Origin of the sequence: Streptomyces sp. Root1310, from assembly GCF_001426425.1 — a bacterium.
Classification (GTDB): Bacteria; Actinomycetota; Actinomycetes; order Streptomycetales; family Streptomycetaceae; genus Streptomyces.
In genome coordinates this window covers 57,359-172,451 of sequence record NZ_LMEQ01000004.1, presented here as the reverse complement: position 1 = coordinate 172,451, position 115,093 = coordinate 57,359, and the positions used below count along the sequence as shown (strand labels likewise).

The window sequence follows — 115,093 nt, the reverse complement described above, 5'->3', positions numbered from 1 at the left end:
CCACCCGAAGCAGCCGCCGGTCGCCATCGACGTCAGCAAGGACCCCGAACTGGTGGAGCTGGCCTCCCCCGCCTTCGGCGAACGGGACATCACCGAGATCGACAACGACCTCACCCGGCAGCACCACGGTGAGCCGATCGGTGAACGGATCACGGTTTCCGGCCGGTTGCTGGACCGCGACGGGCGTCCGGTCCGCGGTCAGCTGGTCGAGATCTGGCAGGCCAACTCGGCGGGCCGCTACGCCCACCAGCGCGAGCAGCACGACGCCCCGCTGGACCCGAACTTCACGGGTGTCGGCCGCACGCTGACGGACGACAGCGGTTTCTACCGCTTCACCACCGTGCAGCCGGGCCCCTATCCGTGGCGTCAGCACGTCAACGCCTGGCGGCCGGCGCACATCCACTTCTCGCTCTTCGGCTCGGCGTTCACCCAGCGGCTGGTGACGCAGATGTACTTCCCGAGCGACCCGCTGTTCCCCTACGACCCGATCATCCAGTCGGTGACGGACGACGCGGCCCGGCAGCGGCTGGTCGCCACGTACGACCACAGCCTGTCGGTGCCGGAGTTCTCGATGGGCTACCACTGGGACATCGTGCTCGACGGGCCGCACGCCACCTGGATCGAAGAAGGACGCTGAGCTGTCATGACGAAGATCGACACGAGCCGTCCGGAGACCGTGCTCCCCACTCCGTCGCACACGGTCGGCCCTTTCTACGGCCATGCCCTGCCGTTTCCCGGCGGCGGTGACATCGCCCCGCTCGGCCACCCGGACACGATCGCGCTCCAGGGCTATGTGTACGACGGGGAGGGAAACCCGTTGCCTGACGCGTTCCTGGAACTGTGGGGCGCGGACCCCGAGGGCAATCTGCCGCAGGTGGACGGCTCGATGCGGCGGGATGCGTCCAGCGGCGGTTTCCTCGGCCGCAACGGCGTGGAGTTCACCGGCTGGGGCCGCATCCAGACGGATGCCAACGGCCACTGGTCGGCGCGCACGCTGCGACCGGGCGCGCGCGGTCAAAGCGCCCCGTATCTGAGTGTCTGTGTGTTCGCCCGCGGGCTGCTGGTGCACCTGTTCACCCGGATCTACCTGCCGGACGACGCGGCCGCGCTGACCGCCGACCCGCTGCTGACGCGGGTGGACCCGGCGCGGCGCGACACGCTCATCGCCACCCGGGGCGAGCTGGGGACCTACCGTTTCGACATCCGCCTTCAGGGCGAAGGCGAGACGGTCTTCCTGGAGTTCCAGTGACAACTGCGCACCACGACGCCGGTCTGCTCGCCCCCGGGTGGGTCGGCTCCCCCGCCGCGGCCGCGACCGACGACGACGCCTTTCTGCGGGCGCTGCTCGACGCGGAGGCCGCGCTGACCCGCGCCCAGGAGGCGCTGGGGCTGACCCCGCGGGGCGCCGGAGCGGCGGTCACCTCGGCGGCCGACGACGGCGGCTTCGACGTCCGCTCGCTCGCGGAGCGGGCGCGCGGCGGCGGGAACCCGGTGATCCCGCTGGTCGCCGATCTGACGAAGGCGGTCGGCGAGGAGTACGGCCCGTACGTCCACCGGGGCGCGACCAGCCAGGACATCATGGACACGGCGACGATGCTGGTCGCGGTGCGCACCCTCGCCCTGCTGCTGGCCGACCTCGACCGGGTCGAGCGGGCGCTGGCCCGGCTGGCGGCCGAGCACCGTGACACGCCGATGCCGGGCCGGACGCTCACCCAGCACGCCGTGCCGACGACCTTCGGACTGAAGGCGGCCGGCTGGCGGTCGCTGGTGCTGGACGCGCGGGACCGGATGACGGCGGTACGGGACTCGCTGCCCGCCCAACTCGGCGGCGCGGCCGGGACACTGGCGGCCTTCACGGCGTACGGCGCCACCGACGCGACGGCGCTGCCCGCCGCTTTCGCTCGTGAACTCGGGCTGCGGGAACCCCTGTTGCCGTGGCACACCCTGCGCACGCCGATCGCCGACCTGGCCGGCTGTCTGGCCCTCGCGGCGGGTGCGCTGGGGAAGGTCGCGACGGACGTCCTGACCCTCGCCCGCACCGAGATCGCCGAGGTGGCGGAGGGCAGCGGAGGCGGTTCCTCGGCCATGCCGCACAAGGCCAACCCGGTGCGGTCCACGCTGATCGCGGCCGCCGCCCGGCGCGCCCCGCAGCTCGCGGCCACCCTGTACGGGTCGCTGGCGGCGGAGGACGAGCGGCCGGCCGGGGCGTGGCACGCCGAGTGGGAGCCGCTCAGGGAGCTGCTCCGGCTGACCGGCGGGGCGGCCCGGGACGCGGCCGAGCTGACCGAGGGGCTCCGGGTGGACGCGGACGCGATGCGGGCGCACCTCGACCTCACCCACGGGCTGATCGTCTCCGAGCGGCTGTCCGCGGCGCTGGCGGCCGTGCTCGGCCGTGCCCGCGCCAAGGAGCTGCTCACCGAGCTCGCCCGGCGCACCTACGCCGAGGACCGTCCGCTGGCCGAACTGCTCGCGGCGGAGCCCGACCTGAAGGACGCCGACCTCGGCGACCTCACCGATCCCGCCCGCTACACCGGCTCCGCCGGAAGCCTCACCGACCGTGCGCTGGAGCGACGTTGACCGAGAAGCTGCTCAACCACCTTGCCGAGGGCCCGACTTCCGCTCCGGCGCTGCTGCTCGGCCCCTCGCTGGGTACCTCGTACGCCCTGTGGGACAAGCTCGCGCCGGAGCTGTCCGCCACGCACCGGGTGGTCCGCTGGGACCTGCCGGGGCACGGGGGTTCGGCGGCCGGACTGATCGGCCCCGGGGCCACCGTGGGCGACCTCGCCGACCTGGTGCTGGCGCTGGCCGACTCGCTCGGCCTGGAGCGGTTCGCGTACGCGGGCGTGTCCCTGGGCGGCGCGGTGGGTCTGCATCTGGCGCTGCACCACCCGGAGCGGGTGACGGCCCTGGCGGTCATCTGTTCGTCGGCCCACTTCAACGGGTCCACGCCGTGGGAGGAGCGGGCCGCGCTGGTGCGCCGCGAGGGACTGGCGGGACTCGCCGAGGGTGCGAACGCCCGTTGGTTCACACCCGGGTTCACCGTGCCGGAGCTGGTCGCCGACCACCGCGAGGCCGACCCGGAGGCCTACGCGGCGTGCTGTGACGCGCTGGCCGCGTTCGATCTGCGCGAGCGGCTGCCGGAGATCGCGGTGCGGACCCTGCTGATCGCGGGGCGTCAGGATCCGGCGACGCCGCCGGCGCATCTGCGGGAGATCGCGGACGCGGTGCCGGGCGCCACGCTGGTCGAGCTGCCGGGCGCCTCGCACCTCGCGCCCGCCGAGTGCCCCGAGGCCGTGCTGACCGTGCTGCGTACCCATCTCGACGGTGGGGCCAGGCGAGGCATGGAGGTGCGCCGGGAGGTGCTCGGGGACGCGCACGTGGACCGGGCGCAGGCCCGGCAGAACGCGTTCACCGCGCGCTACCAGGACTTCATCTCCCGCTATGCCTGGGGCGAGATCTGGACCGACCCGACGCTGAGCCGCCGCGAGCGCAGCATGATCACACTGACCGCGCTGGTGGCGCACGGCCACTACGACGAGCTGGCCATGCATGTGCGGGCGGCCCGGCGCAACGGGCTCACGCCCGAGGAGATCGGCGCCGTGCTGCTCCAGACGGCCGTCTACTGCGGGGTTCCGGCGGCGAACTCGGCGTTCGCGACGGCCCAGCGCGTGCTGGCCGAGGAGGACGGGACCGGCTGAGCCGCGTACGGCCGAGGCGTGTACGGCCGGAGCGTGTACGGCCGGGGGTGATCCCGCCGGTGGTGGCATCGGCGGCAGCGCCCGGAAACCGGCTGCCGGGCGCTGCCGGGCACCTGACGGCGACTGCCCCGCGCGCCCTGCGAACCGCGCCCCAGCAGCGCCGCCGCGGCAGGCCGCCGGTGTCACCTCCACCGGCGGCCTGGCGCGGCTACCTCCGGGTCTGTCCGGGTACCAGGCCGACCTGCGGCGCGCCCATGCCCCGCAGTGCCTGCTGGGCCTTGTCCACCAGGCCGTCCGCTCCGCAGGAACGCGCCAGTGACAGGCCCCGGCCGAGTTCGGACACCGAGCGGGAGAGGATGCCGTACTCGACGCGGGCGGCCGCGTGTTCGTACTGGCAGGGCGAGGACTCCAGGAAGGTGACCGCCTGCTGGGCCAGCCGGACCGCGCGCTGGCCGGTCTCCAGGGCGGCGGCGCAGCGCAGGGCCTCCCCGATCGCGGTGTCGGTGCCGAAGCGCTCCGCCTGACGACGGGCCTCGGAGACGAGCCGGTTCGCCCGGTCCGGATCCTCGGTGGCCAGCGCCCGGGCGAGTTCGACGGCCCAGGGGACCATCACGGGGTTGAGGTGGCCGCGTGCGGCGGCCGCCTTCTCGGCCGCCTCCAGTTCGTTGATGCCGTCCTTGACCCGGCCTACGGCCAGCAGCAGCCGGCCACGCACCGAGCGCGGGTCGGGCAGCACGATCGTCGACGGGTACGGCGGGGCGAAACCGTACTGTTCGGCGGTCTCCCAGGCCTCGGCGACATGGCCGCGGGCCAGCAGGGTGTCGACGAGGTTGCAGGTGGCCGACCAGTACAGGGGCAGGCCGCGGCCGACGCGTTCGGCGACCCGCAGGGACTCCCTGAGGGACTCCTCCGCCTCCTTCAGACGGCCCCGGCGGCGCAGGCCCAGTCCGAGGTAGGCGTGGGCCAGCGCGAGGTGGCCGCCGCTCCATCCGGCGGACGTGTAGGCGCGCAACGCCTCGTTGAAGAGGGCGTCGGCGCGGTCGAGCCGGTCGGTGTAGGCGTAGGAGCTGGCCAGCATCATCAGCAGTTCGATGCCCCACTCCTGGTCGGTCCAGCCGAGCCCGGGGGCGAGACCGCCGTTGACGAGGGCGCGGTCGCAGAACTCGGCGACCTCCTCGGCGTTCTCGCCGTGGGTCATGGCGTCGAAGCCGCGCAGGATGAGCAGGGCGCGCTCGGCGTTGTCCCGGCCGGTACAGGTCGCGGCCAGCTCGGCGAGCCGCTCGGAGCGGCGCGGTGTGGTCGCCTCGCCGGCGTGCACGCCCTCCCACATGAACTGCACCGCCTGGAGTCGCAGCCGCGCGGGGCCGGGGGCGTGCCGGGCGGCCTCCGCCTCGACCGTGCGGACGGCTTCCTCCAGCTGGTCGTTGTGCAGAAGGGCCTGGGAGAGGCGGTAGACGGCGTCGACGCGCTCGGTGCCGTCGAGGCCCGGCATGGCGAGGGCGGTGCGCAGGTGGTCGATGGTCCTGGCGGGGGCGGTGAGGAGGGTGGCGCAGCCCAGTTCGTAGAGCACGTGCGCGTGCACCTCGGCGGCGGGCGGTTCGCTCAGGGCCCGTTCCAGACAGCGGCGGGCCGCGTCGGGGGCGCCGACGGCGAGGTGTTCGCGAGCGGCCTCGCGCAGCTGCTCGACGAGCTCCTCGTCGCCCTCCGCGTGCACCTGGAGCAGGTGCCGGGAGGCGGCCGCGAGGCCCTTGCCGGCGTCGGTGACGACCTGTGCGGCGATGCCGTGCATCGCGGTGCGCAGGCCTCCGGGGATGGAGTCGTAGACGGCGGAGGCGATCAGCGGGTGGACGAACTCCAGATCGCCGTCGCCCGCCGGGACGGCCCCCGGGACGGGCTCGGTGAGGATGCGGGCGTTGCGCAGCAGCTCGGCGCAGCGCGCGGCGTCGTCGCGGCCGAGTCCGGCGAGCAGGGCGGCCTGGTCGACGGAGATGTCGGCGCCGAGGATCGCGGCTGCCATGGCGAACTTGGTGGCGTCGACGCCGAGTTTCTCCAGGCGGTCGACGAGGCCGCCGCCGCGGGCCGCGCGGTTGAGGGCGCGCAGTTCGCCCGCCGAGGACTCGCTCGCCTCGAGTTCGCTGTCGCGGACCTTGGCGAGGAGTTCGACGGTCTCGTAGGGGTTGCCGTCGGTGACGGCCCACACCTCGCGGCAGAACGCGGCGTCGGCGTGCGGGCCGAGGGTGGCCCGGGTGAGGCCGGCGACCGCGGGCGGGGTCAGGGCGCTGAGGCTGGTGACGGCGCGGCCGGCGGCCGCACCGATGGCGTCGAGGTGGCGGGCGGCGTCGCCCTTGACCTCGCCGGGCCTGCGGGCCACCACGACCAGGACGGAGAGTTCGTCGAGGCGCTCGACGAACGCGACGAGCCAGCGCAGGGTCTCCTGGTCGGCCCAGTGCGCGTCGTCGATCAGCAGGACGAGCGGGTAGTCGCGCCTGGCCAGCCGGGTCACGGCGGCGACGAGGCCGTCGCAGACGCCCTGCGGGTCGGCGTGGCCCTCGCCGGGTTCCAATATGCCGAGGGCGGGGCCGGCGATGTCGTACCAGTCGCCGAGGTACTCGCGGGCCTCCTCCGGGTGCAGGGACAGCAGGGTGGGCTGCAGCAACTGCCGTACCACGTTGAAGGGGACGGACCGCAGTGTCTCGCCGCCGCGGGCCGACCAGACCGCGCAGCCGCGGCTCTCGGCGATACGGCGTGTCTCGGCCAACAACGCGGTCTTGCCGAATCCCGCCTCGCCCCGGAGCACCAGCAGGTGACCCGACGAGGACCGGTCGGCGCAGAGTGTCTCCACCGCCTCCGCGATGGCGGCGACTTCCCGCTCGCGCTCCCACAGGGAAGCCGAGGCGGCCGTCGTCGGCCCGACCTCCGTCATCCCGCTACCTCCCCAAGTCGCCCGAACGACGTACCGACGTCGAGCGTAGCCTTCCGGGGGCTCGCGCGGAGGGCGGTCCGGGCAGGTCCCGCCTCCAGGGTGACACGCGACGGTCCGGGACGCCCCGGCGGGCCTGCGGAAGTGGACCCCCGGCGTCAACGGCGGGTGATGGGCACCTAATTGACGTCCTATTCACGCCAGCCGGGCGGCGCGGCGCCCGGAACGGATTTCACGACAGTGCCCTCCCTCTCATCCGGCTTTCACCGACGCCTCATACGGTGGGGTCATGACGCAGGTGACTCCTCCCGGGTGGTATCCCGATCCGGGGCAGACAAGTGACGGTCCCGCCACCGAACGCTGGTGGGACGGCAAGGCATGGACGGACCAGACCCGCGCCGCGGGCTCGGCCGCCGTATGGGGTCCGCCGGCGCAGACCCCGGCGGACGGCGCGTACCCGGCGTATCCCGGTTATCCGGGGTATCCCGCGGCGCCGGCGGGCCCGCCCCCGCGGCGCGGACTGCGGACGGGCATAGCCGTCGCCGCGGCCGTGGCGGTCCTCGCCAGCATCGGGGTCGGCGTGTACGCGCTGGCCAAGGACGACGGCTCGGGCGGCGGCGGTGGCACGGCCCAGGGACCGGGCGGGCAGGGCGGGCCCGGCGGCGCGGGCGGCCAGGACGGCGGCGGTCAGGGCGGGCCCTTCGGCGACTCCGGTGGCTCGGGCGGCTCCGGCGGTTCGGGGGGCTCAGGGGGTTCCGGGGGCTCGGGCGGGGCCTCTCCCTCGCCCGGGGAGTCCGAGCCGCCGAAGATCAAGAGCGGTTCGGTGACCGACGCGCTCAACGGGATCAGCATCGCCATCCCGGACGGCTGGACCGGCCAGGAGCTGAGCGTGGGCGCCCAGATCACCTCCGACTCCTCCTACAAGTGCCCCGGCGACACCTCGAAGACCTGCACCAAGGGCGGCGTCTACTCGGCGCCCGTCGAGGTGCTGGAGACCAAGGGCGAGACCGCCGAGGCGGTCGCGAAGGCGGACATCTCGGCCAACGCCGAGGAGTCCTACGGCGGCACGACGTACGGCGCGATCACCTCGCACCAGGTGCTCGCCTCCAAGGCGGTGACGGTGGCCGGGCAGAAGGGCTACCTGGTGCGCTGGAAGGCGGTCACGAGCAAGGGTGCGGACGGCTATGTCGAGTCGCTGGCGTTCCCCGCGCCCGCGGACACCAAGCGGCTGGTCGTGCTCCGCTTCGGGCTCGACGCCGATCAGAGCGTGTCCGTCATCGACACCATCACCAAGGGCATCAAGGTGTCGACGGGCGGCGGCAGCGGCCAGGACGTCTGACACGGTCGGCCGGGTGGGGCACCCCTCCGCTCAAGGGGGCCCCACCCGGCCGGGTGGTGCGCGCCGCCCCCGTCCCCACGGTGCGGCGCGAGACAGGTCACCGTCCAGTCATCCCGTGGACGGCGGCCTGAGCCAGTGTCGATCTCTGTGCTGATCTCTGTTTCGGTCTGTGTTCCGGTCCGTGTTTCCGTCCCGGTGCCGGTCTGTGTTTCCGTCCCGGTGCCGGTCTGTGTTTCCGTCCCGGTGCCGGTCTGTGTTTCCGTCCCGGTGCCGGTCTGTGTTTCCGTCTCGGTGCCGGTCCGTGTTTCCGTCTGCGTTGCGGTCGGTGGCGGTCTCTAGGTGAGACCGAGCGCCGGCAGTACGGCGGCCTCCACGAAGCGGACCAGGTACTCCTCGTCCGCGTACTCCCCGTCGACGACGGGACGGGCGCGGATCACGCCGAACATCTGCGCCGGGATGTACTCCAGCGCCGGGTGGTCGCGGGCGACCTCGCCGCGCTCGACCCCGCGCCGCAGGATGTCGCGCAGGGCCTCGATCTCGGGGTCGACGATCGCCTCCCGCAGCGCCAGCGCGAGATCCTGGTCACCGGTGACGGCGTGGCCGAGCGCCTGCAGCAGCTTCGTGTCGTTCGTCGACCAGCGGCCGGTGGCCCGCGCGGCCTCGCGCAGGTCCTCGGCGAGCGAGCCCGTGTCGATACCGGTGAGCCGGGCCTCGCGACGCGAGCGCAGGGCGGCCACGACGAACTGGGGCTTGGTCTTCCACTGCCGGTAGAGCGTGGACTTGCTGCACCGGGTGCTGGCGGCGATGCCCTCCATGGTGACGGCCTCGTAACCGCATTCACGGACCTGGTTCAGCACGGCGTCGAAGAACTCCTGCTCACGCTCCGGCGTGAGCTTGGAGCGGCTCGTGGCGGCGACCGACTCGGGTCCGTCCGCTGCCTGCGACGTCATCTGCCTTCCCTCGCTTCTCGAGCGTCTCTGTGGTGTGCCTCGAGGCTCCCGCGAGAGCCTCTGACCAGTGTGGCGCACATCAATCGATACGTCAGTGTACCGGTACGCGCGCGTATCGGTACACTGACGTATCGGTACGACATCGTATCGATGGTGTATGCACGAGTAACGAGCGCGGCAGCACCACCCACACGCACCACCGTCAGTGAAGGGGCCGGGGGATGAATGCCCGCACCGAGCCTGGGAAAGCGGAGCCGGTCACACCGGCGCGGCCGCCCATAGTCCGAGAGTTCCTGCTGGTCGCAGGGCTCTTCCTCGTCTACAAGCTCGGCCGGCAGCTGGCCGCGGGCCACACCGGCGAGGCCTTCCGCAACGCACACGACGTGTGGCACGTCGAACGTCTGCTCCGACTGCCCGGGGAAGACTCCGTCCAGGCCCTGCTGCTGCACGGCGCCACCCTGGTCAAGGTCGCGAACACCTACTACGCGACCGTGCACTTCCCCGCCACCCTGGCCTTCCTGGTCTGGCTCTACCTGCGGCGCCCGGCCCACTACGTGTGGGCCCGCCGGGTGCTGGCCGCGGTCACCGCCGCCGCCCTGGTGCTGCACCTCGCCCTTCCGCTCGCCCCGCCGCGGATGCTGACGGCGACGGGACTGATCGACACCGCGCGCGTGTACGGGCCGTCGGTGTACGGCCCGCCGCGGACGGACCATCTGTCGAACCAGTTCGCGGCGATGCCCTCGCTGCACTTCGGCTGGGCGCTGATGGTCGCGATCGGCCTCGTCGTCGCCACCCGGTCACGGTGGCGGTGGCTGTGGCTGCTGCATCCGCTGCTGACCCTGCTGGTGATCGTGGGCACGGCGAACCACTACTGGCTCGACGCGATCGTGGCGGGCGCCCTGCTCGGCCTCGCGCTCGCGCTGATCCACGCCCCCCGGCGCACGGCCCCGACGCCGCGGCGCGACACCCGCGCCGCCGCCCCGGCCGAGAAGCCGGTCCTCGTGGGAGCGGGCCGATGAACGCCACCGTGGTCGCGGTCGTCCTGTCCCTCTTCTCGGCCGTCGCCTACGCGGCCGCCGCCGTCGCACAGGAACGGCTGGCCTCCCGGCACCCCGGCACCGGCCTGTTGCGTCTGCTCGGCAACGGCGCCTGGTGGTCGTCGGTGGGGCTGAACGCCGCCGCCGCGCTGCTGCACGTGGTCGCCCTCAAGTACGGACCGCTCACCGTGGTGCAGCCGCTCGGCGCGCTCACCCTGGTCGCGGCGGTGCCGATGGGCGCGCGGGTCGCCGGGCGCAGGGTCAGCGCCGCCGAGTGGCGGGGCACCGCCTTCACCCTGGCCGGGCTGGCGGCGATCCTGGTCACCGCGTCGGGCCCGGCTCCCGAGGACGTCCTGAGCGTGCCGGAGGCGGTGGCGGTGGCGGGCGCGACGGCGGCGCTCATCGGACTGCTGGCCCGGCGCGGCGCCAAGCCGGGGCTGCGGCACGCGACCGCGTCCGGCTTCGCCTCGGGCGTCGCCTCGGCGCTCACCCAGACCGTGACCGTGGCCGTGACGGACCGGTCGGGCCCGCTGCTCAGCGTGCAGGTGATCGGTGTGGCGCTGCTGGTCGCGGCCTTCGCGGCGGCCGGCCTGCTGCTGTCGCAGACCGCCTACCGGGGTGGCCTCGGCGCACCGCTGGCGATGGTGACCCTGGCGAACCCGGTGGCCGCCGCGGCGATCGGCCTCGCGCTCCTGGGCGAACGCCTCCAGGGCGGGGCGGCGGGTGTGCTCCTGGCGCTGGCCGGAGCGGGCGTCGCGGGCTGGGGTGTGGTGCTGCTGTCCCGGGCCGCGCCGGAGCCCGGTGCCGTCCAGGACGAGGATCACCCCGTGGCGGCGGTGCTGGCCCTGAGGCCGGAGACGGCGTCGGCGGAACCGGCCCTGCTGCCCCGGCCGACGACCGGTCCGGAGCACCTCACCCCGCTGTAGCCCCGAAGCGGGGCGGTGACACCCGACGGGGGTGTCACCGCCCCGCGACGGGCGTCAGCCGAGGCCGCGCGCGTCCTGCTTGAGCGCGGTGTCCACGGTCAGGGCCGTGGCGACGACCAGGCTCAGCAGCGGCTCGGGCAGCTGGTAGTGGATCTGGAGGACGTAGTTGTCCGCCGTGGTGAACATCGTCTTGGCGAGGCCTTCCCAGGTCTTGGTGATCCGGGCGACCTCGTTGTCGGCGTGGTCGACGATCGCGAAGTTCCACGCCCGCCAGTTCTCCGCCTTGATCGCGCCGATCTGACGGCCGTCCGCGTTGATGGCGAAGTTGATCTTTCCGAAGACGTTCTGCTGGACGATCTCGCCGACCGGCTGCCCGTCGGGGCGCGTCACGACCACCCGCGACTTGAGGAACTTCGCCGGACGCGTCAGCAGCAGCACCGGCTGCCCGTGGACGTCGCGGATCTCCAGCTTGTGCGTCAGGTACTGGTCGATGCTGACGACGAAGCGCAGGATCTTGCGCAGCGCGCTCTGGCCGACCTGGACGACCGAACCGAGCTGACCGCCCTGCTGGTCCATGACCTTGTACTCGTTGGTCAGCTCGATCAGCTTGGCCTTCTGGTTCACCACCAGCACCGGCTCGCTGAAGAGGGTGCCGCCACCGGGGCCGCCCGCGGCGACCCCGGCCTGCTGCTGCACCTGGCGCTGGACGCGCCCGTCCGGCCCCGCCTGGTGGGGCACCTGCGGCGCGGCCTGGCCCTTGCCGTCCTCGTGCGTGTGCTCGGTCCACTGGGCGCCGTCCCAGTAGCGCAGGATCCGGTCCGCCCCGTGCGGGTCCGGATACCAGCCTGAAGGTGTGTTCGAATGCGTGGTCACCGGGGCACATTACCCCGAGCCCACCGCGACCTGACCAGCCCCCACGATGCGGTGTTCACCGCGCATTTACCGTGGCAGCGGCCCAAGCGGTCACTCCGTGACGATCGCCGGGTCGCTCACGCCGGGGCGGCCGTTCTCGACGTGTCCGGCGAACCGCCGCAGGAACGCCGGGTCGGCGCCGGAGGTGACGGTGAGGTCGTACCACCGGCGGCTCGCCCGCAGGTCCAGGGTGCGCCGGAGCGAGCCGCCGGGCCTCAGCCTGACGGTCGTGGGCCGCCCGCCGTAGCCGTCGGCCACCTTCAGCTCCACCGTGCCGTAGCCCCGGTGGGTGAAGGTGAGTTCCAGACCGCCGTCGACGTGCCGGGCGGTCACCTCGGCCCCGGCCGCCTTGCCCGACCCCTTGAAGACGCGCAGGAATCCGTTCGGGCCGTGCACGGTCAGGTCGTGCGAGCCGCCCGAGTACGCCGAGTTCCAGGTGTCCGCGACCGTCGCGCCCGCCCCCGTGGTGTAGCTCCACGGTCCGTCGGCGCGGTTGCCGGAGGTGACCAGGAAGGCGGCGCCGGCCTCGGCCCCGGAGGCGAAGGTGAGGGTGAGGGTCCCCGCGGTCGGGTCCACCGAACCGTGCACGGCGGGCGCGTACGCGAGCGGGCGGGTGGGCCGCGTGCCCCGCTCCTGCTTCGGCAGGGCGGGGACGGCCGGCGGGGTGGGCACGTAGTCGGGGTGGCGGCCGCGGTCCGGGGGCTCGTAGCCGTCGGTGTCCGGGAGGGCGACCGGCCGGGTGTCCGGGCGGGTGAAGTCGAACGCGGAGGTCAGATCGCCGCACACCGCGCGCCGCCACGGCGAGATGTTCGGCTCGTGGACGCCGAAGCGGCGCTCCATGAACCGGATGACCGAGGTGTGGTCGAGCGTCTCGGAGCAGACGTAACCGCCCCTGCTCCAGGGGGATATGACGAGCATGGGCACCCGCTGGCCGAGTCCGTAGGGGCCGGCGGTGTGGCCGCTGTCGCCCGGGAAGACGTCGAGGCCCACGTCGACCGTCGAGCGGCCCTGCGCGGCCGAGGCCGGCGGGAACGGCGGGATCAGGTGGTCGAAGAAGCCGTCGTTCTCGTCGTAGGTGACGAACAGGGCCGTCTTCGCCCACACCTTCGGGTCGGAGGTGAGCGCGTCGAGGACCTGGGCGATGTACCAGGCGCCGTAGTTCGCGGGCCAGTTGGGGTGTTCGGAGAAGGCCTCGGGGGCGGCGATCCAGGAGATCTGCGGCAGCCGGCCGCCCTTGACGTCCGCCTTCAGCTGCTCGAAGTACCCCTCGCCCGTGCGGGCGTCGGTACCGGTGCGGGCCTTGTCGTACAGCGGGTCGCCGGGGCGGGCGTTCTGGTACTGCGTGAAGTAGAGCAGCGAGTTGTCGCCGTAGTTGCCGCGGTAGGCGTCCTGGATCCAGCCCCAGCTGCCGTTCGCGTCGAGACCGTCGCCGACGTCCTGGTAGATCTTCCAGGAGACCCCGGCCCGCTCCAGGCGTTCGGGGTACGTCGTCCAGCTGTAGCCGGCCTCGTCGTTGCCGAGGACCGGCCCGCCGCCCTTGCCGTCGTTGCCCGTGTGTCCGGTCCACAGGTAGTAGCGGTTGGGGTCCGTGGAGCCGATGAACGAGCAGTGGTAGGCGTCGCAGACGGTGAAGGTGTCGGCCAGCGCGTAGTGGAAGGGGATGTCCTCGCGGGTCAGGTACGCCATCGTCGTGGCGCTCTTCGCGGGCACCCACTTGTCGTACCTGCCGCCGGCGAAGGCGACATGGCCGTCGTTCCAGCCGTGCGGGAGGTCCTGGAGGAAGGCGAGACCCAGGTCGTCGGCGTCGGGGTGGAACGGAAGGACGTCCTTGCCCGCGCCGTCCGCCTGGTGCCAGACCGGCTTGCCGTTCGGCAGGGTGACCGGGCGCGGGTCGCCGAAGCCTCTGACACCCCGCAGCTTGCCGAAGTAGTGGTCGAAGGAGCGGTTCTCCTGCATCAGGACGACGATGTGCTCGACGTCCTCGATCGATCCCGTGCGGTGGTTCGCGGGCAGCGCGGCGGCACGTTCGATGCTGCCGGAGAGTGCGGTGAACGCCGTCGTGGCGCCCGCGAGTTGGAGGAATCGGCGCCGGTTGACTTCGGGCATGGGTGAGGCACCTCTCGTACGGAAGGGCTGCGCCTGCCGGTTCGTGACGCAATGCGCGCGCAAGGAGTGTTCCAAGGGCACCGAACGTCAGGGAAGGCCCGGATGACGCCGGTGTGAAAGTCGACGGTACGAGGGATGTGCGGCGGACCAAGAGATTCCCAAGCCGCTCCGGCCCGCCGACTCCGACCGGCGACTCCGGGACCGGGATCGATGGCCGGTGGTCAGTGGCCGGATCGGTGGTCGGTGGCCGGCGGTCGGCCGGTAGCCCGCACTCCGTGCGTCCGCCGGGCAGCACCTACGGCTGACCGGTGGCACCGGTAGGCACCGAACCGGCCCCAACCCCGCTGCCGGGGTATCGGTCGTTCCCTTTCATCTCAGGCGACGAAAGGGACAAAATCTGTTCATTCATGACTGAATGTGATGAGCCTATCTCTATAGGTACTTAATCCTTTAAACTCTCCTGCATCACGCCAGGAAGCGCGCTGGGGGCGCGCGCCGGGGGGAGCTGGTCGTCGTGCGCCGTAGAGCCTTCTTCGCCACCCTGCCGGGCTGGGCCGCGCTCCTGTTTCCACCGGGACTCGGCGCGGCGCCGGCCCAGGCCGCCGACCCGGTCGCACCGTATGTCGAACTGACGCCGAACACAGGGCAGTTGGCGTCCGGCGGTGCTCCCCTGACGGTCGACGGCTTGTTCCACAACACGCTGAACACGGCCATCACCAACAGCTTCATCGTCTCCGTGGGCATCCGACTCGCCCCGCCCGCAACACCGCTGACACCCCAGCAGGTTCGCGTGGAGTGGTTCGACGCGGCCGCGTCCGTGTGGCGCGCGGTGGAGCTGACGCCGGGAGACACCGCCCTCTCCGGTTTCCTGAGCACGGACGCCGGTCTGCCGTCCGTGGGCACCCTCCCGGCGGGCGGCACCGCTCGGATCGGTCTGCGCATCGCGCTCACCGCCCGGGTTGCGACCCCGAACACCGTCCAGTTCGTCGCGCAGGGCCTCATCCAGCCGAGCCCGTTGATCGACCCGGTGGCGCTGATGGACGGCAAGGCGTCCTATGCCGTCGTCGCGCAATCGACGGCCACGGGATCGGCGTCGGCCTCGGCGTCGGCGTCGGCGTCCGTCAGCGCCACTGCCGACGTGAGCGCCTCGGCTTCACCTTCTGCTTCTGTTTCCGCTTCTGTTTCTGCTTCTTCTGCTGTTTCCCCTTCCGTTTCCACAGTGCCGTCCTCGGCCGTGGCGTCCGGCGACCCGTCGCTGTCGGCCGTACCGGCGCCGGCGGCTCCACAGGCGCTGTCCGGCGGTACGGACGGGGAGCAGCTCGCGAACAGCGGAAGCCCCGCCCTGGCCGCCGCCGGCGTCGCCGCACTCGTGGTCGCCGCTGGTGCCGCCCTCGCCGCGACCCGGCGCCGCCGCCACGGGCGGGGCTGACCCGGCGGCGGACGACACGCCGCCACGGGACGCGTATGTGCACCGCCGGTCCGTCCCCACGGGAGGAATTCATGCACCAGTACACGGGGCAGGACGTCCTGCGTGAAGTGGTCCGCGGCATCGCGCCGGCCGAACTGGAGAAGGTCGACGAGACCTGCCGGGCCTACACCGCCCGGCCGTACCCCCCACAGCCCTTGCACCGCCCGGCCGGGGACCCGCTGGGTGACGGGATCCAGACGGCCGTCCTGTTGCCGGTCCTGGTGGCGGTGGTCGCGCAGATCCTCGCCGACCTCGCCTCCGGACGCATCCGGGCCGGCGGCAGCAGACTGGGACGGTGGTGGCGGCGACGGCGGCTGCGCGGTGCCGCGGCCGACGAGCGGCGTGCGGCACTGACCGCCGTCGTCCCGGAGCTCTCCGGGGTGACGCGGCAGGAACTCACCGACTGGGCCCTGGCCCAGAGCCGGACCGCCCGGCTGTCCCCCGCGCAGGCCGAGGCGTGCGCCCACATCGTCGTCGTGGCCGTGGTGCGGCCACCGGCGGAGCCCGCGAACGGCCCGGCACCGGACGCCCAGGAGGAACCGGAACCCCCCGACTCCGACGAGGGACATGACTCCCGCCGGGAACCGGGCGAGGTGCGGGCGCCCGCGAACACACCGCCGTCGTGAGCGGCGCGCCGGACACCGCCGCGCACGCCGCCGAACGGCGCGAGAGGGCCCGCGCGCTCGTGTCCAGCCCGTTGCCCATGCCGACCACCACCCGGCTGGTGCTGCTGGTCCTCGTCGCGGGCGCGGGTGCCTCGTTCGCCGCCTGGTGGTGGCTGGTCCTGGGGCAGGGCAACTGGCCGGGCGCCCAACTCGCCTGTCTGCCGGCCGCCGAGGGCCCGCCCGACGCGGTGCTCGCCCGGTTCACCGGTTGCGTCGACGACGTCCGGCTGACCCAGTCGGCAGTGGTGCTGTGCGGGCCGCTCGGGCTGCTGGTCCTCGCCCTGCTCGGCCGGGCCGCCGGACGCCGGCTGAGCCTGTGGCGGTGGGCGGCTCGGCCCGACCGCTCGTCGCTCTCCGCCCGGCTGACCGCCGTACTGCCCGACGGGGACGGCGACCGGGAGGGGCCCCGGCCGACGCTGTGGGTGCGCGGGGGGCGGCGCATCGGGGTCGGGGCCCGTGCATCGGGGACCGCCCGAAAGCCGTGGATCGTGGCCGACTCGAACACCTTCAACCTGCCCGACCGGCAGGTGGAGGCGGTGTTCCGGCACGAACTGGCCCATCTGCGCCTGCGGGACGTGGGCCGGGTACAGCTCGCCGTCGCGGCCTGGTGGGTCCTGCTCGCGGGGGTCACCCTGCCGGTGGGCGCCGCACTGCTGCTGGACCCCGGCCTGCTCAGCGTCGGCCTGCTGGCGCGGATGCCGGTCGTCCTGGTCGTCCTGCTGCTCACGCTGTGCGCGGTGCTGCGCGTGCGGGAGCACGACGCCGATCTCGCGGCGGAGGCGGATCCGCGCGCACCGCTGGGCGCCACCTCCGAACACGTCGCCTCCGACGTGCCGCCGAACCTTCGCCGGCGGCTTCTGCGCGCCGCGGGCCTCGCCAGCCATCCCACCTCCGGGACGCGCCTCGCCGTGCTCGCGGACCCGGCGCGAGCGTGGGGGGTTTCGGCCGCCGAGTGTCTGGCCACGGGGGTGGCCGCGGGACTGCTCTTCACCGAACTGGCCCTGCTGGCCGCCTCCTTGCTGCCCGGCCGAGCCCAACTCGCCTACGACCTCGCGGGGTTGTTGACCGGCTGGATGGTGGCCGGGGTGGTGGTCGTGGCCTGGTGGCGGGCCGTCGCGGTGGGGCACGGGGACGCGTCCGGCGGGCGTCCGGCACGGGCCGGGGCGGCGCTCGGTCTCGGTGTGCTCGTCGGCAGCCAACTGTCCGGGCGGGCCGCCGGTGACTGGGTACGGGACACCGGAACCGCGGACGGACTGGCCACGGCACTCTCCCTCACCCACGCTCCCCGGGCCCAGGTGCTCGCCCTGGCGGTGGCCCTGATGATCGGCGGGGCGTTGTTCGCCACCTGGACCACCTCTCTCGCCCGGGCCGCACGGGCGGAAGTGACCGGGCCCCGCTCGGCACCCGCGTGCGCGGCGGCCGTCGTCGTGTCCGGGCTGCTGATGGCCGTACCGCTGGGCAGCTGGTTCCTGTTCGCCCGCCTGGTGGCGGCCAGCGCCGCCCCGGACATCCGGTGGAGCGTGATCGCCACGCCCTGGTGGGTGACGGGCGTCCTGGTGAGCGTCGGCGGGGCACTGGTTCCGCTCGCCCGGGCGGCGCGGCGCGCCGGGGAAGGGATCACCGCTCGCCGCTTCGGGCCCGTGGCGGTACTCGCTTGCGCCGGGGTCGTCGTCACGGCGGGGGCCGGATGGGCCACGGTCGGCGGCGGCTTCGCCGGGACGTCGGCGACATCGGTCACCCGGTCCTCCGGCCCCCCGGCCACGGTCACCGCCCGACCCGGCTCACCGACCACCGCCGACGACAGGAGCGTGCCCATCGAGGACCTCCCCGTTCTCCCGCCCGAGGAGGAGCGCACGGCCCAACTGCGCGCGGACACAGCCCTCGTGTGCCGTGCGCTGACCCTCGGCGGAACCGTCATCTGGACCGACCCGCAGCGCCGGCGCGACACGGCCGATCTGCTGGGCGGCCTCGACGACACCGTCCTGCGCGCCGCCTCCGCGGTACTGCTGCGCGACCCGGCCGGTCCGGTGGACCGAGAGGCGCTGGTCGCCTCACTCCTGCGCTGCGACCTGTACTTCCGCTACCACCGCTGAGCCTGCGCGCTCCCGGACCCGATGACCCGCCCACCCTTCCAGGAGGCATGCGTGAGCCGGACGACCACCGCGACGAGCACCGCCCGCCGACGCCGGTTCGCCGCCGCGCCGGTCGTGGCGGCACTCCTGGCCACGGCTCTCACCGCGTGCGGCGACGCCACCGACCAGGCGGACACCGTCGTACCGGTCGAGCCGTCCCTGTCCTCGCCCCCGGCCCCGACCGCGCGCCCGAACCCCTCCGGTTCCGTCTCCGCTTCCGTTTCCCCATCGGTTTCCCCGTCCGCTTCCGTTTCCGCGAAGGCCTCGCCGGGCTCACGCTCGGGAAACGGAAACGGAAAGGATCGGCATACGACGGGCGTTACGGGTGGCTCCGGCACGTCAGGGAGCGGGGCGGGCGCCGGATCCGGCAGGAACGGCGGGAGCGGCGGATCCGGCGGCAACGGGAGCGGCGGTGGCTCGGGCCCGGGATCCGGTGGCGGCTCGACGTCCGGAGCCGGCACCCCGGCCGCCCCCGAACTCCCCACCTCGGCCCAGCTGTCCGCCGCACTGCTGACGACGGGCCAGCTGCCCGCCGGCTATGTGCGGACCGGCTTGCGCAACGATCCCCCCACCCGCTCGAACCGCCCCGAGTGCGTCGGCACGCTCAACGCGCTGGAGTCCTACCGCAGTACCCGTGCCGGCGCGGTCGAGGCCCGGGCCACCTTCGCCCAGAGTCAGAGCGGACCGTTCCTCCAGGAGGTCATGCGCGGGCTGCCGGGCTCCGGCGCGCGACAGGACCTCCGGCAGGCGGCGGCCGTGCTGTCCGGCTGCGCCGAGTTCGCCATCGGCTGGAGCGACGGCATGACCGGCACGGAGCGTGTGGTGAAGCACGGTTCGGCAGGCATCGGAGACGCCTCCTGGCACGCCACGGTCACCGTGACCAGCGAGACCTTCACCGTCCAGGAGACCCTGGTCCTGGTGGTCGTGGGGCAGACGCTGGTCGTGATCAGCGAGGCGGGCAGCCCCACGGCACCCGCCCGCTCCCGAACCCTGTCCTTGGCCCGCACGGCAGCGACCCGCGTCCCCTGACCCCCACGTCCCCTGACCCGCGCGTTCCCGGACGGGACTGCCGCCCGGGCGTTCCACTGAGGGGGGAGGAGCCGGTTTCTGCGCGTTTCATTGATTGTACCGACCGTTAGGTCTATCTTTCCGGCAGTCGCACCGCCTCTTCATGCACCGCGCGCTCGTCCCCCACCTCCCGGCCCGCAGCCGCTCGGGCCGTTCCCTGGTTCTCCGCTCACCCATGGAAGGCCCCGATGTCGCAGACACCCACCGTCGCTCCGCCGGCCCCGGAGAGATCCGCCACCACCTCGCGCAACGTCCTCATGGTCGTCGCGCTCGTGTGGACCGTCCAACTGGTTGCGCTCATGGCCGCGTTGTCCGGCATCGCGCAGGCAGAGGTCGCGATCCACTTCCGGACCACCGAGATCGCCTGGTTCACCCTGATGACCCTGCTGACCGGGACCTTCTTCCTGCCGTTCGCGGTCAAGGCCGCAGCCCTCTTCGGCAAGAAGCGCGTCCTGCTCGTCGCCACCGGACTCGGCTTCGTGGGCGACCTGATCGCCGCCGTCGCGACCGACTACCGCACGCTGCTGATCGGGCGCGGCATCGCTGGCGTCTACGCGGCCACCGCCCCGCTCGCCTACGCCATCACCCGCGACGTGTTCCCCCGCCGCTGGGTCGGACTCGCCAGCGGGATACTCGCGGGCGGTGTCGGCCTCGTCGCCTTCGGAGGGCCGTTCCTGTCCGGCTGGCTCCTGGACGACTACGGCTTCCGCGGCGTGTTGTGGTTCATGGCCGTCAGCACCGCGGTGAGTTTCGTCCTGGTGGCCGCCTTCGTGCCCGAGAGCCCGATCCGGGTGGCGGGCGGCCGGATGGACTGGATCGGTGGAATCCTGCTCGGCGGCGGCATCACCGCGATCGTCTATGCCGTCGGTCAGGGATCGCACTGGGGCTGGGACAGCGGCAGGTTCGCCGCGTACATCGGCGGGGCACTGATCGCGCTGGTCGCCTTCGTAGGCGTGGAACGCCGGGTCGCCGAACCGCTCTTCCCGCCGGCCATGACACGGCGCCGTCCGGTGTGGACCGTCCTGCTGGCCACATCCATCGCGGCCGGCTCGCTCAGCGCCGTCGGCGTGGTGATCCAGATGCTGATCCTGATGCCGAGCATCCCCACGATCTCCGAGGGCCTGGGCTGGTCCGGCACCCACAACGCCATCGTCACCAGCCCGATCAGCGCGATGATCATCGTGGCGGCCGTCGGCACCGGGTGGCTCGCCCGCCGGGTGGACGCGCGCATCCTGCTGGGTGCCGGTTCCGCGCTCACGGTCCTCGGCTACGGCATCGGCACCCAACTGCACCACAACGCCGCCCAGATCGTGGAGATGGGCCTGATCGCCGGGTTCGGCACGGGCATGGTCATGGCCATCGTGCCCATCATGATCATCGAGGTGGTCACCCCCGAGGAGCAGGCGCTGGCCAACGGCGCCCAGACCCTCGGCCAGGGCGTCGCTCAGATCATCGTCTCGCAGCTGGCCTTCGTCGTTATGGCCCAGCACGGAGCGATCCTCAAGGGCACCCAGTTCTACCTGGACGCCGGCTTCACGAACGGCCTCTGGCTGGTGGTCGGTTGCTGCGCACTGGGCGCGCTGCTCGTCCTCCTCGTCCCGCGGAGCAAGCGCCTCGACGAGGTCGAGGTCGGCCAGGCGGCCTGACCGCGCCGCCGCGCCGCCTCGGCGCCCCCCACGTGGGACCGGCTCCGCTCGCCTCCCTCCCCCGGCCGTTCGGCCGGGCAGGACGGCGCGGCGGAGCCGGTCCCACCCGCCTTGCGTGCGCCACCGCCCCGGCCCTCACCGGCACGGCCCTCACCGCCCCGGCCTTCACCGGCACGGCCTTCACCGGCACGGGCCGTCCGCGCCCGTCCGTCCCGCGCCCCTTCCGCTCGGCACGTCCCCCCGCGGCAGCCGCCCCAGGGCGGGCCATCACGCGTGAGGCCACCGGCCTTCACAGTCGTATGCGATCGCCCGCATACCGCAGACCGCAGACCTCGGGGCGGCCTACCGCACACCGCAGACCCCGGGCGGTCAACCGCATACCCGAGACCTCATATCGCATACGCCATACCGCAGACCGCAGACCGCAGACCGCAGACCGCAGACCGCAGACCGCAGACGATCCCTCGGCCACTGCCGACGCGCACGGCGAAACGCCGCGAGGGCCGGGCATTCCGCCCGGCCCTCGGCCACACCGTCCGCGCGCGTTCGATCACACCGTCCGGCCCACTGCTGTCGCGGCGTCACGCCGTAGCGGCGCAGCCGTGCGTGCATCCCTGCAGCCGTGCGGTGTGTGCGCCGCCGTACGCCTACACCTGGGCGTTCGCGTTCGCGGAATCGGCGATCGGCGTGAACTGGTGCTTCAGGAACGCGCCCGACCAGGCCATCAGATCCGACGGCACGTAGTAGCCCTTCTCGTCATTGATGGCGTCCCAGTTCCCCGCCACGTCCTCGACGGTGACGGAACCGCCCTCGTGGACATAGCCCTCGGTCGAGGCGATGAACAGGCGCGCGAAACGGCCGGCGCCGGCGGTGTAGATCTCCCCGTTGACCGGGCAGCTCTCGTGCGCGAGATACGCCACCATCGGCGCCACCGCGTCGGACGGCATGTACGGCAGGCCGGGAGCCGCCGGGGCGGGAGCGGTCCGGCCCGGAGCAGCCGGAGCGGGCTCCTCCTCGGGGCCGCCGCCCATCCGGGTCATGGCCGCGGGGGCGATCAGGTTGACCTTGATCCCGTGGGGCTCGCCCGACAGTTTCGCGCTGCGGGCCAGCCCGACCGTGCCCGCCTTCGCCGCCGCGTACGACAGGTTGTTGTCGAGCCCGAACAGGCCGCTGGAGGTGGTCAGTACGACGCGGCCGTACCGCTGCTCGACGAAGTGCGGCCAGGCGGCGCGCAGCGTGTTGAACGAGCCGACGAGGTGGACGGCGAGGTGTCGCTCCAGGTTGTCCGCGTCGACCTCCGGCAGACCGGCCCACCGGATGATGCCCGCGTTGTTGACGAGGACGTCGATGCGGCCGAAGTGCTCGATCACGGAGTCGACGACGGCCCGGCCACCCGCCGGTGTCGAGATGTCGTTGGTGTCGGCGACGGCCTCGCCACCGGCCGCGACGATCTCCTCGACGACCCGCTGCGCCGGTCCGGCGTCCGAGCCGTCGCCCTCCATGGATCCGCCCAGGTCGTTGACGACGACCTTCGCCCCGCGCTCCGCCAGCAGGCGGGCGTGGGCCCGGCCGATCCCCCGGCCGGCGCCGGTGACGACCGCGACGCGTCCTTCGAAGCTGAACTCGCTCATGCTGACTCCTGTTGTACTGCGGGTGCGGATGTGAATGCGGATGCGAATGCGGACGCGGTGGCGAATGCGGACGCGGTGGCGACTGCGGTGGCGGTGGCGGACGCGGTGGCCGGTCCCGCCCGGAGGGGTGGGACCGGCCGGTCGGCGCCGAGGCGCCCGGGGTGGTGCGGTGACGCGGGGCTACCAGGTCACCGGCAGCTCGCTGATGCCGAAGGCGAGCGCGTCGGCCGGACGGAAGCGGAGTTCGTCGCGGTCGACCGCGAGGCGCAGGGTCGGGACGCGCCGGTAGAGCGTGCCGTAGACGACCTGGAGTTCGATCCGCGCGAGCTGCTGGCCCAGGCACTGGTGGATGCCCCAGCCGAAGGCGTGGTGGTGGTTCGCCTTACGGGTGAGGTCGAGCTTCTCGGGCTCGGGGAACGCCTCCGGATCCCAGTTGCCGGCCGGCAGCGGGACGACGATGCCGTCCCCGGCCTTGATCTGCGCGCCCTCGAACTCGAAGTCCTCGGCGGCGATGCGCCGCTGTCCGAACATCGCGACGGTCAGGTAGCGCAGGATCTCCTCGACCGCGCCCGCGGCGTCCCGGGTGTCCTCGACCTCGCGCAGCCGCGCGATCTGTTCGGGGTTCTCCAGCAGCAGGGCGGTGCCCAGCGTGATCATGGTCGCGCTGGTCTCGTGGCCTGCGATGAGCAGGATCATGGAGAGCAGGGTGGCCTCGGGAAGGGTGAGGTCGCCCTCCTTGATGCGCGCGGCGAAGTCGGAGAGCACGTCGTCCGCGGGCTCCTCCATCTTCTTCCGCAGCAGCCCGGCGAGGTAGCCGCCCAGCGCCTCGCTCGCCCGGCGGTCGTCGTCGGCCGTCTTGTCGCTCCTGGTGGCGAAGGAGGCGTGCTCCTGGAAGAAGTCGTGGTCCTCGTACGGCACCCCGAGCAGTGCGCAGATCATCAGCGAGGGCAGCGGCAGCGACAGCGCCGTCACCAGGTTCACCGGCTTCGGGCCCGCCAGCATCTTGTCGACGAGCTCGTCCGTGAACCTCTGGATGTCCGGCCGCAGCGCCTCCATCCGGGGGCGGGTGAACGGGCGGGTCATCATGCGGCGGATCCGCGTGTGGTCGGCGCCGTCGGCGTTGAAGATCGTGAGCGGGTGGTGCGGGGCGGTCTCCGCCATGGCCCGGTTGGGATAGGGGAATCCCGGCCGCTTGTCGTCCGAGCTGACCCGCGGGTCGGACAGGATGGCGCGCTGGGCGGCGTGGCCCGTGACGAGCCAGGGGGTGCTGCCGTCCCAGATCCGGCCGCGGGTCACGGGACCCTTGTCGTTCAGGGCGCGCAGCCCGGGCGGCGGGGCGAAGGGGCACTTGGCGTCCCGCTCGTCCTGGTAGAAGTAGAGGGACTCGTCGGAATCATCGGGCGCGTCCCGGGTGTCTGCCTCGGCCATGGGTGGTCCTCCGGTGGGGGTTGGGGGGAACGGGCGAACTCGGGGTCTACTCCTCGAGGCGGATCGCGAGCGCCGGGCACACCGTGGCGGCGGTGCGGACGTCCTCGGCCAGCTCGGCGGGCGGGTTCTCGTCCAGCAGGACGACGATGCCGTCGTCCTCGCGCTGGTCGAACACGTCCATGGCGGCGGCCACGCACTGTCCGGCGGCGACGCACTTCTCCTCGTCGACGACAACCTTCATGGGAATCTCTCCTGATCGTTCAGTGGGTCGGGGCGGGAGCGTGGAGACCGTCGACGATCTCCTGACGGCGCATGCGGGCCTGCTTGGGCATGTTCCAGCCGAGCACCCCGGTGACCCGGCCCTCGCTGCGGTACCGGACGACGAAGCGACGGGCCGTCAGATCCCCCTCGACGACGTCGGCTTCGGCGTCGGGGGTCAGGAAGCCGTGCACCTGGAGCTTGGCGTCGTACTGGTCGGTCCAGAAGTACGGCACGGGGGCGTAGGGCCGGTTGGCGCCGAGGATCTCCCCGGCGACCGCCATGGCCGATTCCGTGGCGTTGGTCCGGTTCTCCAGGCGGACGAGCCGGCCGAGTCCCTCGTGGTGCCAGCGGGCCACGTCACCGACGGCGTAGATCCCCTCCTCCGCGCGGCAACGGGAGTCGCACACCACCCCGTTGTCGAGCTCCAGCCCGCTGCCGGCGAGCCACTCGGTCGCCGGGGTCGCGCCGATCGCCATGACCACCGCGTCGGCGGGGAGCACCTCGCCGGTGGCGAGCCGGACGCCGGTGACCCGGCCGTCCCCGGCCGTGAGTCCGACGACGCCGTTGCCGAGCCGGAGCCCGACGCCCCGCTCGGTGTGCAGGTCGGCCAGCAGGCCCGACACCAGCGGGCCCACCTGGAGGGCCATCGGCGCCGCCGGCGGGCCGGTGAGGGCGACGTCCAGGCCCAGGGTCCGTGCGGTGGCCGCTGTCTCGCAGCCGAGCACGCCCTCGCCGACGACCACCAGCCGGGTGCCGGCCGGCAGCCCTGCGCGCAGGGCCAGCGCGTCGTCGAGGGTGCGCAGTACGTGGACGCCGGCGAGGTCCTCCGAGCCGGGCAGGCGCCGGGCCCGGACCCCCGTGGCGATGACGATCGCGTCGGCCCGCAGCTCCCGTCCGGACGCCGTACGGACACCGCGCGAGGCCCGGTCCAGTGCGACCGCCGGGTCGCCCAGGACGAACTCGGCGTCGAGCGCCGACAGCACGTCCCGGGTGCGCAGTGCGGCCCGCTCCGGCTCCCACGCGCCGGAGAGCACCTGCTTGGACAACGGCGGCCGGTCGTACGGGGCGTGCGGCTCGTCGCCCAGCACCGTGATCCGGCCCTCGTAGCCCTTGCGGCGCAGGGTCTCCACGGTGGTCAGTCCGGACGCGGAGGCGCCCACTACCAGGACGCGGGCGGGGGCCCTGACGTCGTCGATGCTCATGCTCGGCTCCAGTACGGCGTGGGTGCGGTGTTCCGGGTGCGGTGTTCCGGGTGCGGTGTTCCGGGTGCGGACGGACGGCTCGCTCAGGTGAGGTAGCGCCCGCCGTTGACGCTGAAGGTCTGGCCGGTCACGTAGCCCGCCTCCGGCGAGGCCAGGTAGGCCACCGCGTGTGCGACGTCCTCGGGCGTACCGGCCCGCTTCATCGGCATGGTGGCCGCGACCGCGTCCACGTCGACGGGGCCCTGGCGCACCAGCGGGGTGTCGATGAACCCCGGCGGGACGTGGTTGACGGTGATCCCCTTGTCGATGTACTCGACCGCCAGCGCCCTGGTGAGGCCGATGACGCCACCCTTGGAGGCCGCGTAGTGCGCCATGGCGGGCGCGCCGGTCTGGGCGGAGGACGAGGAGATGTTGACGATCCGGCCCCAGCCGGCCCCGAGCATGTCGGGCACCAGCTCCTGGGTGACCAGGAACGGTCCTTTGAGGTTGATCCCGATCATGCGGTCCCAGGACGCCTCGCTGATCCGGGTGAAGGGCTCGTAGGCGGTCGTCCCCGCGTTGTTGACGAGGATCGTGACCGGCCCGAGTTCGTCGCGGGTGCGTGCCGCGGAGCGGGCCACGGCCGCGGCGTCGGCGGCGTCGCCGCCCACCGCGAGGGCCGTGCCACCGGCCGCCCGGATCTCCGCGGCGGTCTTCTCGGCGCCCTCGGTGTTCAGGTCCCAGACCGCCACGGCGGCACCCTCGGCCGCGAGCACGGTCGCGATACCGCGTCCGATTCCCCGCGCGCCGCCGGTGACGACCGCGACCTTTCCCTGAAGTGACATGTGTGCTCCTCGTGTGCTCGGTGTGGCCCCCGCTCGCCGGCTCCCGGGCGCGGGGTGCGCCCGGGCGGGGCCGTCAGCCCTCCAGCGCCTCGCGGGCGGCGGTGCGGGCGGCGACCGCCCGCGGGAACCCGGCGTAGCCGCTGGAGTGGTAGACGACCTCGGCGATCTCGTCCCGGGTCAGGCCGTTCGTCAGCGCGATCCGGACGTGGGTCTTCAGCTCGGTCTCGGCGCCGAGGGCGATGAGGATGCCGAGCGTGACCAGGCTGCGGTCGCGCGGGGCGAGCCCCTCGCGCCCCCACAGCGCTCCCCAGACACCGGTGAGACCGAGGTCGACGAGTTCCTCCCCGAAGCGGCCGTCCCGCAGATCGACGTCACCCTCGGGGAAGACGCCCGGCAGGGCGGCCCGCATGGCCTTCCAGCCCGCGGCCCGCAGATCGGTGCTTTCCTCGACGCTGTTGTCCCTCATGACTGCTCCCGTCGCGCGGCTTCGCGTCCCTGTAGCGAAAGTTAGACCAGACGGTCGGTACAATCAATGTCCCGGCCGAGATTCGCATCCATTGAACGAATCCGACACCTCCTCTACTCTCACCTCAATATTCGATCGACCGGTCGACATAACAATCAAGGCTCACGCGGGAGAGCACATGAGCGACACCACGCAGACGGGCCCGGCGGACCAGGGCCTCGTGGACGTACTGGTCATCGGCGCCGGCGTCACCGGCATCGGCCAGCTGTACCGGGCCCGGGAGTCCGGGTTCTCGACCAGGCTGCTCGAGGCGGGCAGCGGCGTGGGCGGCACCTGGTACTGGAACCGCTACCCCGAGGCGCGCTTCGACTCCGAGAGCTACACCTACGGCTACCTGTTCTCCAAGGAGCTGTGGGAGGAGTGGGAGTGGTCGGAGCACTTCGCCGGACAGCCGGAGATCGAGCGCTACTTCAACCACGTGGTCGACCGGTTCGACCTGCGGCGCCACATGGTGTTCGGCGCGAAGGTGACCGAGGCGGTCTGGGACGAGGCGACCGGCACGTGGGCCGTGCGCACCGAGGACGGCACCGCGTACCGGGCGCGTCACGTCGTGGCCGCGACCGGCATCCTCTCCGTGCCCTTCGTCCCCGGCATCCCGGGCCGTGAGGACTTCCGCGGCGAGCAGCACCACACCGGGCGCTGGCCCGCGACCCCGGTGGACTTCGCCGGAAAGCGGGTGGCGCAGATCGGCACCGGATCCAGCGGCGTCCAGATCGTGCCCGCGATCGCCGACGAGGTCGCGCGGCTGACGGTGTACCAGAAGGTGGCCGACTGGCTGACCCCGCTCAACAACCGGCCGATCACGCCCGAGGAGCAGGCCGAGCTCAAGGGCGGCTACGAGTCCGTCCGGGACACCCTCGACGCCTCGCCGAGCGGCTTCCTGCACCGGATCACCATGCGGTCGGGCCTGGAGGACTCCCCCGAGCAGCGCCAGGAGTTCTACGAGACGCGGTGGAACGGCCCCGGCTTCACCAAGCTCTCCGAGCACTACTACGACATGACCACCAACGCCACGGTCAACGAGGAGTGGTGCGAGTTCATCGCCGCCAAGATCCGCTCCATCGTCAAGGATCCGGCGACGGCCGAGAAGCTGATCCCCAAGGGGCACGGCTACGGCGGCCGCCGGCCCCCGTTCGGCACCGGCTACTACGAGGCGTACAACAAGCCGGCCGTCCAGCTCGTCGACATCAACGAGACGCCGATCGTCCGCGTCACCGAGACCGGGATCGAGACCTCCGAGGGCCACCAGGAGTTCGACATCATCATCTGGGCGACCGGCTACGACTTCGGCACCGGCGCCCTCAACCGCCTCGGCGTGCGCGGCCGCGGCGGTCTCCCGCTGGAGGAGCACTGGGCGGACGGGCCGTCGACCTACCTCGGGGTGACGACCGCCGGCTTCCCCAACTTCTGGTTCCCCGGCGGCCCGCACGGCGCGCTCGGCAACAATCCTCGCTACTCCGGCGACCAGGTGGACTACGTCATGGAGCTGCTCGTCCACGCGCGCGAGCACGGCCATGACGTCGTGGAGGTCACGACCGCCGCCGAACAGGAGTGGACGGACCTCGTCAACGACAGCGCGGGGCAGTCGTCCTTCCTCAAGAGCAGCTACTTCTACGGTGCCAACATCCCCGGCAAGCCGGTCAAGCAGCTGCTGAATCCGACCGGGCGCTGGAAGCTCCAGGAGCTGATCCGCGAGTCGGTGGCGAACGACTTCCCGGCCTTCACCTTCGCCAAGGCCCAGGACCAGGCCCAGGCCCAGGCCCAGGACCCGGATCCGCAGGTCTGAGCAGGCGGAACGCCCGTGCCGCCCGTGCCGCCTGCTCCACGGGCGGCACGGGCGGCACGGGTGGCCCGGGCGGCACGGGCGACAAGGGCGGCACGGGCGTCCGGGGCCGGGCGGCCCGCTAGGACCGGAAGGTCGTGACCCGCCGGCGGAACTTCCACCCGCCGTCGTGCCTGAGCAGGGTGTCGTCGTAGCGGCCGACCAGCTGGACCGTCCAGCCGGACGCGCCGCGCTGGAAGAACGCCAGGTCGCTGACGGCCGTGGCCTCCTCCTCGGTGTACGAGGTGAGCACCGTGTTGGCCACCAGGTGCAGTTGCGGCCCGGTCGGCGCGAAGCCGGCGAAGCCCTCCCTGATCGCGTCCCGGCCCTCGAAGGTGGCCAGGCCGGCTATCTCGGCGACGCCGTCCGGCACGAAGAGGCCGGCGAGGTCGTCGGTGCGGCCGGCGTCCAGCGCCTGCGCGTAGGCGGCGATGGCGCAGTGCACACCGGCGGCGACCGAGGCCTCGGTGTCGGCTGAAGTCGTACTCATCTCTCTCCAGGGTCGAAGGGGTGGGACAGGGGGCGGGACGAAAGGCGGGACGGGAGGCCGGCGGTCAGACCTGGTACGTCGTCCTCCTGCGCCGCAGCAGCCAGGTGCCGCCGACGCGGCGCAGCGTGTCGTCGTAGTGCCCGACGACCTGCACCGCCCAGCCCGACTCACCACGCTGGAGGAAGGCGACATCACTGGCCGCCGTCGCCTCGTCGGGCCCCAGGGCGGTGACGACCGTGTTGGTCACCAGGTGCAGTTGCGGCCGGGTGGGCGCCCACCCCTTGAAGGCCGCACGCAGCGCGTCGTGCCCCTGGAGGGGATCGGTCCCCGGCAGCTCCAGGACCGCGTCGGGTGTGTACAGCGCGACGACGTCGTCGGTGCGGCCGGCGTCCTGGGCCTGTGTGTGCGCCCCGAGCACGGCACGCACGCCCGCCGCGACCCACGCCTGGGTGGATTCGCTCATTGCCCCTCCAAGGAATAGACGTTTCGACCAGTCAGTCTATTACTGAAGCGCGGATATTCTGAAGCCGTGATTTCAAGTAATCAGACTTGTTGACCGAACGGTACAATCTTCATAGCATGCGGATGGCAGTCAACGGGGACCTGTCGCCTGAGGAGGCGTTTATCGTGACGAAGCGTTGGAAGCAGCGGCCGCCCGGTTCGACATGGGGCGAGTTCGGTGAGGACGACGAACTGGGGCGCATCAACCTGATGACGCCGGAAAAGGTCCTCCAGGGCGTCCGCGAGGTCGAGCACGGGATCACCTTCAGCCTGAGCCTGCCGCTCGACTATCCGGGCGGCACCTCCCTGAACCAGCGCCGTTACCCGCCGATCCTGCGGCCCACCGAGGACCTCCGGCACCAGCAGGACGTCTTCTACAACATCAGGGCGAGCGAGCACTTCTCGCCGGACCTGGTCGACGTGTGGTCCGACGACGTGGTGACCCTGTGGCTCCAGTACTCGACCCAGTGGGACTCCCTCGCCCACCAGGGCGCCGAGTTCGACGCCGACGGCGACGGCGTCGCCGAGCCGGTCTACTACAACGGCTACCGGCCCGGCACCGACCTCGTCGGACCGCGGGAGGACGCCAAGGGGGACGGCAGCGGGAGCCTCAGCTTCGCCCGCCACCTCGGTCTGGAGCACATGGCCGAGCACGGGGTGCAGGGCCGGGGCGTCCTGATCGACCTCGCGCACCACCTGGGCACCGGCTACCAGCCGGTCGGCCTGGCGAAACTCCAGGAGATCATGGCGGCGGACGACGTCGTGGTGGAGCCCGGGGACATCCTCCTGCTGCACACCGGTTTCGCCACCCAGCTGCTGGCCTGGGAGAAGAACCCCGACCCGGTGGCCATCCACTCGACCGCCGCCTATCTCGACGCGGACGACCCGGCGCTGCTCGACTGGATCGCCGAGTCGCGGATCGCGGGCCTGGTGGCCGACAACTACGCGGTCGAGGGAGTGGGCGTCACCCAGGCCCAGGGCCCGCACACGCTGCTGCCCATCCACCATCTGTGCCTGTTCAAGCTCGGCGTCCCGCTGGGTGAACTGTGGTACCTGCACGACCTCGCGGCCTGGCTGCGCGAGCACGGCCGCAGCCGCTTCCTGCTCACCGCTCCCCCGCTCAACCTGCCCGGCACCCAGGGCAGTCCGCTCACCCCGGTCGCGACCGTCTGACACACGGGCGGGACCGGATCCGCCGTCGGCCCACGCCCTGGCCCTGCCGGCACAGCCGGGCCGGCGGCGGTCCGCACAAGGGGGGAGGCCCCGGGACGTCGGTCCCGGGGCCTCCCCCCTTGTCGTCGCGTCCTTCTCACACCGCCGCGATCCGCCGCAGCGTGCCGGCGATGGTGTCGGACGAGGGCAGCCACAGCCGTTCCAGCGAGGGCGCGTAGGGGGCGGGCATCGGGGGCGGCGCCACCCGGGTGACGGGCGCGTCCAGGTGCCAGAACCCCTCGTCGACGGCGAGCGCCGCGAGTTCGGCGCCGACGCCGAAGTCCCGTACCGCCTCGTGCGCGATGACCAGCCGGTTGGTCTTGGCGAGGGAGGTGAGCACCGTCTCCCGGTCCAGCGGGGCGATCGTGCGCAGGTCGATCACCTCCACGCTCACGCCCTCCGCGGCCAGCGACTTCGCGGCGGCCAGGGCGTCCTGGACCATCCGCGACCAGGAGACGAGCGTGATGTCGGTGCCTTCGCGGACCACCTTCGCCCGGCCCAGCGGGACCAGGTGGTCGGCCGGTGGCTGCGGGCCCTTGAAGCCGTACTGCAGCCGGTTCTCGACGAAGACGACCGGGTTGGGGTCCTGGATGGCGGCGCGCAGCAGGCCGTAGGTGTCGGCCGGGTTGGACGGCATGACCACCGTCAGCCCCGGGATGTGGGCCAGCAGCGCTTCCAGGCTCTGCGAGTGCTGGCTGCCGGAGGAGCGCCCGGCGCCGAACTGGGTACGCACCACCAGGGGCATGGCGGCCCGGCCGCCCGTCATGAAGCGCAGCTTGGCGGCCTGGTTGAGCAGCATGTCGAGGCAGACGCCGATGAAGTCCATGTACATGATCTCGACGACCGGTTTCATTCCGGCCATGGCCGCCCCCACCGCCGTGCCGAGGACGGCGCTCTCGCTGATCGGCGTGTCGCGGACCCGGCCCGGGAACGCCTCGGCCAGGCCCCGGGTCAGCCCGAACACGTTCCCGCCCGCGCCCACGTCGATACCGGCGACGAACACGGCGGGATCGGCCGCGAGTTCGTGCTCCAGGGCGAGGCGTACGGCGTCCATCGAGCGGAAGACCTCACCGGTGGCCGGGGCGGGCTCGGGCCGGGCGGGACGCGGGGCCGAGACGAAGTCGTACAGGGTCTCGGGGGCCGGCTCGGGCAGGCCCCTGGCCCGTGCGACCGCCGCCTCGATCTCCTCGTCGATCTCCTCGTCGACCGCGTCGGCGGCCGCGGCCGGCACGCCCGCCGCCGCCAGGTGGCGCCGGGCCACCAGCAGCGGGTCGCGTTCCTTGGCCGCGGTGACCTCCCGCGCGCTGCGGTAGCGCTCGGGGTCGCCCTCGTAGTGGCCGTGCCAGCGGTAGGTCTCGGCCTCCACCAGGACCGGGCCGCCGCCCCCCCGCAGCCGCTCCACCACGTCGGTCATCGTCGCGGCCACCGCCAGGACGTCGTTGCCGTCGACGTGCGCGTACCCGATCCCGTAGCCCGCGGCCCGGGCGGAGAGCGGGGCCCGGTGCTGTTCGGCGGCGGGCGAGAACTCGGAGTAGTGGTTGTTCTCGCAGAGGAAGACGACCGGCAGGTCCCACACGGCGGCCAGGTTCACCGCCTCGTGGAACATGCCCTGCGCGACCGCGCCGTCCCCGAAGAACGCCACCACCACGTCACCCGCGGCGCGCAGTTTGGCCGCGGTCGCCACACCCGTGGCGATCGGGAGTCCGGCGCCGACGATCCCGTTGGCGCCGTAGATGCCGAGTCCGGGGTCCGCGATGTGCATCGAGCCGCCGCGGCCGTGACAGGCACCCGCCTCCCTGCCCATCAGCTCGGCCATCATGGACGCCGAGTCCAGCCCCTTGGCCAGGACATGGCCGTGACCGCGGTGGGTGGAGGTGATCCCGTCGCGCGGGCCGAGCGGCCAGCAGGCGCCCACGGCACTGGCCTCCTGACCGATCGACAGATGCAGGAAGCCGGGGATCTCGGTCGCCTTGTACAGCTCGGACGCACGTTCCTCGAAACGCCTTATACGGCGCATCCGGCGATACATCTCCAGGAGCTGATCCGCGTGTACGGATCCCGCTCCGGTCTGCTGGGGTGCCTTGGGTGCCTCGGTCGTCGTCATGCGCGTCCTCGCAATGCTCGCCGGGGCGGCGCGAAGCCGCACCCGTCTGAGTCCTACTTTTAATGTACCGCCTGGTCTAGCAAACTTCTTCGAGCACGACAGAAACCTTCGAGCACGAGCAGAAACGATGTCCCCGGCCCCGTTTCCCCCCGGACGTGCCCACGGCGGTCCGGACGCGGGCCCGGGGCAGGTCGTACCGACACGTCGGCACATCAGGCGGGGAGTGGAGCCATGCCCAGACCACCGGGCCACGGGCCGGGTTTCGAGGTCAGACGCCAGAAGCCGGACGGCCGCTGGGACGCCGCGTATCTGTCCCGCGCGTACTGCGACACCCTGCTGCGCGGGTTCGGCGCGCCCGCCGCCGCCCTGCCGGACGTGGAGGAGGCCGCGGCGGCGTTCAAGCGCGAGCGCCCCGATCTGCCCCTCGACCCGGAAGCCGAGTGGCGGCCTTCCGCGGTGGCGAGCTGATCACGGGCCCGCGGCACCCGCCGCGGGCCCCTTCACCGCTCACACCTGCCTCATCGCTCACACCTGCTTCACCAGCGCCCTGGCGATGACATCGCGCTGGATCTCGTTCGTGCCCTCGCCGATCTCGAGGATCTTGGCGTCGGCGTAGAACCGCGAGATCTCCGACTCCCGCACGTAGCCGTACCCGCCGTGGATCTGGACGGCCTGGGAGGCGGCCCGGTTGGCGACCTCGGAGGCGTACAGCTTCGCCATGGCGGCCTCCGTGCCGTACGGGCGCCCCCGGTCGGCGAGCCAGGCGGCCCGGTAGACCATCCACCGGGCGGCCTCGAACTCCGTGCCGATGTCGGCGATCTTGTGGGCGACGGCCTGGAACGCCGACAGCGGACGGCCGAACTGGTGCCGTTCCGTGGCGTGTTTGACGGCGAGCGCGAGGGCCGCCTTGGCCAGCGACAGCCCCAGGGCGGCGACGCTGATACGGCCCTTGTCCAGCACGGAGAGGAACTGGCGCAGCCCGCCCCCCTCCTCGCCGACGAGATGGCCGTCGGGGACGAAGCAGTCGGCGAAGACCAGTTCGCGGGTGTCCATGGCGTGCCAGCCGAGCTTCCTCAGCCTGGCCCCGCAGGTGTAACCGGGCGTGCCGGTCGGCACGTAGAAGGTGGCGAAGCGTTTCCGTCCGTCCTCGTCACGGCCGGTGGTGGCCAGCAGGGTGACGCCCTGGCTGATGTCGGTGCCGGCGTTGGTGATGAACATCTTGGTGCCGTTGATCACCCAACCGCCGTCCGTCCGGCGGGCGGTGGTGGTGATGCCGGCCGCGTCGGACCCTGCGCCGGGCTCGGTCAGACCGAACGCGCCGAGGGCCTCGCCCCGGGCCAGCGGGGCCAGCCAGCGCCGCTTCTGCTCCTCGGTGCCGTAGGCCAGCAGCGGGAGGGTGGCGATGGTGGAGTGCGCGTTCCAGGAGGAGGCCACCGACTGGTCGGCGGCGCCGAGTTCCTCCATGACGGCGACGTAGGAGACCATGTCGGAACCCGCGCCCCCGTACTCCTCGGGGACGAGCATGCCCATCAGCCCGAGTTCGCCGAGCTTGGTGAAGACAGGGGTGGGGAACTCCTCGTTCTCCGACCACCGGGCCGCGTTCGGGGAGATCTCCTTGGCCGCGAACTCGCGGACCATGTCCTGCAGGTCCCGGGTCTCCTCCGGCAGGTCGAAATCCATGTCACAGTCCCTTCGGGGTCAGCAGAACCTTGAGGTGGCGGGCCCGGTCAGCGGCCAGGTCCGCGAAGACCCCGGCTCCTTCCGAGAGCGGGAAACGTCCGGTGATCAGGGCGGACGCGTCGAGGCGTCCGGTGCTCATCAGGTCGATCACCCGGGGGATGTCGAAGTTGTAGCCGAGCGTGCCGAGGACCGACCGCTCGTAGAAGACGAGTTGGCCCATGTCGAACTCGACGCTGCCGTGGCCGACGCCGGCGAGCACCACCCGGCCGCCGCGCCGGACGGTGGTGACGGCCTGTGCCGCGAGCGCGGGGACACCGGTCGCGTCGATGACGACGTCCGGGCCGATCCGGCCGGTCTTCAGGAACACCTCGCGGCGTACGTCGCTCGCGCGCGGGTCGAACGCCTCGGTGACACCGAGGCCGAGGAGCGCGTCCCGGCGCGCGGCGAGGGGTTCGCTCACATAGAGTCCGGCCGCGCCGGCGATCCGGGCGGCCAGGACGACCGCGACACCGATCGGCCCGCCGCCGACGACCAGGACGTTGTCCCCCGGCCGGACGCCGGCCCGGGTGACGGCGTGCAGACCGACCGCGAGGGGTTCGGCGACGGCCGCCATCTCGTCGCTCACGTTGTCGGGAAGCGGTGTGAGCCCCGCGAGCGGCACGGTGACGCGGTCGGCGAAGGCGCCGGGCGAGGCCAGGCCCACGGAGCCGCTGCGGGGACAGACGTGGTACTCGCCGCGTGCGCACCAGAAGCAGACGCCGCACCGCCAGACGGGGTCGGCGGCGACCCGGTCGCCGACCGCGACTCCGGGCACCTCGGCGCCCAACGCCACCACGGTGCCGCTCAGTTCGTGCCCGAGGGCGAGCGGCGGGCCGGCTCCGGTCAGCGGGTGCGGACCGGAGCGGATCATGTGCGGCCCTTCCAGGAACTCGTGCAGGTCGGTACCGCACACCCCGCACCAGGCGACCTCGACCACGGCCTCGTGCGGCCCCGGCTCGGGTGGGTCGGGTACCTCCTCCAGCCGCAGGTCGCGCGCGCCGTGCCAGCGCAGTGCCTTCATCGTCTCCACCCCTTTTCGTGTCGTACGGTTCCCTCACGCGGTCAGCTGCCGTCCGCGGAGCCCCCGAAGCGCGCCCTGCCGGGACCGTGTTCGAGGAACGACCGGATCCCGGTGGTGGCGTCGGCGGTGCCGAAGACCCCCGTGAACAGGGAGCGTTCGAGCGCGAGCCCGGCGGACAGGGCGGAGTCGGCGCCGTGGTCCACGGCCTCCTTGATCGCCTCCAGGGCGGCGGCGGGCCCCTCGGCGAGGCGCCGGGCGTAGCGCAGGGCCGTGTCGTGCACCTCGCCGGCGGGTACCACCTCGTCCACCAGCCCGAGCCGCAGCGCCTCCTCGGCGCCCACCCGGCGGCCGGTCATCAGCAGGTTCTTGGCGCGCGACGGCCCGATCAGCCGGGTCAGGCGCTGGGTGCCGCCCGAGCCCGGCATGATCCCCAGCTGCACCTCGGGCTGACCGAGGACCGCGTCGTGGGCCGCCACCCGGTAGTCGGCGGCGAGGGCCAGTTCGAGGCCGCCGCCGAGCGCGTACCCGGTGATCGCCGCGACGACCGGCACCGGCAGCCGGGCGACCTCGTCGAAGGTCCGCTGCAACGCCCGGTTCCAGCCCCGTACTTCCTCGGGGTCCATGGCCGCCAGGGCCCCGACGTCCGCCCCGGCGGCGAACAGCCGCTCGCCTCCGTACAGCACGACGGCCCGCACCGCACGGCTGTCGGCCAGCTCGCGCACCCGGGCGGCCAGTTCGCCGCGCTGGGCGGTGTCGAAGGCGTTCATCGGCGGATGGTCGAGCCGGACCGTGACGACGGGTCCGTCGGTGTCGAGGCGGATACGTGGCACGGGGCCTCCTCCGTGGGAAGCGACATCACGCCCGCCTGGATGGTTGTCGACCGGTGCGCTCCGTCGTAAAGTGCGGCCAAGAGTTTTATAGACCAAGAGGTACACTAAATCTTGGGAGCGGGCAACCGACCGGTCGGGACAATCCCGGCCGCCGAGCCGGAGAGTCGCCGTGCACAATTTCTCGAGCATCCTCGATCACCATCTGGCCCAGCGGCCCGACGCCGTGGCCGTGACACAGGAAGACCGCCGTCTGACGGTGCGCACGCTCCACGACCGGGTGAACCGGCTGGCCGCCGGACTGACCGAACTGGGCATCGGGCGCGGCGACGTGGTGGGCCTGCTGCTCCACAACCGGCCCGAGTTCCTGGAGCTGGTGTACGCCGTCAATCGCGTCGGAGCCGTCTTCCTGCCGCTGAACTACCGTCTTTCCGAGGACGAATGGGCGTACATCCTCGACCACTCCCGGGCCAGGGCGGTCGTCACCGAGCCGGAGTTCCTGCGGGCCGCGGACCGGATCGCCGAAAGGCCGACCGGCCCGGAGCGGCTGATCCTGGTGGACGGCCCGGTGCCCTCGGACCGGTGGACCGGCTACGAGGCGCTGCTGGAGAGGCACCGGGGGGCGCGGGTGGAGCCGGTGGACGTCGAGCCGGACGACCTCCAGCGTCTGATGTACACCTCCGGCACCACCTCACGGCCCAAGGGCGTGCGGATCACTTACGGGAACCTGCACGCCAAGAACGTGGCGCAGATCGTGCAGTTCGGCCTGACCGCGGCGGACATCACGCTGGTGGCGGGCCCGCTGTACCACGTCGGCGGCCTCGACATGCCCGCCCTCGCGGTGCTGTACGCGGGCGGCGGGGTGGTCCTTCAGCGCAGGTTCGACGCCGCCGGCGTCCTGCGGGCCGTCGAGGAACACCGGGTCACCAACGCCTGGCTGGCGCCCGTCATGGTCAACGCGGTCCTGGAGGTCCCGGACCGGGAGTCCTACGACACCACCTCGATGCGCTTCATCGTGGGCGGCGGCGAGAAGACCCCCGAGCCGGTGCTGCGGCGGATCATGGGCGCCTTCCCCAACGCCTGGTTCGCCGACGCCTACGGACTGACCGAGACGGTCTCCGGCGACACCTTCCTCGACCGGGAGCACGCCCTGTCCAAGCTGGGCTCGGTCGGCCGTCCCGTGCCGCACACCCGGGTCAGGATCGTCGACGACACGGACAGGGAGGTCCCGGCCGGCGAACCGGGCGAGATCACGCTGCGCGGCCCGAAGGTCTTCGCGGGCTACTGGCGCGACGAGAAGGCCACGGCCGCGGCGCTCAGGGACGGCTGGTTCCACACCGGGGACATCGGGCACCTCGACGAGGACGGCTTCCTCTACATCGACGACCGCAAGAAGGACATGATCGTCTCCGGCGGCGAGAACATCGCCACGCCCGAGGTCGAGCGGGTCCTCTACGAGCACCCGGCCGTTCTGGAGGCCGCGGTGGTCGGGCTGGCCCACCCCCGCTGGGGCGAGGTCCCCCGGGCGTTCGTGGTGTTCCGGCCCGGAGCGAGCGCCGGTGCGGACGAGCTGCGCGAGTTCTGCCGGGAGCGCCTGGCCGGGTTCAAGGTGCCGGCCCGGTTCGACCTCGTCGGCGAACTGCCCCGCACCCCTTCGGGCAAGGTCCTCAAGCGGACCCTGCGCGACATCCCCGTGGAGGACTGACCGATGGCCGACGTCAACACCGCACTGCGCCTGGACGGCAGGACCGCCTGGGTGACCGGCGCGGGCAAGGGGCTCGGCCGGGCGATCGCCGTCGCCCTGTCCCAGGCGGGGGCGGACGTGGCGGTGACCGCGCGCACGGCCGCCGACCTGGAGAGCCTGGCGGCCGAACTGGCCGGACACGGCGGCAAGGTGCTGGTGCTGCCGGGCTCCGTCGCCGACCCGGACACGGTCCGCGCGGCGGTCGGGCGGATCACCGGGGCGACGGGGCGCCTGGACGTCCTCGTCAACTGCGCGGGGGTCAGTCCGCACTTCACCCGCAGCGAGTTCGTGACCGACGAGGACTGGCGGCGGGTGCTCGACATCAACCTCCGGGGCACCTTCTCCTGCTGCCGCGAGGCCGGCAGGGTCATGCTGGGGCAGGGGTCCGGTTCGATCGTCAACGTGTCGTCGGTGCACGCGCGCACGGGCTTCGAGCGGATCGCCGCGTACGCCGCGAGCAAGGGCGGCGTCGAGGCCCTCACCAGGGCCCTCGCCGTCGAGTGGGCGGACCGCGGGGTGCGCGTCAACACCCTGGCGCCCGGCTACTTCCGCACGGACCTCAGTTCGGGGCTGCTGGACAGCCGCTGGGGTGAGCGGATCGTCCGGGGCACGCCGCTCGGCCGGGTGGGCGACGCCGGGGAACTGGGCGGCGCGGCGGTCTTCCTCGCCTCGGCCGCCTCCCGGTTCGTCACGGGTACGACCGTCACCGTGGACGGCGGCTGGACGGCGTGGTGACCGCCGTCCGGGCGGCCGCCCCCTGACGCGGCGGGGAGCGGGAAGAGCGGCTCGGCCGCGCCCCGCCGGGCAGCCCCGGGGCGGCCGCGCCGTCCGAGGACGCCCGACACGGCCAGGCGGCACCACTCCGGCAGGCGGCTTGCGCCCGGGCCGGGACCGGTCGGGCATGGCCGGGCCCGGTTGGGCATGGCCGGGACCGGTCGGCGCTCCGCGCGGCGCACGGTCCCGGAGCTGTGCCCGCTCCGGGAGCGTGCGTGGTCCGGTCGCGGGTCAGGCGTCCTCGGTGACGGGGGCGAGCTTCTCACTGGTGTCGAAGTGCACGACACCGGCGAGCGTGCCGCCCAGGATGGCCGCGCGGTCCTCGTCGGAGACGGTGTCGTCGAAGTTGTCCGCGATGCACTCGGCGCTGCTGCGGAAGGTGCCCTCGGCATGCGGGTAGTCGTTGCCCCACACGACCGTCGAGACGCCGGTGATGTGGCGGGCCTTGACGGCGGTCGGGTCGTCCGCGAACTGGACGTGGATCTGGCGCCGTACGTACTCGCTGGGCCTGAGGGGGTAGGGCCATTTGCCGTTGACGGTGAACAGCCGTCCCATGGCCGGCTGTTCCTGCGGCGGGCGGCTGTCGTCCCAGAAGCCGAGCCACCAGTCCGGATCCTGGCCGATGCCGGTCCGGAAGGACTTGTCCATGAAGCCCAGGTAGGAGACCAGCCAGCCGGCGCTGAACTCGATCAGGTTGAAGTGCAGGGCCGGGTACCGCTCGCAGACGCCGCCGCCCACGAGGTCGGCGATGATGCGCTGCGGGCTGGAGAAACCGGCCGCGGAGTTCTGGAGCCGGCCCGACACCATGTCGTCGGTCAGCTGGCCCTTGCCCATGTTGACGGCCGTCATCATGCTCCGGACGGTCAGCGCCGTCTCCGAGGTGCTCTCCCTGGTCTTCACCCCGCCGGTGGCGACGTGGATGAACACCGGCATCCCGTGCGCCTGGGCGGCCGCCCACAACGGGTCGTACGTCCGCGACGCGTACGGCACGGGCGGGGTCTCCGGGATCAGGACCGCGCCCAGCCCGAGGCGCGCGCACCGCTCGATCTCCGCGACGGCCTCGGGGATGTCCGTGACGGGAATCGCCGCTGTCGGGCGCAGCCGCTTGCGGTACGGCAGGAACCGCTCGGCGATGTAGTCGTTCCAGACGCGCGCGTGGGCCATCGACAGTTCGTGGTCGTCGGTGAACAGGACGAACAGGGAGAGGTTGGGGAACATCACCGAGGCGTCGACGCCGTCGAGGTCCATGTCGCGGATGATGTGCTCCGGCTCGCCGTCCGGGGTCTGCCCGCCGAACTGACGGTACTTGGAAATCGTCCAGCCGTCGTAGCCGATGGTGTGCAGCTTCTTGAACTCGGTGTGCCCGCCCTCGACGATCGGCTCGTCGAGCGTGAATTCCTCTTCCCAGAGAGCCCGTTCCCTGAGGTGCTCGGGCAGCCGGGTCTTGAACAGATCGACCGGCTCGATGATGTGCGAATCACCGGACACGACAAATTCCCTGAACACAGGCGGTACCTCTTTCGAACATCGTCGTTCGTTGCAGAACCCACCGCGGGGGATGCCGCCGAAGTTAGCTGTACCGAACGGTCTAGTCAATGATTCCGCCTGTGGATTCACCGGTCGGCCACGCCACCGGAACGCGACCGGACGCCCGTGCGCCGCGGAGGCGAATGCCGGGCGGCGACCGCCTGCCCGACGGGCGTCACTCGTCCCGCACCGCCGCGCACAGGCCCCCGTCCACGACGATGTCGACGCCGTTGACGAAGCTCGCCTCGTCCGACAGCAGGAACGCGGCGACCGCGGCGACCTCGTCGTACCGGCCGGTGCGGCCCAGCGGCGTGCGCTCGATGAGCTGCCGTACCGACGCGTGCCGGGCCGCCTCCTGCCGGGTGCCCGGGGTGTCGACGGCACCGGGCGACAGGGAGCACACCCGCGCGCCCACCGGCCCGAGCCGCACCGCCTCGGCGCGGGCGAAGCGGTGCACCCCGTAGGTGGCCCACGGGTACGCCCACGCGGGATCCTCGACGGCCGGGCCGATCGCCTCGCGGATCCCGTCGAGGAACCCCTCCTGGAGCGGATCGTCCAGGACGGCCGCGACCACCGGGTCGGGTTCGATGTGCGCGATCAGCGGGGACACCGAGGCGCAGTACACGAAGGCCGTACCGGCGGTGGCCAGCGGGCGGAGCGCCTCGGCGACCAGCGCCGTCCCGACGAAGTCGACCTCGATGATCCGGCGCCAGCCGGCCTCCCCCGCCTCGACGCCGTCGGTGTGCGCGACCGCCCGGAGGGTGCCGAGCTCCCCGGCCCGTCCGGCCAGCCGGGCCAGCCCCCGCGCGTCGGTGACGTCCGCCTCGACCGTCTCGACGACGGCCCGCACGCCCCGTCCGGCCAGGTCCTTCGCGACCGCGGCCGCCGCCGCCTCGTTCCGGTCGGCGAGCAACAGCACGTCCACCATGTCGGCGAGACGCCTCGCGCACGCCTCTCCCGTCCCGCGACCCGCTCCGGTGGCGATACCTACCGTGGTCATGCGTCACTCCTCACTGGAGACACCCGTCACGGGACGAGTCTCTCGCGCCCGCCGACGTCCGGAACGGCCCGGACCGAGGTCGCGCCTGCGGGGGCGGTGGCCGGGCCACCCGGGTCCGCCCCTTTGACGTACCGTCTGGTCTAGCAAACCGAGCGATGCCCCGGAGCCCGCTTCCCCCGGATCTGCCGAAAAAGCCGTCCGACGTGGTCCCGGGGGGTCGCCCTTGACCGACGTCGTCACGTCATGCGGGGAGAGAAGCGATGCCACGACCGCCGGGCCACGGACCGGGTTTCGAGGTCAGACGCCAGAAGATCATCGACATCGCGGCGTCGCTGTTCGCCCAGCAGGGGTACGCGGCGACGTCCATCAACGACCTGGGCCGGGCGGTCGGCCTGGCCAAGGGAGCCCTGTACTACTACATCGGCTCCAAGGAGAATCTGCTCGTCGAGATCCAGGCGCGGGTGATGGGGCCGCTGCTCTCCCGGGCCCGCCAGATCGCGGAGCTCGACACGGATCCCCTGCTGCGGCTGCGCCTGCTGTCCGAATCGCTGCTCACCATCATCTTCCGCAGGCTCGACCACATCTGGGTCTACGAGCACGACTACCGCAGCCTGAGCGGCGCGGAGCTGAAGACCCTGCTCGGTCAGCGCTCCGACTTCGAGCAGGTGATCTCGGGGCTGCTCACCGAGGCCGTCGACCAGGGCACCTTCCGCGCGATGCCACCGCGGCTCGCCACCCTGCAATTCCTCAACCTGCACAATCACACCTATCAATGGGTGCGCACGGACGGGCAGTGGGACGCGGCGTTCCTGTCCCGTGAATACTGCGCCACCCTGTTCCGCGGTTTCGGTGCGCCCGACCACGCCCTGCCGAAGCTCGAGGAAAAGGCCGAGGCGTTCAAGCGCGACCGCCCGGAACTGCCCCTCGATCCCGAGGCCGGCTGGGATTCCCCTCCCCCCACCGAACCCGGATCCGCGTCCCCACCCGGATCCGCATGACGAACGGGCCCGAGCCGCGCCGGCGCGCGCCGGGCCCGCCGTCGTCCCTCCTCCCCGGTCAGCCCGCAAGCCCGTGGAGAAGCCTGCGGCAGGCCGCGTCCGAAGTGCCCCCTAGCGCGATACAACGGCCGGCGGGCCGAGCGGCCGTACCGACCGGATGAGTCGCAGGACACCGGGCATCATGTGTGTCATGGGGAGCGCACGGGGGCGGACCTTCGGATTCGGGACGGCCACACTCGTGGCTTGCTTCGGCACCGCGGCCATGCTGATGCGTGCGCTCGGGTCGTCGACAGGCGATATCGACCCCATCGGCGCGGCCGTCGGCATCACTTCACTCGTGGTGAGCGTGTGGGGTGCGTTTGTGACCTGGCGCTCGGCACGCTGGCAAGAGACGGACCTCACCGATGCCTCGGCACGCCTGGCGTTGTTGTTACGCACCCGGCGCTGGACTCGCCAACCGCTGCCCTGGCGCCTCGGGCACTTCCTGAGATGGTGCTATCGCTCCGGCCTCATCCGGGTCGCCGGCACCGCATACCAGTTCCGCCACCGCGAACTGCAGGACCATCTCGCCCGTCACGCGCCCCCGCGGACCTGACTGATCCCGTGGCCCGGCGGCGGGCGTCTCACGACCACCCTTCGGGTGCGCCTCGGTGACCTGGTCTCGCTCATGGCCTGGTTGTCCGCCCGCTTTCCGGGCGGCCGGGACATTCTGATCAGAGCCGCCCGGCCAGATGTCACCGAACCCGGCCAGATGTCACCGAAGCGGCATCCAGGTCTCGAGGACGAACCGGCGCCGCGCCTCGGGGTAGCGATCGACCGGTTCCTCCCGTCGGCGCGTCCGCCGTTCCGGCCGGTCTCGACGGCCTGCCGACGAACGCGGACGTGGGCTCGCCGTCAGGTCTGGTCCTCGGCCGGGCGCGCCCTCAGTTCAGCGAGGCGGGAAAAGGCACTGGGGTTGCCGGCGTCGCCGGCGGCCCGGGCAAGGTGGTCGGCCTGCCGTCTGTCCCCTGCCATTTCGCGCATGATCGCGAGCCGTACCATCGCCTGCGTGTCACCCGCGTCAGCCGCGATCCGGGCCAGCGCCTCAGCCGCCTCCCGATCTCCCGCGGCTTCCCGCATATCGGCCAGGCGCACGACGGCAGTGGTGCTTCCTCGCTGAGCGGCCTGCCGGGCGAGGCGCGCTGCTCCTTCCCGGTCGCCGGTGAGTTCGCGCATCTCGGCGAGCCGGGTGAGCGCGCTGGTGTCTCCGGCGTCGGCCGACAGGTGCGCCAGCATTTCGGCTCCCTCACGGTCTCCGACCGCTTCCCTCCAGTCGGCCAGGCGGGCCGCGGCGCTGGGATTACCGGTCTCGGCGGCCTGCCGGGCAAGGCGGATCGCAGCTTCCGCGTCCCCGGTGGACACCTTCATCTCGGCCAGCCGGGCAACGGCGGTGGGGTTGCCCGCCGCGGCGGCCTCCTGGAACAGACGTTCCGCGCCCTGCAGATCCCCGGCCGCCTCTCGGATGGCGGCGATGCGGATCAAGGCGAAGCGGTGACCGGCCTCGATGGCCTGTTGCGCGAGCTTTTCGGCTTCTTCGTGCGCACCGGCTGCCTCACGCATCTCGGCCAGCCGGACCAGGGCGAAGGACTGGCCGGCGTGTGCGGCTCGCCGGGCGAGCTGCTCGGCTTCCCCTCGGTGCCCGGCGGACTCCCGCTCGGTGGCGAGCCGGGCAAGCGCGCTGGCGTTTCCCACCCGGCCGGCACGTTGATAGAGACGCTGGGCTTCGTGGCGGGCCGTCGGCCCACCGGTTTCCCGGATGGTGGCCAACCGGACGAGGGCCGTGGTGTCACCGGCCTTGGCGGCCAACTGCCCGAGCCGTTCCGCTCCCTGGGTGACCCCCGCCAGTTCTCTCATCTCGGCCAGGCGGACGAGCGGGCCGGTGTCGCCCGCCGCGGCCGCCCGCACAGCGAGTTCCTCGGCCCTCTTCCGATCCCCGTCGGCCTCGATGATCTCAGCGAGCTGGCCCAGTCCTCTGGTGTCGCCCGTGTCGGCGGCACGCTGCGCGAGAGCCTCGGCCTCCTCACTGTGGCCGGCCACGTGACGTATGACGGCCAGGCGGACGAGAGCGCCGGTGCTCCCCGCGTCGGCGCCCTGCTGGAGAAGCTGGTCGGCTTCCCCCCGGGCGCCGTTCGCCAGTCGGATCTCGGCGAGCCGGGCGATGGCATCGGTGTCCCCCGAGTCCGCCGCCCGTTGGGCGAGTTGCTCGGCCCATCGGAACCGGTGGCGGAGCCGAGCGGCATCAGCGAGGTTGACGAGGCTTTCGGGGGTGAGATGGTCGTGTGCGGCCTGCCAGAACGACGCAGGAGGGCACAGGCGTGCGCGGCCGCGCCGCCCGTGCTGCTCCAGGTAGTCGGCAAGCCGGTAGGAGTGCGCCGGCGCGGTCTCCGTCACCGGGGATCTTCGAGTGGGCCGGGGCCGGACACGCCGCAGGGGAGCAAGGCGTCCGTGCACCGGTGAGGTCACGTCGGCGAACGCCTGATCAAGCCAGTTGTCCGCGAGATCGTCGTATTCGTCGTCGCTGAGGTAGTCCTCCGCGGCCTGCTCGAGAAAGCCGACCGGCAGGTGCAGCCCGGCTCCGAGACGTCGTGCGTCCATGGCGACTTCGAGCAGGGCGCGAACGGGCGGCCCGGCTGTCTCGTAGCGGCGCAGAAGCTCGGGTGCTCCCGCGAGGAACTGGGTCAGCCGACCGCTGTCGGTGTGCTGCAGGGCATGAGCGAGCTGGCGGTCGCCGGCAGCGGCGAGGGCCCTTGCCTTGGTGATGGCGATGTGGTCGAAGCGGTCCGGCAGCGTGATGAGCCGCCCCGCCAGCAGCGCGCGAGCCTGCGGATGCGGATCGGGGCTCCCGGAACGAGGCAGGGCCAGGTAGTCGTTCTGGTACTCGGTCCACAGAGTTCCCAGGAGCAGCACCGGGCTGCGCGACACATCGGTGAGCAGCCCGTGGATCGCGGCGGCGATCCGTTCGCCGCTCTCCCCACCGAGGTACTGCTGGGCGTCGTTCAGCCACACCACGGTCTGCGGCTCGACTCGGTTGAGATCGGCGAGCGCCGCTTCGGCCCGGGTGGGATCGAAGGGATGCCACAGCCTCCAGCCGAGGGCGGCCAACGGCTGCACGGCCTCCCAGCAGGCGCGTGTCTTGCCCGTCGAGGACGACCCCACGAGAACGGCCATCCCGCTGTGCCCCTCGTCGGCGGCCTCGACGAGGGTCGCGAGGTGCTCGTCGTGCGGGCGGCGTACGTAAGCAGGAAGTGCCGCCGCCCGGCCCGGCCGTCTCCGGTCTCCGGGACCGGAACGCGCGGACGGTGCCTCGATGGCGAAGTGGACTTCAAGATCATGAGGGTCCCACATGCGGATCGGCCGGCCCGGCGCTCCGGTGGCGGCGAGGGCGGCCGGGCCGCGTCCGTACGCGGTGTCGAGGAGACCCAGCAACATGTTCACGTCCAAGCGCAGGGCCCGGCCCAACGCTCCCACCGTGTCCGAGGAGGGCCCGGGCGCATCAGGACTCAGTGCCCGGCTGACCGTGGTGCGCCCCAGCCCGGCGGCACGCGCGAGCGCGGTCTGGTTGATCCCCCGGGCCACCCGCCCTGTTTCGAGGCGCGACCGCAGTTCCGCCAAGGCCGCGGTGTCGCGCACATCGTCCATCCCCACGCGGAGCCCCCACCCCTGGCCGTCCCCGGTTGTTCGCCCATGTTCATCTTCGACCAGCGCACCACGATGAACATGGCATCCCCGAAAGTCGGTGACACCACAGCAGCCACGCCGACCGTAAGGAACCGCAACGATGTCCGACCACAGCGCCGTGATCCTCCTCGCCTGCGCCCTGGTGATCTTGACCGGGGTCCTCGTCGCGGTGGCAGCCGGCTGTCTCGCCCGCCGCGACCGGGCCTCGTATCCGGCGTCGATCACCCGGGCGGCAGCGGCCTTCACGGGCACCCTCACCCTGGCCGGCGCCCTGGTGACAGCCATCACCACCGTGACACAACGGTGACCGGCGGCCGCGTCGACGGGTGCTTCCTCCTCGCCGGCGGGGGACCGATGTCACGACACCCGAGAAGCGGGGGTGTCACGCGCGCCTCCGAAGGACAAGGCCGGGACGGGCGCGAACTCGTCCAGGTGCCCTCCTCCTGTTCGCGTCGGCACGCCTGTATCGCGGGCCGGGCTGCCCGGGACCGACGCTCTTCCCCCCCTTCCGTGAGACGGAAGAGGTATTGCGGTGCTGTGACGCCCTTCACGACGATGCGACCACCGCAGACAGACGGGAGCCGCATCGATGCCGCACACGACCGCATTCGCCAGGAACCAGTGGTACGTCGCCGCCTACAGCACCGAGGTCGGGCGCGAGGAGTTGCTCGGCCGGACGATTCTGGGTGAGCCGCTCGTCTTCTACCGGACCGAGGAGGACGGGACGCCCGTCGCGCTGCACGACCGCTGTGTGCACCGCCGGTTCCCGCTGTCGGAGAGCCGGCTGGACGGCGACCGCATCGTGTGCGGCTACCACGGCTTCACGTACGACACGACCGGTGCCTGTGTGTACGTGCCGGGGCAGAAACGCATCCCGCGCACCGCCCGGGTCACCGCGTACCCGGTCGTCGAGCAGGACTCCCTGGTCTGGGTGTGGATCGGCGACCCCTCGCTCGCCGACCCGCAGACGATCCCGCGCGCCCGGCACCTCGACGCCCCCGGCTGGACCACCGTGCGGGGCATGGAGCCCATCGACGCGGACTACGGGCTGCTCGTCGACAACCTCCTCGACCTCTCCCACGAGACGTATCTGCACGGCGGCTACATCGGCACCCCCGAGGTCGCCGAGACACCGATCACCACGGAGGTCGACGAGGGCGCGGGGATCGTGCGGGTGAGCCGGCACATGGACGACGCCGAGTGCCCGCCCTTCTACGCCCGTTCGACCGGCATCGAGGGCCGGATCACCCGCTGGCAGGACATCGAGTACCACGCGCCCTGTCTGTATCTGCTGCACAGCCGTATCGCGCCGGTGGGCGTCCTGCCCGAGGCGGACGGCAGCGACCCGAACGGTTTCCACACCGAGATCACCTACGCGATCACCCCGTCCGCCGACGGCAGGGTGTACGACTTCTGGATGGTCTCGCGGGACTGGGCGACGGACGACGACGAGGTGACCGCGTTCCTGCGGGGCAACAACCACACGGTGGTCATGCAGGACGTCGACGCGCTCAACCTCCTGCAGCGGACGCTCGGTTCGGAACGCACCGGCTACCAGGAGCTGAGCATCAACATCGACACCGGCGGCCTGGCCGCGCGCCGGATCCTCGCCCGGCTGGTGGAGGAGGGCGACAAGCCCGCGGAGAGGGTCCTGTGAGCACCGGCCCCACCGGCGAGATCTACCGCATCGACTGGCTGCCGGGCACCGACGTGCTGCACGGCACCTGTCACTGCGGCGCCGAGCACACTTCGCAGGACCCGATCGAGATGTGGGAGTGGATGCTCGGCCACCCCGAAGGACACCGGCCGCGAGGAAATGACTCATGAGCGTGTACGAAACCGAACTGGTCGTCGCGAGCCGCGAGTTGGCCGCCGAGGGAGTGCTCGCCCTCACCCTGCGCCACCCACTGGGCGAGCCGCTCCCGGCGTGGGAGCCGGGCGCCCATGTGGACCTCGTCCTCGGCCCGGAGCTGGAGCGCCAGTACTCGCTGTGCGGCGATCCGGCCGACCGCTCCGCGTGGCGGGTCGCGGTGCTGCGCGAGCCTGCCGGACGGGGCGGATCCGCCCATGTGCACGAGCAGTTGGGGCCGGGCGACAAGATACGGGTGCGCGGTCCGCGCAACCACTTCGCACTGCGCCCGGCGGCCCGCTACCGCTTCGTCGCGGGCGGCATCGGGATCACCCCCATTCTGCCGATGCTCGCGGCGGCCGAGGCGGCGGGCGCCGAGTGGAGCCTTCTCTACGGCGGCCGTACCCGCGGATCCATGGCGTTCGCCGGGGAGTTGGCGCGGTACGGCGACCGGGTCACCGTCGCCCCGCAGGACGAGACGGGCCTGCTCGACCTCGGTTCCGTGTTCGACGCGCTTCCCGAGGGCACTCTCGTCTACTGCTGCGGCCCGGGTCCCCTGCTGGACGCCGTGGAGGAGCGCTGCCCGGCCGACGCGCTCCACGTCGAGCGGTTCCAGGCGCGGGAGCAACCGGTGGGTGAGGACGCCGAGTTCGAGGTCGAGCTCGCGCAGAGCGGCCGGACGCTGACCGTGGCGGCGGGTGTGTCCGTGCTGGACACCGTGCGGGCGGCGGGGGTCGAGGTCCTCTACTCCTGCACGGAGGGCACCTGCGGCACCTGCGAGACCGACGTGCTCGACGGCACGCCCGAGCACCGGGACTCCGTCCTCAGTCCGCAGGAGCGGGAGGCCGGGGAGACGATGATGATCTGCGTCTCCCGGTGCCGGGGGAGGAAACTGGTCCTGGATCTGTGACCGCCGGGGCGGCGCCGCCCGCCGGGCCGGTGATCCGCAGGTCGGCCTCGATCCGTGCCACGGCAGCCAGCAGCGGGGGCAGCAGATCCCGGCGGACCGCCGCCACCGAGGTGCGGCCGGCGTGCACGGCGATGTTCACGCCCGCCACCACGGTGCCGTCCCGGCCGCGCACCGGGGCCCCCACCGACCGCAGCCCCTCCTCCAGTTCCTGGTCGACGAGCGCGTACCCCTGGCGCCGTACCCGTGCCAGTTCCGCCCGCACATCCTCCGGCGAGACCAGCGTCCGAGCGGTGAGCGGGCGCAACTGCGCGCGGCCCAGGCGGAGTTCGAGCTCGTCGTCCGGCAGGGCGGCGAGCATCACCCGGCCCACCGACGTGACATGGGCCGGGAAGCGGGTGCCGACGGTGATGACGGCCGACATGATGCGGGTGGTCGGCACCCGGGCGACATAGACGATGTCGTCGCCGTCCAGGACGCACAGTGACGAGGACTCCTTCACCTGTGCGACGAGCTGTTCCAGATGCGGCTCGGCGACCTGCGGGAGCGTGAGGCCGGCCAGGTAGGCGTAGCCGAGTTCCAGCACCCTGGGGGTGAGCCGGAAGAGCCGGCCGTCGCTGTGCACGTATCCCAGATCCGCGAGGGTGAGCAGCAGGCGCCGGGCGGCCGCCCGGGTCAGTCCGCAGGCGCGGGCGACCTCGCTGAGGGTGCGCGCGGGGTGCTCGGCGTCGAAGGAGCGGATCACCGCGAGGCCCCGCTCGAAGGACCTCACGAAATGCGGTGCTCGGGCCACGGTGGACATGCCGCCCTCCCAGACTGTCAACAATTTCGTCAGCCAAACCCATTGACCCCGCTGGACAGCGGGCTCTACGTTCCCTGCACGCCAATAGAGCACTACTGTGCGGTGTGCGCACAGCCTGTCGGAACACCGTTGTCTGCACAGGAGGAGCCTTGCGTCGTCTGTTCGCCGGTCTCGCGGCCGGCACCTTCCTGCTCGCCACGGCGGCCTGTGGCTCGTCCGACGACTCCGGTACGTCCACCGGGAGTTCGTCGTCCGGAGGCACCACGACCGTCAAACTCGGACTCATCCCCATCGTCGACGTGGCGCCCGTCTATCTGGGCGTGAAACAGGGTTTCTACGCCAAGCACGGCCTGAAGCTGTCGATCACCACCGCGCAGGGCGGCGCGGCGATCGTGCCCGGAGTCGTCAGCGGCCAGTTCCAGTTCGGCTTCAGCAACATGACCTCCCTCATGGTCGCCCAGTCCAACAACGTTCCCGTGCAGGCCGTTTCGAACGGCATCGCCTCGACCGGCGTGCAGGGCGAGGACTTCGGGGCGATCACGGTGAAGAAGGGCAGCCCGCTCAAGTCCGCGAAGGACCTGGAGGGCAAGAAGGTCGCCATCAACACCCTGAAGAACATCAACGAGACCGCGGTGCGCGCGTCGGTGCGCAAGGCGGGCGGCGACCCCGACCGGGTGAAGTTCGTCGAGCTGGCCTTCGACCAGATGCCCGCCGCCCTGGACGGCGGGCAGATCGACGCGGCGATGGTCGTCGAACCGGCCCTGGCGACCGTCAAGAGCCAGGGCGGTACGGAGATCGCCTCGCCGCTGGTGGACGTGGCGCCGAACCTCACCGTCGCCATGTACTTCACCTCCACGCAGTACGCGCAGAAGAACCCGGCTGTGGTGAAGAAGTTCCAGGAGGCCACCGCGGAGTCCCTCGCCTACGCCGACGCGCACCCGGACGAGGTCCGGCAGATCGTCACCACCTACACCAAGATCCCGACGTCGGTGCTGGCACAGGTCACGCTTCCCAAGTGGCCCGCCGAGGCGAACCGTTCCTCCATCGAGGCCCTGGAGAAGCTCGGCGAGCAGGACAAGCTCTTCAAGTCGGCCCCGGACCTGGAGAAGCTGCTGCCGTGAGAGGCGCGAACCTCGCACTCGGTACGGCCGGGCTCGCGGCCTTCCTCGCCCTGGGCGAGGCGGTGCCGCGGCTCGGGCTGGTCAAGGAGGCCTACTTCCCGCCGACCAGCCGCGTCGCCGGCGCCCTGGGCGACGAACTCGCCGACTCCGCCTTCTGGACGGCGCTCGGCGACACCCTCACCGGCTGGGCCCTCGGTCTGGCGATCGCGGTGGGCGCCGGCATCGTGGCCGGCGTGATCGTCTCGGTCGTCCCGCACCTGCGCGAGGCGACGGCGTCGACCATCGAGTTCCTGCGCCCGATCCCGTCGGTCGCCCTGATCCCCCTCGCCGTGCTGCTGTACGGCACCGAACTGCGCTCGGTCCTGCTGCTGGTCGTCTACGCCTCCTTCTGGCAGATCCTGATCCAGGTCCTGTACGGCGTCCAGGACGTCGACCCGGTCGCCGAGGAGACCGCCCGCTCCTACGGGCTCGGCACCTGGGCGCGGGTCCGGCACGTGCTGTGGCCGACCGCGCTGCCGTACGTCATGACCGGCGTGCGGCTCGCGGCGGCCGTCGCGCTGATCCTCGTCATCACCGCCGAACTGGTCATCGGCGCACCGGGGTTGGGCGCGCGCATCGCCGTTGCCCAGACGTCTCAGGCAGTACCCGAGATGTACGCCCTGATCGTCGTCACCGGGGTGCTGGGGCTGCTGATCAACGTGGGCGCCCGGACGGTGGAGCGGTTCGCGCTGGCCTGGCACCAGTCGGTGCGCGGGGAGGTGGCGGTGTGACCGGGACATCACCCGTCCGGGCGGGGCCGGGCGCCTGGCGGCGCCTCCTGCTGCGGCTGCTCTTCACGCTCGCCCTGCCGGCCGTGCTGGTCCTCGCCTGGTGGGTGGCGTCCGACGGCAGCACGAACGTGTACTGGCCGCCGCTGCGCACGATCCTGAAGGCCTTCCCCGACGTGTGGACGGCAGAACGGCTGCGCACCGATGTGCGGCCGAGCGTGCTGCGGCTTCTCGGCGGCTACGCGACGGCGGCCGTCGCGGGGGTCGCGCTGGGCACGGTCATCGGCTCCTACCGCCGGGTGCGGGCGGTGTGCGAGCCGGTCCTGGAGTTCCTGCGGGCGGTGCCGCCGCCCGTCCTGGTGCCGGTCATCATGCTGTTCGCGGGCATCGGCGACACGATGAAGGTCGTCGTGATCGCGAGCGGCTGCGTGTGGCCGGTCCTGCTCAACACGGTCGAGGGCGTGCGGGCGCTGGACCCCGTGATGGCGGAGACGGCACGGTCGTACGGCATCTCGGGACTCGCCCGGTTGCGCGCTGTGGTGCTGCCGTCGGCGAGCCCGCAGATCTTCGCGGGGCTGCGCCAGGCGCTGTCGATCGGCATCATCCTCATGGTCATCAGTGAGATGTTCGCCGCGAGCAACGGGCTCGGCTTCACCATCGTGCAGTTCCAACGGGGTTTCGCCATCCCCGACATGTGGACCGGAATCCTGGTGCTCGGGCTCCTGGGCTTCGTTTTGTCGGTGCTCTTCCAGGTCGTCGAGCGTCGGGTGCTCGGCTGGTACCACGGTCTGCGCGCATCCACCCGGCGGTCCCCGTGACCCTCGCGAAAGGGCGTTCCATGCACCCGCGTCTTGCAGTGTCCGGCCTGCGGAAGGTCTACGAGGGTTCCGGGCGCCGGATCGAGGCGGTGCGCGACCTCACCTTCACCGTCGAGGCGGGTGAACTCGTGTGTCTCGTCGGGCCGTCGGGCTGCGGCAAGACGACCCTGCTGAAGTGCATGGCCGGGCTGCTCACACCGACCTCGGGCGAGGTGCTGCTGGAGGGAAGGCGGGTGACCGGGCCGCCGCCGGACATGGCGTTCGTCTTCCAGGAGTACGGGCGGAGCCTCTTCCCGTGGATGCGGGTCGGCGAGAACGTCGAACTGCCGCTGAAGCAGAAGGGGTTGCCCAAAGGGCGGCGGCGGGAGCTGGTCGCGGACGCTCTTCGCTCGGTCGGTCTGGAGGACGCGCTCTCCGCGTACCCGTGGCAGTTGTCGGGCGGGATGCAGCAGCGGGTGGCGATCGCCCGGGCGCTCGCCTACGAGCCCCGGGTCCTGCTGATGGACGAGCCGTTCGCCGCCGTGGACGCGCAGACCCGCGCCGACCTGGAGGACCTGGTCCGGGGACTGTGGCGGGAGCGCGGGATCACCATCCTGTTCGTCACGCACGACATCGACGAGGCCGTCTACCTCGGCGAGCGGGTCCTCGTCCTGTCCGCCTCCCCGACGGTCGTCCGGGAACAGCTGAAGGTCGATCTCCCGGCGGAGCGCGACCAGTTGCACACGCGGGTGGCCCCGCGCTTCGCGGAACTGCGGACCCAGGTGTACGAGCAGATCCAGGCGGCGAAACGCGGCACTCCCGTGGACCGCCTCACGAAGTCGGACGCCCCTCCACCGCACTGAACGGGGCGCGGCGCCGACCCGGGCGCCGTCGGCGACCTGAACGCCGACGGTGCCCGGTCAGACCTCGGGGGCCGGGACCACGCTGAGGTGACTCGCGCCGCGGCGTGCGCCGCGCGTCCTGCGGGGTACGGGGGCGGGGCGGGTGGAACGCAGCACCATCGTCAGCCGGGTGTAGCCCATGTCGTGCAGGGTCCTGGGGGTGTCGGCGACGATGCGGCACTCCGTGGCGCCCCAGCGCGGGTCGGGGTGCAGAAGGGGCCGGACCGCCCCGTCGTGCTCGACGGCCTCCTCGCCGACCGCGCGGATCCAGTGCGGCAGCCCGTGGCGGTAGGCGGCCTCCATGATCGGATCCTGGGCGATGTCGCGGCGGATCGCCTGGAGCCCGTGGTCGTGACCGTGCCGCTCCACGGCCGCGGCGAAGCGGGCGAGCATCGGCAGGCACCAGCCTGCCTCGTGGTCACCGAGGACCGAGGGGGCGTCGGGATGGAAGAGGACGAAGCGCAGGAAGTTGTCGCCGGGCAGGGCCGTCGGATGCGGGCCCACCTCCCGGAAAAGTGACGCGAAAGCGTCGTTGGAGAGAACGACGTCCCAGCGGTGGTCGAGGACGACGGACGGAAAGGGGACGGCCTCCAGGTATGTGGCGTAGTCCTGCAGGTACGCCTGGGCCTCGAGACTCTCGGGGACGGGCCGCGGTGCGGACCGCTGCCCTCCTGCCTGATATGCCATCGGGAGGTCACCCCTCTTGCCTATGCGGCCTTCACGCGGCGCCCCGATCCTGATGCCCCGACGCGATCGGTGTCAACTATCGTGGCATTCCGTGCTGGTTGACGGCTGAAATTGGCCACAGTTGTGGCGAGACCTGGATGTGAGTTCGAAAGACCGGATACTCTCCACGCAGTTCACGGCGACCGTCTGTATTGGTGATCGTGTGCCTGTGAGAGGGACGTGAGAGACCTAGGAGACCTGTCGGTGTCGGAGGATGGCTTCGAGGTTCCGGGCGCCGCGGCGACGGTGCTGATGTCGGCCGTCGTCGCCCGTGTCGCCGCGCTCGCCGACCGCCTCGGCGTGCCGCACGCGGAGGTCTTCGGCACCGGGCGGCTGTCCGTCGCCTCCGGTGTGCCGGAGTCGGTGGTCAAGGCCCTGCTGAGCGGCCGGCCCGCCGGCGAGCCCGATGTGCAGGCCCGCTTCCTGCAGCGGCTGGACCTGCTGCGCCGCACCCGGCTCAAGCCGAACGGCCGCAAGTACACCCAGCAGGAGATAGCCGACGGCGCCGGCATGTCGCGCCAGCAGGCGGGCGCCCTCATCAACGGCGACCGGCGGCCCACCATGGAGCACTGCGACGCCCTGCAGCGCTTCTTCCGGGTGCACGCCGGCTTCCTCACCGCCGAGGACCCGGAGGCGCTCGCGGGCGCCCTCCAGCACATCGAGCAGGAGCTGCTCCAGAAGCTCGCCGCGCGGGAGGCGGCCGCGGCCGCGGAGGACCCGCTGGAACGGCTGCTGCAGGACCACGGCGTGCGCGGGATCGCGTGGCGGGCCGCCCAGCTGCCCACCGACCAGCACCGCGACAAGGTCGCCGAGTGGCTGGACATGCTCCTGGAGAGCGTGAAGCGGCCCGAGTCGTGATCCGGGGGAGAACTGTGAGCATCGCCAGGGAAATGCGCCGCCTCAGCGGCGAGTTGGTCGCGGAACTGACCCTGCCGGCGCCCGCCGTGCCGGCCGACCTGTACACCGCCCTGTGCGACGGGATGAGCAGACGGCGCGGCCGCCCCGTGCACTTCCGCATGGCCCCCTTCCCGGCCGACACGGCCAGCGGGCTGTGGCTCGACATGGCCGACCAGGACCTCGTCGTCATCGAGGAACGCACCGCGCCCGAACACCAGTTGGTGATCCTGGGGCACGAGCTGTGGCACATGAAGGCGGGCCACTGCGGACACCACGTCGAGGGCGCCGCGGTCGCGGCCCGTTTACTCAGCGACGGGGCGGATCTCCGGGCGACGGTGCGCAGCGTCGCCGCGCGCACCCGTTTCGACCTGACCGACGAGCGGGAGGCCGAGAGCTTCGGCCTGCTGCTGGCCAGCAAGTGCCGTACCTGGCTGTCGGGTTCGTCGCCGAGGGAACGAGGCCAGCGCGACCACCTGGCCGGCCGGATCGAGGCGTCGCTGGGCTATCTGGGGCCGTAGGAGCCCGCTCCCGCCGGCTCTCTTCGCGGACTGCCGTGTACGGCGGCCCTCAGGTCGCGGCCGTGTACGGCGGCCCTCAGGTCGCGCTGCGCTCGCTCGCCCCGCGCAGGTCCCGTTCCGTGCCGTCCGGCGCGCCCTGCGTCCCCGCTCCGGGCCCGCCCTCGCGCAGCAGCCCGCGCCAGTGGTCGCGGCTCCAGTCGGCCGGGGCCGTGGTGCGGGTGAACTCCTCGACGAGGGCGCGGAACCGGGCGGGGTCGCTGTGGAACGGGAAGTGGCCGGCCCCCTCGAAGATCTCCAGCCGACTGCCGGGCATCGCCTCGTGGGCGCCGTACGCGTGCCGCACGGGCACCACGCTGTCCCGGTCGCCCCACAGCAGCATCGTCGGCATGCCGGCCGTCAGATAGCAGCGGTCGAGCATGGTGACGACCTGGCCGCGCCAGTCGACGACCGCGCGCAGGGTGCGGATGAAGGCGTTGCGCGCGGTCTCGTCCGGCAGGGCGTCGACGAGGTGGAGCAGGTCGGGGGCGTCCTGGCCGAGATCGGTGTCCAGCAGTTTCAGCAGACGGACGGCGAGGCCGACCTGGAAGCGCGCCCCGGGCAACCGCAGCGCGGACAGCGCCAGATGGGCGCCCGGGAGTGAGACCAGCCGCAGGGCGGGGTTCACCTCGCGGCCGACTCCCCCCGCGCTGACGAGGATCAGCCGTTCGGTGCGCTCGGGGAACTGGTAGGCGAACTGCATCGCCACTCCCCCGCCCAGCGAGTGTCCGACCAGGGTCGCCGACTCGATGCCGAGCGTGCTGAGCAGATCGCGCAGGCCGTTGGCGTACGCGGCCACCGAGTAGTCGGCGCGGGGCTTGTCGGAGGCGCCGTGGCCGAGGAGGTCCGGGGCGATCACGGTGTGGGTGCGGGCGAGGTCGGGGATCAGTTCCGTCCAGGTCCGCGAGGAGTCGCCGATGCCGTGGATGAGGACCAGCGCCGGGCCCTCGCCGGCCATGCGGAAGGCGCGCCGGTAACCGTGCACGACCCGGTGGCGCAGCTCCAGTTCTCCGTCGCCCACCGGGCGCAGCCGGGTGCCGCGCGCCGGGCGCCGCTGTGGGACGTCGACCACCCGATCGCCTCCTGTTCCGCCGGCCCTCGGCGGTCCGCCGAAAGCCCTTCTCCTCAGCGTAGAACCCCTTTCGGCCAGGGGATTTCGAGGAGGTTTCACCTCCGCTAAGCGGGCGAACCGAGGCCGGGTCGGGCCGGATTGTCAGTGGTGCGCGGCAAGCTGGGGGGTGCGCCACCGCACGGGGGCGTACGCGCCGTCGGGCGCGGGGGACACGACGCCGACACGGGGAGAGCCGACCGATGCCCACTGCCGTACTGACCGACCGCGAGCGCACTGCCGTACAGGCGTACCTGCGGCTGCTGCACACCGTACGTGCCGCCTTCGGCGACGAGGGGGACGGCCAGGGCGCCGGCGCCTCCGGTCCGCCGCAGGACCGGCTGCCCCCGGTGGTCCCGCCCGCCGTCCTGGCCGAGGCGGAACAGGCCCTGGCCGCCGCGGGCCTGGCGGGCAACGAGGAGGAGTTCTTCCGGTTGCTGCAGCACTGGTGCCCGGGCGGGTGACCCCGGGGGCGGTCGCCGCCTCAGCCGTGGTGCACGGTGGCGGGTGACCCCGGGGGGCGCCGCCTCAGCCGTGGTGCACGGTGACCGCCGTGGCCAGCAGCCCCCGCCGGACGCTCCAGCGGCCGTCGAAGTGCCCGAGCCGGTGGCCGCCGACCACCGGCCCGGGGACGAGCAGCCGGGCACGGAAGACGCCCTCCGTGCCCTCGGCAGGACCGGAGGCGGAGACGGGGGTGGCGACGGAGGCCGAGGCGGTGCCGGTGGCGGGGCCGAGGTCGATGTCCGCCTCGCTGAAGTCCAGCCACTTACGGGTGAGGGGGAACCACGCCTTGTAGACGGCCTCCTTGGCACTGAACAGCAGCCGGTCCCAGTGCACCTCGGGGTGCCCCGCGGCCAGCCTGCCGAGCCGCTCCGCCTCGGCGGGCAGGGCGACGGCGGACAGGACGCCCTCGGGAAGGGGCTCGTGGGGTTCGGCGTCGATGCCCAGGGAGGCCAGGTCGGCGGCCCGCACCAGGGCGGCCGCGCAGTAGCCCTCGCAGTGGGTCATGCTGCCCGTCAGGCCGTCCGGCCACTGCGGGGCGCCCCGCTCGCCGGGCAGCACGGGCTGGGCGGGCACGCCCAGCTTCTCCATGGCGCGCCGGGCACAGGAGCGTACGACGGTGAACTCGCGGCGGCGCTTGGCGACCGCCCGCGCCACCAGCACCTCCTCCTGCGGGTACAGCGGCGCGCTCCCGAACTCGCGGACGCCCTCCTCGCCGAAGGCCTCCACCGCCACCACCGAATCCGGCAGCAGTGCCCCGATCATGCGGCCCCGCCCTCCCTGGGCAGGATCCGCCGCAGCCGGCCCGGCGGCTGCGCCCGCTTGCGCCATTCACGGGGGTAGCCCACCGACACCTCCTCGAAGCGCACGCCCTCGTGCCAGGTGGTCCGCGGGATGTGGAGATGGCCGTAGACCATGGTCTCGATCCGGAACCGCCGGTGCCAGTCCGCCGTGAGCCCGGTGCCGCACCACATGGCGAACTCGGGGTGCCACAGCACGTCCATCGGGTGCCGGTGCAGGGGGTAGTGGTTGACGGGGACGACGGGCAGGCCGTCGGGGATCTCCGCGAGCCGCCGCTCGGTCTCGGCGACGCGGGCCCGGCACCAGGCCTCCCGGGTCGGATACGGGTCCGGGTGCAGAAGGTACTCGTCGTTGCAGACGATGCCGGTGCCGTGCGCGTAGGCCAGGCCTTCATCCTTGGTCGCGCAGCCGGCCGGGAGGAACGAGTAGTCGTACAGCAGGAACAGCGGCGCGACGGCCACGGGGCCGCCGGGGCCCTCCCAGACCGGGTAGGGGTCCTCGGGCGTGGTGACACCCAGGTCGCGGCAGACCTCGACGAGGTGCTCGTAGCGGGCGACCCCTCGCAGGGTGACCGGGTCCGAGGGATGGGTCCACAGCTCGTGGTTGCCGGGGACCCAGACGACCCTGCGGAAACGGCCGGCGAGGGTCTTCAGCGCCCACCGGATGTCGGCCACGTTCTCCGAGACGTCGCCGGCGACCAGCAGCCAGTCCTCGTCCGTCTCCGGGGCCATGGCCTCGACCAGGGCGCGGTTCTCCGGATAGCCGATGTGCAGATCGCTGATGGCCAGTAATTGTCCGGCGCCACCGGCCGTAGACGTCACCTTCCGCCCCCGCTCACGAGCCCACTCTCCGCATTCCCACGAATACACCAGTGTCACCACGAGAACACATTCACGTCTGCGGTACAAGGTCGGACCGGGGCTCCTGCCGGCCCCTCACGCGGTCCCACCTGCGCCGTAGCGCGCCTCTACCCGAACACGCGCCTCACGTGAACAAGATCGGAAAATCCGTAACACGGGCGTTGCACGCCGCACCCCCGGGAACCCGTATGATCGCCCCAACACCACCGCCATGGACGTCCCTTCCGCAGGGCGGTTTGGTGACCCACAAATCCCCCTGCCCGGGCCGGGCCCGCTTTGCCCTGCCCGCGAACCGTGAAAGGCGGCCTGCATGGTCTCTCGCGTACGCGTCTGGCTCAACCGCACGTACGCGGAGAACGTGTTCTTCACGGATCAGCTGCGACGAAATCCCAGCGACCGCGCCGTCGAGATCCACGCCACGCACGGTGACGCCGACTCCCCCGTACTGGCCGCCGCCGACACCGCCGAGCTGGAGCCGGAAGGTCTCTCCCCGGCCGCGTACGTCGAGTACGCCCTCGCGCAGTGCAAGCGCCGCAGCATCGACGTGTTCGTGCCCCGGCTGCACCAGGCGGCCGTCGTGGCGCACCGCGCCGACTTCGACGCGGTCGGCACTGCCCTGCTGGCGCCGCCGCCGGAGGCCGTCGCCGTCTTCCACGACAAGGTGATCGCGTACGAGGCCGTGCAGGCGATCGGGGTGCCCGTGCCGCCGTGGTTCCGGGTCCGCACGGCGGACGAACTCGTGGCCGCCGTCGAGGAGTTGGAGGAGGCCGGGCACCGGGCGTGCTTCAAGCCGGCGTCCGGTGCGGGCGGGGTGGGCTTCCGGATGATCACCCGCACCCCCTTCTCGCTGATGCACCTCAGCGGCTTCCCGACCCCGTACGTCCAGCTCGACATGGTGGTCGACGCGGTGCAGCGGGCCGAGGAGCAGGGCGAGGAGCAGATCGACTGGCTGGTCATGCCGCGCCTGGAGCAGCCGGAGGTGTCCGTGGACTGCCTCACCGGCCCGGACAACCACCTGCGGATGGCCATCGGCCGGACGAAGAACGGCCGCCGCCGGGGATTCACCCTGCACGAGCAGTGGCTGGAGCCGGCGCGTCTGATCGCCGAGGGCTTCGGGCTGCACTACCTCTCGAACATCCAGTTCCGGATGTTCGGCGACCGGCCGGTCCTGATGGACGTCAACACCCGTCCGGCCGGCGGACTCCACCAGCTGTCGCTGTGCGGCGTCAACGCCCCTTGGGCAGCGGTGCAGTTGGCGCTCGGCGAGGACCCGGGCGAGATCGTGCCGCCCTTCCTGGGGCAGGACTACTCGGTGGTGTCGGGGCCGCGGCCGCTGCGCGCGGTCACGCTGCCGCACCAGCGGGTGGAGGAGACCGCCGAGCCGCTGCTGCCGGCCGTGCCCGCGCCCGCCGGCTCCGTCGAGGTGACCACGGCGGGCGCCGCGCAGGCTCTGCCGCTCTAGGGAAGACCGGACTCCGGGGAAACCAGGACTCCAGGAAAGACCAGGGCTCCAAGAAAGCACAAGAAGGACATTCCCCTCACCGGTATGGACCAATTCCGCCTCTCGTCTTGACAGGCGGATTGGTCCATACCAACTTTGTTGCGCACCCTCTTGCACTCCCCTGCACTCCCGAACACCCCCATTCCTTCAGGGAGATCGCGTGCGCACCAGACCCCTCGGGCGCCCATGGCGCCGGTTCCTCGCCCTGCTCGGCACCGCCGGTCTCGCCCTCGCCGGGGCCGTGGCCCTGCCGGGCACCGCTCAAGCGGCAAACATCCTCACCAACCCCGGTCTCGAGTCGGGCACCCTCTCGCCCTGGTCCTGCACCGGCAACCTCGGCTCCGTCGTCTCCACGCCCACCCACAGCGGCTCCAAGGCCCTTGCGGGAGCGGTGAGTTCGAGTGACATCGCCAAGTGCAGCCAGACCGTCCCGGTCCGGCCGAACACCACGTACGCGCTCACCGGCTGGGTGCGCGGCTCCTACGTCTACCTCGGCGTCGACGGCGGCGCCTCCACCTGGACGTCGTCACCGTCGGCGTACAGCCTGCTGTCGGTCTCCTTCACCACCGGCGCCTCGCAGACCAGCGCCACGATCTACACGCACGGCTGGTACGCCCAGGGCACCTACTACGCCGACGACGTCAGCCTGGACGGCCCGGGCGGCGGGGGCGGCTCGGACACCCAGGCGCCGACCGCGCCGGGCGGACTGACCTCGACCGGGAAGACGTCCTCCAGCGTCTCGCTGTCCTGGAACGCCGCCACCGACAACGTCGGCGTCACGGGCTACGACGTGTACAGCGGGTCCGCCAGGGTGCTCACCGTCTCCGGCACGTCGGCCACGGTCAGCGGGCTGTCCGCGAGCACCGCGTACACCTTCACCGTGCGGGCCCGCGACGCGGCCGACAACACCTCCGGGGCCTCCAACTCCGTGAGTGTCACGACGAACGCGGGCGGCGGGGGCGGAACCGGGTTCAAGCAGGCCGCGCCCTACCTGTTCGAGGGCTGGGGCGACCCGCCGAGCGTGTCCACGGTGATGAGCTCGACCGGCATCAAGTGGTTCACGATGGCGTTCATGCTGGACGGCGGCGGGTGCAACCCGATGTGGGACAGCAACCGGCCGCTGACCGGCGGGGTCGACCAGAGCGTCATCAACCAGGTCCGCTCGGCGGGCGGTGACATCGTGCCCTCGTTCGGCGGCTGGCAGGGCAGCAAGCTCGGAGCCAACTGCTCCTCGGCGAGCGCGCTGGCGGGCGCCCTCCAGAAGGTGATCGACGCCTACTCCCTCAAGGCGATCGACATGGACATCGAGAACACGGACGAGTTCGAGAACGAGGCCGTGCAGGCGCGGATCCTCACCGCCCTGAAGACGGTCAAGGCCAACAACCCCGGCCTGAAGACCATCGTCACCTTCGGGACGTCCACGACCGGGCCGACCTACTACGGCAACCGGCTCATCGAGCAGGCCAAGTCGCTCGGCGCCGACATCGACGTCTTCACCATCATGCCGTTCGACTTCGGCGGCGGTTCGGACATGTACGGCAACACCGTGAACGCCACGGAGGGGTTGAAGAACAAGCTGAAGTCCACCTTCGGGTGGGACGACGCGACCGCCTACGCCCACATCGGCATCTCCGGCATGAACGGCCTGTCCGACCAGCAGGAGAACACCACCCCGGCGATCTGGACCCAGATCCGTGACTGGGCCAACAGCCACCACATCGCGCGGCTCGCCTACTGGGCCGTCAACCGCGACCGGCCCTGCCCGGGCGGTGGCGTGGTGAGCAACTGCTCCGGCATCAGCCAGAGCACCTGGCAGTTCACCTCGATCACGGCCGGCTTCACCGGCTGAGACCCCTGCCCGGACGCGAACGGAAGTCCCCCGGACCACGGTCCGGGGGACTTTTTCGACGAAGGGTGTATCAGGATCCGGGCGGCTCGCTCTTAAGAGTGAAGGGCCCCACGGGGGAGCAACCGGGGAAGCACGGGGCTCCAGGGGGAAGCACGGGGGACGCACGGGGATCAACGGGGGAAGACCGGGAATCGACGGGGGATTCCCGGCGGTACGGGGGATCGGGTCGGTCGGCCGCTGTCACGGGGAGCGACCGACCGGCCCGCATCGCCTGCACCGCCCGCCGTACGGCCGACTCGCCCCCTCCCGGCCCGCTCGGCTCCGCCGGAGTGCCTCAGAAGCGCCCCGACCCCCGGTACAACTCCAGTTCGCCGTCCAGTTCCAGGGCGAGGACCGTGGCGTGCGGGTCGAGGTCGGATCCGGCCGGCGGGTCGATCCACAGCACGCCGACCGCCTCGTGCAGTCCGCCGACCACACGGTGGCCGAGTTCCGTTCCGGTGCCGAGCACGGTGACCCGGCGGACCGGCGTGACCAGGCCCCGGACGCCGATCTCGGCACGCGGGATGTCGAACAGGGTGAGGTAGAGGGTGCGGCCGTCGGCGGAGAGGGTGCTGGGCCCGTAGTGGTGCCCGGCCGGGAGCCCCCGCACCGTCCCGTACACGGCCTCCGCGTGCTTGCGGATCCACTCCCCCAGGCCTTCGAGGCGCTCGACCTGCGGCTGCGGGATGGTGCCGTCCTCCATCGGGCCGACGTCCAGCAGCAGGTTGCCGCCGCCGCCGATCGTCTCGGCGAAGTAGCGGACCAGCTGAGCGAGCGACTTGTGGTGGTGGTCGTGGTGCCGGTAGCCCCAGGAGTCGTTGATGGTCAGGCACAACTCCCACGGCCCGGCGGGGGGTTCGATGGGGGCGCCCTGTTCGGGGGTGGCGTAGTCGCCCTCGCTGAGCATGCGGGCGTTGAAGACGACGTCCGGGGAGTACGAGCGGATCAGCGCGGCGAGTTCCCTGATCCGCCACTGCTCCTCGCTGCGGTCCCACTCGCCGTCGAACCACATCAGGTCGGGCCGGTGGCGGGAGGCCAACTCGCGGATCTGACCGTCCCGGTAGGCGAGGAACCGCTCCCAGGCCTCGAGGTCCTCGTCCTCGGCGGAGCATTCGGAGTAGCGGTTGTCCTCCATCTCCGGCGGGCGGCCCGGTTTGCGGGTGCTGGCGTAGTCCGGGTGGTTCCAGTCGGAGTGCGAGTAGTACAGACCGACCTTGAGGCCCTTCTCGCGCAGGGCTTCGGCGTAGCCGGTGAGGTAGTCCCGGCCCAGGTTCAGATCCCCGTACGCGGTGTCCCACAGGGCGACACCGTCGTGGTGGCGGCTGGTGAGGACGGCGTAACGGGCGCCGGCCCGGGCGAACAGGTCGGCCCAGCCATGCGGATCGTAGTGGGCGCCGGTGAAGCGGTCGAGCTGGGACATGTACCGGTCGTGGGGCACGATGTCGTCGTAGAACGACCAGGACTCCTGTACGCCGTCGACGGCGTAGATGCCCCAGTGGACGAAGATCCCCAACTTGGCGTCGGTGAACCAGGATTGCATGGGCACGACTGAACTCCTCCGCAGAGCAGGGGCACTTCGGGGCGGGGGGATCCGGGGGCGGGCGCGCGTCGAGTCGCGCCCGCCCCCGGGGCCGACGCTAGCGGCCGGTGTCGGCACGCTCCAGACGGAGCGTCAGGATCTGGAACGGCCGCAGTACGACGGCGACCGTGCCGTCCTCGCCGACGACCGCGGGCTCCAGCGGCCGCTCCAGCAGGTCGGTCACCTGGGCGCCCGCGAGCGGGAAGCCCGTGCGCAGGATGCCGGTGGAGCGGCCGCCACTGGACTCGTAGAGCCGGACGACGACATCCCCGGACTCGTCGTCGGCGAGCTTGACCGCCTCGACGGTGACCCCGGCGCCGTCCACCGAGACGACGGGCTCGGGGGTGGCGTCCGCCGCGTCGGCCACGCGCAGCGGAAGGTTGAGGGAGTAGCCCTCGGCGACCGCGTCCTCGATGCTCGCGCCGGGGAGCAGCGCGTAGCGGAAGCGGTGCCGTCCCTGGTCCGCCTCGGGGTCCGGGACCCGCGGGGCGCGGACCAGGCTGAGGCGGACCGTGGTGGTCGTGCCGCCGTCCTCGCGGACCGTGCGCGAGACGTCGTGGCCGTAGGTGGAGTCGTTGATGACCGCGACCCCGTAGCCGGGCTCGCCGATGTGCACCCAGCGGTGCCCGGAGACCTCGAAGCGGGCCGCCTCCCAGCTGGTGTTGGTGTGGGTGGGGCGCTGGATGTGGCCGAACTGGATCTCGGCGGAGGAATGCGGCGCCCGGACGTCCACCGGGAAGGCCGCCTTGAGGATCTTCTCCGCCTCGTGCCAGTCGATGTCGGTCTCGAAGTCGACGCGCGGGCTGCCGGCGCGGAGCGTGATGGTCTGGGTGATCGTCGAGCCCTTGCCGAAGGAGCGCGTGACCCGGATCGCGCCGACGAGCGGGTCCTCCTCGACGACCGTCACCGCGTCCGGCTCCAGCAGGTCGGTGTACCGGTTCTGGTAGTGCTTGTCGATGTCCCAGGCGTCCCAGTAGTTCGGGAGGTCGGTGTGCAGGCGCAGCAGGTTGCCCTGGTCGGCGAGGACTTCACGGTTCGCCCGCAGATCGTGTACGGAGGACAGTGTGCCGTCTTCCGCGACCTGCACCCGGACCAGTCCGTTGTCGAGGACCCGCCCGGAGACCGTCACCGGTCGCGGGGGCTCCGCGCCGGTCAGCGGCGCGCTGCCGCTCGCGGGCACCTCGACGTAGGCCGGTGCGCCCTCCGGCGTACGGACCACCTCGGCACGGCCGTACGGGCTGGTGTTGAACACCCGGAGCCCGCCGCCCTGCCGCCCGCCGCCCAGCGCGGCGACCGCCTCGGCCGTCAGCACCTCCAGTTCCTCGGCGACCCGCGCGTACTCGGCCTCCGCCTCGCGGTGCACCCAGGCGATCGAGGATCCCGGCAGGATGTCGTGGAACTGGTGCAGCAGCACCGTCTTCCAGAGCCGGTCGAGCCTCGCGTACGGGTAGGCGTAGCCCGGTGCGTGCAGGGCGGCCGTCGTCGCCCACAACTCGGCCTCACGCAGCTTGTGTTCACTGCGGCGGTTGCCCTGCTTGGTGCGGGCCTGGGTGGTGTACGTGGCCCGGTGCAGCTCCAGGTAGAGCTCACCGACCCAGACGGGGGCGTCCTGGTACTCCGCGCGGGCCTTCGCGAAGAACGCGTCGGGGTGCTCGACGACGACCTTCGGCGAACCCTCCAGGTCGGCCAGCCGGCGGGCTCGTTCCATGATCTCGCGGGTGGGACCGCCACCGCCGTCGCCCCAGCCGAAGGGGGCGAGCGAACGCGTACCGCCGCCCTTCTCGGAGTAGTTGCGCACGGCGCGGTCCATCTCCTCACCGCTGAACCGCGCGTTGTAGGTGTCGACGGGCGGGAAGTGCGTGAAGATGCGGGTCCCGTCGATGCCCTCCCACCAGAAGGTGTGGTGGGGGAACTTGTTCGTCTGGTTCCAGGAGATCTTCTGGGTGAGGAACCAGTCGTTCCCGGCGAGCTTGGCGAGCTGCGGGTAGGCGGCGTTGTAGCCGAAGGAGTCCGGCAGCCAGACACCCTTGGTCTCGATGCCGAAGTGCTCGATGAAGAACCGTTTGCCGTGCACCAGTTGGCGGGCGATCGCCTCGCCGCCGGGCAGGTTGCCGTCGGACTCGACCCACATGCCGCCGACCGGCGCCCACTGGCCCTTCTTCACCGACTCCTGGATGCGGGCCCACACCTGCGGGTAGTTGTCGCGCACCCACTCGTACTGCTGGGCCTGCGAGCAGGCGAAGATGAAGTCGTCGTACTCCTCCGCGAGCGCGGTGACGTTGGAGAACGTGCGGGAGGTCTTGCGCTTCGTCTCACGGATCGGCCACAGCCAGGCGGAGTCGATGTGCGCGTGGCCGACTCCGGAGATGGTGTGGGCGCTGGCATGGGCGGGGCTGGCCAGCACCGGCGCGAGGACCTCGCGGACGGCCGCGGCGCTGCCGGAGACGTCGTCCAGGTCGAGGGCGTCCATGGCCCGGTCCAGGGCGTGCATGATCTCGTGCCGCCGCGGCTCGTGCTCGCCGAGGTGGACCATGAGTTCGCGCAGCACCTGGAGGTCGAGGTCGAGGTGCCACACCTCCTCGTCGAGGACGGCGATATCGGCGCGGCGGAATGTATACAGTGGACGGTCGCCCGCCGTCAGTACATCGCCCATCAGCGTCGGACCCGCGAAGTCGTTCGCCAGGATGTCGGGGTTGGAGGCCGCCTCGACCAGGTAGTCGATGCTCTCCCCGCCCGTCGCCGGGTTGCCGATCGGGACGTACTGGTTGAGCGGGTTGACCGCCTTCAGGGGTGTCCCGTCGGTGCGGTGGACGAGGGCCTCGGCCTGGTTTCCGGGCCAGTCGCCCACGAAGCCGAGGTCGATGACGGCCTCGACACGCTTGCCGGCCCACTCGGCGGGCACCTGCCCGCGCATCCGGAACCAGGTGGTGCCCCAGGGCGGGCCCCACGGGGTGTTCATCGCGAAGGGCTCGTAGGCGGCGGCCGCGGCCTCCGCGAAGGGGACGGGCTCCCCCGGCGCCTGCCAGGCCTCGACCTCGAAGGGCACGCTGGCCGCGTAGATCGCGGGCTTGATGCGCTGGTTGTGGACGCGCTCGACGCGCTCCTCGATGCGGCGGCGTTCGTCATGCATGGGGAATCTCCAGAGAGGGACCACGAGGGGCGGGGAGGCCGTGGGGCCGGGGGACTCGCCGGTCGGGGGGAAAGCGCGGGGAAAGCGCTTTCCCCCCGGGGCTCACCTAAGGTACGCCAGCCCGGGATGGACGTCGGTATAGCCCTCGACCAGCTTGCGGGCCACGTTCACGGAGTCGACCAGCGGATGCAGCGCGAACGCCTTCACGGCCGTCGCGCGGGAGCCCGATTCGGCGGCGGCCAGCACCTCGCGCTCGACGCCCTTCACCGCGCAGACCAGTCCGGTCGCGTGGTCGGGCAGCGGGGCCACGGCCACCGGATGCGCGCCGTTGGCGTCGACCAGAGCGGGCACCTCGATGACGGCGTCCGCGTCGAGCACGGAGAGGGTGCCCTGGTTGCGGACGTTGAGGATCAGGGTGGTGCGCTCGTCCCGGGCGATGGCCCGCATCAAGGCGAGGGCCACCTTCTCGTAGCCGCCGGAGAGGTCGTCGGCGTCGCGCTCGCCGGCGCCGGCCGTCTCCCGGTTCTCGGCCATGTAGGTGGCCTCGCGTTCGGCGCGGGTGCGGTCCCAGGCGGTCAGGGCCGCGGCGTCGGGGCGCTTCATCTCCTCGTAGAAGCGGGCCTGCTGGTCGGCCAGGAAGGCGCCGCGGGTCTTCTCGACCTGCTGGTAGGCCCGTACGGCCTCCCGGTTGAAGTAGTAGTAGTGCAGGTACTCGTTGGGGATCGCGCCGAGCGACTGCAGCCAGTCGACGCCGAACAGCTTGCCCTCCTCGAAGGAACCGAGCAGGTCGGCGTCGGCGAGCAGTCGCGGGAGTTCGTCGCGGCCGGCGACCCGCAGCCCGCGGACCCAGCCGAGGTGGTTGAGACCGACGTAGTCGATCCACGCCTCCTTCGGGTCCGCGCCGAGCACCCGGGCGATCCGGCGGCCGAGCCCGACCGGCGAGTCGCAGATGCCGATCACCCGGTCGCCGAGGTGACGGGACATGGCCTCGGTGACCAGGCCCGCCGGGTTGGTGAAGTTGATGACCCAGGCGTCGGGGGCCAGCCGGGCCACCCGGCGGGCGATGTCGACGGCGACGGGGACCGTCCGCAGACCGTAGGCGATGCCTCCCGCGCCGACCGTCTCCTGGCCGAGGACGCCCTCGGACAGGGCCACCCGCTCGTCGTGGGCGCGGCCTTCGAGGCCTCCGACGCGGATCGCGGAGAAGATGAAGTCGGCGCCGCGCAGGGCCTCGTCGAGGTCGGTGGTGGCGCTCACCCGGGGCGCGTCGGGGACGGCTGCCGCCTGCTCATTCAGTACACGGGCGACTGCATACAGTCGGCTGTCGTCGAGATCGTGCAGAACGACTTCCGTGACCCGACCCTCGGCGCGGTCCGTCAGGAGCGCCCCGTACACAAGCGGCACCCGGAACCCGCCGCCGCCCAGAATCGTCAGTTTCACGTCTGCACCTTTCCTGCCACGACCACCTCGACGCCCGCCTCCTCGAGGGAGGACCGGGTCGCCGGATCGACCGGCGTGTCCGTCACCACCACGTCCAGGTCCTCGGGACCGCAGACCTTCGCCATGCCCGTACCCGGGAACTTCGCCGAGTCGGCGAGCAGGACGACCTTGTCACCTGCCTTGATCATGGCCCGCTTCACCGGCACTTCGACGACCGTCGTATCCATCACCTGCCCGCCCGGACGCACTCCACTGGTCCCGAGGAACAGCCAGTCGGCATGCAGCTGGCGCAGGTTGTCCTCGGTGAGGAAACCGACCAGGGAGCGGTACTCCCGGCGGACCATGCCGCCGAGCAGGACCAGCTCGATGCCCTCGTCGTCGGCGAGCTCCTCGTAGACCACGAGGTTGCTGGTGATGACCGTCAGCCGGCGGCCGTGCAGCTGCCGGGCCAGGCGGTAGGCGGTGGTGCCGATGTCGAGGAGGACCGACTGACCGTCGGCGACCATGGCCGCCGCGTGGGCGGCTATGGCGTCCTTCTCGCCCACCCGCACCTCGGCGACCTCGGCGAAGGGCTGGTCGCCCTCCTCCGCGACGGCGCCGCCGTGCACCCGGGTGAGGAGGCCGTCCTCCTCGAGTTTCACCAGGTCACGCCTGATCGTGGCGGGGCTCACGCCCAGCTGCTCGGAGAGATCGGTCACGGCCGCGGGGCCACCGGCGCGCAGGGCCCGCAGGATGAGTTGATGTCGTCGTTCTGCCAGCACGGCATGAACACTACTCGTCATCTTCAATCAAATCCATGCTCACTTCTGCTGAGGTATTGACCAATGTCGCCGAGGGGCGCACGATTCCGGTCACCGAATTGAAGAGATTTGACGAGCTCCCCCTGACGGGACGAGCTCCCCCGGCGAGGAGGATGTGCGGTGGACGACGACCGGCCCGAGGTGCTGCTCACCGGGCTGCTCTTCTACGACCTCGTCCTCACGGGGCTCGGCGGACCGCCGACGCCGGGCGAGGAGATCTGGACGGCCGGCATGGGCTGCGGCCCGGGCGGCATCGCCAACCTCGCGGTGGCCGCGTCCCGCTTCGGTCTGCGGACCTCGCTGGCCACGGTCTTCGGCGACGACTTCTACGGCGCCCACTGCCACCAGGTCCTGGCCGGCCAGGAGGGCGTCGACCTCGCCCTGTCCCGGGTGGCCGCCGGCTGGCACACGCCGGTCACCGTCGCCCTGGCGCACGGTCACGACCGCGCCCTGGTCACCCACGGCCAGGAGCCGCCGTACTCGCAGGACGTGCTGATGGGCGACCCGCCCGAGGCGCGCACGGCCCTGGTGCACCTCGAGGCCGAACCGCGCGCCTGGCTCGCCAAGGCGGCCGCGAACGGCACCCTGATCTACGCCGACGTCGGCTGGGACCCCACCCGGCAGTGGTCCACCGACCTGCTCGACCAGCTCTCCCTGTGCCACGCCTTCCTGCCCAACGAGACCGAGGCGATGGCGTACACCCGCACCGACAGCGCGATCGCCGCGCTCGGCACGCTCGCGGAACTGGTACCGGTGGCGGTGGTCACCCGGGGCGCCGACGGCGCGATCGCGGTCGATCAGGCGACCGGCGAGTACGCCGAGGTCCCCGCCCTCGACATGGACGTCCTGGATGCGACGGGCGCCGGTGACGTGTTCGGCGCGAGCTTCGTGGCGGCCTCGCTCGGCGGCTGGCCGCTGGTGGAGCGGCTGCGGTTCGCCGTCCTGGCCGCCGGGCTCTCGGTGCGGCACCACGGCGGGGCGCTGGCGGCCCCCGGCTGGTACGGCGTCGACCGCTGGTGGCGCTCGCTGCGGGACCCAGAGCTCACGCGGGCGTACGGCTTCCTCGCCGACCGCATCCCGGCGGACGTCGGCCCGCCCGTACGGTACGCGCCGGTCACGCCACCCGCCCCGCGGCCCTGACCACGCCCGTATCCGGAAGACGACCCCACGCATGCCCCTCGAATTGCACCCCGTCTGCGAAGACGCGAACAGATCCGAAAGGCGGTGGGAGCTGTGCGGCTCTCACGTAGAGGCCTGCTCCGTGCGGGCCTGGCCGGTTCGGCCGCCACGGCACTCGGCGGCCTGGCGACCGGCTGTGCCGTTCCGACCGGTTCGACCGGCCGGAACATGGTCCTGTGGTACTGGGACGGCGGCCTGGGCGACACGGTCGTCAAGAACGCCAGGGCCCGCTACGACAGCTCGGTCGACCTCCGGGCCATCAAGATCGGCGGCTACTACCGGTCGAAGCTGATCACCACGATGGCCGGCCGCGCCCACGTCCCCGACATCGCGGGCCTGAAGGGCGAGGACATGGCGTCCTATCTGCCCAACGCCGACCAGTTCGTGGACCTGCGCACGCTCGGCGCGGACCGCTACAAGGACCGGTACCTGCCCTGGAAGTGGGAGCAGGGCGTCGCGGACGACGGCCGGATGGTCGGCTTCCCCATCGACTGCGGGCCGGTGGCGCACTTCTACCAGTACGCCGTCTTCCGCAGGGCGGGCCTGCCCTACGAGCCCGCCGACGTGTCGAAGGAGCTCGACACCTGGGAGAAGTTCTTCGCGGCGGGCGAGCGGCTCAGGCAGCGGATACCGGGGACCTCGCTGCTCACCGACGTCAACAGCGTCTTCGAGAACGTGGTCCAGCAGGGCAGCGAGCGGTACGTCGACAAGGACCGCCACTTCATCGGCGACCAGGAGCATGTGCGCAACGCCTGGGCGCTAGCCGTGGAGGCCAAGCGGCGCAAGATCGTGTCGAACCTGGTCACCGGCACCCCGGACCAGCTGTCGGCCGTCGAGGACGGCAAGCTGCCGAGCCAGCTGGGCGCCTCCTGGGCCACCAGCGACCTCAAGAACGGCGTGCCGAAGACCAAGGGCCGCTGGCGGGTGGCCGACATGCCCGTGCGGCCCTCCAACAACGGCGGCTCCTTCCTGTCGGTCACCACGGCGTGCCGGGAGCCCGAGCGGGCGTTCGAGATCATCAGCTGGATGCTCGACGCGGGCAACCAGGCACAGGGGTTCGTGGACGCCGGGCTCTTCCCCTCGACCCCCGCCTCGTACGGCCTGAAGCAGGTGCGCGAGCCGGACGAGTTCTTCGGCGGTCAAGTCACGATGGACATCTTCGGTCCGGCCGCGCAGAAGATCGCGGTCGCCTACAACAGCCCGTTCGACGTCGCGCTCGGGCAGCCCATCAAGGACGAGATCAAGAACGTCGGCGTCCTCGGCAAGGACCCGGACCAGGCCTGGAGTGACGCCATGAGCACATGCCGGCGGATCGCGAAGCACCTGGGGGTGAGCTACTGATGGCCACCCTCCCCGCGCTGGACAAGCCCCCGGCGGTCGTGGCGGACGTCCCCGTCGTCCGGCCCCGGCAGGGCTTCCGGAAGTACTGGCACCTCTACGCCGCGATCTCCCCCTTCTACCTGCTCTTCCTCTGCTTCGGCCTGATCCCCGTCGGCTTCTCGCTCTACCTCTCCTTCCATCGCTGGGACGGCCTCGGCTCGATGGAGTGGGCGGGACTGTCGCAGTACCAGTACCTGGTGAGCGACTCCGAGTTCTGGAGCTCGATCGGGACCACGATCGTCATCTGGGCGCTGGCCACCTTCCCCATGATCTTCCTGGCGATGGTGACGGCCGTGATGCTCAACTCGGCGGTCCGTTTCAAGAACCTCTACCGCGTCGCCTACTTCCTGCCGAACGTCACCTCCGTCGTGGCCATCGCGATCATCTTCGGCTCGGTCTTCTCCACCAACTTCGGCCTGGTGAACGCGTTCCTCCAGGCAATCGGTTTCGACCAGATCGCCTGGCTGAACACGCCGTGGGGCATCAAGATCGCCATCGCGACGCTGATGACCTGGCAGTGGACCGGTTACAACGCGATCATCTTCCTCGCCGGTCTCCAGACCGTCCCGAGCGAGCTGTACGAGGCGGCGCGCATGGACGGCGCGGGGCCGGTGCAGACCTTCTTCAGGATCACGCTGCCGATGATGCGGCCGGTGCTGCTCTTCGTGCTCGTCGTGTCGACGGTCACCGGTCTGCAGAGTTTCTCCGAACCCCAGGTCCTGCTCCAGAACACCTCGAACGACTCGACGTTCTCGGGCGGTCCCGGCCACGCCGGCCGGACGATGGTCCTCTACTTCTTCCAGCAGACCTTCGACAACAACGACTTCGGCTACGGCGCCGCCGTGGCGTGGGGCATCTTCCTCGTCGTCGTCCTCTTCTCGATCATCAACTGGCGGCTGGTGCAGCGCCGGGGCGAAGAATAGGGAGGCCCGCACACCATGGCATCCACCCAAGAAACACGGCGCGCCAAGGGGATCGACGGGTCCCGCCGCAGAGGGATCGGGCTGCACGCCGCTCTCGTCGCCGGCGTCCTGCTCTCGGCCTTCCCGTTCTACTGGGCCGTGATCATGTCGACGCACACGTCGTCGGAGATCTTCTCCTACCCGCCCAAGTTGCTGCCAGGCACGCACTTCCTGGAAAACGTCCGCAGCCTTTTCGACAACATCGACTTCTTCGGCTCGATGTTCAACTCACTGCTGGTGGCGGGATCGGTGACCTTCCTGGTCCTGTTCTTCGACTCGCTGGCCGCCTTCGTCTTCGCCAAGTTCGAGTTTCCGGGCAAACGGTTGCTGTTCGTGTTGCTCATGTTCATCTTCATGGTCCCGGCGCAGCTCCAGGCCATCCCCCAGTTCGTCATCATGGCGAAGCTCGGCTGGATCGGCTCGATGACGGCGCTGATCGTGCCGGCCGCCGCCAACGCGTTCGGCATCTTCTGGATGCGCCAGTACATGAAGGGCGCGATCCACGACGAACTCCTCGACGCCTCGCGCATCGACGGCGCGAACTTCCTGCGCCAGTACTGGCACGTGGCCCTCCCGGTGGTGCGGCCGGGACTGGCCTTCCTCGGCATCTTCACCTTCATGGGCCAGTGGAACGACTACGCCTGGCCCCTGATCGCCCTCACCAACCCGGACAACGTGACCCTCCAGGTAGCGCTGTCCCAGCTCAACGGCACGCACGGCACCACGGACTACGGAATGGTCATGACCGGCGCGCTGCTCGCCCTGGTCCCTCTGCTCATCGTGTTCGCGATCGGCGCCCGTCAGATGATCGGCGACCTCGCGAAGGGAGCGATCAAGTGACCGATCCGCTGCTGGCGCTCCGCCCCTGGGAGGCACCCGAGGTGACCTCGTGGGGACGGCTGCCCATGAACGCCGTCGACCGGCGCTCCGGAGCAAACTCCCTGGACGGCGACTGGCGGTTTCGGTTGCTGTCCGCTCCGGACGCGCCGGTCGGCGGTCCCTGGTCGACGGCATCCGTGCCCGGCGCTTGGACCATGCAGACCATCGAGGGCGCTGCCGACCTTCCGCAGTATCTGAACGTCCGTATGCCGTATACGCAATTCCCCCCACTGTCGCCCGCGGACAATCCGACAGGTGTGTACGAGCGGGAGATCGACATCCCCGCCGGGTGGGCCGGGCGCCGCGTCGTGCTCCAGGTCGGGGCCGCCGAGAGCGTGCTGCTGGTGCATGTGGACGGGCGGCCCGTCGGCATCTCCAAGGACTCGCATCTGGCGGCCGAGTTCGATCTGTCGGGCGTCGTACGCCCGGGGAGCCGCTCCGTGCTGCGGCTGACGGTCGTCAAGTGGTCGGACGCCTCGCACATCGAGGACCAGGACCAGTGGTGGCACGCCGGGATCACCCGCTCGGTGCTGCTGTACGCCACCGACCCGCTGCGGCTGGCCGACGTGAGCGTGCGGGCATCGCGGGACGGTGAGCTGCGGGTCGACTGCCAGGTACGGGACGCGGGCGGAGCCCTGCCCGCGGGCTGGTACGTCGGCGGGGAGCTGGACGGTCTGCCGCTGGCGCAGGACGCGGAGTTCGACCTGGCCAACGCCGAGGAGGAGCGTGTCTCCGACTTCCTCGGCGAGGCGCGGCTGCGCGCACGGGTGCCCGGGGTGCGCGCCTGGACGGCCGAGACGCCCGAGCTGTACGACCTCACGGTCCGGCTGCACCGCGCCGACGGCACCGTCGCCGACACCTCCCGGCACCGGGTCGGCTTCCGCGACGTGGCGATCGTCGGCCGGGATCTGCTGGTCAACGGCGAGCGGGTGTTCATCCGGGGGGTGAACCGGCACGACTTCCACCCCCTGACGGGACGGACCGTGTCGTACGACGACATGCGCGCCGACCTGGTGCTGCTGAAGCGTTTCGGCTTCAACGCGATCCGCACCGCGCACTACCCGAACGACCCCACGCTGTACGACCTCGCCGACGAAATCGGTTTCTACGTCGTCGACGAGGCGGACATCGAGTCCCACGACCACGCCCACGAGATCGCCGACGACCCGCGCTATCTGAACGCCTTCGTCGACCGGGTCTCGCGGATGGTGCTGCGGGACAAGAACCACCCGTCGGTCATCATCTGGTCGCTGGGCAACGAGTCCGACTACGGCGCCAACCACGACGCCGCCGCGGGCTGGGTGCGCCGGCACGACCCGACCCGGCCGGTGCAGTACGAGGGGGCCGCCAAGCGCGGCTGGGCCGATCCGGAGGTCGCCTCCGACATCGCCTGCCCCATGTACGCGCCTCTGGAGGACTGCGTGGCGCACGCGCTGTCCGGGCGGCAGACCAAGCCGCTCATCCAGTGCGAGTACTCCCACGCGATGGGCAACAGCAACGGCACGCTGGCCGACCACTGGGCCGCCATCGAGGCCACCCCGGGTCTTCAGGGCGGGTTCATCTGGGAGTTCTGGGACCACGGCATTCTCCAGCGTGTGAACGACGGAAGACCGGTCGGGCGTGGGGGCGCCGGGCTCTATGACAACGCTGTCGCCGCGCCCGGACACCGCTGGGCGTACGGCGGCGACTTCGGCGAGAAGGACCACGACGGCGCGTTCATCGCGGACGGCGTCGTCTTCCCGGACCGCACCCCGAAACCGGTGATGTACGAGCACCGGGAACTCGCCGCACCGGTACGGCTGCACGGCGTCGGGCCCGAAGGGGTGACGCTCTCCAACCACCAGCACTTCCGGGGCCTGGACTGGCTCGCCGGCGAGTGGGAACTGTCGCTCGCCCACGGCGGGACGCTCACCGCGCAGGCCGAGCTGCCCGACCTTCGACCGGGCGGCACGGTGGAGGTGCCGCTGCCGTTCGCGTTGCCGGACGACGGCGGCGAGGCGTGGCTGACGCTGCGGGTGACGACGGCACGGGATCTGCCGTGGGCTCCGCGGGGCACCGCGGTGTGCGCGCCGCAGGTGCGGTTGCGGGCGCCGGTGCCCGCCGAGGACCCGGTGGGCTCCGGCCGCGTCGAGATCGACGCCGACGGACTCCTCGTCCACCCGCTGCTGGCCTGCGCGCCCGCGCTGTCCCTGTGGCGGGCACCCACCGACAACGACGAGCTGGGCGGTGCGGCACCGCGCTGGCGGAGGTGGGGGCTGGACGCCCTCGTGCGCAGGCTGGTGTCCGTACACCAGGAGGGCGACGGGGTGACCGTGCTCGCCGAGTACTCCGGCACCACCGGCGTCGTCCGCCACCGGCAGGTCTTCACGCCGGTGGAAGGCGGCGTCCGGGTCGACGAACAGGCGGAGCTGCCACCGGAGTTCGACGACGTGGCGCGTGTCGGCTCGGTCTTCGAGACGGTGGCGGGACCGGACCGGCTGGACTGGTTCGGGCAGGGCCCCTGGGAGTCGTACCCCGACCGGAGCGCGGGCGCGCCGGTGGGCCATCACCATGCCCGGGTCGACGCGCTGTTCACCCCGTACCTGCGCCCGCAGGAGAGCGGCGGCCTGCACGGTGTACGGCGCTTCACGCTCTCCGCGCCGGACGCCGCGGGCTTCTGCGTCACTCTGGACGAGCCGCGCCAGGTCTCCGTCACGCGCTACCGCGCCGAGGACCTGACGGCCGTCACCCACCACGACGAACTCGTCCCCCGGGCCGGCTGCGTGGTGCACCTCGACGCGGCACACCGCGGCCTCGGCACGGCCTCGTGCGGCCCCGACACCTTCCCCTCCTACCTCGTCGCACCGGGCGTCCACCGCTGGAGCTGGACCCTGCGCGTCCTCTGAACTCCCTTTGAAAACAACGGACTTACGTACGGAGCACACGTGTGCACTTCGCATGCCCAGGAACAGGGCGAGGCCGCGCGGGCCGGTGCCGGAAGACGCGGTTTCCTCCGGGCCACCGCGCTGCTCGGCGCGGCCGCCACGGCCGGACTCGCGCTGCCGGCCACCGCCGAGGCGGCCTCCGCCCAGTGGCGCCCGGACCCGGAGAGCCGCCGATTCACGCTCGCCGTCATGCCCGACACGCAGTACCTCTTCGACGGCCCGAGCATCGACAGCGCGCCGGTCGAGGCGTCCTTGCGCTACCTCCTCGACCAGGGCAAGCACGAGAACCTCGTGTTCCTGTCGCACCTCGGCGACCTCACCCAGAACGGGGCGAAGGACGAAGTCGCCGCGATCAGCGAGGCGTTCGGGCTGCTCGACCGGCGCGGGATCGGCTACAGCGTGCTGGCCGGCAACCACGACGTGCGGTCCTCGACGACCGACCAGCGCGGCGCGACCCCGTACCTGGACGCCTTCGGCCCGCAGCGCTTCCGGGGGAAGCCCATGTTCGGCGGGGCCTCCCCCGACGGCTACAACACCTTCCACCTGTTCCGGGCGGGCGGCCGGGAGTGGATGGTGCTGGCGCTGGACTGGCGCCTGTCGGAGGAGGGGTACGCCTGGGCGGCCGGTGTCCTCGCCCGGCACCCGAGGACGCCGGTCGTGCTGACCACGCACGAGCTGGTCGCCGGGGACGACTCCCTGTCGGCGTACGGACAGCAGCTGTGGGACCGGCTGATCGAGGACCACGACCAGATCTTCCTCACCCTCAACGGGCACTACTGGCCCGCCGGTCGGGCGACGCGCAGAAACGCGGCGGGGCATGATGTCGAGTTGCATCTGACGAACTATCAGAACCGGTACTTCGGCGGCGCCGCGATGATCCGCCTCTACCGCTTCGACCTCGACCGGAACGTCATCGACGTGGAGACGGTTTCGCCCTGGATCCTCGGCCGGGCCGCGAAGGGGCTCAACGAGCTGGAGCGGCAGGAGATCGAACTGAGCTCAGACGCCGACCGGTTCACGGTCGGCATCGACTTCGCCGAGCGCTTCGCGGGCTTCGATCCGGTGCCCGCGCGCCCTGCCCGTCCGGTGTCGAAGGTGCTGGTGCGCGACACGGTCGCCTACTGGCGGTTCGACGGCCACGAGGACGGCACCGCGGTCGGCGGCACCGTCCGTGACCTGTCCGGGCACGGCAACGACCTCGCCCTCGTCACGGTGGCCGGCGGTGCCCTGACCTGGTCCTCCGACCACCATCGTGACCAACCCGGCCACGGCAGCCTGGAGTTCCGGGGCTACAAGTCCCCGCTGAGGGGCGCCTACCTGCGCACGGTCGACGGCGCCCCGCTCAACTCGGCTACCTTCAGGACCGGTTACACCATCGAGGCGTTCTACCGTCTCCCGGCCGACTGGGACCCGTCGCACCACGCCTGGTCGGGGCTGGTGAGCAGGACCGGGACAGGCGGCGCCGCGGGCAGGACCGGCGACGACCCCGACGAGCCGCTCGCCACCCTCTCCCTGTCCGACGACCGGGAACCGCAGTGGGCCATGCGTCCGCTGAACCAGGAGGGCATCGCCACCAACTGGGGTCAGGAGACTCCGCTGGAGACCTGGTGGCACCTCGCGGTCGTCAACGACGGCCGGCACACCACGCTGTACGTCGAGGGCTGCCCGGCGGTGCGCAATCCGAAGGCGGCGGCCGTCGGCGTCACGTCCCTCGGGCTGCCGTGGCTGCTCGGCGGCTACGAGTACGGCGGACAGATCGACCAGATCCTGCACGGCCGCCTCGGCGACGTCCGGATCGTCGCGCGGGCGCTGCCCGTCACCTCCTTCATGAACCACTGACCTCCCTCATGAACCACCGACCTTCTGTACGAGGATCACCGTGACCGAGCAGCAGCTGCCCGCCTGGGCCGATCCGTCCGTCTCGCCCGCCGCTCTCGACGCCCAAGGCGTGTCGAGGCGCGGACTTCTGCGCCGCGCCGGCCTGTTCGGCGCCGCGTTCGCCCTCGGCGGGGCCGCCACCCCGGCCGTCGCCGCCGCCGGCCGGGGCCACGGCGGTGAGGACCCGCGTCTCGCCTACCTGGTGGGCGACCACCACGTCCACTCCGTCTACAGCCACGACGCGAAGTACACCTTCGCCCAGCAGGCAGGGGCTGCCGCCCGGTACGGCCTCGACTGGATGGTCTTCAACGAGCACTCCAACTTCGGGCACGCCTCCTACGGGGCCGCACTGGAGCACAAGGAGATCCTCGAGGCCCGCGCCGCGAACCCGCGCCAGCTGATCTTCCAGGGGCTGGAGTGGTACATCCCGGCCGCCGAGCACTGCACGGTGTTCGCCACCCCCGGCCCGCACGAGGTCGACCTGCTCACGCGCTTCGAGCTCGCCTACGACGGCAAGCTGCTGGGCTACACCGAGGGAGCCGCCGGCGCGACGGACACCGCGCGCAACGAGGCGCACGCCGTCAGGGCGATCAAGTGGCTGGCCGAGCAGCGCCGCAGCGGCTACGTCGACGACGTCCTCGTCCTCGCCAACCACCCGCTGCGCCTCGGCATCGACTCCCCGCACGAGCTGCGGGCCTGGCGCGACGCGGCGCCCGAGATCGTGATCGGCATGGAGGGCGCGCCGGGCGCCCAGGGCGCCGCGATCCCCGGCCGGCGCGGTGCCACGTCCGTCCGCGGTGAGTACGAGAACAAGCCGTCCGCCCAGTCCTGGGCGGGCTACCCGGCGGACGCCTACCTCACCTACGGCGGCTTCGACTGGGCCACCGCGACCGTCGGCGGCCTGTGGGACTCGTTGCTGGCCGAGGGCAGGCTGTTCTCGGTCACCACCAACTCCGACAACCACCGGACCGTCTTCGACACCTGGAAGAACGGTGACTGGCCCGCCGGACAGAACTTCGACAACACCGGCAGGCTCCCCGAGCCGGTGAACACCGCCACCCCGCAGGCAGGCAGCGACTTCTGGCCGGGTCAGTTCAGCCGCACCCACGTCGGCGTGACCCGCTACGGCTACCGCGCGGTGATGACGGGCCTGCGCGAGGGCCGGGTCTGGCTCGACCACGGGCATCTGCTCGACGGCCTGGAGGTCCGGCTGCGGCGGGAGCACCGTGGCGGTCGGGGCGTCACGCTCGGCGGCCGGCTCCGGGTGCGCAAGGGCGAGAAGCTCATCCTGGAGATCACCGTCACCAGTGCGTCCCGCCCCAACCCCCAGGGGACCCTGCCGCAGTTGGCACACGTGGACGTGATCCGGGGCGCGGTGCGCGGCGCGGTGTCCGACCGCGACACCTGGCGGGCTCCGGACACGAAGGTGGTCAGCACGACGGACGTGAGCGGCCGCAAGGGGACCTACACCCTGCGCGTCCCGGTCGCGGTGGGCGACGAGTCCTGCTACCTCCGGCTGCGGGGCAGCGACGGCAACCGCAACGGAACCGGTTACCTGGGTGCTTCCGTGGACCCGCACGGCCCGATCCCCCACGAGCCGGGCAACGGCGACCCGTGGGCCGACACCTGGTTCTACGCCAACCCGATCTTCGTGGACGTGGTCGGCTGACGCGGCCCTGGAAGGGGCGTGGGGAACTGCGCGACCGGCACAGCGGTCCCGCAGTTCCCCACCACGTCAATCCCTGACGGCACCGCCTTCACGGAGCCGACGGCGCCGCCTTCGCGGTGCCCTACGCGTAGAAGCGCGACAGGCTCTGCAGCACCGCCGCGGGCTTCGCGCCGCCCTCGATCTCGATCGCCCCGTCCACGGTGATCTGCACCCCGCCCGGCACGTCCGCGACCTCGGTCAGCTTGCCCACCAGGCGGATCCGCGAGCCGACCTTGACCGGCGAGGGGAAACGCACCTTGTTCAGCCCGTAGTTGACCTTGGTCGTGACGCCCTGGACGTCCAGCAGCTCGGTGAAGAGCGGGATGAACAGGGAGAGCGTCAGGTACCCGTGGGCGATCGGCGCTCCGAAGGGCCCGGCGGCCGCCCGCTCGGGATCCACGTGGATCCACTGGTGGTCCCCGGTCGCGTCCGCGAACGTGTCGATGCGCTCCTGGGTGACCTCGATCCACTCGCTGGTGCCCAGGTCGCTGCCGGCCAGCTTCTTCAGCTCGTCGAGACCGTTGGCGGTGATGCTCATATTCCGTTCCTCACAGGAGAGTTCACAGGGGGAGTCGTTCAGGATTCGGTGCCGAAGCGGGAGCGCACCCGGGATTTCAGGAGCTTTCCCGAGGCGGTGCGCGGGAGTTCGTCCGCCACCACCACCGACTTGGGGATCTTGTACTTGGCGAGCCGCCCGGACAGCGAGGCCAGCACCTCGTCGGGGTCGAGCGAGACGCCCTCGCGGGGCACGACGACCGCGCGCGGCACCTCGCCCCACTTGTCGTCGGACACCCCGATGACCGCGCACTCCACGATGTCGGGATGGGCGAGGAGCAGGTCCTCGATCTCGGCGGGGTAGATGTTCTCCCCGCCGGAGATGATCATGTCCTTGATGCGGTCGACGATGTGCACGTAACCGTCTTCGTCGACCCGGGCCGCGTCCCCGCTGCGGAACCAGCCGTCGGCGAAGGAGGCGGCGGTCTCCTCGGGCAGCCCCCAGTAGCCGGGCATGACGTGCGGCCCGCGGACGACGACCTCGCCGGTCTCGCCGGCCTCGACGGGTGTGAGGTCGGGGCGCAGGACCCTTACGTCGCTGAAGAAGTGCGGGACGCCGGCCGAGCCCGCCTTGCTGACCGCGTGCTCGGCGTCCAGGAACAGCGTGCCGGGGGACGCCTCGGTCATGCCGTAGCCCTGGAGGAAGGTGAGTCCGCGTTCCTGGTAGGCGGCGATCAGCGGCGTCGGCACCGGGGAGCCGCCGCAGGTCAGGATCCGCAGACTGGACAGGTCCGCGTCCGCCCAGCGCGGGTGCCGGGCGATCTGTTCGAACATCGTCGGCACCCCGAACATGAAGGTGATCCGGTGCCGCTCGATCAGGCCGAAGGTGGCCTCCGGGTCGAAGGCCTCGACCAGGACGCAGCGGCCGCCCTTGAGCAGCACCGGCAGGGTCAGCATGTTCAGCCCGGCCGTGTGGAACAACGGCGCGGAGACCAGGGCGCGTTCGTCGGCGGTCAGATCGGTGTCGACGAGGACGTTGACCGCGTTCCAGGTGAGGTTGCCGTGCGTGAGCATGGCGCCCTTGGGCCGGCCGGTCGTGCCAGAGGTGTACATGATGATGCAGGTGTCGTCGGGGGTGACCGGCGTGTCGACCGGTTCGTCGGAGGCGGCCGCGAGCTCCCCCTCGTACTCGGCGCCGACCTCCAGGTACGTCCGGACGTCCGAGTTCCCGGGCAGGCCGGCGACCAGGCCGGCGTGCGAGGGGCCGTAGACGAGCGCCTTGGCACCGGAGTCGGCGAGCTGGTAGGCGATCTCGGGGCCCGCGAGGCGGGTGTTGAGGGGGACGAACACCGCGCCGAGGGTGCCGGCGGCGAACAGCGTCTCCAGGTAGGAGGGGTGGTTCGGGCCGAGGTAGGCGATGCGGTCGCCGCGCCGCACACCCCGGGCACGCAGGGCGTGGGCCAGGCGGGTGGTGCGTGAATACAGTGTGCGATAGTCCGTCGACTGCTCACCGTGGACCAGCGCGGTGCGGTGCGGGGTCTTGCGGGCCCGGCGTGCGGGCCACGACCCCAGTCCCTCGTTGCGCATCTTCCACGCCCCTTACGGTGTGGTCAGCCCGAGCAGACGGGCGGCGTTCTCCTTGAGGATCTTCGGCTTCACCTCGTCCTTGATCGTCAGCTTGTCGAAGTCGGCGAGCCAGCGGTCGGGGGTGAGGACGGGGAAGTCGGAGCCGAAGAGGACCTTGTCCTTCAGCAGCGTGTTGGCGTACTGCACCAGCTGCGGCGGGAAGTACTTCGGCGACCAGCCGGACAGGTCGATGTGCACGCCCGGCTTGTGGGTGGCGACGGCGAGGGCCTCGTCCTGCCAGGGGAAGGACGGATGCGCCAGGATGATCTTGAGGTGCGGGAAGTCGGCCGCCACGTCGTCCACGTGCAGCGGGTTGGAGTACTTGAGCCTGATCCCGCCGCCGCCCGGGACTCCGGCGCCGATGCCCGTCTGACCGGTGTGGAACAGGGCGATGGTCCCCGTCTCCTCGATCACCTCGTACAGGTCGTACGCCACCGAGCGGTCGTTGGGGAAGAAGCCCTGGATGCTGGGGTGGAACTTGAAGCCCTTCACCCCGTACTCCTCGACCAGGCGCCGGGCCTGCTTCACGCCCGCCCTCCCCCGGAAGGGGTCGATGGAGGCGAAGGGGATGAGGACGTCGGCGTTGGCGGCGGCGGCCTCGGCGACCTCCTCGTTCGGGACCGGCGCCGTGCCCGTCGCGGACTCGGCGTCCACCGTGAAGATCACGGCGGCCATCCTCCGCTCACGGTAGTAGCGGGCCGTCTCCTCCAGGGTGGGCTTCCGCTTGCCCTCGACCTTGAAGTAGGCGGAGGAGGCGTCGTGCAGGTCGTCGTCCAGCGAGGAGTGGCCCTTGGACGACACCTCGGCGTGGGTGTGGACGTCGATCGCGACCAGTTCGCCGACGTTCATGGCGGGGTTCGCGGCGGGGGTCGTGGAGGGGCTCATCACGCCTCCGGGAACGAGGGGGCCGGGATGCCGACCGTCTGGAGCTCGGCGCCGACCGAGGCGGGGAAGACGTCGGCCAGGCTCTCGGGCGTCCAGCCGCCGTCGGCGTAGGCCGCGCGGATCTCCTGCGGATGCGACCAGAGTGCCACCTTGTCGCCGCCGATGCCGATGGCCTGGCCGGTGATGCCCCGGGCGGCCTCGGAGGCCAGGAAGGGCACCAGCGCCGCACAGTCCTCGGGGGTGCCGAAGCCCTCGCCCTTGCGCAGGAAGTCCGGGAACGGCTCGCCGTTCTTCAGGGCCTCGACGTAGGGGGCGAAGGCGGGGATGGTCTCGGTCATCGCGGTCGCGGCGACCGGGACGATCGCGTTGACGGTGATGCCCGCGCGGCCCAGCTCCATGGACCAGGTGCGGGCGAAGGCGGCGATGCCGGCCTTGGCGGCGGCGTAGTTCGTCTGACCGAAGTTGCCGCGCTGGCCGGCCGGGGAGCCGACGAGGATCAGCGTGCCGCCCTCCCCCTGCTCGCGCATCCGTACGGCGGCGGCGCGGGCGCAGGTGAAGGTGCCCTTGAGGTGGGTGGCGATCACCGCGTCGAAGTCGTCGTCGGTCATCTTCCACAGCACCTTGTCGCGCAGGATGCCCGCGTTGGTGACCAGGACGTCGAGCCGGCCGAACTCCTCCACGGCACGGTTCACCAGCCGGTCCGCCGCCTCCGTCGTACCGACCGGGACCACTTCGGCGACCGCCCGGCCGCCGGCCGCGACGAGGGACTTCACGGCCTGCTCGGCCACGGCCTCGTCGACGTCGTTGACGACCACGGACGCGCCGCGGGCGGCCAGGGCATGGGCGTAGGCGAGGCCGAGGCCCCGGCCGCTGCCGGTGACGACGGCGACCTTGCCGGTGAGATCGATGCTGGGCACGACGGTGTCCCTTCCCATGGGGTGCGCACGGTGCTGTGCGGGGTGCTGACTACGAGATCGAAGCTAAGAGCAATAATTGTTGACGTCAATAGTTGTTGTAGTCCTATGGGTGCGTCATGCTGGAATCTGTACGCAGAACCACCCCGGAAGGGGACCGAGCCCAGGGAGCCCGCCATCGCCCGCCAGGACAACGCAAGCAACGCCGCCCCCATCGACGCGGACGAGCCGTGGATGCGCGGGCTGCACGCGGACACGGGCTATCTGCTGTACCGCCTGGGACTGCGCTCGGGTCAGCTGTTCAACACGTTCCTCCAGGAGTCGGGGGTGCGGCTGCGGCACTACGCGGTGCTGCGCTTCCTCGCCACCTCCGAGGGCGCCCTTCAGCGGGAGCTGAGCGCGCGGCTCGGCTACGACCCCAGCGCGATCGTCGGCCTGGTCGACGACCTGGAGAAACTGGGCTTCGCCGAGCGCCGCCCGGCACCGGACGACCGCCGCAGCCGGATCGTCGTGCTCACCGAGGACGGCCGCTCCTTCCTGCGCGGCACCGACGAGGCGGGCCTGCGGGTGACGAACGAACTGCTGGACCCGCTCGGCCCGGCCGACCGCGAGACCCTGCACTCCCTGCTGCGGCGGATCGCCGAGGACGGGCTGGCCTGATGCCGTGAGGAGCACCCGATGGACCGGGGCGATCCCGCCGTGACCGCCCGCTCCGCGCCCGGCCGACTGCTGGCCGTGCTCGCCGCGTTCGACCACACCCACCCCGCGCTCACCCTGACCGACATCAGCCGCCGTGCCGGTCTGACCCTCACCACCGCGCACCGGCTGGTGAGCGCTCTGACCGAGTGGGGCGCCCTGGAGCGGGACCCGTCCGGCGTGTACCACGTGGGGCTGCGGCTGTGGGAGGTGGCGGCACTGGCGCCGCGCGGCCTGGCACTTCGGCAGGTCGCGCTGCCGTTCCTGGAGGACCTGTACGAAGCCACGCACGAGAACGTGCAGTTGGCGGTGCGGGACGGGTCCGAGGTCGTCTACACCGAGTGGCTGTCGGGGCGTTCGGCGGTCGGGGTGCACATCCGGGTGGGCGCCCGCTGGCCGCTGCACGTGACCGGCGTGGGGCTCGCACTGCTGGCGCACAGCGACTTCGCACTCCAGGAGGAGTACTGCGCGGGGCCGTTGGCCTCCTACACCGCCCACACCATCACCGATCCCGCGCGGTTGCGCCGGGTACTGGCCGAAGTCCGGCGCTCCGGAGTCGCGGTGAGCAGCCGTCAGGTCACCGACGACGCCCTGTCGGTGGCCGCCCCGGTGCGCGGCCCGGGCGGTGCGGTGGCCGCCGCCGTGTCGGTCGTCGTCCCGCACGCCGACGCGCAGGTACCGGTACTGGCACCGGCCGTACGTCTCGCGGCACGCGGGATCTCCCGGGCCCTGGGCTGGCAGCCGGACGGCCGGCCCGGCTGAGTCGCCGCACCCCGCCGACGCCCGCTCGCGAGGGCCGGGTCGGCCGGGTGCCGGGCGGACCGGGGTCGGCGGTCGGGATACGGGCGTGCGTCCACGGCGCACACCCGAAACCCGGTTGGCGCCCCGGAGGTCCCCGGCGAGAATGCCCCACCATGACGGAGACGACGGAGATAGGCCCACTGGGCCCGGAGGACCGCGCCGCGTGGGAAGTGCTGGCGCGCGGCTACAAGGCCTTCTACCGCACCGAGGTGCCCGACGACGGCTACGAGGAGATGTGGCGACGCCTGCGGGACGGCAGCGAGGTGCACGCCGTCGGCGCCCGGGCGGAGGGACGGCTGGTGGGCATCGCCCACTACCTGTTCCACGCCTCGGCCTGGCTGGCGGACAGCTGCTACCTGCAGGATCTCTACGTCGACGAGGCCGTGCGCGGCAGGGGGGTGGCACGGGCGCTGATCGAGCGCGTGGCCGAGGCGGCCCGGGAGCGGGGCGCCGCCCGGCTGTACTGGTCCACTCAGGAGGACAACACCTCGGCCCGCGCCCTCTACGACAAGGTGGCGGCCTTCAACGGGTTCATCCGCTACGACTACCCGCTCGCGTAGGGCCCCCGGGGCCGGGAACGGGGACGGGGAGGTGGACGAGAGACGGGGGACGGGGACGGGGGGACGGCAAAGGGTCGGGGCCGGGCTTGGACGGGGGGCCAGGCACCGCCGCGAGCCAGGCGTGATCACGAAGCCTTGCCGCGGGCGCCAGGCGCGGACGCCGTCGCCATGCGCGGACGCGGGCGCCATGCGCGGACGGGGCGATCGGCCCCCTCCCCCGCACCACCCCCACGGCGAGCCGCACCGGTCCACTTCCCGTCCCCCCTCTCCTCCCTCTACGAACGAACCCTCGCTACGAACCGGCCCTCACGTCTTCCCCCTCCGGCGATCCGGCGCCTCGCCCCAGGATCGGTACTGCCGGGCGAGTTCCTGGCGCGTCGCCCCGGTGGGCGCCCGTGTCACCCCGGCGGGCGCCGGCGTCTCTCAGGCCGTCCTCACAGGAATCTCAGGCTGCGACCCGGTGATTCAAAGGATCGCCCCATCTACGAGGCGCAGGATGCACCCGCAAAGGTGGACAACTCAGGAAGGCGTGCCGTGGGCGTCTCGCACATATCGAACCGGTCCGAACAGCAGCCGGAGGGCTGGTCCCGGCGCGCGATCCTGGGCGTCCTCGGGGCCGTCCCGGCCGTCGCGCTGACCGGGTGCAGTTCCGGGTCGGCGGACGCCTCGGAGAACACGACCGGGACCGGGACGTCGGGCTCGGTGTCCACGAAGGCCTCGCCGGCCGCCGAACAGCCGGTGATCACGGTCACCCCCGCCGACGGCACCAGGAAGGCGGCCTTCACCAGCCCCGTCGAGGTCACCGTGACCGACGGCACGCTCGCCTCCGTGACGGTCACGGGCAACGACGGCTCGACGCTCGCGGGCTCCCTCGACGAGGCCGGGACCACGTGGACGTCCACGGCCCACCCGTACTCCGGGACCAAGTACACGGTCACCGCCCAGGCGGAGGGCGCCGCCGCGCAGACCGCCACCTTCACCACCAAGTCCCCGGGCGAGACCTTCGTCGGCTACTTCACCCCCGAGGCGAACTCGACCTCCGGCGTGGGCATGCCCGTGTCGATCAACTTCTCGCACGCCGTGTCCGACAAGGCCGCCGTGGAGAGGGCGATCACCGTGACCGCGGAGCCGGCCGTGGAGATCGTCGGGCACTGGTTCAGCGCCACCCGGCTGGACTTCCGGCCGAAGACCTACTGGGCGGCCGGGACGACGATCACCCTCGGTCTGCGGTTGAAGGACGTCGAAGGATCGGATGGCGTATACGGTATGCAGTCGAAGGACGTCACCTTCCACATCGGCCGCGCACAGATCAGCACCGTCGACCTGTCCAGCAAGAAGATGACGGTCGAGCGGGACGGCGCGACCCTGGCCACCTACCCCGTCTCCGGCGGCGACGCCGACCACACCACCTGGTCCGGGATCATGGTGATCAGCGAGCGCTTCAAGCAGACCCGGATGGAGTCCTCCACCGTCGGCCTCGGCGACGAGTACGACATCTCCGACGTCCCGCACGCCCAGCGCCTGACCACCTCCGGCACCTTCGTCCACGGCAACTACTGGGCCTCGGCCTCGATCTTCGGCAGCCGGAACACCAGCCACGGGTGCGTCGGCCTGCACGACGCCAAGGGCGCGAACGACAGCTCCGTCGCCGGCTACGAGTTCTACGCGAGTTCGATGCTCGGCGACGTGGTGATCGTCAAGAACTCCGGCGAGAAGACCGTCGACGCGGCCAACGGACTCAACGGCTGGAACCTCTCCTGGGCGGACTGGACGGCGGGCAGCGCGCTTTAGCACGTTTGCGTGGTTCAACCCGTGAACTTCCTTGCCACGAAAGGACTTTCCTTGCTTTAAGTCTTGACGGCCTCTGGGACGGAGAGCACATTGGGCCCACTTTGAGAGCGCTCTCAAGCGCTCTCGAAGTCACCCGCGCCCATCACTCCGTACCCGAGAGGCACCCCCCCCCATGAGTGCAACCTCCGGCATCCCCCGACGGCGACGCGCACTCGTCGCCGTGCTCAGCACCCTCGGCCTGGCGGCCGCCGCCGCGGCGGCCGTCACCCTGCCCGCGAACGCCTCCGCGCCCACGCCCCCGTCCGGCTGGACGCAGGTCTTCCTCGACGACTTCACCGGTGCCGCCGGCACCGGGGTCAACACCTCCAACTGGCAGTACAGCACCGGGACCTCGTACCCGGGCGGGCCCGCCAACTGGGGCACCGGCGAGGTCGAGACGATGACCAACAGCACCGCCAACGTCTCGCTCGACGGCAACGGCAACCTGCGGATCACCCCGCTGCGCGACTCCGCGGGCCGCTGGACCTCGGGCCGCATCGAGACCAACCGCACCGACTTCCAGCCCCCGTCCGGCGGCAAGCTGCGGGTGGAGGCCCGCATCCAGATGCCGAACGTGACCGGCACCGCCGCCGAGGGCTACTGGCCCGCCTTCTGGGCGCTCGGCTCGCCCTACCGCGGCAACTACCAGAACTGGCCGGGCGTCGGCGAGCTGGACATCATGGAGAACGTCCAGGGCCTGAACAAGGTCTGGTCGACGATGCACTGCGGCACCAACCCCGGCGGCCCGTGCAACGAGACCACCGGCATCGGCAACTCCGTCGCGTGTCCGAACACCACCTGCCAGTCCGGCTTCCACACCTACAGCATGGAATGGGACCGCTCGGTGAGCCCCGAGGCGATCCGGTTCTACGTGGACGGCGTCAACTACCACACCGTCACGGCGAACCAGGTCGACGCGACGACGTGGACCAACGCCACGAACCACGGGTACTTCGTGATCCTGAACGTCGCGATGGGCGGCGGCTTCCCGGACGCCTTCGGCGGCGGTCTGGACGGCGACACCCAGCCGGGCCACCCGATGGTGGTCGACTACGTGCAGGTGCTCCAGGCCGCGGGCGGTGGGAGCGGTACCACGCCCCCGCCGTCCGGCAGCCGCGACGCCTACGCGACGATCCAGGCCGAGTCGTACGACAGCCACTCCGGCACGATCACCGAGACGACCACCGACACGGGCGGCGGCCAGAACATCGGCTCCCTCGCGAACGGCGACTACGCGCTCTACAAGGGCGTCACCTTCGGCTCCACGGCGGCGACCCAGTTCAGCGCGCGGGTCGCCAGCGGCGCGGCCGGCGGGGTCAGCGGACTGGTCGAGGTACGCCTCGACAGCCGTACCGCCACCCCCGTCGGCAGCTTCGCGGTGGCCAACACCGGCGGCTGGCAGTCGTGGCGCACGATCCCGGCGAACATCAGCTCCGTCACCGGCACCCACGACGTCTATCTGACCTTCACCAGCGGCCAGCCGGCGGACTTCGTGAACGTCAACTGGCTGACGTTCGGCCACTGACCGACGGCCGCGCGACGCCGGGCGCCGGGACATCCCCGCCCGGGTCCGACGCGGCGGCGCGAACACACCCCGGTCGCCTCAGCGCAGTTCCGCGCGAAAGGCCACCGGGGTGCTTCCCGTGTGCAGTTGGAAGAACTTGGAGAAGTTCGCCGGGTCGGGGAAGCCCACCGCCGCACCGACCCGGCCGATCGGCAGGTCCGTGTGGGCCAGGAGCCGCTTCGCCTCCAGGACGACCCGCTTGTCGATGAAACCCTTGGGTGTCTCGCCGGTGGCGGCGCGGACCGCGCGCACGAGGGTACGGCGGGAGTAACCGAGCGCGTCGGCATAGGCGCTGACGCTGTGGTTGGTGGCGAAGTCCCGCTCCACGGCGTCCCGGAACAGCGTGAACGTGGTGTCGGCTCGGCCGCGCGCCGCCTCCGCGCTGCTCGCCGCGAGGTGTGCCAGCCGCAGCAGGAACGCGGTGAGGGCGTGTCGCAGCACCGCCGTGTGCAGACTCAGGGGCAGTGTGCCGCCGGCACCGCCGTCGTCGTACTCGCCGCGCAGATACGTCAGCGCCGCGCGCAGGCCCGCGAGCTGCCGCTCGTCCGGGTGCAGCAGCGGCGGCAGATCGTAGCGGTACAGGCCGGCGGCCTCCACGGTGGCACGCGGCAGGAAACCGGGCTGCATGGTCAGGACCGTTCCGCGGTACCCGCTCGACTTCGAGAAGCGGTGGACCTGGCCCGGGCGGATCCACAGCACGTCACCGGCCCTCGCCTCGTGCTCGGCGAAGTCGATCATGTGGCGGACCGGACCGTCGTCGAAGAGCATCACCACGTGGAAGTCGATGCGGTGCACACGGTCCAGCGGGGCGTCGGTGTGCCACGTGCGACCGGTGCCCATGGGGCCCACCTGCATACCGACGCCGCCGACGCTGAGTTCGACGGGAAAGGGAAAGGTTCTGATGCCCTCACCGGCGCCGTCTTGGGTACTTGTGTCCACCATGTCCATCTCGTGCCGCCCAGTTGCCGCCCCGGGGCGCTCATGTGTCGCCGACGGGTGTCCCACTTTCACCACAGGCTGACACAGGGAGACCTTCCTTCGTAAAAGTCAGACTTTTAGGTTTGAACGCAACAGAGCCGATGACCCGCTCCTATCGAGGATTTCTTGAAGATGAGCACGCAGACACCGAACAACTTCGAGTGGACCGGACTTGACCGGCGTGCCGTCGACACCGCACGCCTTCTGGCGGCGGATGCCGTGCAGCAGGTGGGCAACGGACACCCCGGAACGGCCATGAGCCTGGCCCCGGTCGCGTACACGATCTTTCAGAAGGTGATGCGACACGACCCGGCGGATCCCGAGTGGACGGGCCGTGACCGCTTCGTCCTGTCCCCCGGCCACACCTCGCTGACCCTCTACACCCAGCTCTTCCTCTCCGGCTACGAGCTGGAGCTGGCGGACCTCAAGAGCTTCCGTACGCACGGCTCGAAGACACCCGGTCATCCCGAGTACGGGCACACCGCGGGCGTCGAGACCACCACCGGACCGCTCGGCCAGGGTGTCGCCAACGCCGTCGGCATGGCGATGGCCGCCCGCTACGAGCGCGGCCTGTTCGACCCGGACGCCCCGCAGGGCGAGTCGCCCTTCGACCACACCGTCTGGGGCATCGTCTCCGACGGCGACCTGGAGGAGGGCGTCTCCGCCGAGGCCTCCTCGCTCGCCGGCCACCAGAAGCTCGGCAACCTCGTCTTCGTCTACGACGACAACCACATCTCCATCGAGGGCGACACCGCCACCGCCTTCTCCGAGGACGTGCTGAAGCGGTACGAGGCCTACGGCTGGCACACGCAGCGCGTGGAGCCCACCGAGGACGGCGACGTCGACGTCCCCGCCCTGTACGCGGCCCTGAAGGCGGCGCAGGCCGAGACCGGGCGCCCCTCGATCATCTCGCTGCGCACGATCATCGCCTGGCCCGCGCCGAACGCCCGCAACACCGAGGCCTCCCACGGCTCGGCCCTCGGCGCGGAGGAGGTCGCCGCCACCAAGCGTCTCCTCGGCTTCGACCCGGAGCGCAGCTTCGAGGTCTCCGACGAGGTCCTCGCGCACACCCGTACCGCCCTCGACAGGGGCGCCGAGGCCCACGCGGCCTGGGACAAGCAGCTGGAGAAGTGGCGCGGCGCCGACCCCGGGCGCGCGCAGTTGTTCGACCGGGTCCTCGCGGGTCAGCTGCCCGAGGGCTGGGAGGACGCGCTGCCGGTGTTCGAGCCCGGCAAGCCGGTCGCCACCCGCGCCGCCTCCGGCAAGGTGCTCCAGTCGCTCGGCGCGGTCCTGCCCGAGCTGTGGGGCGGCTCCGCCGACCTGGCGGGTTCCAACAACACCACCATCGACAAGACCTCCTCCTTCCTCCCCGAGGGCAACCCCCTGCCCGAGGCGAGCCCGTACGGCCGTACGGTCCACTTCGGTATCCGTGAGTTCTCGATGGCCGCGGCGATGAACGGCATCGCGCTGCACGGCAACACCCGCATCTACGGCGGCACGTTCCTGGTGTTCTCCGACTACATGCGCAACGCCGTCCGGATGTCGGCTCTCATGCAGCTGCCGGTGACGTACGTGTGGACGCACGACTCCGTCGGCCTCGGCGAGGACGGCCCCACCCACCAGCCGGTGGAGCACCTGGCCTCGCTGCGCGCCATCCCGGGCCTGAACGTCGTCCGCCCGGCCGACGCCAACGAGACGGCGATCGCCTGGGCCGAGATCCTGAGGCGGCACGCCACCCGGCCCGCCCCGCACGGCCTGGCCCTCACCCGTCAGGGCGTACCGACGTACGCGCCGGACCCGGACGCGGCGAAGGGCGGTTACGTCCTGGTGGAGTCCTCGACCGCGACCCCCGAGGTCGTCCTCGTCGCCACCGGCTCCGAGGTGCAGCTGGCCGTCGCCGCGCGCGAGGCGCTGGAGGCCGAGGGCATCGGCGTCCGGGTGGTGTCGATGCCGTCCGTGGAGTGGTTCGAGGAGCAGCCGCGTGAGTACCGCGACCACGTCCTGCCGCCGTCGGTGAAGGCCCGCGTCGCGGTCGAGGCGGGCATCGGCCTCACCTGGCACCGCTTCGTGGGGGACGCCGGACGCATCGTCTCCCTCGAACACTTCGGCGCCTCCGCCGACGCGAAGACCCTGTTCGCCGAGTACGGCTTCACCGCCGAGAACGTGGCCGCCGCGGCCCGGGAATCCCTCTCCGCCGCGCGTGGTTGATCCGACCGCCAGAAAGAAGATGATCGAAGTGACCGAAGCAACCGCGACCGCGGGAGCGCTGGAGCGCCTGTCGAACGAGGGCGTCTCCATCTGGCTGGACGACCTGTCGCGCAAGCGGATCGCCTCCGGCAACCTCGCCGAACTCGTCGGGACGAGGAACGTCGTCGGCGTCACCACCAACCCGTCCATCTTCCAGGCCGCGATCGGCTCCGGCGAAGGCTACGAGGAGCAGCTCGCCGACCTGGCGGTGCGGGGCGTCACGGTGGACGAGGCCGTTCGGATGATGACGACGGCCGACGTGCGGTCGGCAGCCGATATCCTGCATTCCGTATACACGGCGACGGGTGGCCGTGACGGCCGGGTCTCCATCGAGGTCGACCCCCGTCTGGCCCATCACACCGCCGCCACCATCGCCGAGGCCAAGCAGCTCGCCTGGCTCGTCGACCGCCCCAACGTCATGATCAAGATCCCGGCGACCCGGGCGGGCCTCCCCGCGATCACCGAGGTCATCGGCCTCGGCATCAGCGTCAACGTCACGCTGATCTTCTCGCTGGAGCGCTACCGCGAGGTCATCGACGCCTATCTGGCGGGCCTGGAGAAGGCCGCCGCCAGGGGCCTGGACCTGTCAACGATCCACTCGGTGGCCTCCTTCTTCGTCTCCCGTGTCGACGCCGAGATCGACAAGCGGCTCACCGTGCTCGGCACCGACGCGGCCCTCGCGCTGAAGGGAAGGGCGGCCCTCGCCAACGCGCGGCTGGCCTACGCGGCGTACGAGGAGGTCTTCGCGGGTGACCGCTGGACCGCGCTCAGCGGCGCCGGGGCGAACAAGCAGCGTCCGCTGTGGGCATCCACCGGTGTGAAGGATCCTGCATACAAGGACACGCTGTATGTGGACGAACTGGTCGCACCGGGCACGGTCAACACCATGCCCGAGGCCACGCTGAACGCCACCGCCGACCACGGCGACATCACCGGTGACACGGTCACCGGCGGCTACGCCCAGGCGCGTGCCGACCTCGCCGCCGTCGAGGCACTCGGCATCTCCTACGACGAGGTCGTCACCCGGTTGGAGGACGAGGGTGTCGCCAAGTTCGCGGTGGCGTGGCAGGACCTTCTGGACGCGGTCACGAAGTCGCTGATGAGCAAGGGAGTTGACGCGGAATGAGCACCAGCAGTCTCGACGCGGCCTGGGAGAACCCCCTGCGGGACCCCCGCGACCGGCGCCTGCCGCGTATCGCGGGCCCCTCCGGCCTCGTCATCTTCGGCGTGACCGGCGACCTGTCGCGCAAGAAGCTGATGCCGGCGGTCTACGACCTCGCCAACCGCGGTCTGCTCCCGCCGGGCTTCTCGCTCGTCGGCTTCGCCCGCCGCGACTGGGAGGACCAGGACTTCGCGCAGGTCGTCCACGACGCGGTGCGCGAGCACTCCCGGACACCGTTTCGCGAGGAGGTCTGGCAGCAGCTCGCCGAGGGCATGCGGTTCGTCCCCGGCGACTTCGACGACGACACGGCGTTCAAGCAGCTGCGGGACGCCGTCGAGGAGCTGGACTCCTCCCGCGGCACGGGCGGCAACTTCGCCTTCTACCTCTCCGTACCGCCGAAGTTCTTCCCCAAGGTGGTCGAGCAGCTCAAGAAGCACGGGCTGGCGAAGGGGCCGGAGGGGTCCTGGCGGCGGGCCGTCATCGAGAAGCCCTTCGGGCACGACCTCGCCAGCGCGCAGGAACTGAACGCGGTCGTGCACGACGTGTTCGAGCCGGACCAGGTCTTCCGCATCGACCACTACCTCGGCAAGGAGACCGTCCAGAACATCCTGGCGCTGCGCTTCGCCAACACCATGTTCGAGCCGATCTGGAACCGGTCGTACGTGCCGAGGACATCGGCATCGGCGGCCGGGCCGGCTACTACGACGGCATCGGCGCCGCCCGTGACGTCATCCAGAACCACCTGCTCCAGCTGATGGCCCTGACGGCCATGGAGGAGCCCGCCGCCTTCGACGCGAACGCGCTGCTCACCGAGAAGCTCAAGGTGCTCAGGGCGGTGAAGCTGCCCGAGGAGCTGGGCCGGCACACCGTGCGGGGCCAGTACGCGGGCGCCTGGCAGGGCGGCGCGAAGGTGCCCGGCTACCTGGAGGAGGACGGCATCGACCCGGCCTCCACGACGGACACCTACGCCGCCGTGAAGCTGAACGTCGACAACCGCCGCTGGGCGGGCGTGCCGTTCTACCTGCGCACCGGCAAGCGCCTCGGCCGCCGGGTCACCGAGATCGCGGTGGTCTTCCAGCGCGCTCCCCACTCCCCCTTCGACTCCACGGCGACCGAGGAGCTCGGCCAGAACGCCATCGTGATCCGCGTCCAGCCGGACGAGGGCATCACGGTCCGGTTCGGCTCCAAGGTGCCGGGCACCTCGATGGAGATCCGGGACGTCACGATGGACTTCGCGTACGGCGAGTCCTTCACCGAGTCCAGCCCTGAGGCGTACGAGCGGCTCATCCTGGACGTGCTGCTCGGCGATGCCAACCTGTTCCCGCGCCACCAGGAAGTGGAAGAGTCCTGGAAGATCCTCGACCCGATCGAGGAGTACTGGGCACGGCACGGCAAGCCCGCGCAGTACGCCTCGGGAAGCTGGGGACCCGAGGAAGCCGACGAGATGCTCGCACGAGACGGACGGAGCTGGCGCAGGCCATGAAGATCGACCTGACCGACACCACGGCAAGCAAGATCAACAAGGCGTTGGTGCGGGGTCGCCGCGCCATCGGCACACCGGCCGTGGGCATGGTCCTGACGATGGTCATCGTCACGGACGAGGAGAACGCCTACGACTCGATCAAGGCGGCCGAGGAGGCCTCGCACGAACACCCCTCGCGCACCCTGGTCGTCATCAAGCGGCACGCCCGCAGCCCGCGCGACCGCACCAACGCCCGTCTCGACGCCGAGGTACGGGTGGGCGCCGACGCGGGCACCGGCGAGACGGTCATCCTGCGGACCTACGGCGAGGTCTCCGACCACGCCGACTCCGTCGTCCTGCCGCTGCTGCTGCCGGACGCGCCGGTCGTCGTGTGGTGGCCGGTGGACGCGCCGGTGCACCCCGCCAAGGACCCGCTGGGCGCCCTCGCGCAGCGCCGGATCACCGACATGTACGCCGTCGAGCGGCCCCTGACGGCCCTGGAGGCGCGCGTGAAGTCGTACGCGCCCGGCGACACCGACCTCGCCTGGACCCGGCTCACCCCGTGGCGCTCGATGCTCGCGGCGGCCCTGGACCAGGCCCAGGTGCCGATCACCTCGGCGGCCGTCGAGAGCGAGGCCGACAACCCGAGCGCCGAGCTGCTCGCGCGCTGGCTGGAGGCCCGGCTGAACGTCGTGGTCGACCGGGTCGTCACCGCGGGCCCGGTCGTCACGGCCGTCCGGCTCGGCACCGAGAAGGGCGAGATCGTCATCGACCGCCCCGAGGGCCCGCTCGCCACGCTCACCCTGCCCGGCCAGCCCTCGCGCACCCTGGCGCTGAAGGTCCGCGCCACCTCCGAACTCATCGCCGAGGAGCTCAGGCGCCTCGACGCGGACGAGATGTACGCCGTCGCCCTGCGCGGCGAGGGCACCAAGGAGACCCCCTCTCATGTCTGACACCCCCCGGCTCGACCAGCGGCCCGAGTGGACCGCGCTGAAGGACCACCGTGCCCGGTGGCAGACGGACCTGCGGGAGCTGTTCGCGGCGGACCCGGAGCGCGCGGAGCGGTACGTGGTGCGCGTCGGCGACCTGCGCATCGACTTCTCCAAGAACCTGGTCACCGACGAGACGCTCGCCCTGCTGCGCGAACTCGCCGCCGCCACCGACGTGTTCGGGCTGCGCGACGCCATGTTCCGCGGCGACAGGATCAACATCACCGAGGACCGCGCGGTCCTGCACACCGCGCTGCGGGCCCCCACGGGCACCGTCGTCGAGGTGGACGGCGAGAACGTCGTCCCCCAGGTGCACGCCGTGCTCGGCAGGATGAGCGGCTTCGCCGAGCGCGTGCGCTCCGGCGAGTGGACCGGTCACACCGGCCGCCGGATCCGCAATGTCGTCAACATCGGCATCGGCGGCTCCGACCTGGGGCCCGCGATGGCCTACGAGGCGCTGCGGGCCTACACGGACCGCTCGCTGACCTTCCGGTTCGTCTCCAACGTCGACGGCGCCGATCTCCACGAGGCGGTCCACGACCTGGACCCGGCCGAGACGCTGTTCATCGTCGCCTCCAAGACCTTCACCACGATCGAGACGATCACCAACGCCACCTCGGCCCGCAGCTGGCTCCTGAAGGGGCTGGGCGGTGACGAGAAGGCCGTGGCGAAGCACTTCGTCGCGCTGTCCACGAACGCGGCATCGACACGGCCAACATGTTCGAGTTCTGGGACTGGGTCGGCGGTCGCTACTCCTTCGACTCGGCGATCGGCCTGTCGCTGATGATCGCCATCGGCCCGGACCGCTTCCGGGAGCTGCTCGACGGGTTCAGGATCGTCGACGACCACTTCCGCACCGCGCCCGCCGAGTCCAACGCCCCGCTGATCCTGGGCCTGCTGGGCATCTGGTACGGCAACTTCCACGACGCGCAGTCGCACGCCGTACTCCCCTACAGCCACTACCTGTCGAAGTTCACCGCCTACCTCCAGCAGCTCGACATGGAGTCCAACGGCAAGTCGGTGGACCGCGAGGGCCGGCCCGTGCGGTGGCAGACCGGGCCGGTGGTGTGGGGCACTCCGGGCACCAACGGACAGCACGCCTACTACCAGTTGATCCACCAGGGCACGAAGCTGATCCCGGCCGACCTGATCGGCTTCGCCCGTCCCCTCGACGAGCTGAGCGACGAACTCAAGGCACAGCACGACCTGTTGATGGCCAACCTGTTCGCGCAGGGGCAGGCCCTCGCCTTCGGCAAGACCGCCGACGAGGTCCGGTCCGAGGGGGTGCCCGAGGAGCAGGTGGCGCACCGCACCTTCCAGGGCAACCACCCCACCACCACGATCCTCAGCCCGGAGCTGACCCCGTCGGTGCTCGGTCAGCTCATCGCCCTCTACGAGCACAAGGTGTTCGTGCAGGGCGCCGTGTGGGACATCGACTCCTTCGACCAGTGGGGCGTGGAGCTCGGCAAGGTGCTCGCCAAGCGTGTCGAACCCGCCCTCACCGAGGGTGCCGAGGTGCCCGGCCTCGATCCCTCCACCGCCGCTCTCGTCGCCGCCTACCGCGAACTCAGGAAGTAGTGAACTGACATGACATCGATGCAGCTGGGCCTGATCGGTCTCGGCAAGATGGGCGGCAACATGCGCGAGCGCATCCGCCGCGCCGGCCACACCGTCATCGGCTACGACCGCAACCCCGAGGTCTCCGACGTCAGCGGTCTCGCCGAACTCGTCGACAAGCTCGAAGCGCCCCGCGTCGTCTGGGTGATGGTCCCGGCAGGCGAGGCCACCCAGTCCGTCATCGACGAGCTCGGCGGCCTGCTCCAGTCCGGCGACACCGTCGTCGACGGCGGCAACTCCCGCTGGACGGACGACGAGAAGCACGCCAAGGAGCTCGGCGCCAAGGGCATCGGCTTCGTCGACGCCGGTGTGTCCGGCGGCGTCTGGGGCCTGCAGAACGGCTACGCCCTGATGGTCGGCGGCGACGTCGCGCACGTCGCCAAGGTGCAGCCGGTCTTCGACGCGCTCAAGCCGGAGGGCCCCTACGGCTACGTCCACGCGGGCAAGGTGGGCGCCGGGCACTTCTCGAAGATGGTCCACAACGGCATCGAGTACGCCATGATGCAGGCCTACGCCGAGGGCTGGGAGCTGCTGGAGAAGGTGGACTCCGTGGAGAACGTGCGCGAGGTCTTCCGGTCCTGGCAGGAGGGGACCGTCATCCGGTCCTGGCTGCTCGACCTGGCCGTCAACGCCCTCGACGAGGACGTGCACCTCGACCGGCTGCGCGGCTACGCGGAGGACTCCGGCGAGGGCCGCTGGACGGTCGAGGCCGCCATCGACAACGCCGTGCCGCTGCCCGCCATCACGGCGTCCCTCTTCGCGCGGTTCGCCTCCCGCCAGGAGGACTCGCCGCAGATGAAGATGATCGCGGCGCTGCGCAACCAGTTCGGCGGCCACGCCGTCGAGTCGGCGGAGAAGTAGGCCCGGCCGTGGGGGATCTGCTGCTGGTCCGCCACGGGGAGACCGAGTGGAGCGTGTCGGGACAGCACACCGGCTTCACCGACCTGCCCCTCACCGAACGCGGTGAGGAACAGGCCAAGTCACTCGCTCCGGCTCTCTCCGGCCGGACCTACTGCCTCGCCCTGACCAGCCCGCTGCACCGCGCGGTCCGCACCGCCGAACTCGCGGGCGTCGCGGGAGCCGTACCCGAACCCGACCTGCACGAATGGGACTACGGCGCCTACGAGGGCATCACCACCGTCGAGATACACCGCACCCGCCCCGCCTGGGACCTGTGGACGGACGGCGTGCCGCCCGGCCCGGACGGTCACCCCGGCGAGTCGCCCGAGGAGATCGGGCGGCGCGCCGACCGGGTGCTGGCCCGGGTGGACGCGGCTCTGCAGAACTGCGGCGGGGACGCCGTGCTGGTCGCACACGGACACTTCCTGCGCGTCCTGACCGCCCGCCGGCTGGGACTCCCGCCCGCCGAGGGCCGGTTGTTCCAGCTGGCCACGGGCACGGTCAGCCGTCTGTCGACGGAGCACGGACGGCCCGTGATCGCCGAATGGAACATCCGGCCATAGCCGGTTGACACCGCTCGGCAGGGCCCGCCAGAGTCGCGGCTGATGGAGATCAACGATCTGACACCGGCCGAACAGCGACTCTGGCGGGCCTTCGCCACGGGTGCGACCGTGGATTTCCGGACGCAGGGCGAGGAGAACGGCCCCGAACGCAGCGTACGGGCGGCCGTGTTGCGGGCGCTGCTCCTCAACGGCCCCCGCGAACCCGGGGAGATAGCCGCCCTCAAGGTCGCCGGGGCGCGCGTCACCGGTCTCCTCGACCTGCGCTACGCGGTCGTCGACAGCATGATCCGCCTGGTCCACTGCCGCTTCGACGAGTCCCCGCGGCTGGTGGGCGCCCAGCTGGCCTACGTCAGCCTGCGCGACTCCGAGCTGCCCGGTCTGGACGCCTCGCACACCCGGATCGACGGAGGGCTGCGGCTGACCCGCTGCCGGCTCGGCGGCCAGGTACACCTCAGCAGGGCGCAGATCTCGGGTGCGTTGTACCTCGACGGGGCGGAGGTCACCGCGACCGACCCCACGGAGCCCGTCCTCCAGCTCAACCAGGTCTTCATCGACGACGACCTCTGCGCCCGCGGGCTGCGCACCCAGGGCCTGATCCGGCTCGACGGCGCCTCCGTCACCGGCTCGATCGACCTGGAGGACGCCGAACTGAACAACCCCGGCGCGCATGTGCTGAACGCGGAGTCCCTCGACGTGGGGGCCAACCTGCTGGGCCGGCGGCTGCGCGCACACGGCCGGATCGATCTGCGCGGCGCCCGCATCCCCGGCCGGGTGGATTTGCTGCGCAGCTCGCTGTCCAACCCGGGCGGCACCGCGCTGCGGGCCAGCAGCTGCGTCATAGGGGAGCTGTGGCTGCGCGAGGGCCCGGCGATCGAGGGCCGGCTCAATCTGCGGCGCGCGGAGGTGGGCCAGCTCCAGCTGGAGCCGGAGATGCTGCCCGACCAGGTCCGGCTGCTGGATCTCACCTACACCTTCCTCACCCCGCACGAGCCCGCCGAGCGGCGGCTGCCGATGCTGGAGCGCGACGACGGCGCCTTCGACCCGCACGCCTACGAGCAGCTGACGGCCGCCTACCGCCGTATCGGCGACGACCGCGCGGCCCGGGTGGTGCAGCTGGCCAAGCAGCGCCGGCACCGCGGCACCCTGCCCTGGTACGGCCGGGCGTGGGGACACCTCCAGGACGCGGCCGTCGGCTACGGGTTCCGCCCGCTGCGCGCGGCCGTCTGGCTGCTGTCGCTGCTGGCGGTCGGCTCGCTCGCGTACGCCGGACACCACCCGCCCCCGCTCAAGGCGGGTGAGGCGCCCGCATTCGACCCGGTCTTCTACACCCTCGACCTGCTGCTGCCCGTGATCTCCTTCGGGCAGGAGAGCGCGTTCGCGCCCAGGGGCTGGTACCAGACGCTGTCGTACGTCCTCATCGTGCTCGGTTGGATCCTGGCCACGACGGTCGTCGCGGGCGTGACCAGGACGGTCAGCCGGCAGTAGGTCAGCGCGCGGCGTGCTGGGCGGCCAGCCGCACCGGCGCGTTGACGGCGCCGTACCCCTGGTAGCCGCCGTCACGCTGGACGAGTTCGAAGAAGACCCGGCCGACGGTGTGCGTGTAGCAGTGCCGGAAGACGCCCCGCGCGTCACGGTCGTAGAGGATGCCGAGGGCGCGGTAGGTGTCCAGCTCGCCGTCGGCGAACTCGAAGCGGGCCGCGAGGTCGTCGTAGTAGTTGGCCGGGATGGGCAGCAGGCGCCCGCCGGCCTCGGTGAACCGGCGCGCCGCGGCGACCACGTCGTCGGTGGCCAGCGCGATGTGCCGGGCGTGCGCGGTGTCGTCGCCGGGGGCCGCGCCGACCGTGAGCGGGAGGCGGACGCTGCCGTCGGCGTTGGTGACGGCGCGGCTGCGCAGCAGCCCGTAGGGGTCGGCGACGTCGACGCTCTCCCGGGCGTCGAGGCCGAGGACGCCCCGGTGGAAGAGGACCGCCTCGTCGAAGTGGTGCCAGGGCTGGGTGAGCGCCACGTGGTCGATGCGGACGGCGTCCGAGGCGGCCGGGGCGTGCGGTACGTCCGCGAAGTCGGCGCGCCAGTTGGGGAGTTCGGGCCGGTTCGTCGCGCACAGGAAGAGTTCCGTGCCGTCGGGGGCGGCGACGGCGTCGAGCGGGGCGTCCTCGGCGGCGCGACGGCGGGGCAGGACGGGGGCGAGCAGCGCCTCGGCGCGGCGGGCGGCCGACGCGGGGTGCGGTGACTCCAGGCCGAGGGCGGTGAGCGTGGTGCCGTCGCGCCGGGCCGCCGGACCGGTGTTGACCAGGACGCGGGCCTCGCCCTGCTCCCACAGCTCGACGGGTTTGCCGCGGTGGCGGGCGGTGCGGGCGAAGCCGAGGCCGGTGAGGAGGGCGGCGACGGGTTCGGCGTCGTGGGTGACCAGTTCGGCGAAGGCGACCCCGGTGGGGGCGGCGGGCGCGGGCAGGGCCCGGATCCCGGCCTCCTCCTGGAGGATCAGCAGGGAGCGGCGGGCGTCCACGGCGGTCGGGCCGGCCTCGGCCTGGCGGAACACGTCGTTGAAGACCTCGAGCGAGAGCGGTCCTTCGTAACCGGTGCGCAGCACGTGTTTCACCAGCCCCGCGACGTCGAAGCCACCCTGACCGGGAAAGCAGCGGTGGTGACGGCTCCACTGGAGGACGTCCATGCCGAGCAGCGGGGCGTCGGCCAGCTGGAGGAAGAAGATCTTCTCGCCGGGGATGTCCTCGATGCCTTCGAGGTCCTTCGGATCGGAGGTCCGGGACAGGATGTGGAAGCTGTCCAGGCAGGTGCCGAGCGCGGGGTGGCCGGCTGCCTCGACGATGCGCCAGGCGTGGTCGAAGGTGCTGACGTGCCGTCCCCAGGCGAGCGCCTCGTAGGCGACGCGGATACCGAAGTCCTGGGCCAGATCGGCCAGTTCGCTCAGCTGCCCGGCGGCTAGCGCGTCGTCGTCGGCCGCGAGCGGGGAGACGCTGGAGCAGACCAGGACGGTGTCCGCGCCGAGCCTGTCCATCAGCTCGAACTTGTGCCGGGCGCGGCGCAGGTTGCGGGCGAACTCCTCGGCCGGCACCGCCTCGATGTCCCGCATCGGCTGGTAGAGATCGATGCTCAGGCCGAGGTCGGCGCAGCGGGCGCGGATCTCCCGCGGACCGAGGGGACTCGCGAGCAGGTCGTTCTCGAAGATCTCGACGCCGTCGAAACCGGCCCGGGCGGCGGCCGTGAGTTTCTCGGTGAGGGATCCGCTGAGGGAGACGGTGGCTATCGACGTACGCACGGTCATGCTCCTTCGAGGGCTGTACCGCGACCCCTCGGGGACGCGGGGCGTGACATCCTGCGGCTCCGCCGCGTGGGCGCGGACGGCCGCGGACACCCGCGGCTGTCACAGGGGGCGGCCGTCACCGGGCGTGGCCCGCGGCCGTCGTACGCGAGGGCCTGCGGCCGTCCCGCGCAATGGCCTGCGGCCGTCATGAGGAAGGGTCTGTGGCGCCGTCATACGGCATGGCCCGCCGAGTGCTCCGCACCACGGGCCATCTCCGCGAAGTCGGCCAGCATACCGACGCTGTCCGGCTCGCGGCCGGTGAACAGCCGGAACGCGTCGACGGCCTGGAAGACGGCCATGCCGCCCCCGTCCAGGGTGGCGCAGCCGACCGCGCGCGCGGTGCGCAGCAGCTCGGTCTCCAGCGGACGGTAGACGACCTCGGCGACCCACAGGCCGGGGCGCAGCAGCCCGGCCGGGAAGGGCAGGCCGGGATGGGCGGCCATCCCGGTGGGAGTGGCGTGCACGACGCCGTCGGCCCCGGCGAGCAGATCGGCGAGCCGGTCGGGTCCCGCGGCCGCGGCCCGGCCGGGTCCGAAGTGCCGGTTGAGGGAACCGGCGAGATCCGCGGCCCGGTCGGCCAGCGCGTCCACGACGGTGACCCGTCCGGCGCCCAGCGTGAGGGTGGCGTGCGCGACGGCGGCGCCCGCTCCTCCGGCGCCCAGTTGCACCACCCGGTCCAGCGGCACGTCGGGCAGACCACGTGCGAAAGAGGCGGCGAAACCGGTTGCGTCGGTGTTGTGGCCGATGGCCCGGCCGTCCTCGAAGACCACGGTGTTGACCGCGCCGAGCGCCTCGGCCTGCGGGGCGAGCGCGTCGAGGTGCGGGATGACCAGCTGCTTGCACGGGTGCGTGATGTTGAGCCCGTCGAAGCCGAGGTCACGGGCGGCGCGCACCAGGTCGCCCACCGCCTCGGGGGCAAGACCCAGCACGTCGATGTCGATGAGCCGGTACAGGTACCGCAGGCCCTGCCGGTCGGCCTCCCGTTCGTGCAGCGCCGGGCTGAGGGACGGACCGATGCCGGAGCCGATCAGTCCGACGAGATACGAGTCCTTGAAGACGACGGCCACGGCGGACCTCCTGATCGGCTGGCTAATGTACGAACTGGTGAGTTAGTCATAACACTCGGGCGGACTCCGAGGGAAGCCCTCTCACGTCACGGGACGGGAGCGGGCTTCTAGAATCTCGACACTGCACCCACGCCGCCCGAAGGAACCTGGATGACCAGCGTCGACGAACCGGCACGACCCCACGGCAACGGGCGCCTGCGCGACGCCGCCCGGACCCGGGCCGAGATCCTCGACGTGGCGACGCTGGAATTCGCCCGGGTCGGCTACGCGGGGGCCCGGGTCGACGACATCGCCGCCCGTACCAGCACCACGAAGCGGATGATCTACTACTACTTCGGCGGCAAGGAGCAGCTCTTCACCGCCGTCCTGGAGCGGGCGTACGGGGTGATCCGCGAGGCCGAGCAGCAGCTCGACGTCGAGCACCTCGACCCGGTCGCGGCGATCCGCCGGCTGGCCGAGCTGACCTTCGACCACCACGAGCAGCACCCCGACTTCATCCGCCTGGTGAGCATCGAGAACATCCACGAGGCCGAGCACATCGCCGCCTCCGAGAAGCTCGGGCGGATGGGCTCCCCCGCGCTCGACGTGATCGGCCGCATCCTGGCCTCCGGGCGGGAGTCCGGCCTGTTCACGGCCGACGTGGACGCCGTGGACCTGCACGCGATGATCAGCTCCTTCTGCTTCTTCCGGGTGGCCAACCGGCACACGTTCGGCGCCCTGTTCGGCCGCGACCTGGTGGACCCGGCCCAGCGGGAGCACTACCGGGCCATGCTCGGCGACATGGTGATCGCCTATCTGACGGCGGAGCGCGCGGCGGACTGACCGGGGGCCGGTCCGGCGGCCCGACCCGGACGGCAGATACGGGAGGCCGGTGCGGAGGGCGGATCGGTCCGGCACGGCGGGCCGGTGCGGCATGGCGGGCCGGCGCATGGCGGGCCGGTGCGACATGGCGGGCCGGGCCGGCCGGATCCGGCGGAACGGCGCGACCACTTCCGCCAAAGATCCTTCGGCGCCGCCTATTGACAGGGGAGAAACATCAGCGCAACATCCGTAGCCATCCGCTACTAACTACCCAGTGGGTTAATTAGCCGGGCACGCACCCGGCGCAGCCGCCCCGCACCCCAGGGAACCGGCCCTACTCCCCTTGCCTCACTCCACGTACGTTGGAGTTCCCTCGAAGGAGCACGCCGTGTCCGTCCCCGCCGCACCTCCCGGTCAGCCGAAGAAAGCCGCCATGGCGGCCTGGATCGGCAGCGCGCTGGAGTACTACGACTTCTTCATCTACGGCAGCGCGGCAGCACTGATCTTCCCGAAGGTCTTCTTCGACGAGTCCGACCCCGCCACCGCGACCCTGCTGTCGCTGGCCACCTTCGGCGTCGCCTACGCGGCCCGGCCCGTCGGCGCGCTCTTCCTCGGCCACTTCGGCGACCGCGTGGGCCGCAAGAAGATCATGGTCTTCACGCTGATCCTGATGGGCGTCTCGACGTTCCTCATCGGCTGCCTGCCCACCCGCGCGCAGGTCGGCACGCTCGCGCCCGTCCTGCTGGTGCTGTGCCGCGTCCTCCAGGGCATCTCCGCGGCCGGGGAGCAGGCCAGCGCCAACTCCATGACGCTGGAACACGCGCCGTCGGAGCGGCGGGGCTTCTTCACCAGTTTCACCCTCAGCGGCACCCAGGGCGGTCAGCTCCTCGCCACGCTCGTCTTCATCCCGATCGCGGCCCTCCCCGAGAAGCAGCTGCTGTCCTGGGGCTGGCGGGTCCCGTTCTGGCTGAGCATCGCGGTCGCCGTCGTCGGCTACGTCATCCGCCGCAAGCTGGAGGAGACCCCGGCCTTCGCCGCCCAGCAGGCCACCGGCGAGGTCGTCAAGCTGCCGCTGGCGGTACTGATGCGCGACCACTGGGCGGATGTCCTGCGGGTGGTCGCGGGGGCGCTCGTCGCCTCGGTCAGCACCATCTTCACGGTGTGGGCGCTGGCCTACGCGACCAGCGACTCGGTCGGGATGAGCCGCACCTCCATGCTCTGGGTGGGCGCGCTGGCCAACGTGGTCGCGCTGGCGGCCATCCCGGCGTGGGCCACGCTCTCCGACCGCATCGGCCGCCGTCCGGTGTACCTGATCGGCGCGGCCGGCAGCGCGGTGATGATGTTCGCCTACCTGTGGGCGATCTCCACCGGCTCCTACCCGCTGATCCTGCTGCTGGGCATCGCCACCTTCGGCGTGGTCTACAGCGCCGCGAACGGCGTGTGGCCCTCGTTCTACGGTGAGATGTTCTCCACCCGCGTCCGCCTGTCCGGCATGGCGATCGGCACCCAGATCGGCTTCGCGGTGGCCGGTTTCGCGGTCACCTTCGCCGCGCAGATCGCGGGCCCGGACGGCGACGGCTGGTCCTCGGTGGCACTCTTCACGGCGGCGCTGTGCGTCCCGCCGGTCATCGCGGCCCTGTCGGCCCGGGAGACCGCGAAGATCCCGACGGAGCAGCTGGGCGAGCGGGGCGCGCGGAAGGCGTCACAGCCGGAAACGGTTACCGCCTGATCCCGGGTCCGCCCCGCGAACGCACCCCCCGGTGCTCCGTGACGCCGTAACCCGCTGAAATCCGTGACGGCGCGACTTCCTGAAACGGGATTTCCCTGCCTCCCGGTTCCGCAACTCCCGAGCCCCCGGCCGCCCTCTTGGCACCGGGGGCTCGGCCGTGCGGGCCGGTGGAGCGAGGTACCGGGCGGAGTGACGGATGCAGAGACGGGTTCAGTGACGAGTGGAGTGACGCTCACTCCTGGGAAACGCCGGAAACGGCCCCCTCGACGGCCGCGTCCAGCAGCGGAGCCAGCTCCGCCGCGACCGTCGTCAGTGCCCGGACGTCCCGTTCCGCTCGGGCGATCAGGATCGCTCCCTCCAGGGCGCTGATCATGAGGGTGGCGAGCGAACGGGCCCTCGGCGCCGGGACGCCCATGCCGGTCAGGGCCTCGGCGACCGGGCCGGTCCAGGTGGCGAACGCGGCGGCCGCGGCCTCCCGGGTGGCGTCGCCGGAGGCCGCGCAGTCGACGGTCGCGGCGGCGACGGGACAGCCGGCGGCGAACCCGGACGCCGCGTACTCGTCCGTCCACTGGCGCACCATCGCGGCGAAGAGCCCGGCGGGGGTCGGCACACCGGCCCGCGCCGACTCCTCGAGGAAGCGGGCCACGCGCTTGCCGGCGTAGCGGCCCGCCCAGTCCACGGCCTCGTTGACGAGCTGCTGCTTGCCGCCGGGAAAGTAGTGCTGGAGCGAGCCCCGGGGCGCACCGGCGTGGACGGCGACCTCCCGCATTCCGGTCGCGCCGACTCCGTCCCGGCGGATGAGCTGGGCCGCGCTGAAGACCATCCGCTCACGGGGTCCGCGTCCGGGCACCGGCATCGTCGGCCTCCTCCGAGCTGTGGCATCACCGAATCCTGCGAAGGGGAATCCTATGACCGGCGTCATGGGACTCGCTACTATGACCGCTGTCATAGAGTGCGGGGAAAGGCGGCGGCCATGCGGGTCGGATTCATCGGACTGGGCGTGATGGGCCGCCCCATGGCGCTGCGGCTGGCCCGCGCCGGGACACCCCTGGTGGTGTGGAACCGTTCGGCGGCCCCGGCCGAGGCCCTGCGCGTGGCCGGCGCCCAGGTCGCGGCGGACCCCGCGGAGGTGTTCGCCCGCGCCGACGTCGTGATCCTGATGCTGGCCGACGAATCCGCCGTCGACTCCGTCCTCGGCCGCGGCACCCCGGACTTCGGCGCACGGGTGACCGGGCGCGTGGTCGTCACCATGGGTACGACCTCGCCCGACTACTCGCGCGCGCTGGAGGCGGACGTGCGCGCGGCGGGCGGCAGTTACGTCGAGGCGCCGGTCTCCGGCTCGCGGGTGCCGGCCGAGGAGGGCCGGCTGGTGGCGATGCTGGCCGGGGAGGAGGAGGCCGTGGACACCGTACGGCCGCTGCTCGCCCCGATGTGTCACGAGACGTTCCGCTGCGGTCCGGCGCCCGGCGCGCTGCTGATGAAGCTCGCGGTGAACCTGTTCCTGATCACGCAGGTGACCGGCCTGACCGAGGCGTTCCACTTCGCCGAGCGGCAGGGACTGGACCGGCGGCTGTTCCTGGACGTCGTGGCGGCCGGCCCGCTGGCGAGCGGGGTCTCGCGGATGAAGGCGCCCAAGCTGCTGACGGGCGACTTCGCGGTACAGGCCGCCGCCCTGGACGTCCTGAAGAACAACCGCCTCATCGCCGACGCCGCACGCGCGTCCGGCCTGGCCTCCCCGCTCCTCGACACCTGCCACACCCTGTACGAGGAGACCGTGGCCCTGGGCCACGCGGGCGCGGACATGGTCGCCGTCCTGCACGCCCTGGAAGCCCGCAGCGACGGCGAGGGCAGGCCCGCCGACTAGTGCTGTGGCCGGAAAGGTTTACCGGAAAGCTCGCGGCGTCCGGTGCGGTGCATCGCAAGGCGGAGCATCACCCGCGTACCGGATGTACTCGGGTGGCGCGACAACGCCGCGAGGTGCCGTGCCGGGCGTCGCGAGCCGGTGAACCTTTCCGGTCGCAGCACTAGCCGTCGTTGGTGCCCTTCGGGATGCCGTACGCCCGTTCCACCCGCAGGCGCAGGACCAGGCGGCGGTCGCGGACCATGGCGGCGCGGTAGTCGTCCCAGTCGGGATGCTCGCCCGCGAGGTCGCGGTAGAGGCGGACCAGTTCCTCGACGGTGGCGTCGTAGGGGTCCTTCGCGACCGGTGAGAGGTCGGCGGTGCCCTCGGCGACCGTGTAGGCGCGCCGGTCGGAGGCCGTGACGTGGTACGACGCCCGGGGGTCGCGCCGCAGGTTGCGGGTCTTGGCGCGGTCGTCCGTGATCGAGATCCGGATGACGCCCTCGTCCGGGTAGTAGCGGTGGACGACGTTCGACAACTGGGGGCGGCCGTCGCGCTTGAGGGTGACCAGTACCCCGCCACGGCCCTCGGAGAGCAGTGCGAGCAGCGCGTTCTGCGTCGATTCCTGAGTCATGTCGACACAACCTGCGGCGCCCCGGGCCGCATTCCCCCGAGTCGCATTTCCCCGCCTCGTTTCACCACCGAGCGAGTAGACACTGTCTACGGAGCCTGGTAGACAGTGTCTATGAGTGACCCCGAAAAGCCGGACCCCGAAAAGCCGGACGCCGATGGGCCGGAACCCGATCTGCGGACCCGTCTCGTGGACGTCGGCGTGGAGCTGGTCTCCCAGGAGGGCGCCGGAGCGCTCACCCTGCGGGAGATCGCACGCCGGGCCGGCGTCTCGCACGGTGCGCCGCGCCGCTATTTCCCCACCCACCTGGAGCTGTTGTCGGCCATCGCCCACCGCGGCTTCGCCCAGCTGGGCGCCCGGGTGACGACGACCCTCGGCGAGGGTGACGCCGGGCCTCGCGATCAGTTGACCGAACTGGCGCGCACCTACCTGGAGTTCGCGCTGGGCAACCCCGGAATGTACGAGCTGATGTTCCGTCACGATCTGCTGGAGAGCGGCCACTTGCGACTGCGGGACACCAGCCTCCCCCTGTTCGGCGTCCTGGTGGACCTGGTCGACCGGGTACGGCCCGGCGGTGACGCCCGGTCGGTCGCCGGCGCGCTGTGGGCGAATCTGCACGGCATCGCCCAGCTCTGGCGCTGGGGAAGCCTCCAGCTCGCCACGGGGACCGATGACCTCGCACCCCTTCTGCGGACCGCCCTGGACGCGCATCTCGGACCGGAGGCCGGCCGGTGAAGCGTTCCCGCCCCTCCCTTCCGCTCACACTGGCGAGCAGCGTGGCCGGTGCCATGGTGGTCGCCCTGGACGGCACCGTGCTCACCGTCGCCCAGCCCACCCTGCGCCATGACCTGGGCGCCTCCTTCACCCAGGTCCAGTGGACCAGCACCGGGTATCTCGTCGCGGTCGCGGGCCTGTTGGTGTTCGCCGGGCGGCTCGGGGACCGCTACGGCCACCGGCGCACCTTCGCCCTCGGCATGCTCGGCTTCGGCGCCGCATCGGCGGGCATCGCGCTGGCGCCGGACGTCGGCTGGGTGATCGGGCTGCGGGTCGTGCAGGGGGTGTTCGGAGCGCTGTTGCAGCCGGCCACGCTGGGCATGCTGCGGGCCGCGTACCCGCCCGAGCGGCTGCGGACGCCGATCGCCGTGCGCACCGCGTCCATCGGCGTGGCCGCGGCGGCCGGACCGGTGGTGGGCGGCGCGCTGGCCACCGAGTTCGGCTGGCGGGCCGTGTTCCTGCTCAACATCGTGCCCGCGCTGGTGTTCGGCCTGCTCGCCCTCGCCACCCGGGACCGCCGGGGCCGACAGGACCGTCCGGGTCCCGCCGCCGGCGTCCCGCTCGACCTGCCCGGCGCCCTGCTGCTCGCCGTGGCCCTGGCCTGCCTGGTGCACACCCTCGTCACCCTCCCCGGCGTGACGTGGTCGGCGCCGGTCGCCCTCCTGGCCGGCGCCGCCTTCGTACGCCACGAGCGCCGGACGCGCTCCCCGCTGCTGCCACCGGAGGTCGTGGGCTCCCGGGCGGTGGGCGGGGCACTCGGCGTGCTCGTCATCGCGTCCGCGGCCCTCAACGGCGGACTGCTGACCTGCGTCTACGTACTCCAGGACGACCTGGGTCTGACCCCGCTGCGCAGCGCGCTGCTCAGCCTTCCGCTGGCCGTGCTGCTGGTGGCCGCCGCGCCCACCTCCGCCGTCCTGCTGCGCCGGTCCGGCGCCCGCGCCACGGTCGCAGCAGCGATGGTCGTCCTCGCCGCCGGTCTGCTCGTCCTCGCCCGGGCCTCGGCGCCCTTCACGCTGTGCACCGGGTTCGCGCTGGTGGGCGCCGGGTTCGGCGCCGTGATGGTCGCGGCGACCCATGTCGTCGTACGGCAGGCCCCCGCGGAGTCGGCCGGGGTGGCCGGCGGACTGCAGCAGACCGCGATGAACGTCGGGCCGGTCCTAGGGGTGGCGTCGGCGACCGTCCTCATGGACCTCGGGGCGACGCGCTCACCCCTGGTCGTCCTGGCGTTCGCGGCCGCGGCGGCGCTACCGGTCTGCCGGGCGCTGCCGGGCGGTTCGCGGACCGTTCCGGGACCCCGCGCGCCGGGTACTCCGGCTGGTGGAAGCGACGCAACGCACACCGATCACGGTGCCGAAAGGGGTCCGTACACGCGTTCCCTACGCGACCATGAGGTCTGAGGTCGTCCGGGCGGGGTAGGCCCGGACCGCACCTTGTACGAACGCACCGGAGGAAAACCATGGCACTGCTGCGGCAAGAGGTCGACCCGAGTGAGGTCGGGCTGGACGCGAAGGCGCTGGACCGGCTCGACCAGCACGTCGCCCACTTCGTCGACGAGGGGCGCCTGCCCGGGTTCCTCGTGGCCGTCTCCCGCGGCGGCCGGGTCGCCCACCTCACCGCGCACGGCCACCGTGACATCGCCGCCGCACTGCCGGTCGAGGCCGACACCCTCTACCGGATCTACTCGATGACCAAGCCGGTCACCTCGGTGGCCGCACTGATACTGGTCGAGGAGGGCCGGCTGGGCCTCGACGACCCGGTCGCCGACCACCTCCCGGCCTTCGCCGACCAGCGGGTGTACGTGGGGGGCTCGGGCGCCGACCTCACCACCCGCCCGGTCGGCCAGCCCCTGCTGGTGAAGCATCTGATGACCCACACCGCGGGCCTGACGTTCGCCTTCTACCACTGTCACCCCGTCGACGCCCTGTACCGCGAGGCCGGTCTGGAGTCGGCGGTGCTGCCTGGCTCGGACCTGGCCGGGACGGTGGAGGCGTACGCGCGGCTGCCGCTCCAGTTCGAGCCGGGCACGCAGTGGAACTACTCGGTGGCCACCAACGTCCTGGGCCGGATCATCGAGGTCGTCTCCGGCCGGCCGCTGGACGAGTTCCTCGCCGAGCGGATCTTCCGCCCGCTCGCCATGCCGGACGCGGGCTTCCAGGTCACCGACGAACAGGCCGGCCGGCTGGCGGAGCTGTACAGCGACGCCGACGGCGGAGGGATCGAGCGGATCCCGGGCCTGCCGCTGTTCGGCCGCCCCCGGTTCCTGTCGGGCAGCGGCGGCATGGTGGCGACCGCGTACGACATCCACCGTTTCAGTGAGCTGCTGCGCCGCCGCGGCGAGCTCGACGGCGTACACCTGCTCCGGCCCGAGACGGTCGACCTGATGACCCGCAACCACCTCCCCGGCGGCGCCGACCTGCGTACCTTCGGCAGCCGCCCCGCCCACGACGAACCCGGCAACGACGGTGTCGGCTTCGGTCTCGGGGTCTCCGTCGTGACCGACCCGAGCCGCACCCAGGCCCCCTCCGGGCTCGGGACCTACGGCTGGAGCGGCGTCGCCACGACCACCTTCTGGGTCGACCCGAGCCGCGATCTGAGTGTCCAGTTCCTGACCCAGCTCAGGCCGCGGAAGTCCCTGAAGCTCTACCCCGAGCTCAAGCGACTGGTCCACGAGGCGATCACCGACTGACCGGCCTGTCAGCCCCCGACGCGCAGCGTGAACTCCAGCCCCTGGTCGGCGAGTTCACGAAGCCATTCCTCGGAGCGCGGTGCCGTCTCGGCCGCGCGGCTCAGCCCGGGTGCCAGGGAGCCGTCCAGGATGTGCCGGACGCCCAGGGCGAGCGGTCGGGAGACGCAGCGTGCCATCGCGCTCTCCTCCTCGTCGCCCTCCAGGTCCAGGAGGTAACTCCCCGACCACACCGTGCCGTTGCCCGCACCCCCGGCCTGATCGCCCGCGTCGCCGCCGTCACCCGCGCCGCTCCCGGGCACCCGCACCTCCAGCGACACGGCGAGGACCACGCGGTCGCGGTCGGTGTCCGTGGTCGGGTGGGCTGCCGCCAACTCCTGGGCCAGCGCGGCGATTCCGGCGTCGTCGTCCTTCCTCAGCCGTTCGAAGACCGTGTCCCAGGCCCGCAGCCAGCCGTCCAGGCGCAGGGTGCCGCGCACGAAGGTCTGCGGCTTCCAGGCCCGTGGCAGCTCGTACTGCTCGATGAACGGAACGCTGTCGCGGTTGGGGTAGACCTCGAAGGTCTCCCCGTCGACGAGGTGCTCCCGGGTGGCCTCCCAGGGCCGGCCGACCACGGTCTCGATGCCGTCCTCGACGTAACGCGCGGGCGAACGGAGGGCGTTGAGGACACCGAAGGGTGCCCAGCTGAAGCGGTACCTGAAGTCGTTGGGAACGGCCGGGACGCCTCCGCAGTACGAGGTGAGGCGGTACGAGGCCGCCGTGTCGTCGCCGATCGCCCGCCGGGCGCGCGCCACCAGGCTGTGCGCGAAGAGGTGGTCGATGCCCGGGTCGAGCCCGGCCTCGGTGAGGACGACGAGCCCGGCGGCGCCGGCCGCGGGCACCTGCTCCAGCACCGCGTCGGAGACATAGCTGGAGCACGCGAAGTGGGCCCGCCGGCTCACGCACGCCGCCAGCAGCGCCGCGTGCTCGGACGCGGGCAGCATCGACACCACGACGTCCCCGGGCGCCAGTCGGTCGGTGAGCGCGTCCAGGGTGTAGGCGAGCGGCTCGGCGCGTCCGGTCAGCCCAAGCCGGTCCAGGGCCTCGGCCGCCCGGTCCGCCGTGCGGTGCCACAGCCGTACGCCGTCGGTGTGCTCGCACAGGGCGGCCAGGCCGCTGCCCGTGGAGAGCCCGGCGCCGACCCAGTGGACGGTACCGGTCCCCGGAACCAGATCAGTCACGGCCGAACTCCTCTTCTGCCACTCCGAGTTCACGGGTGGCGCGATCGAAGCGGTCCAGACAGCGGCCCCACGGTCCGGCGACGCCGAAGTCCATCAGCCGGGGCGTCAGGTCCGCCGAGAAGTCGGCGCTGGACTCGCGCGGCAGCAGGGACGGCAGGTTGTCGATGGCGATCAGGTCGAGCGGGGGTTCCTTGCGCAGCCGGCGCACGGGGTCCGTCCACTCGGTGGTGCGGTCGTACACCGGCAGGACGTTGAGCGGTGAGCCCACGTCGCAGGTGACGTCGGAGAGGGTGCGCAGCCGGCGGGCCGGGTCGTCGAGGTCCTGCTCGCGGACGAACGGCGGCACCGGGGTCGTGGCGAGGACGCAGTTGACCATCACGTCGTGGGCCAGCAGGGCGGGGCGGTCCAGGTCGCCGGTCTCCGCCAGGTCCCAGCAGGTGGGTTCGGCCCCGGCCGTGGCGAACGCGGCCCGCGCACCCCGGCCGCTGCGGCCCAGCGCGCCGACGACGAGGGCGGTGAACTCCTCGTCACCGGGGGCCGGACGCAGCGTCTCGTCCAACGCCTCCTTGCCGGTGGGCCGCAGGGGGGCGGTCAGCCGGCCCCGGTGCTGGAGGACCGCCAGGGCGGCACCCAGGTAGCCCGCCCAGAAGCCGAAGGCGGCGAGCCGGCGGCCGTCGTCGTCGACCAGGTACTCCAGGTCCAGGAGCGCCCCACCCCCGGCGGCGAAACGGCGCAACAGCTGGGCGGCACCCGGCTGTTGCTTGTACGCGTGCCCGAAGAAGATATGACGGTGCCTCAGCTGCGCCGGTTCGTCCGGGAGTTCCTTCAGACCGAGGACGACCGCCTCGGGCGGCGCGGACACCCAGGATCCGGCGGGGACGATCCGGGCGCCGACGGCCTCGTACTCCCGGGCCGGGAAGACGCGCTGCGGGGAGTCCTCGACGGTCAGTTCCACACCGGCCTCGACCAGGCGGCGGGCGTCGTCGGGGACGACCGGGGTGCGCCGTTCGGTGGTGCGGACCTCGTGCCGCAGCCACAGGTGCAGTTCGGTCATACGCGGTTGGCCTCCGGACGCGGGGCGTCGGCCGCGAAGCGGTCGGCGCTCAGGGGGGTGACGTCCACGAAGGGTACGCGGCCGAGACACAGGTCGCGGACGACCTCGCCGACGGCCGGACCCTGGAGGAAACCATGGCCGGAAAAGCCGGTCGCATACAGAAAACGGGATACCGAAGACGACTCGCCGATCAGCGCGTTGTGGTCCGGGGTGACCTCGTACAGCCCCGCCCAGCCACCCGTACGGCGCAGGTCGAGAAGGGCGGGGGCACGGCGCTCCATGGCCGCGGCGAGCCGGGGGATCCAGCGGTCGTGGGTGTCGGTGGCGAAGCCCGGCCGTTCGTCGGGGTCGGACATGCCGACCAGCAGACCGGGGCCCTCGCCGTGGAAATACAGGCTGCTGGTGAAGTCGATGGTCATGGGGAGGTCCGGCGGCAGGCCGGGAACCGGTTCGGTGACCGCGATCTGGCGGCGCAGCGGCTGCACCGGCAGCTCCACGCCGGCCATCGCGCCGACGGCCCTGGACCAGGCGCCGGCCGCGCACACCACGGTGTCGGTGGTGACGCGGCCGAGGGTGGTCTGCACGGCGGTGATGGTGGCGCCCTGCCGTTCGATGCCGGTGACGGCGGTGTGCCGCAGGATGCGCGCC

96 protein-coding genes and 2 pseudogenes (2 of these 98 cut by a window edge) are annotated in these 115,093 nt (G+C 71.8%); 58 read left to right on the top strand and 40 right to left on the bottom strand.

The window, feature by feature from the left end; translation table 11 throughout:
• The 4 genes in view from pcaH to pcaD are tightly spaced (at most 6 nt apart) and all read left to right on the top strand, a layout consistent with a single transcriptional unit that may run on beyond the window.
• A protein-coding gene (gene pcaH / locus ASD48_RS13310) for a protocatechuate 3,4-dioxygenase subunit beta (RefSeq protein WP_057601774.1) crosses the window boundary here: on the top strand, window positions 1-637 show its 3' portion. It extends 137 nt beyond the left edge of the window; 637 of the gene's 774 nt are visible here — the last part of the coding sequence; its start codon lies off the left edge, out of view; the stop codon is at window positions 635-637.
• A 6-nt stretch (window positions 638-643) separates the two neighbouring features.
• Complete coding sequence (pcaG, locus tag ASD48_RS13305; RefSeq protein WP_057601773.1) at window positions 644-1,249, top strand: protocatechuate 3,4-dioxygenase subunit alpha; 606 nt, start codon at window positions 644-646, stop codon at window positions 1,247-1,249.
• Window positions 1,246-2,577 (top strand): 3-carboxy-cis,cis-muconate cycloisomerase, encoded by a 1,332-nt coding sequence (gene pcaB / locus ASD48_RS13300; RefSeq protein ID WP_057601772.1) that lies wholly within the window; start codon window positions 1,246-1,248, stop codon window positions 2,575-2,577. The genes pcaG and pcaB overlap by 4 nt, the downstream gene beginning before the upstream one ends.
• Window positions 2,574-3,698 carry a 3-oxoadipate enol-lactonase gene (pcaD, locus tag ASD48_RS13295; protein ID WP_057601771.1) on the top strand — a complete coding sequence of 375 codons (1,125 nt, stop codon included), beginning with the start codon at window positions 2,574-2,576 and terminating at the stop codon, window positions 3,696-3,698. The genes pcaB and pcaD overlap by 4 nt, the downstream gene beginning before the upstream one ends.
• 208 nt (window positions 3,699-3,906) lie before the next feature.
• Here the strand turns inward: pcaD and ASD48_RS13290 are convergent, their stop codons facing one another.
• A complete protein-coding gene (locus tag ASD48_RS13290) occupies window positions 3,907-6,621 on the bottom strand; it encodes an AAA family ATPase (RefSeq protein ID WP_057601770.1) in 2,715 nt (904 codons plus the stop codon).
• Window positions 6,622-6,907: 286 nt separating this feature from the next.
• Between ASD48_RS13290 and ASD48_RS13285 the strand changes: the two genes are divergently transcribed.
• A complete protein-coding gene (locus tag ASD48_RS13285) occupies window positions 6,908-7,957 on the top strand; it encodes a DUF2510 domain-containing protein (protein ID WP_057601769.1) in 1,050 nt (349 codons plus the stop codon).
• A gap of 335 nt (window positions 7,958-8,292) precedes the next feature.
• Here the strand turns inward: ASD48_RS13285 and ASD48_RS13280 are convergent, their stop codons facing one another.
• Window positions 8,293-8,907 (bottom strand): TetR/AcrR family transcriptional regulator, encoded by a 615-nt coding sequence (locus ASD48_RS13280; RefSeq protein WP_057601768.1) that lies wholly within the window; start codon window positions 8,905-8,907, stop codon window positions 8,293-8,295.
• Window positions 8,908-9,128: 221 nt separating this feature from the next.
• Here ASD48_RS13280 and ASD48_RS13275 point away from each other — a divergent pair, with 221 nt between their 5' ends.
• Window positions 9,129-9,926, top strand: a complete 798-nt coding sequence (locus tag ASD48_RS13275) for a phosphatase PAP2 family protein (protein WP_057601767.1) — start codon at window positions 9,129-9,131, stop codon at window positions 9,924-9,926.
• Entirely contained in the window at window positions 9,923-10,870 is a 948-nt protein-coding gene (locus ASD48_RS13270) for a hypothetical protein (protein ID WP_057601766.1), read from the top strand. Before ASD48_RS13275 ends, ASD48_RS13270 begins: the two co-directional genes overlap by 4 nt.
• Window positions 10,871-10,924: 54 nt before the next feature.
• Here the strand turns inward: ASD48_RS13270 and ASD48_RS13265 are convergent, their stop codons facing one another.
• Window positions 10,925-11,743, bottom strand: coding sequence for a phospholipid scramblase-related protein (locus tag ASD48_RS13265; protein WP_057601765.1), 819 nt, complete (start codon window positions 11,741-11,743; stop codon window positions 10,925-10,927).
• A 90-nt stretch (window positions 11,744-11,833) separates the two neighbouring features.
• Window positions 11,834-13,888: a phospholipase C, phosphocholine-specific gene (locus ASD48_RS13260; RefSeq protein WP_057601764.1), complete on the bottom strand. Its 2,055-nt coding sequence runs from the start codon at window positions 13,886-13,888 to the stop codon at window positions 11,834-11,836.
• 514 nt (window positions 13,889-14,402) lie between these two features.
• On the opposite strand from ASD48_RS13260, the gene ASD48_RS13255 reads away from it, so the two are divergent.
• The 5 genes from ASD48_RS13255 to ASD48_RS13235 all read left to right on the top strand — a co-directional run bounded on the left by ASD48_RS13255 (window position 14,403) and on the right by ASD48_RS13235 (window position 20,867).
• Window positions 14,403-15,317: a hypothetical protein gene (locus ASD48_RS13255; RefSeq protein ID WP_057601763.1), complete on the top strand. Its 915-nt coding sequence runs from the start codon at window positions 14,403-14,405 to the stop codon at window positions 15,315-15,317.
• 71 nt (window positions 15,318-15,388) lie between these two features.
• The gene (locus tag ASD48_RS13250) at window positions 15,389-15,982 is read left to right on the top strand and encodes a hypothetical protein (RefSeq protein ID WP_057601762.1); all 594 of its coding nucleotides are present in this window, start codon (window positions 15,389-15,391) and stop codon (window positions 15,980-15,982) included.
• Window positions 15,979-18,114 (top strand): M48 family metalloprotease, encoded by a 2,136-nt coding sequence (locus ASD48_RS13245; RefSeq protein ID WP_057601761.1) that lies wholly within the window; start codon window positions 15,979-15,981, stop codon window positions 18,112-18,114. The genes ASD48_RS13250 and ASD48_RS13245 overlap by 4 nt, the downstream gene beginning before the upstream one ends.
• A gap of 51 nt (window positions 18,115-18,165) precedes the next feature.
• On the top strand, window positions 18,166-19,182 hold the full coding sequence (locus tag ASD48_RS13240; protein ID WP_057601760.1) for a hypothetical protein: 1,017 nt from the start codon (window positions 18,166-18,168) through the stop codon (window positions 19,180-19,182).
• A gap of 227 nt (window positions 19,183-19,409) precedes the next feature.
• Window positions 19,410-20,867 carry an MFS transporter gene (locus ASD48_RS13235; RefSeq protein WP_057601759.1) on the top strand — a complete coding sequence of 486 codons (1,458 nt, stop codon included), beginning with the start codon at window positions 19,410-19,412 and terminating at the stop codon, window positions 20,865-20,867.
• A gap of 647 nt (window positions 20,868-21,514) precedes the next feature.
• Here the strand turns inward: ASD48_RS13235 and ASD48_RS13230 are convergent.
• The 6 genes from ASD48_RS13230 to ASD48_RS13205 form a co-directional block, all read right to left on the bottom strand.
• The gene (locus ASD48_RS13230) at window positions 21,515-22,498 is read right to left on the bottom strand and encodes an SDR family NAD(P)-dependent oxidoreductase (protein WP_057601758.1); all 984 of its coding nucleotides are present in this window, start codon (window positions 22,496-22,498) and stop codon (window positions 21,515-21,517) included.
• Between the two features lie 180 nt (window positions 22,499-22,678).
• Window positions 22,679-23,926, bottom strand: coding sequence for a cytochrome P450 (locus ASD48_RS13225; RefSeq protein ID WP_057601757.1), 1,248 nt, complete (start codon window positions 23,924-23,926; stop codon window positions 22,679-22,681).
• A 46-nt stretch (window positions 23,927-23,972) separates the two neighbouring features.
• The gene (locus ASD48_RS13220; RefSeq protein ID WP_057601756.1) at window positions 23,973-24,167 is read right to left on the bottom strand and encodes a ferredoxin; all 195 of its coding nucleotides are present in this window, start codon (window positions 24,165-24,167) and stop codon (window positions 23,973-23,975) included.
• A 19-nt stretch (window positions 24,168-24,186) separates the two neighbouring features.
• Window positions 24,187-25,389, bottom strand: coding sequence for an FAD-dependent oxidoreductase (locus ASD48_RS13215; RefSeq protein ID WP_057601755.1), 1,203 nt, complete (start codon window positions 25,387-25,389; stop codon window positions 24,187-24,189).
• Between the two features lie 83 nt (window positions 25,390-25,472).
• Window positions 25,473-26,213 (bottom strand): glucose 1-dehydrogenase, encoded by a 741-nt coding sequence (locus ASD48_RS13210; RefSeq protein ID WP_057601754.1) that lies wholly within the window; start codon window positions 26,211-26,213, stop codon window positions 25,473-25,475.
• Window positions 26,214-26,286: 73 nt separating this feature from the next.
• Window positions 26,287-26,679, bottom strand: a complete 393-nt coding sequence (locus tag ASD48_RS13205; RefSeq protein WP_107104306.1) for a carboxymuconolactone decarboxylase family protein — start codon at window positions 26,677-26,679, stop codon at window positions 26,287-26,289.
• Window positions 26,680-26,857: 178 nt separating this feature from the next.
• On the opposite strand from ASD48_RS13205, the gene ASD48_RS13200 reads away from it, so the two are divergent.
• Window positions 26,858-28,525: an NAD(P)/FAD-dependent oxidoreductase gene (locus ASD48_RS13200; RefSeq protein WP_057601753.1), complete on the top strand. Its 1,668-nt coding sequence runs from the start codon at window positions 26,858-26,860 to the stop codon at window positions 28,523-28,525.
• A gap of 118 nt (window positions 28,526-28,643) precedes the next feature.
• Here ASD48_RS13200 and ASD48_RS13195 read toward each other — a convergent pair whose 3' ends face one another.
• Both ASD48_RS13195 and ASD48_RS13190 read right to left on the bottom strand, forming a co-directional pair.
• A complete protein-coding gene (locus ASD48_RS13195) occupies window positions 28,644-29,051 on the bottom strand; it encodes a nuclear transport factor 2 family protein (RefSeq protein WP_057601752.1) in 408 nt (135 codons plus the stop codon).
• Between the two features lie 64 nt (window positions 29,052-29,115).
• Window positions 29,116-29,514: a nuclear transport factor 2 family protein gene (locus tag ASD48_RS13190; protein WP_057601751.1), complete on the bottom strand. Its 399-nt coding sequence runs from the start codon at window positions 29,512-29,514 to the stop codon at window positions 29,116-29,118.
• Window positions 29,515-29,678: 164 nt separating this feature from the next.
• On the opposite strand from ASD48_RS13190, the gene ASD48_RS13185 reads away from it, so the two are divergent.
• Window positions 29,679-30,725 (top strand): cyclase family protein, encoded by a 1,047-nt coding sequence (locus tag ASD48_RS13185; RefSeq protein WP_057601750.1) that lies wholly within the window; start codon window positions 29,679-29,681, stop codon window positions 30,723-30,725.
• A gap of 136 nt (window positions 30,726-30,861) precedes the next feature.
• Here ASD48_RS13185 and ASD48_RS13180 read toward each other — a convergent pair whose 3' ends face one another.
• Window positions 30,862-32,868, bottom strand: coding sequence for a dehydrogenase E1 component subunit alpha/beta (locus ASD48_RS13180; protein ID WP_107104305.1), 2,007 nt, complete (start codon window positions 32,866-32,868; stop codon window positions 30,862-30,864).
• Between the two features lie 231 nt (window positions 32,869-33,099).
• On the opposite strand from ASD48_RS13180, the gene ASD48_RS13175 reads away from it, so the two are divergent.
• Window positions 33,100-33,336 (top strand): hypothetical protein, encoded by a 237-nt coding sequence (locus ASD48_RS13175; RefSeq protein WP_057601749.1) that lies wholly within the window; start codon window positions 33,100-33,102, stop codon window positions 33,334-33,336.
• Window positions 33,337-33,393: 57 nt separating this feature from the next.
• On the opposite strand, the gene ASD48_RS13170 is transcribed toward ASD48_RS13175, so the two are convergent.
• The 3 genes from ASD48_RS13170 to ASD48_RS13160 are packed head-to-tail and all read right to left on the bottom strand — an operon-like array spanning window position 33,394 to window position 36,375.
• Window positions 33,394-34,548, bottom strand: coding sequence for an acyl-CoA dehydrogenase family protein (locus ASD48_RS13170; RefSeq protein WP_057601748.1), 1,155 nt, complete (start codon window positions 34,546-34,548; stop codon window positions 33,394-33,396).
• 1 nt (window position 34,549) lies between these two features.
• Window positions 34,550-35,608, bottom strand: a complete 1,059-nt coding sequence (locus tag ASD48_RS13165) for a 2,3-butanediol dehydrogenase (RefSeq protein ID WP_057601836.1) — start codon at window positions 35,606-35,608, stop codon at window positions 34,550-34,552.
• Between the two features lie 41 nt (window positions 35,609-35,649).
• Window positions 35,650-36,375: an enoyl-CoA hydratase-related protein gene (locus ASD48_RS13160; protein WP_057601835.1), complete on the bottom strand. Its 726-nt coding sequence runs from the start codon at window positions 36,373-36,375 to the stop codon at window positions 35,650-35,652.
• A gap of 232 nt (window positions 36,376-36,607) precedes the next feature.
• Between ASD48_RS13160 and ASD48_RS13155 the strand changes: the two genes are divergently transcribed.
• Together ASD48_RS13155 and ASD48_RS13150 are read left to right on the top strand one after the other, a co-directional pair.
• Window positions 36,608-38,140: a long-chain fatty acid--CoA ligase gene (locus ASD48_RS13155; RefSeq protein WP_057601747.1), complete on the top strand. Its 1,533-nt coding sequence runs from the start codon at window positions 36,608-36,610 to the stop codon at window positions 38,138-38,140.
• Window positions 38,141-38,143: 3 nt separating this feature from the next.
• Window positions 38,144-38,914, top strand: a complete 771-nt coding sequence (locus ASD48_RS13150) for an SDR family oxidoreductase (protein ID WP_057601746.1) — start codon at window positions 38,144-38,146, stop codon at window positions 38,912-38,914.
• Window positions 38,915-39,184: 270 nt separating this feature from the next.
• Here ASD48_RS13150 and ASD48_RS13145 read toward each other — a convergent pair whose 3' ends face one another.
• On the bottom strand, window positions 39,185-40,441 hold the full coding sequence (locus ASD48_RS13145) for an amidohydrolase family protein (protein WP_199875772.1): 1,257 nt from the start codon (window positions 40,439-40,441) through the stop codon (window positions 39,185-39,187).
• A 214-nt stretch (window positions 40,442-40,655) separates the two neighbouring features.
• Window positions 40,656-41,480: an SDR family oxidoreductase gene (locus tag ASD48_RS13140; RefSeq protein ID WP_057601744.1), complete on the bottom strand. Its 825-nt coding sequence runs from the start codon at window positions 41,478-41,480 to the stop codon at window positions 40,656-40,658.
• Window positions 41,481-41,740: 260 nt separating this feature from the next.
• On the opposite strand from ASD48_RS13140, the gene ASD48_RS13135 reads away from it, so the two are divergent.
• Both ASD48_RS13135 and ASD48_RS13130 read left to right on the top strand, forming a co-directional pair.
• Window positions 41,741-42,478: a TetR/AcrR family transcriptional regulator gene (locus tag ASD48_RS13135; protein ID WP_057601743.1), complete on the top strand. Its 738-nt coding sequence runs from the start codon at window positions 41,741-41,743 to the stop codon at window positions 42,476-42,478.
• A 190-nt stretch (window positions 42,479-42,668) separates the two neighbouring features.
• Window positions 42,669-43,073, top strand: coding sequence for a hypothetical protein (locus ASD48_RS13130; protein WP_157880624.1), 405 nt, complete (start codon window positions 42,669-42,671; stop codon window positions 43,071-43,073).
• Window positions 43,074-43,372: 299 nt separating this feature from the next.
• Here the strand turns inward: ASD48_RS13130 and ASD48_RS13125 are convergent, their stop codons facing one another.
• On the bottom strand, window positions 43,373-45,628 hold the full coding sequence (locus ASD48_RS13125; protein WP_242432586.1) for a transcriptional regulator: 2,256 nt from the start codon (window positions 45,626-45,628) through the stop codon (window positions 43,373-43,375).
• 667 nt (window positions 45,629-46,295) lie between these two features.
• Between ASD48_RS13125 and ASD48_RS13120 the strand changes: the two genes are divergently transcribed.
• From ASD48_RS13120 to ASD48_RS13110, 4 genes are all read left to right on the top strand, one after another.
• Entirely contained in the window at window positions 46,296-46,502 is a 207-nt protein-coding gene (locus tag ASD48_RS13120; protein ID WP_057601741.1) for a hypothetical protein, read from the top strand.
• Between the two features lie 282 nt (window positions 46,503-46,784).
• Entirely contained in the window at window positions 46,785-47,852 is a 1,068-nt protein-coding gene (locus tag ASD48_RS13115; RefSeq protein WP_057601740.1) for an aromatic ring-hydroxylating dioxygenase subunit alpha, read from the top strand.
• On the top strand, window positions 47,849-48,022 hold the full coding sequence (locus tag ASD48_RS44720; RefSeq protein WP_020129371.1) for a hypothetical protein: 174 nt from the start codon (window positions 47,849-47,851) through the stop codon (window positions 48,020-48,022). The genes ASD48_RS13115 and ASD48_RS44720 overlap by 4 nt, the downstream gene beginning before the upstream one ends.
• Window positions 48,019-48,954, top strand: coding sequence for a PDR/VanB family oxidoreductase (locus tag ASD48_RS13110; RefSeq protein ID WP_057601739.1), 936 nt, complete (start codon window positions 48,019-48,021; stop codon window positions 48,952-48,954). Before ASD48_RS44720 ends, ASD48_RS13110 begins: the two co-directional genes overlap by 4 nt.
• On the opposite strand, the gene ASD48_RS13105 is transcribed toward ASD48_RS13110, so the two are convergent.
• The gene (locus ASD48_RS13105) at window positions 48,869-49,753 is read right to left on the bottom strand and encodes an IclR family transcriptional regulator C-terminal domain-containing protein (protein WP_057601738.1); all 885 of its coding nucleotides are present in this window, start codon (window positions 49,751-49,753) and stop codon (window positions 48,869-48,871) included. The two genes, ASD48_RS13110 and ASD48_RS13105, sit on opposite strands and share 86 nt — an antisense overlap.
• 149 nt (window positions 49,754-49,902) lie before the next feature.
• On the opposite strand from ASD48_RS13105, the gene ASD48_RS13100 reads away from it, so the two are divergent.
• Genes ASD48_RS13100 through ASD48_RS13085 form a run of 4 tightly spaced genes read left to right on the top strand, consistent with a single transcriptional unit; the run spans window position 49,903 to window position 53,301 of the window.
• On the top strand, window positions 49,903-50,874 hold the full coding sequence (locus ASD48_RS13100) for an ABC transporter substrate-binding protein (protein WP_057601737.1): 972 nt from the start codon (window positions 49,903-49,905) through the stop codon (window positions 50,872-50,874).
• Window positions 50,871-51,644 (top strand): ABC transporter permease, encoded by a 774-nt coding sequence (locus ASD48_RS13095; RefSeq protein WP_057601736.1) that lies wholly within the window; start codon window positions 50,871-50,873, stop codon window positions 51,642-51,644. The genes ASD48_RS13100 and ASD48_RS13095 overlap by 4 nt, the downstream gene beginning before the upstream one ends.
• Entirely contained in the window at window positions 51,641-52,459 is an 819-nt protein-coding gene (locus ASD48_RS13090) for an ABC transporter permease subunit (protein ID WP_057601735.1), read from the top strand. The genes ASD48_RS13095 and ASD48_RS13090 overlap by 4 nt, the downstream gene beginning before the upstream one ends.
• Window positions 52,460-52,479: 20 nt before the next feature.
• The gene (locus tag ASD48_RS13085) at window positions 52,480-53,301 is read left to right on the top strand and encodes an ABC transporter ATP-binding protein (protein ID WP_057601734.1); all 822 of its coding nucleotides are present in this window, start codon (window positions 52,480-52,482) and stop codon (window positions 53,299-53,301) included.
• 57 nt (window positions 53,302-53,358) lie between these two features.
• On the opposite strand, the gene ASD48_RS13080 is transcribed toward ASD48_RS13085, so the two are convergent.
• Window positions 53,359-54,027, bottom strand: a complete 669-nt coding sequence (locus ASD48_RS13080; RefSeq protein ID WP_057601733.1) for a hypothetical protein — start codon at window positions 54,025-54,027, stop codon at window positions 53,359-53,361.
• 291 nt (window positions 54,028-54,318) lie between these two features.
• Between ASD48_RS13080 and ASD48_RS13075 the strand changes: the two genes are divergently transcribed.
• Both ASD48_RS13075 and ASD48_RS13070 read left to right on the top strand, forming a co-directional pair.
• Complete coding sequence (locus ASD48_RS13075) at window positions 54,319-54,924, top strand: helix-turn-helix transcriptional regulator (protein ID WP_052183798.1); 606 nt, start codon at window positions 54,319-54,321, stop codon at window positions 54,922-54,924.
• Between the two features lie 32 nt (window positions 54,925-54,956).
• The gene (locus ASD48_RS13070) at window positions 54,957-55,481 is read left to right on the top strand and encodes a hypothetical protein (RefSeq protein WP_057601732.1); all 525 of its coding nucleotides are present in this window, start codon (window positions 54,957-54,959) and stop codon (window positions 55,479-55,481) included.
• A 76-nt stretch (window positions 55,482-55,557) separates the two neighbouring features.
• Here ASD48_RS13070 and ASD48_RS13065 read toward each other — a convergent pair whose 3' ends face one another.
• Window positions 55,558-56,589 (bottom strand): alpha/beta hydrolase, encoded by a 1,032-nt coding sequence (locus ASD48_RS13065; protein WP_057601731.1) that lies wholly within the window; start codon window positions 56,587-56,589, stop codon window positions 55,558-55,560.
• Between the two features lie 239 nt (window positions 56,590-56,828).
• Between ASD48_RS13065 and ASD48_RS13060 the strand changes: the two genes are divergently transcribed.
• A complete protein-coding gene (locus ASD48_RS13060; RefSeq protein WP_057601730.1) occupies window positions 56,829-57,089 on the top strand; it encodes a hypothetical protein in 261 nt (86 codons plus the stop codon).
• A 64-nt stretch (window positions 57,090-57,153) separates the two neighbouring features.
• Here ASD48_RS13060 and ASD48_RS13055 read toward each other — a convergent pair whose 3' ends face one another.
• Both ASD48_RS13055 and ASD48_RS13050 read right to left on the bottom strand, forming a co-directional pair.
• Window positions 57,154-57,891, bottom strand: coding sequence for a 4'-phosphopantetheinyl transferase superfamily protein (locus ASD48_RS13055; RefSeq protein WP_057601729.1), 738 nt, complete (start codon window positions 57,889-57,891; stop codon window positions 57,154-57,156).
• Window positions 57,888-58,748, bottom strand: a complete 861-nt coding sequence (locus ASD48_RS13050) for a metallophosphoesterase (RefSeq protein WP_057601728.1) — start codon at window positions 58,746-58,748, stop codon at window positions 57,888-57,890. The genes ASD48_RS13055 and ASD48_RS13050 overlap by 4 nt, the downstream gene beginning before the upstream one ends.
• A gap of 349 nt (window positions 58,749-59,097) precedes the next feature.
• Between ASD48_RS13050 and ASD48_RS13045 the strand changes: the two genes are divergently transcribed.
• Both ASD48_RS13045 and ASD48_RS13040 read left to right on the top strand, forming a co-directional pair.
• Entirely contained in the window at window positions 59,098-60,249 is a 1,152-nt protein-coding gene (locus ASD48_RS13045) for an ATP-grasp domain-containing protein (RefSeq protein ID WP_057601727.1), read from the top strand.
• Window positions 60,250-60,448: 199 nt separating this feature from the next.
• Window positions 60,449-62,137 (top strand): carbohydrate binding domain-containing protein, encoded by a 1,689-nt coding sequence (locus ASD48_RS13040; RefSeq protein ID WP_057601726.1) that lies wholly within the window; start codon window positions 60,449-60,451, stop codon window positions 62,135-62,137.
• Window positions 62,138-62,471: 334 nt separating this feature from the next.
• Here the strand turns inward: ASD48_RS13040 and ASD48_RS13035 are convergent, their stop codons facing one another.
• The 4 genes from ASD48_RS13035 to ASD48_RS13020 all read right to left on the bottom strand — a co-directional run bounded on the left by ASD48_RS13035 (window position 62,472) and on the right by ASD48_RS13020 (window position 69,086).
• The gene (locus ASD48_RS13035) at window positions 62,472-63,722 is read right to left on the bottom strand and encodes an alpha-L-fucosidase (protein ID WP_199875770.1); all 1,251 of its coding nucleotides are present in this window, start codon (window positions 63,720-63,722) and stop codon (window positions 62,472-62,474) included.
• A 91-nt stretch (window positions 63,723-63,813) separates the two neighbouring features.
• The gene (locus tag ASD48_RS13030; protein ID WP_057601724.1) at window positions 63,814-66,885 is read right to left on the bottom strand and encodes a glycoside hydrolase family 38 C-terminal domain-containing protein; all 3,072 of its coding nucleotides are present in this window, start codon (window positions 66,883-66,885) and stop codon (window positions 63,814-63,816) included.
• Window positions 66,886-66,987: 102 nt separating this feature from the next.
• Window positions 66,988-68,325: a 6-phospho-beta-glucosidase gene (locus ASD48_RS13025; RefSeq protein ID WP_057601723.1), complete on the bottom strand. Its 1,338-nt coding sequence runs from the start codon at window positions 68,323-68,325 to the stop codon at window positions 66,988-66,990.
• Entirely contained in the window at window positions 68,322-69,086 is a 765-nt protein-coding gene (locus ASD48_RS13020) for a DeoR/GlpR family DNA-binding transcription regulator (protein WP_057601722.1), read from the bottom strand. Before ASD48_RS13020 ends, ASD48_RS13025 begins: the two co-directional genes overlap by 4 nt.
• A gap of 159 nt (window positions 69,087-69,245) precedes the next feature.
• Here ASD48_RS13020 and ASD48_RS13015 point away from each other — a divergent pair, with 159 nt between their 5' ends.
• From ASD48_RS13015 to ASD48_RS12985, 7 genes are all read left to right on the top strand, one after another.
• Window positions 69,246-70,265 carry a carbohydrate kinase family protein gene (locus tag ASD48_RS13015; protein WP_057601721.1) on the top strand — a complete coding sequence of 340 codons (1,020 nt, stop codon included), beginning with the start codon at window positions 69,246-69,248 and terminating at the stop codon, window positions 70,263-70,265.
• Between the two features lie 93 nt (window positions 70,266-70,358).
• The gene (locus ASD48_RS13010) at window positions 70,359-71,645 is read left to right on the top strand and encodes a substrate-binding domain-containing protein (RefSeq protein WP_057601720.1); all 1,287 of its coding nucleotides are present in this window, start codon (window positions 70,359-70,361) and stop codon (window positions 71,643-71,645) included.
• A complete protein-coding gene (locus tag ASD48_RS13005) occupies window positions 71,645-72,607 on the top strand; it encodes a sugar ABC transporter permease (RefSeq protein WP_057601719.1) in 963 nt (320 codons plus the stop codon). Before ASD48_RS13010 ends, ASD48_RS13005 begins: the two co-directional genes overlap by 1 nt.
• 15 nt (window positions 72,608-72,622) lie before the next feature.
• Window positions 72,623-73,486, top strand: coding sequence for a carbohydrate ABC transporter permease (locus ASD48_RS13000; protein ID WP_057601718.1), 864 nt, complete (start codon window positions 72,623-72,625; stop codon window positions 73,484-73,486).
• Window positions 73,483-76,410, top strand: coding sequence for a glycoside hydrolase family 2 TIM barrel-domain containing protein (locus tag ASD48_RS12995; protein ID WP_057601717.1), 2,928 nt, complete (start codon window positions 73,483-73,485; stop codon window positions 76,408-76,410). Before ASD48_RS13000 ends, ASD48_RS12995 begins: the two co-directional genes overlap by 4 nt.
• A gap of 39 nt (window positions 76,411-76,449) precedes the next feature.
• Window positions 76,450-78,288 (top strand): LamG-like jellyroll fold domain-containing protein, encoded by a 1,839-nt coding sequence (locus ASD48_RS12990; protein WP_057601716.1) that lies wholly within the window; start codon window positions 76,450-76,452, stop codon window positions 78,286-78,288.
• 40 nt (window positions 78,289-78,328) lie between these two features.
• Window positions 78,329-79,996 (top strand): PHP domain-containing protein, encoded by a 1,668-nt coding sequence (locus tag ASD48_RS12985; RefSeq protein ID WP_057601715.1) that lies wholly within the window; start codon window positions 78,329-78,331, stop codon window positions 79,994-79,996.
• A 121-nt stretch (window positions 79,997-80,117) separates the two neighbouring features.
• Here the strand turns inward: ASD48_RS12985 and ASD48_RS12980 are convergent, their stop codons facing one another.
• From ASD48_RS12980 to ASD48_RS12965, 4 genes are read right to left on the bottom strand one after another with little or no spacing between them, the layout of a single operon-like run.
• A complete protein-coding gene (locus ASD48_RS12980; protein WP_057601714.1) occupies window positions 80,118-80,573 on the bottom strand; it encodes a MaoC family dehydratase in 456 nt (151 codons plus the stop codon).
• 38 nt (window positions 80,574-80,611) lie between these two features.
• Entirely contained in the window at window positions 80,612-82,117 is a 1,506-nt protein-coding gene (locus tag ASD48_RS12975; protein ID WP_057601713.1) for a long-chain fatty acid--CoA ligase, read from the bottom strand.
• Between the two features lie 12 nt (window positions 82,118-82,129).
• On the bottom strand, window positions 82,130-83,005 hold the full coding sequence (locus tag ASD48_RS12970; RefSeq protein ID WP_057601833.1) for an amidohydrolase family protein: 876 nt from the start codon (window positions 83,003-83,005) through the stop codon (window positions 82,130-82,132).
• 35 nt (window positions 83,006-83,040) lie between these two features.
• Window positions 83,041-83,958, bottom strand: a complete 918-nt coding sequence (locus tag ASD48_RS12965) for an SDR family oxidoreductase (RefSeq protein ID WP_057601832.1) — start codon at window positions 83,956-83,958, stop codon at window positions 83,041-83,043.
• A 231-nt stretch (window positions 83,959-84,189) separates the two neighbouring features.
• On the opposite strand from ASD48_RS12965, the gene ASD48_RS12960 reads away from it, so the two are divergent.
• The 5 genes from ASD48_RS12960 (at window position 84,190) to ASD48_RS12940 (ending at window position 89,367) form a co-directional block, all read left to right on the top strand.
• Entirely contained in the window at window positions 84,190-84,615 is a 426-nt protein-coding gene (locus ASD48_RS12960; protein WP_057601712.1) for a MarR family transcriptional regulator, read from the top strand.
• Between the two features lie 18 nt (window positions 84,616-84,633).
• Window positions 84,634-85,413 (top strand): IclR family transcriptional regulator, encoded by a 780-nt coding sequence (locus ASD48_RS12955; protein WP_057601711.1) that lies wholly within the window; start codon window positions 84,634-84,636, stop codon window positions 85,411-85,413.
• 152 nt (window positions 85,414-85,565) lie between these two features.
• Window positions 85,566-86,012, top strand: a complete 447-nt coding sequence (locus tag ASD48_RS12950; protein ID WP_057601710.1) for a GNAT family N-acetyltransferase — start codon at window positions 85,566-85,568, stop codon at window positions 86,010-86,012.
• Window positions 86,013-86,546: 534 nt separating this feature from the next.
• The gene (locus ASD48_RS12945) at window positions 86,547-87,803 is read left to right on the top strand and encodes an Ig-like domain-containing protein (RefSeq protein ID WP_057601709.1); all 1,257 of its coding nucleotides are present in this window, start codon (window positions 86,547-86,549) and stop codon (window positions 87,801-87,803) included.
• 172 nt (window positions 87,804-87,975) lie between these two features.
• Window positions 87,976-89,367 carry a glycoside hydrolase family 16 protein gene (locus ASD48_RS12940; RefSeq protein WP_057601708.1) on the top strand — a complete coding sequence of 464 codons (1,392 nt, stop codon included), beginning with the start codon at window positions 87,976-87,978 and terminating at the stop codon, window positions 89,365-89,367.
• A 78-nt stretch (window positions 89,368-89,445) separates the two neighbouring features.
• Here the strand turns inward: ASD48_RS12940 and ASD48_RS12935 are convergent, their stop codons facing one another.
• Window positions 89,446-90,348, bottom strand: a complete 903-nt coding sequence (locus ASD48_RS12935; protein WP_057601831.1) for an AraC family transcriptional regulator — start codon at window positions 90,346-90,348, stop codon at window positions 89,446-89,448.
• A gap of 168 nt (window positions 90,349-90,516) precedes the next feature.
• On the opposite strand from ASD48_RS12935, the gene tkt reads away from it, so the two are divergent.
• From tkt to ASD48_RS12895, 8 genes and pseudogenes are all read left to right on the top strand, one after another.
• Complete coding sequence (tkt, locus tag ASD48_RS12930) at window positions 90,517-92,592, top strand: transketolase (RefSeq protein ID WP_057601707.1); 2,076 nt, start codon at window positions 90,517-90,519, stop codon at window positions 92,590-92,592.
• Window positions 92,593-92,611: 19 nt separating this feature from the next.
• Window positions 92,612-93,757 (top strand): transaldolase, encoded by a 1,146-nt coding sequence (tal, locus tag ASD48_RS12925; RefSeq protein ID WP_057601706.1) that lies wholly within the window; start codon window positions 92,612-92,614, stop codon window positions 93,755-93,757.
• Window positions 93,754-95,276, top strand: a pseudogene (zwf, locus tag ASD48_RS12920) (glucose-6-phosphate dehydrogenase). The gene tal and the pseudogene zwf overlap by 4 nt, the downstream one beginning before the upstream one ends.
• Window positions 95,273-96,208, top strand: a complete 936-nt coding sequence (opcA, locus tag ASD48_RS12915) for a glucose-6-phosphate dehydrogenase assembly protein OpcA (protein WP_057601705.1) — start codon at window positions 95,273-95,275, stop codon at window positions 96,206-96,208. Before zwf ends, opcA begins: the two are co-directional and overlap by 4 nt.
• A pseudogene (gene pgi / locus ASD48_RS12910) lies at window positions 96,201-97,822 on the top strand (glucose-6-phosphate isomerase). The gene opcA and the pseudogene pgi overlap by 8 nt, the downstream one beginning before the upstream one ends.
• A gap of 18 nt (window positions 97,823-97,840) precedes the next feature.
• The gene (gene gnd / locus ASD48_RS12905) at window positions 97,841-98,722 is read left to right on the top strand and encodes a phosphogluconate dehydrogenase (NAD(+)-dependent, decarboxylating) (protein WP_057601704.1); all 882 of its coding nucleotides are present in this window, start codon (window positions 97,841-97,843) and stop codon (window positions 98,720-98,722) included.
• 8 nt (window positions 98,723-98,730) lie between these two features.
• Window positions 98,731-99,324: a histidine phosphatase family protein gene (locus tag ASD48_RS12900; RefSeq protein WP_057601703.1), complete on the top strand. Its 594-nt coding sequence runs from the start codon at window positions 98,731-98,733 to the stop codon at window positions 99,322-99,324.
• A 42-nt stretch (window positions 99,325-99,366) separates the two neighbouring features.
• Entirely contained in the window at window positions 99,367-100,809 is a 1,443-nt protein-coding gene (locus ASD48_RS12895; protein ID WP_057601702.1) for a hypothetical protein, read from the top strand.
• Between the two features lies 1 nt (window position 100,810).
• Here the strand turns inward: ASD48_RS12895 and ASD48_RS12890 are convergent, their stop codons facing one another.
• On the bottom strand, window positions 100,811-102,601 hold the full coding sequence (locus tag ASD48_RS12890) for a sugar phosphate isomerase/epimerase and 4-hydroxyphenylpyruvate domain-containing protein (protein WP_057601830.1): 1,791 nt from the start codon (window positions 102,599-102,601) through the stop codon (window positions 100,811-100,813).
• Window positions 102,602-102,816: 215 nt separating this feature from the next.
• Window positions 102,817-103,713: a shikimate dehydrogenase gene (locus ASD48_RS12885; RefSeq protein WP_057601701.1), complete on the bottom strand. Its 897-nt coding sequence runs from the start codon at window positions 103,711-103,713 to the stop codon at window positions 102,817-102,819.
• 150 nt (window positions 103,714-103,863) lie between these two features.
• Here ASD48_RS12885 and ASD48_RS12880 point away from each other — a divergent pair, with 150 nt between their 5' ends.
• On the top strand, window positions 103,864-104,535 hold the full coding sequence (locus tag ASD48_RS12880; RefSeq protein ID WP_057601700.1) for a TetR/AcrR family transcriptional regulator: 672 nt from the start codon (window positions 103,864-103,866) through the stop codon (window positions 104,533-104,535).
• 367 nt (window positions 104,536-104,902) lie between these two features.
• Complete coding sequence (locus ASD48_RS12875) at window positions 104,903-106,243, top strand: MFS transporter (protein ID WP_057601699.1); 1,341 nt, start codon at window positions 104,903-104,905, stop codon at window positions 106,241-106,243.
• Between the two features lie 232 nt (window positions 106,244-106,475).
• On the opposite strand, the gene ASD48_RS12870 is transcribed toward ASD48_RS12875, so the two are convergent.
• Window positions 106,476-107,099 (bottom strand): TetR/AcrR family transcriptional regulator, encoded by a 624-nt coding sequence (locus ASD48_RS12870; RefSeq protein WP_057601698.1) that lies wholly within the window; start codon window positions 107,097-107,099, stop codon window positions 106,476-106,478.
• 96 nt (window positions 107,100-107,195) lie between these two features.
• Between ASD48_RS12870 and ASD48_RS12865 the strand changes: the two genes are divergently transcribed.
• Entirely contained in the window at window positions 107,196-108,107 is a 912-nt protein-coding gene (locus ASD48_RS12865; RefSeq protein ID WP_282438185.1) for an NAD(P)-dependent oxidoreductase, read from the top strand.
• Window positions 108,108-108,267: 160 nt separating this feature from the next.
• Here ASD48_RS12865 and ASD48_RS12860 read toward each other — a convergent pair whose 3' ends face one another.
• On the bottom strand, window positions 108,268-108,717 hold the full coding sequence (locus ASD48_RS12860; protein WP_057601696.1) for a PPOX class F420-dependent oxidoreductase: 450 nt from the start codon (window positions 108,715-108,717) through the stop codon (window positions 108,268-108,270).
• Window positions 108,718-108,828: 111 nt separating this feature from the next.
• Between ASD48_RS12860 and ASD48_RS12855 the strand changes: the two genes are divergently transcribed.
• Genes ASD48_RS12855 through ASD48_RS12845 form a run of 3 tightly spaced genes read left to right on the top strand, consistent with a single transcriptional unit; the run spans window position 108,829 to window position 112,174 of the window.
• Complete coding sequence (locus ASD48_RS12855; RefSeq protein ID WP_057601695.1) at window positions 108,829-109,449, top strand: TetR/AcrR family transcriptional regulator; 621 nt, start codon at window positions 108,829-108,831, stop codon at window positions 109,447-109,449.
• A 53-nt stretch (window positions 109,450-109,502) separates the two neighbouring features.
• A complete protein-coding gene (locus ASD48_RS12850; RefSeq protein WP_057601829.1) occupies window positions 109,503-110,885 on the top strand; it encodes an MFS transporter in 1,383 nt (460 codons plus the stop codon).
• Between the two features lie 59 nt (window positions 110,886-110,944).
• Window positions 110,945-112,174, top strand: a complete 1,230-nt coding sequence (locus tag ASD48_RS12845) for a serine hydrolase domain-containing protein (RefSeq protein ID WP_057601694.1) — start codon at window positions 110,945-110,947, stop codon at window positions 112,172-112,174.
• Window positions 112,175-112,182: 8 nt separating this feature from the next.
• Here ASD48_RS12845 and ASD48_RS12840 read toward each other — a convergent pair whose 3' ends face one another.
• The 3 genes in view from ASD48_RS12840 to ASD48_RS12830 are tightly spaced (each overlapping or abutting the next) and all read right to left on the bottom strand, a layout consistent with a single transcriptional unit that may run on beyond the window.
• Window positions 112,183-113,391 carry a saccharopine dehydrogenase family protein gene (locus tag ASD48_RS12840; RefSeq protein ID WP_057601693.1) on the bottom strand — a complete coding sequence of 403 codons (1,209 nt, stop codon included), beginning with the start codon at window positions 113,389-113,391 and terminating at the stop codon, window positions 112,183-112,185.
• Window positions 113,384-114,445 carry a saccharopine dehydrogenase gene (locus ASD48_RS12835; protein ID WP_057601692.1) on the bottom strand — a complete coding sequence of 354 codons (1,062 nt, stop codon included), beginning with the start codon at window positions 114,443-114,445 and terminating at the stop codon, window positions 113,384-113,386. Before ASD48_RS12835 ends, ASD48_RS12840 begins: the two co-directional genes overlap by 8 nt.
• Window positions 114,442-115,093 carry the 3' portion of an FAD-binding oxidoreductase gene (locus ASD48_RS12830; protein ID WP_057601691.1) on the bottom strand. It continues 494 nt past the right edge of the window, so the window shows 652 of its 1,146 coding nt (coding positions 495-1,146); its start codon lies beyond the right edge, outside the window; it ends in the stop codon at window positions 114,442-114,444. Before ASD48_RS12830 ends, ASD48_RS12835 begins: the two co-directional genes overlap by 4 nt.

What these genes read in the sequence shown, in the direction of transcription:
- pcaG (WP_057601773.1), top strand. Translation starts at nt 644, where the DNA reads ATGACGAAGATCGACACGAGCCGTCCGGAGACCGTGCTCCCCACTCCG.
- ASD48_RS13290 (WP_057601770.1), bottom strand. Translation starts at nt 6,621, where the DNA reads ATGACGGAGGTCGGGCCGACGACGGCCGCCTCGGCTTCCCTGTGGGAG.
- ASD48_RS13285 (WP_057601769.1), top strand. Translation starts at nt 6,908, where the DNA reads ATGACGCAGGTGACTCCTCCCGGGTGGTATCCCGATCCGGGGCAGACA.
- ASD48_RS13280 (WP_057601768.1), bottom strand. Translation starts at nt 8,907, where the DNA reads ATGACGTCGCAGGCAGCGGACGGACCCGAGTCGGTCGCCGCCACGAGC.
- ASD48_RS13275 (WP_057601767.1), top strand. Translation starts at nt 9,129, where the DNA reads ATGAATGCCCGCACCGAGCCTGGGAAAGCGGAGCCGGTCACACCGGCG.
- ASD48_RS13270 (WP_057601766.1), top strand. Translation starts at nt 9,923, where the DNA reads ATGAACGCCACCGTGGTCGCGGTCGTCCTGTCCCTCTTCTCGGCCGTC.
- ASD48_RS13260 (WP_057601764.1), bottom strand. Translation starts at nt 13,888, where the DNA reads ATGCCCGAAGTCAACCGGCGCCGATTCCTCCAACTCGCGGGCGCCACG.
- ASD48_RS13250 (WP_057601762.1), top strand. Translation starts at nt 15,389, where the DNA reads ATGCACCAGTACACGGGGCAGGACGTCCTGCGTGAAGTGGTCCGCGGC.
- ASD48_RS13235 (WP_057601759.1), top strand. Translation starts at nt 19,410, where the DNA reads ATGTCGCAGACACCCACCGTCGCTCCGCCGGCCCCGGAGAGATCCGCC.
- ASD48_RS13230 (WP_057601758.1), bottom strand. Translation starts at nt 22,498, where the DNA reads ATGAGCGAGTTCAGCTTCGAAGGACGCGTCGCGGTCGTCACCGGCGCC.
- ASD48_RS13225 (WP_057601757.1), bottom strand. Translation starts at nt 23,926, where the DNA reads ATGGCCGAGGCAGACACCCGGGACGCGCCCGATGATTCCGACGAGTCC.
- ASD48_RS13220 (WP_057601756.1), bottom strand. Translation starts at nt 24,167, where the DNA reads ATGAAGGTTGTCGTCGACGAGGAGAAGTGCGTCGCCGCCGGACAGTGC.
- ASD48_RS13215 (WP_057601755.1), bottom strand. Translation starts at nt 25,389, where the DNA reads ATGAGCATCGACGACGTCAGGGCCCCCGCCCGCGTCCTGGTAGTGGGC.
- ASD48_RS13210 (WP_057601754.1), bottom strand. Translation starts at nt 26,213, where the DNA reads ATGTCACTTCAGGGAAAGGTCGCGGTCGTCACCGGCGGCGCGCGGGGA.
- ASD48_RS13205 (WP_107104306.1), bottom strand. Translation starts at nt 26,679, where the DNA reads ATGAGGGACAACAGCGTCGAGGAAAGCACCGATCTGCGGGCCGCGGGC.
- ASD48_RS13200 (WP_057601753.1), top strand. Translation starts at nt 26,858, where the DNA reads ATGAGCGACACCACGCAGACGGGCCCGGCGGACCAGGGCCTCGTGGAC.
- ASD48_RS13195 (WP_057601752.1), bottom strand. Translation starts at nt 29,051, where the DNA reads ATGAGTACGACTTCAGCCGACACCGAGGCCTCGGTCGCCGCCGGTGTG.
- ASD48_RS13190 (WP_057601751.1), bottom strand. Translation starts at nt 29,514, where the DNA reads ATGAGCGAATCCACCCAGGCGTGGGTCGCGGCGGGCGTGCGTGCCGTG.
- ASD48_RS13180 (WP_107104305.1), bottom strand. Translation starts at nt 32,868, where the DNA reads ATGACGACGACCGAGGCACCCAAGGCACCCCAGCAGACCGGAGCGGGA.
- ASD48_RS13175 (WP_057601749.1), top strand. Translation starts at nt 33,100, where the DNA reads ATGCCCAGACCACCGGGCCACGGGCCGGGTTTCGAGGTCAGACGCCAG.
- ASD48_RS13170 (WP_057601748.1), bottom strand. Translation starts at nt 34,548, where the DNA reads ATGGATTTCGACCTGCCGGAGGAGACCCGGGACCTGCAGGACATGGTC.
- ASD48_RS13165 (WP_057601836.1), bottom strand. Translation starts at nt 35,608, where the DNA reads ATGAAGGCACTGCGCTGGCACGGCGCGCGCGACCTGCGGCTGGAGGAG.
- ASD48_RS13160 (WP_057601835.1), bottom strand. Translation starts at nt 36,375, where the DNA reads ATGAACGCCTTCGACACCGCCCAGCGCGGCGAACTGGCCGCCCGGGTG.
- ASD48_RS13150 (WP_057601746.1), top strand. Translation starts at nt 38,144, where the DNA reads ATGGCCGACGTCAACACCGCACTGCGCCTGGACGGCAGGACCGCCTGG.
- ASD48_RS13140 (WP_057601744.1), bottom strand. Translation starts at nt 41,480, where the DNA reads ATGACCACGGTAGGTATCGCCACCGGAGCGGGTCGCGGGACGGGAGAG.
- ASD48_RS13135 (WP_057601743.1), top strand. Translation starts at nt 41,741, where the DNA reads ATGCCACGACCGCCGGGCCACGGACCGGGTTTCGAGGTCAGACGCCAG.
- ASD48_RS13130 (WP_157880624.1), top strand. Translation starts at nt 42,669, where the DNA reads ATGGGGAGCGCACGGGGGCGGACCTTCGGATTCGGGACGGCCACACTC.
- ASD48_RS13120 (WP_057601741.1), top strand. Translation starts at nt 46,296, where the DNA reads ATGTCCGACCACAGCGCCGTGATCCTCCTCGCCTGCGCCCTGGTGATC.
- ASD48_RS13115 (WP_057601740.1), top strand. Translation starts at nt 46,785, where the DNA reads ATGCCGCACACGACCGCATTCGCCAGGAACCAGTGGTACGTCGCCGCC.
- ASD48_RS13110 (WP_057601739.1), top strand. Translation starts at nt 48,019, where the DNA reads ATGAGCGTGTACGAAACCGAACTGGTCGTCGCGAGCCGCGAGTTGGCC.
- ASD48_RS13105 (WP_057601738.1), bottom strand. Translation starts at nt 49,753, where the DNA reads ATGTCCACCGTGGCCCGAGCACCGCATTTCGTGAGGTCCTTCGAGCGG.
- ASD48_RS13085 (WP_057601734.1), top strand. Translation starts at nt 52,480, where the DNA reads ATGCACCCGCGTCTTGCAGTGTCCGGCCTGCGGAAGGTCTACGAGGGT.
- ASD48_RS13080 (WP_057601733.1), bottom strand. Translation starts at nt 54,027, where the DNA reads ATGGCATATCAGGCAGGAGGGCAGCGGTCCGCACCGCGGCCCGTCCCC.
- ASD48_RS13075 (WP_052183798.1), top strand. Translation starts at nt 54,319, where the DNA reads ATGTCGGCCGTCGTCGCCCGTGTCGCCGCGCTCGCCGACCGCCTCGGC.
- ASD48_RS13070 (WP_057601732.1), top strand. Translation starts at nt 54,957, where the DNA reads ATGCGCCGCCTCAGCGGCGAGTTGGTCGCGGAACTGACCCTGCCGGCG.
- ASD48_RS13060 (WP_057601730.1), top strand. Translation starts at nt 56,829, where the DNA reads ATGCCCACTGCCGTACTGACCGACCGCGAGCGCACTGCCGTACAGGCG.
- ASD48_RS13055 (WP_057601729.1), bottom strand. Translation starts at nt 57,891, where the DNA reads ATGATCGGGGCACTGCTGCCGGATTCGGTGGTGGCGGTGGAGGCCTTC.
- ASD48_RS13045 (WP_057601727.1), top strand. Translation starts at nt 59,098, where the DNA reads ATGGTCTCTCGCGTACGCGTCTGGCTCAACCGCACGTACGCGGAGAAC.
- ASD48_RS13030 (WP_057601724.1), bottom strand. Translation starts at nt 66,885, where the DNA reads ATGCATGACGAACGCCGCCGCATCGAGGAGCGCGTCGAGCGCGTCCAC.
- ASD48_RS13005 (WP_057601719.1), top strand. Translation starts at nt 71,645, where the DNA reads ATGGCCACCCTCCCCGCGCTGGACAAGCCCCCGGCGGTCGTGGCGGAC.
- ASD48_RS13000 (WP_057601718.1), top strand. Translation starts at nt 72,623, where the DNA reads ATGGCATCCACCCAAGAAACACGGCGCGCCAAGGGGATCGACGGGTCC.
- ASD48_RS12980 (WP_057601714.1), bottom strand. Translation starts at nt 80,573, where the DNA reads ATGAGCATCACCGCCAACGGTCTCGACGAGCTGAAGAAGCTGGCCGGC.
- ASD48_RS12975 (WP_057601713.1), bottom strand. Translation starts at nt 82,117, where the DNA reads ATGCGCAACGAGGGACTGGGGTCGTGGCCCGCACGCCGGGCCCGCAAG.
- ASD48_RS12970 (WP_057601833.1), bottom strand. Translation starts at nt 83,005, where the DNA reads ATGAACGTCGGCGAACTGGTCGCGATCGACGTCCACACCCACGCCGAG.
- ASD48_RS12960 (WP_057601712.1), top strand. Translation starts at nt 84,190, where the DNA reads ATGCGCGGGCTGCACGCGGACACGGGCTATCTGCTGTACCGCCTGGGA.
- ASD48_RS12955 (WP_057601711.1), top strand. Translation starts at nt 84,634, where the DNA reads ATGGACCGGGGCGATCCCGCCGTGACCGCCCGCTCCGCGCCCGGCCGA.
- ASD48_RS12950 (WP_057601710.1), top strand. Translation starts at nt 85,566, where the DNA reads ATGACGGAGACGACGGAGATAGGCCCACTGGGCCCGGAGGACCGCGCC.
- ASD48_RS12940 (WP_057601708.1), top strand. Translation starts at nt 87,976, where the DNA reads ATGAGTGCAACCTCCGGCATCCCCCGACGGCGACGCGCACTCGTCGCC.
- ASD48_RS12935 (WP_057601831.1), bottom strand. Translation starts at nt 90,348, where the DNA reads ATGGTGGACACAAGTACCCAAGACGGCGCCGGTGAGGGCATCAGAACC.
- tkt (WP_057601707.1), top strand. Translation starts at nt 90,517, where the DNA reads ATGAGCACGCAGACACCGAACAACTTCGAGTGGACCGGACTTGACCGG.
- tal (WP_057601706.1), top strand. Translation starts at nt 92,612, where the DNA reads ATGATCGAAGTGACCGAAGCAACCGCGACCGCGGGAGCGCTGGAGCGC.
- opcA (WP_057601705.1), top strand. Translation starts at nt 95,273, where the DNA reads ATGAAGATCGACCTGACCGACACCACGGCAAGCAAGATCAACAAGGCG.
- gnd (WP_057601704.1), top strand. Translation starts at nt 97,841, where the DNA reads ATGCAGCTGGGCCTGATCGGTCTCGGCAAGATGGGCGGCAACATGCGC.
- ASD48_RS12895 (WP_057601702.1), top strand. Translation starts at nt 99,367, where the DNA reads ATGGAGATCAACGATCTGACACCGGCCGAACAGCGACTCTGGCGGGCC.
- ASD48_RS12880 (WP_057601700.1), top strand. Translation starts at nt 103,864, where the DNA reads ATGACCAGCGTCGACGAACCGGCACGACCCCACGGCAACGGGCGCCTG.
- ASD48_RS12870 (WP_057601698.1), bottom strand. Translation starts at nt 107,099, where the DNA reads ATGCCGGTGCCCGGACGCGGACCCCGTGAGCGGATGGTCTTCAGCGCG.
- ASD48_RS12860 (WP_057601696.1), bottom strand. Translation starts at nt 108,717, where the DNA reads ATGACTCAGGAATCGACGCAGAACGCGCTGCTCGCACTGCTCTCCGAG.
- ASD48_RS12855 (WP_057601695.1), top strand. Translation starts at nt 108,829, where the DNA reads ATGAGTGACCCCGAAAAGCCGGACCCCGAAAAGCCGGACGCCGATGGG.
- ASD48_RS12850 (WP_057601829.1), top strand. Translation starts at nt 109,503, where the DNA reads ATGGTGGTCGCCCTGGACGGCACCGTGCTCACCGTCGCCCAGCCCACC.
- ASD48_RS12845 (WP_057601694.1), top strand. Translation starts at nt 110,945, where the DNA reads ATGGCACTGCTGCGGCAAGAGGTCGACCCGAGTGAGGTCGGGCTGGAC.
- ASD48_RS12835 (WP_057601692.1), bottom strand. Translation starts at nt 114,445, where the DNA reads ATGACCGAACTGCACCTGTGGCTGCGGCACGAGGTCCGCACCACCGAA.